General features: G+C 69.1%; 93 protein-coding genes (1 of these 93 running past the window's edge). 54 read left to right on the top strand and 39 right to left on the bottom strand.

Translation table 11 applies throughout. The features are described from left to right. Positions 1-956: Tn3 family transposase (locus tag NS3_RS17455; protein WP_157101390.1), on the top strand; the 956-nt coding region annotated here is incomplete at its 5' end. A 512-nt stretch (positions 957-1,468) separates the two neighbouring features. Here NS3_RS17455 and NS3_RS17450 read toward each other — a convergent pair. Then, the gene (locus NS3_RS17450) at positions 1,469-2,113 is read right to left on the bottom strand and encodes a class I SAM-dependent methyltransferase (RefSeq protein ID WP_067860928.1); all 645 of its coding nucleotides are present in this window, start codon (positions 2,111-2,113) and stop codon (positions 1,469-1,471) included. A 251-nt stretch (positions 2,114-2,364) separates the two neighbouring features. Between NS3_RS17450 and NS3_RS17445 the strand changes: the two genes are divergently transcribed. Continuing rightward, positions 2,365-3,372: a tyrosine-type recombinase/integrase gene (locus NS3_RS17445; RefSeq protein ID WP_067860926.1), complete on the top strand. Its 1,008-nt coding sequence runs from the start codon at positions 2,365-2,367 to the stop codon at positions 3,370-3,372. A 229-nt stretch (positions 3,373-3,601) separates the two neighbouring features. Here the strand turns inward: NS3_RS17445 and NS3_RS17440 are convergent, their stop codons facing one another. From NS3_RS17440 to NS3_RS17425, 3 genes are all read right to left on the bottom strand, one after another. Next, on the bottom strand, positions 3,602-4,204 hold the full coding sequence (locus NS3_RS17440) for a DUF8020 domain-containing protein (protein WP_157101389.1): 603 nt from the start codon (positions 4,202-4,204) through the stop codon (positions 3,602-3,604). Between the two features lie 160 nt (positions 4,205-4,364). Beyond that, complete coding sequence (locus NS3_RS17435) at positions 4,365-4,568, bottom strand: zinc-ribbon domain-containing protein (RefSeq protein WP_067860922.1); 204 nt, start codon at positions 4,566-4,568, stop codon at positions 4,365-4,367. Between the two features lie 671 nt (positions 4,569-5,239). Beyond that, a complete protein-coding gene (locus NS3_RS17425; protein ID WP_067860918.1) occupies positions 5,240-7,078 on the bottom strand; it encodes an AMP-dependent synthetase/ligase in 1,839 nt (612 codons plus the stop codon). Positions 7,079-7,648: 570 nt separating this feature from the next. Here NS3_RS17425 and NS3_RS17420 point away from each other — a divergent pair. Further along, entirely contained in the window at positions 7,649-8,062 is a 414-nt protein-coding gene (locus NS3_RS17420; RefSeq protein ID WP_067860916.1) for a hypothetical protein, read from the top strand. A 176-nt stretch (positions 8,063-8,238) separates the two neighbouring features. On the opposite strand, the gene NS3_RS17415 is transcribed toward NS3_RS17420, so the two are convergent. The 3 genes from NS3_RS17415 to NS3_RS30370 form a co-directional block, all read right to left on the bottom strand. Beyond that, positions 8,239-8,982: a GTP pyrophosphokinase gene (locus NS3_RS17415; protein ID WP_067860914.1), complete on the bottom strand. Its 744-nt coding sequence runs from the start codon at positions 8,980-8,982 to the stop codon at positions 8,239-8,241. Between the two features lie 244 nt (positions 8,983-9,226). After that, complete coding sequence (locus NS3_RS17410) at positions 9,227-9,430, bottom strand: cold-shock protein (RefSeq protein WP_040796375.1); 204 nt, start codon at positions 9,428-9,430, stop codon at positions 9,227-9,229. Between the two features lie 255 nt (positions 9,431-9,685). After that, on the bottom strand, positions 9,686-9,820 hold the full coding sequence (locus tag NS3_RS30370) for a hypothetical protein (RefSeq protein ID WP_281205830.1): 135 nt from the start codon (positions 9,818-9,820) through the stop codon (positions 9,686-9,688). A 242-nt stretch (positions 9,821-10,062) separates the two neighbouring features. Here NS3_RS30370 and NS3_RS17405 point away from each other — a divergent pair, with 242 nt between their 5' ends. Continuing rightward, the gene (locus tag NS3_RS17405) at positions 10,063-10,770 is read left to right on the top strand and encodes a hypothetical protein (protein ID WP_067860912.1); all 708 of its coding nucleotides are present in this window, start codon (positions 10,063-10,065) and stop codon (positions 10,768-10,770) included. 10 nt (positions 10,771-10,780) lie between these two features. Here NS3_RS17405 and NS3_RS17400 read toward each other — a convergent pair whose 3' ends face one another. Beyond that, entirely contained in the window at positions 10,781-11,566 is a 786-nt protein-coding gene (locus NS3_RS17400) for an IclR family transcriptional regulator (RefSeq protein ID WP_218018251.1), read from the bottom strand. A 171-nt stretch (positions 11,567-11,737) separates the two neighbouring features. On the opposite strand from NS3_RS17400, the gene NS3_RS17395 reads away from it, so the two are divergent. The 13 genes from NS3_RS17395 (at position 11,738) to NS3_RS17335 (ending at position 26,272) form a co-directional block, all read left to right on the top strand. Continuing rightward, positions 11,738-13,009 (top strand): acyl-CoA dehydrogenase family protein, encoded by a 1,272-nt coding sequence (locus tag NS3_RS17395; protein WP_245649669.1) that lies wholly within the window; start codon positions 11,738-11,740, stop codon positions 13,007-13,009. Next, positions 13,009-14,412 carry an aldehyde dehydrogenase family protein gene (locus NS3_RS17390; RefSeq protein WP_067860907.1) on the top strand — a complete coding sequence of 468 codons (1,404 nt, stop codon included), beginning with the start codon at positions 13,009-13,011 and terminating at the stop codon, positions 14,410-14,412. Before NS3_RS17395 ends, NS3_RS17390 begins: the two co-directional genes overlap by 1 nt. Next, complete coding sequence (locus NS3_RS17385) at positions 14,409-15,557, top strand: FAD-dependent oxidoreductase (protein ID WP_067860905.1); 1,149 nt, start codon at positions 14,409-14,411, stop codon at positions 15,555-15,557. The genes NS3_RS17390 and NS3_RS17385 overlap by 4 nt, the downstream gene beginning before the upstream one ends. Before the next feature lies 1 nt (position 15,558). Continuing rightward, complete coding sequence (locus NS3_RS17380; protein ID WP_067860902.1) at positions 15,559-16,983, top strand: aldehyde dehydrogenase family protein; 1,425 nt, start codon at positions 15,559-15,561, stop codon at positions 16,981-16,983. A gap of 182 nt (positions 16,984-17,165) precedes the next feature. Further along, complete coding sequence (locus NS3_RS17375; protein ID WP_067860900.1) at positions 17,166-18,776, top strand: nitrilase-related carbon-nitrogen hydrolase; 1,611 nt, start codon at positions 17,166-17,168, stop codon at positions 18,774-18,776. A 4-nt stretch (positions 18,777-18,780) separates the two neighbouring features. Then, entirely contained in the window at positions 18,781-19,593 is an 813-nt protein-coding gene (locus NS3_RS17370) for an oxidoreductase (protein ID WP_067860898.1), read from the top strand. Next, positions 19,590-20,567: an alpha/beta hydrolase gene (locus tag NS3_RS17365; RefSeq protein ID WP_245649668.1), complete on the top strand. Its 978-nt coding sequence runs from the start codon at positions 19,590-19,592 to the stop codon at positions 20,565-20,567. Before NS3_RS17370 ends, NS3_RS17365 begins: the two co-directional genes overlap by 4 nt. 11 nt (positions 20,568-20,578) lie before the next feature. Beyond that, on the top strand, positions 20,579-21,700 hold the full coding sequence (locus NS3_RS17360; protein ID WP_067860894.1) for an aromatic ring-hydroxylating dioxygenase subunit alpha: 1,122 nt from the start codon (positions 20,579-20,581) through the stop codon (positions 21,698-21,700). After that, positions 21,697-22,386 (top strand): hypothetical protein, encoded by a 690-nt coding sequence (locus NS3_RS17355; RefSeq protein WP_067860892.1) that lies wholly within the window; start codon positions 21,697-21,699, stop codon positions 22,384-22,386. The genes NS3_RS17360 and NS3_RS17355 overlap by 4 nt, the downstream gene beginning before the upstream one ends. Next, complete coding sequence (locus NS3_RS17350) at positions 22,383-23,300, top strand: hypothetical protein (protein ID WP_067860890.1); 918 nt, start codon at positions 22,383-22,385, stop codon at positions 23,298-23,300. Before NS3_RS17355 ends, NS3_RS17350 begins: the two co-directional genes overlap by 4 nt. Beyond that, positions 23,297-24,091: an SDR family oxidoreductase gene (locus NS3_RS17345; RefSeq protein ID WP_067860888.1), complete on the top strand. Its 795-nt coding sequence runs from the start codon at positions 23,297-23,299 to the stop codon at positions 24,089-24,091. Before NS3_RS17350 ends, NS3_RS17345 begins: the two co-directional genes overlap by 4 nt. 15 nt (positions 24,092-24,106) lie before the next feature. Beyond that, positions 24,107-24,850 carry a maleate cis-trans isomerase family protein gene (locus NS3_RS17340; protein WP_067860886.1) on the top strand — a complete coding sequence of 248 codons (744 nt, stop codon included), beginning with the start codon at positions 24,107-24,109 and terminating at the stop codon, positions 24,848-24,850. A gap of 30 nt (positions 24,851-24,880) precedes the next feature. Beyond that, a complete protein-coding gene (locus NS3_RS17335) occupies positions 24,881-26,272 on the top strand; it encodes an FAD-dependent oxidoreductase (RefSeq protein WP_218018250.1) in 1,392 nt (463 codons plus the stop codon). Here NS3_RS17335 and NS3_RS17330 read toward each other — a convergent pair. Then, entirely contained in the window at positions 26,262-27,080 is an 819-nt protein-coding gene (locus NS3_RS17330; RefSeq protein WP_067860882.1) for an NAD-binding protein, read from the bottom strand. The genes NS3_RS17335 and NS3_RS17330 overlap by 11 nt on opposite strands. A 146-nt stretch (positions 27,081-27,226) precedes the next feature. On the opposite strand from NS3_RS17330, the gene NS3_RS17325 reads away from it, so the two are divergent. From NS3_RS17325 to NS3_RS17310, 4 genes are all read left to right on the top strand, one after another. Beyond that, positions 27,227-28,189 (top strand): alpha/beta fold hydrolase, encoded by a 963-nt coding sequence (locus NS3_RS17325; RefSeq protein ID WP_067860880.1) that lies wholly within the window; start codon positions 27,227-27,229, stop codon positions 28,187-28,189. A 171-nt stretch (positions 28,190-28,360) separates the two neighbouring features. Beyond that, a complete protein-coding gene (locus NS3_RS29535) occupies positions 28,361-29,527 on the top strand; it encodes a hypothetical protein (RefSeq protein WP_067860877.1) in 1,167 nt (388 codons plus the stop codon). Beyond that, entirely contained in the window at positions 29,524-30,144 is a 621-nt protein-coding gene (locus tag NS3_RS29530; protein ID WP_067860875.1) for a neocarzinostatin apoprotein domain-containing protein, read from the top strand. Before NS3_RS29535 ends, NS3_RS29530 begins: the two co-directional genes overlap by 4 nt. 79 nt (positions 30,145-30,223) lie before the next feature. Continuing rightward, complete coding sequence (locus NS3_RS17310; RefSeq protein ID WP_157101388.1) at positions 30,224-30,796, top strand: neocarzinostatin apoprotein domain-containing protein; 573 nt, start codon at positions 30,224-30,226, stop codon at positions 30,794-30,796. A 72-nt stretch (positions 30,797-30,868) separates the two neighbouring features. On the opposite strand, the gene NS3_RS17305 is transcribed toward NS3_RS17310, so the two are convergent. From NS3_RS17305 to NS3_RS17295, 3 genes are read right to left on the bottom strand one after another with little or no spacing between them, the layout of a single operon-like run. Next, the gene (locus NS3_RS17305) at positions 30,869-31,531 is read right to left on the bottom strand and encodes an isochorismatase family protein (RefSeq protein ID WP_067860871.1); all 663 of its coding nucleotides are present in this window, start codon (positions 31,529-31,531) and stop codon (positions 30,869-30,871) included. A 2-nt stretch (positions 31,532-31,533) separates the two neighbouring features. Next, positions 31,534-32,997, bottom strand: coding sequence for a dihydroorotase (locus NS3_RS17300; protein WP_067860968.1), 1,464 nt, complete (start codon positions 32,995-32,997; stop codon positions 31,534-31,536). 14 nt (positions 32,998-33,011) lie between these two features. Further along, positions 33,012-33,905, bottom strand: coding sequence for a DUF4437 domain-containing protein (locus tag NS3_RS17295; RefSeq protein ID WP_067860869.1), 894 nt, complete (start codon positions 33,903-33,905; stop codon positions 33,012-33,014). An 83-nt stretch (positions 33,906-33,988) separates the two neighbouring features. Here NS3_RS17295 and NS3_RS17290 point away from each other — a divergent pair, with 83 nt between their 5' ends. Together NS3_RS17290 and NS3_RS17285 are read left to right on the top strand one after the other, a co-directional pair. Further along, positions 33,989-34,585 carry a TetR/AcrR family transcriptional regulator C-terminal ligand-binding domain-containing protein gene (locus NS3_RS17290; protein WP_067860867.1) on the top strand — a complete coding sequence of 199 codons (597 nt, stop codon included), beginning with the start codon at positions 33,989-33,991 and terminating at the stop codon, positions 34,583-34,585. Beyond that, positions 34,582-35,328: a maleate cis-trans isomerase family protein gene (locus NS3_RS17285; protein WP_067860865.1), complete on the top strand. Its 747-nt coding sequence runs from the start codon at positions 34,582-34,584 to the stop codon at positions 35,326-35,328. Before NS3_RS17290 ends, NS3_RS17285 begins: the two co-directional genes overlap by 4 nt. 153 nt (positions 35,329-35,481) lie before the next feature. Here the strand turns inward: NS3_RS17285 and NS3_RS17280 are convergent, their stop codons facing one another. The 4 genes from NS3_RS17280 to NS3_RS17265 all read right to left on the bottom strand — a co-directional run bounded on the left by NS3_RS17280 (position 35,482) and on the right by NS3_RS17265 (position 41,031). Further along, positions 35,482-37,143 carry a SulP family inorganic anion transporter gene (locus tag NS3_RS17280; RefSeq protein WP_084495691.1) on the bottom strand — a complete coding sequence of 554 codons (1,662 nt, stop codon included), beginning with the start codon at positions 37,141-37,143 and terminating at the stop codon, positions 35,482-35,484. Positions 37,144-37,145: 2 nt separating this feature from the next. Continuing rightward, complete coding sequence (locus NS3_RS17275) at positions 37,146-38,966, bottom strand: phosphoenolpyruvate carboxykinase (GTP) (RefSeq protein ID WP_067860863.1); 1,821 nt, start codon at positions 38,964-38,966, stop codon at positions 37,146-37,148. 96 nt (positions 38,967-39,062) lie between these two features. After that, on the bottom strand, positions 39,063-39,392 hold the full coding sequence (locus NS3_RS17270; RefSeq protein WP_067860861.1) for an ArsR/SmtB family transcription factor: 330 nt from the start codon (positions 39,390-39,392) through the stop codon (positions 39,063-39,065). 376 nt (positions 39,393-39,768) lie between these two features. Further along, a complete protein-coding gene (locus tag NS3_RS17265) occupies positions 39,769-41,031 on the bottom strand; it encodes an alpha/beta hydrolase family protein (protein WP_067860859.1) in 1,263 nt (420 codons plus the stop codon). A gap of 66 nt (positions 41,032-41,097) precedes the next feature. Between NS3_RS17265 and NS3_RS17260 the strand changes: the two genes are divergently transcribed. Next, the gene (locus NS3_RS17260; protein ID WP_067860857.1) at positions 41,098-41,541 is read left to right on the top strand and encodes a nuclear transport factor 2 family protein; all 444 of its coding nucleotides are present in this window, start codon (positions 41,098-41,100) and stop codon (positions 41,539-41,541) included. A 40-nt stretch (positions 41,542-41,581) separates the two neighbouring features. Here the strand turns inward: NS3_RS17260 and NS3_RS17255 are convergent, their stop codons facing one another. Further along, positions 41,582-42,955 (bottom strand): FAD-dependent oxidoreductase, encoded by a 1,374-nt coding sequence (locus NS3_RS17255; protein ID WP_067860855.1) that lies wholly within the window; start codon positions 42,953-42,955, stop codon positions 41,582-41,584. 139 nt (positions 42,956-43,094) lie between these two features. Here NS3_RS17255 and NS3_RS29160 point away from each other — a divergent pair, with 139 nt between their 5' ends. The 4 genes from NS3_RS29160 to erm all read left to right on the top strand — a co-directional run bounded on the left by NS3_RS29160 (position 43,095) and on the right by erm (position 47,235). Continuing rightward, positions 43,095-43,424 (top strand): hypothetical protein, encoded by a 330-nt coding sequence (locus NS3_RS29160; RefSeq protein WP_067860853.1) that lies wholly within the window; start codon positions 43,095-43,097, stop codon positions 43,422-43,424. 139 nt (positions 43,425-43,563) lie between these two features. Further along, positions 43,564-44,265, top strand: coding sequence for a hypothetical protein (locus NS3_RS17245; protein ID WP_157101387.1), 702 nt, complete (start codon positions 43,564-43,566; stop codon positions 44,263-44,265). Between the two features lie 157 nt (positions 44,266-44,422). After that, positions 44,423-46,063, top strand: a complete 1,641-nt coding sequence (locus NS3_RS17240) for a hypothetical protein (RefSeq protein WP_067860849.1) — start codon at positions 44,423-44,425, stop codon at positions 46,061-46,063. 371 nt (positions 46,064-46,434) lie between these two features. Next, positions 46,435-47,235 (top strand): 23S ribosomal RNA methyltransferase Erm, encoded by an 801-nt coding sequence (gene erm, locus NS3_RS17235; RefSeq protein WP_067860846.1) that lies wholly within the window; start codon positions 46,435-46,437, stop codon positions 47,233-47,235. 105 nt (positions 47,236-47,340) lie between these two features. On the opposite strand, the gene thpD is transcribed toward erm, so the two are convergent. The 7 genes from thpD to NS3_RS17200 all read right to left on the bottom strand — a co-directional run bounded on the left by thpD (position 47,341) and on the right by NS3_RS17200 (position 52,618). After that, positions 47,341-48,207, bottom strand: coding sequence for an ectoine hydroxylase (gene thpD / locus NS3_RS17230; RefSeq protein WP_067860845.1), 867 nt, complete (start codon positions 48,205-48,207; stop codon positions 47,341-47,343). 50 nt (positions 48,208-48,257) lie between these two features. Next, positions 48,258-48,653, bottom strand: a complete 396-nt coding sequence (locus NS3_RS17225; protein WP_067860964.1) for an ectoine synthase — start codon at positions 48,651-48,653, stop codon at positions 48,258-48,260. After that, a complete protein-coding gene (gene ectB, locus NS3_RS17220) occupies positions 48,650-49,951 on the bottom strand; it encodes a diaminobutyrate--2-oxoglutarate transaminase (protein ID WP_067860842.1) in 1,302 nt (433 codons plus the stop codon). Before ectB ends, NS3_RS17225 begins: the two co-directional genes overlap by 4 nt. Further along, positions 49,948-50,454 carry a diaminobutyrate acetyltransferase gene (gene ectA, locus NS3_RS17215; RefSeq protein WP_245649666.1) on the bottom strand — a complete coding sequence of 169 codons (507 nt, stop codon included), beginning with the start codon at positions 50,452-50,454 and terminating at the stop codon, positions 49,948-49,950. Before ectA ends, ectB begins: the two co-directional genes overlap by 4 nt. Before the next feature lie 299 nt (positions 50,455-50,753). Beyond that, the gene (locus NS3_RS17210; RefSeq protein WP_067860840.1) at positions 50,754-51,464 is read right to left on the bottom strand and encodes a response regulator transcription factor; all 711 of its coding nucleotides are present in this window, start codon (positions 51,462-51,464) and stop codon (positions 50,754-50,756) included. 147 nt (positions 51,465-51,611) lie between these two features. Beyond that, the gene (locus NS3_RS17205) at positions 51,612-51,995 is read right to left on the bottom strand and encodes an ATP-binding protein (protein ID WP_245649665.1); all 384 of its coding nucleotides are present in this window, start codon (positions 51,993-51,995) and stop codon (positions 51,612-51,614) included. Positions 51,996-52,216: 221 nt separating this feature from the next. Next, the gene (locus NS3_RS17200) at positions 52,217-52,618 is read right to left on the bottom strand and encodes an STAS domain-containing protein (RefSeq protein ID WP_067860838.1); all 402 of its coding nucleotides are present in this window, start codon (positions 52,616-52,618) and stop codon (positions 52,217-52,219) included. 187 nt (positions 52,619-52,805) lie between these two features. On the opposite strand from NS3_RS17200, the gene NS3_RS17195 reads away from it, so the two are divergent. Continuing rightward, positions 52,806-53,114: a hypothetical protein gene (locus NS3_RS17195; RefSeq protein ID WP_067860836.1), complete on the top strand. Its 309-nt coding sequence runs from the start codon at positions 52,806-52,808 to the stop codon at positions 53,112-53,114. 42 nt (positions 53,115-53,156) lie between these two features. Here the strand turns inward: NS3_RS17195 and NS3_RS17190 are convergent, their stop codons facing one another. From NS3_RS17190 to NS3_RS17180, 3 genes are all read right to left on the bottom strand, one after another. Next, on the bottom strand, positions 53,157-54,248 hold the full coding sequence (locus NS3_RS17190) for a PP2C family protein-serine/threonine phosphatase (protein ID WP_067860834.1): 1,092 nt from the start codon (positions 54,246-54,248) through the stop codon (positions 53,157-53,159). A gap of 207 nt (positions 54,249-54,455) precedes the next feature. Beyond that, a complete protein-coding gene (locus NS3_RS17185; protein WP_067860832.1) occupies positions 54,456-55,331 on the bottom strand; it encodes an SDR family oxidoreductase in 876 nt (291 codons plus the stop codon). Between the two features lie 53 nt (positions 55,332-55,384). After that, positions 55,385-58,573, bottom strand: coding sequence for an acetyl-CoA carboxylase family protein (locus NS3_RS17180; protein WP_067860830.1), 3,189 nt, complete (start codon positions 58,571-58,573; stop codon positions 55,385-55,387). Positions 58,574-58,651: 78 nt separating this feature from the next. On the opposite strand from NS3_RS17180, the gene NS3_RS17175 reads away from it, so the two are divergent. Then, entirely contained in the window at positions 58,652-59,260 is a 609-nt protein-coding gene (locus NS3_RS17175; protein ID WP_084495674.1) for an HAD family hydrolase, read from the top strand. Here the strand turns inward: NS3_RS17175 and NS3_RS17170 are convergent. Both NS3_RS17170 and NS3_RS17165 read right to left on the bottom strand, forming a co-directional pair. Further along, positions 59,217-59,873 carry a hypothetical protein gene (locus NS3_RS17170; RefSeq protein ID WP_067860825.1) on the bottom strand — a complete coding sequence of 219 codons (657 nt, stop codon included), beginning with the start codon at positions 59,871-59,873 and terminating at the stop codon, positions 59,217-59,219. The genes NS3_RS17175 and NS3_RS17170 overlap by 44 nt on opposite strands. Before the next feature lie 115 nt (positions 59,874-59,988). Next, positions 59,989-60,873 carry an LLM class F420-dependent oxidoreductase gene (locus tag NS3_RS17165; protein WP_084495672.1) on the bottom strand — a complete coding sequence of 295 codons (885 nt, stop codon included), beginning with the start codon at positions 60,871-60,873 and terminating at the stop codon, positions 59,989-59,991. 73 nt (positions 60,874-60,946) lie between these two features. On the opposite strand from NS3_RS17165, the gene NS3_RS17160 reads away from it, so the two are divergent. Both NS3_RS17160 and NS3_RS17155 read left to right on the top strand, forming a co-directional pair. Next, complete coding sequence (locus NS3_RS17160) at positions 60,947-62,095, top strand: alkaline phosphatase family protein (RefSeq protein ID WP_174550481.1); 1,149 nt, start codon at positions 60,947-60,949, stop codon at positions 62,093-62,095. Positions 62,096-62,206: 111 nt separating this feature from the next. Next, a complete protein-coding gene (locus NS3_RS17155; RefSeq protein ID WP_067860821.1) occupies positions 62,207-62,521 on the top strand; it encodes a hypothetical protein in 315 nt (104 codons plus the stop codon). A gap of 1 nt (position 62,522) precedes the next feature. Here the strand turns inward: NS3_RS17155 and NS3_RS17150 are convergent, their stop codons facing one another. After that, entirely contained in the window at positions 62,523-64,076 is a 1,554-nt protein-coding gene (locus NS3_RS17150; protein WP_067860819.1) for a succinic semialdehyde dehydrogenase, read from the bottom strand. Positions 64,077-64,312: 236 nt separating this feature from the next. Here NS3_RS17150 and NS3_RS17145 point away from each other — a divergent pair, with 236 nt between their 5' ends. From NS3_RS17145 to NS3_RS17130, 4 genes are read left to right on the top strand one after another with little or no spacing between them, the layout of a single operon-like run. Next, entirely contained in the window at positions 64,313-66,577 is a 2,265-nt protein-coding gene (locus NS3_RS17145; protein ID WP_169811655.1) for a sensor histidine kinase, read from the top strand. Beyond that, complete coding sequence (locus NS3_RS17140; RefSeq protein ID WP_040796325.1) at positions 66,574-66,969, top strand: roadblock/LC7 domain-containing protein; 396 nt, start codon at positions 66,574-66,576, stop codon at positions 66,967-66,969. The genes NS3_RS17145 and NS3_RS17140 overlap by 4 nt, the downstream gene beginning before the upstream one ends. Continuing rightward, complete coding sequence (locus NS3_RS17135; protein WP_067860815.1) at positions 66,966-67,340, top strand: DUF742 domain-containing protein; 375 nt, start codon at positions 66,966-66,968, stop codon at positions 67,338-67,340. Before NS3_RS17140 ends, NS3_RS17135 begins: the two co-directional genes overlap by 4 nt. Next, a complete protein-coding gene (locus NS3_RS17130) occupies positions 67,321-67,929 on the top strand; it encodes a GTP-binding protein (protein ID WP_067860813.1) in 609 nt (202 codons plus the stop codon). Before NS3_RS17135 ends, NS3_RS17130 begins: the two co-directional genes overlap by 20 nt. A 215-nt stretch (positions 67,930-68,144) precedes the next feature. On the opposite strand, the gene NS3_RS17125 is transcribed toward NS3_RS17130, so the two are convergent. From NS3_RS17125 to NS3_RS17115, 3 genes are all read right to left on the bottom strand, one after another. Next, complete coding sequence (locus NS3_RS17125) at positions 68,145-68,564, bottom strand: NUDIX hydrolase (RefSeq protein ID WP_067860811.1); 420 nt, start codon at positions 68,562-68,564, stop codon at positions 68,145-68,147. 9 nt (positions 68,565-68,573) lie between these two features. Continuing rightward, positions 68,574-69,686: a winged helix DNA-binding domain-containing protein gene (locus NS3_RS17120; protein WP_067860809.1), complete on the bottom strand. Its 1,113-nt coding sequence runs from the start codon at positions 69,684-69,686 to the stop codon at positions 68,574-68,576. Between the two features lie 73 nt (positions 69,687-69,759). Then, positions 69,760-70,641 (bottom strand): alpha/beta fold hydrolase, encoded by an 882-nt coding sequence (locus tag NS3_RS17115; protein WP_067860807.1) that lies wholly within the window; start codon positions 70,639-70,641, stop codon positions 69,760-69,762. 93 nt (positions 70,642-70,734) lie between these two features. On the opposite strand from NS3_RS17115, the gene NS3_RS17110 reads away from it, so the two are divergent. The 16 genes from NS3_RS17110 to nuoN all read left to right on the top strand — a co-directional run bounded on the left by NS3_RS17110 (position 70,735) and on the right by nuoN (position 89,542). After that, positions 70,735-71,376 (top strand): TetR/AcrR family transcriptional regulator, encoded by a 642-nt coding sequence (locus NS3_RS17110; protein ID WP_084495670.1) that lies wholly within the window; start codon positions 70,735-70,737, stop codon positions 71,374-71,376. Positions 71,377-71,434: 58 nt separating this feature from the next. Next, positions 71,435-72,691, top strand: a complete 1,257-nt coding sequence (gene dinB / locus NS3_RS17105) for a DNA polymerase IV (protein ID WP_067860803.1) — start codon at positions 71,435-71,437, stop codon at positions 72,689-72,691. Between the two features lie 171 nt (positions 72,692-72,862). Next, the gene (locus NS3_RS17100) at positions 72,863-73,273 is read left to right on the top strand and encodes an Rv3143 family two-component system response regulator (RefSeq protein ID WP_157101385.1); all 411 of its coding nucleotides are present in this window, start codon (positions 72,863-72,865) and stop codon (positions 73,271-73,273) included. 337 nt (positions 73,274-73,610) lie between these two features. Beyond that, positions 73,611-73,991, top strand: coding sequence for an NADH-quinone oxidoreductase subunit A (locus NS3_RS17095; protein WP_067860799.1), 381 nt, complete (start codon positions 73,611-73,613; stop codon positions 73,989-73,991). Positions 73,992-74,039: 48 nt separating this feature from the next. Then, on the top strand, positions 74,040-74,594 hold the full coding sequence (locus tag NS3_RS17090) for a NuoB/complex I 20 kDa subunit family protein (RefSeq protein ID WP_067860797.1): 555 nt from the start codon (positions 74,040-74,042) through the stop codon (positions 74,592-74,594). Next, positions 74,591-75,370: an NADH-quinone oxidoreductase subunit C gene (locus tag NS3_RS17085; protein ID WP_084495668.1), complete on the top strand. Its 780-nt coding sequence runs from the start codon at positions 74,591-74,593 to the stop codon at positions 75,368-75,370. Before NS3_RS17090 ends, NS3_RS17085 begins: the two co-directional genes overlap by 4 nt. Further along, a complete protein-coding gene (gene nuoD, locus NS3_RS17080) occupies positions 75,370-76,734 on the top strand; it encodes an NADH dehydrogenase (quinone) subunit D (protein ID WP_067860795.1) in 1,365 nt (454 codons plus the stop codon). The genes NS3_RS17085 and nuoD overlap by 1 nt, the downstream gene beginning before the upstream one ends. Next, positions 76,731-77,471, top strand: coding sequence for an NADH-quinone oxidoreductase subunit NuoE (gene nuoE / locus NS3_RS17075; RefSeq protein WP_067860793.1), 741 nt, complete (start codon positions 76,731-76,733; stop codon positions 77,469-77,471). Before nuoD ends, nuoE begins: the two co-directional genes overlap by 4 nt. Next, entirely contained in the window at positions 77,468-78,793 is a 1,326-nt protein-coding gene (nuoF, locus tag NS3_RS17070) for an NADH-quinone oxidoreductase subunit NuoF (RefSeq protein WP_067860791.1), read from the top strand. The genes nuoE and nuoF overlap by 4 nt, the downstream gene beginning before the upstream one ends. Then, positions 78,790-81,336, top strand: coding sequence for an NADH-quinone oxidoreductase subunit G (locus NS3_RS17065; RefSeq protein ID WP_084495666.1), 2,547 nt, complete (start codon positions 78,790-78,792; stop codon positions 81,334-81,336). The genes nuoF and NS3_RS17065 overlap by 4 nt, the downstream gene beginning before the upstream one ends. Beyond that, entirely contained in the window at positions 81,329-83,182 is a 1,854-nt protein-coding gene (gene nuoH, locus NS3_RS17060; RefSeq protein WP_067860789.1) for an NADH-quinone oxidoreductase subunit NuoH, read from the top strand. Before NS3_RS17065 ends, nuoH begins: the two co-directional genes overlap by 8 nt. Then, positions 83,179-84,048, top strand: coding sequence for an NADH-quinone oxidoreductase subunit J (locus NS3_RS17055; protein ID WP_067860787.1), 870 nt, complete (start codon positions 83,179-83,181; stop codon positions 84,046-84,048). The genes nuoH and NS3_RS17055 overlap by 4 nt, the downstream gene beginning before the upstream one ends. Next, positions 84,045-84,344 (top strand): NADH-quinone oxidoreductase subunit NuoK, encoded by a 300-nt coding sequence (nuoK, locus tag NS3_RS17050; RefSeq protein WP_067860785.1) that lies wholly within the window; start codon positions 84,045-84,047, stop codon positions 84,342-84,344. Before NS3_RS17055 ends, nuoK begins: the two co-directional genes overlap by 4 nt. A 16-nt stretch (positions 84,345-84,360) precedes the next feature. Then, positions 84,361-86,244, top strand: coding sequence for an NADH-quinone oxidoreductase subunit L (gene nuoL, locus NS3_RS17045; protein WP_067860952.1), 1,884 nt, complete (start codon positions 84,361-84,363; stop codon positions 86,242-86,244). Positions 86,245-86,255: 11 nt separating this feature from the next. Continuing rightward, positions 86,256-87,926: an NADH-quinone oxidoreductase subunit M gene (locus NS3_RS17040; protein ID WP_245649664.1), complete on the top strand. Its 1,671-nt coding sequence runs from the start codon at positions 86,256-86,258 to the stop codon at positions 87,924-87,926. Beyond that, entirely contained in the window at positions 87,923-89,542 is a 1,620-nt protein-coding gene (gene nuoN / locus NS3_RS17035; RefSeq protein WP_067860783.1) for an NADH-quinone oxidoreductase subunit NuoN, read from the top strand. Before NS3_RS17040 ends, nuoN begins: the two co-directional genes overlap by 4 nt. Before the next feature lie 27 nt (positions 89,543-89,569). Here nuoN and NS3_RS17030 read toward each other — a convergent pair whose 3' ends face one another. Next, complete coding sequence (locus NS3_RS17030) at positions 89,570-90,547, bottom strand: LysR family transcriptional regulator (RefSeq protein ID WP_084495664.1); 978 nt, start codon at positions 90,545-90,547, stop codon at positions 89,570-89,572. A gap of 73 nt (positions 90,548-90,620) precedes the next feature. On the opposite strand from NS3_RS17030, the gene dapA reads away from it, so the two are divergent. Beyond that, positions 90,621-91,529 carry a 4-hydroxy-tetrahydrodipicolinate synthase gene (gene dapA / locus NS3_RS17025; RefSeq protein ID WP_067860948.1) on the top strand — a complete coding sequence of 303 codons (909 nt, stop codon included), beginning with the start codon at positions 90,621-90,623 and terminating at the stop codon, positions 91,527-91,529. Positions 91,530-91,612: 83 nt separating this feature from the next. Next, on the top strand, positions 91,613-92,566 hold the full coding sequence (locus NS3_RS17020; RefSeq protein WP_067860781.1) for an endonuclease/exonuclease/phosphatase family protein: 954 nt from the start codon (positions 91,613-91,615) through the stop codon (positions 92,564-92,566). Positions 92,567-92,590: 24 nt separating this feature from the next. On the opposite strand, the gene NS3_RS17015 is transcribed toward NS3_RS17020, so the two are convergent. The 5 genes from NS3_RS17015 to NS3_RS16995 form a co-directional block, all read right to left on the bottom strand. Then, positions 92,591-94,060 carry a three-helix bundle dimerization domain-containing protein gene (locus NS3_RS17015; protein WP_245649663.1) on the bottom strand — a complete coding sequence of 490 codons (1,470 nt, stop codon included), beginning with the start codon at positions 94,058-94,060 and terminating at the stop codon, positions 92,591-92,593. 491 nt (positions 94,061-94,551) lie between these two features. After that, a complete protein-coding gene (locus tag NS3_RS17010; RefSeq protein ID WP_067860779.1) occupies positions 94,552-94,830 on the bottom strand; it encodes a hypothetical protein in 279 nt (92 codons plus the stop codon). Next, positions 94,827-96,392 (bottom strand): radical SAM protein, encoded by a 1,566-nt coding sequence (locus NS3_RS17005; RefSeq protein WP_067860777.1) that lies wholly within the window; start codon positions 96,390-96,392, stop codon positions 94,827-94,829. Before NS3_RS17005 ends, NS3_RS17010 begins: the two co-directional genes overlap by 4 nt. Next, positions 96,389-96,964, bottom strand: a complete 576-nt coding sequence (locus NS3_RS17000) for a hypothetical protein (RefSeq protein ID WP_067860775.1) — start codon at positions 96,962-96,964, stop codon at positions 96,389-96,391. Before NS3_RS17000 ends, NS3_RS17005 begins: the two co-directional genes overlap by 4 nt. After that, on the bottom strand, positions 96,961-97,445 hold the 3' portion of the coding sequence (locus NS3_RS16995; protein WP_067860773.1) for a prolipoprotein diacylglyceryl transferase. 271 nt of this gene lie beyond the right edge of the window; the window shows 485 of its 756 coding nt (coding positions 272-756); the start codon falls outside the window, past its right edge; the stop codon is at positions 96,961-96,963. Before NS3_RS16995 ends, NS3_RS17000 begins: the two co-directional genes overlap by 4 nt.

Genomic DNA, 97,445 nt, shown 5'->3' with positions numbered 1-97,445 from the left:
TACTCATCGACTACCACCAGCGGCTCCCGCTGACTCTGGTGTTCGGCACCGGGACCCTGTCGTCGAGCGACGGGCAGCGGTTCCCCACGCGCGGGAAATCCACCACCGCGCGGCCGATGAGCCGCTACTTCGCCGGTGATGGCCTGTCGACCTACACCCATGTCACCGACACCCACGCCACCTACGGCACCAAGGTGATCGTGGCGACCAAACGCGAAGCCCACTACGTGCTCGACGAGATCCTGGGCAACGCCACCGATCTGCCGATCACCGAACACGCCACCGACACCCACGGGGTCACCCTGGTCAACTTCGGGTTGTTCGACCTGCTCGGGATGCAGCTGTCCCCACGCATCCGGGACCTGGGCCGCATCACCCTCTACCGGCCGGGCCCCCGCGCCGACGCCGAGGCCCGGTTCCCGCACGCGGGCCCGCTGATGACCCGCAAGGCCAACATCGATCTGATCGCCGAGCACTGGGACGACCTGCTCCGGTTGGCCGGCTCGCTGAAGTTCGGGCACGCCACCGCCTCCCTGCTCGTCGGCAAGCTCTCCGCCTCGGGCCGTCAGAACACCCTGGCCGCCGCGCTCAAGGAGTACGGGGCGCTGCGGCGCACCATCTACGCCGCGAAATACCTCTCCGATCCGGACTACCGGCGCAAGATCACCCGCCAGCTCAACAAGGGCGAATCCCTGCACGCACTACGCCGCGACCTGCTCTACGCACACGAGGGCACGATCCGCGCCCGCCAGCTCGCCGACCAGACCGAGCAAGCGTGGTGCCTGACCCTGGCCACCAACGCCGTGATCGCCTGGACCACCGAGTACTACGGCCTCGCGGTCGAGCAGATGCGCCGGGCCGGGCACCGCATCGACGACGAGGTCCTGGCCCACGTCAGCCCCGCGCTCGGCCCGACGGGCTACCGGCCGCTGCGGGTGCGCGACACCCTGTTCTGACCGGTCCCGGCGTTACCCCAGGGCCCGGTTCGTGTGCTCGTGGTCGAGCCATTCGGTGGTCCTCATGTCCGGGATCAGGTCCGCGCAGGATCGTCCGTCCTGGGTCCAGTCGCGGTCCCAGGCCCGTGAGTGGTGCGGTCCGGCGATGTAGCCGAAGGAGTAGGGGCGCCCTCGACTCCGATCCGCAGCTTGTCGGCGGTGATGCCCGCCCACTGGCGTCCGGTGTGCCGGCTGATCACCCGCCGTGCCCGGCCGGTCCAGACCTGCAGGGCGTATTTCGGGCTCGCTGTGGGTGACGCCGGGATTCCATGCCGGCTCCTGGGTCGACTGCGCGGGCGGGGCGTCTGGTCGGCAGGTGACCGCGGCGCCGAAGGGGCGGCGCGTCAGTGGGGGCGATGCGGTTCGGCGTCGCGTTGGTCGGTGACATGCGTACTCCAGGTCCACGCTTCCCGCCGGGCGGTGTACGTCGGGGACCCCGCGGTTCCGAATGGCGAGCCCGACATATGCAGAAGTTAGGACTTACTGCGTGCGAAGAGAATCGCTTGCTGAGCTTTCGCATCCGGGTCGAGCAGCATCTGGGCCTCGACCACGAATCCGGCATCGTGCAGCCACGATGCCACCTGGTTCGGCTGACGGCGGTGGACATGGACCTTCATCGGGTGACCGCCGTAGCCCTCTGTCTTCAACAGCGACTCGCCGCCGACGTGAAACAGGAGTTGCAACGGTCCGCCGGGACGCAATGCTCGGTGGAAGCGCCCGAATACAGTCGGCACCTCGTCGTCTGGGATGTGGATCAAAGACTGCCAGGCGAGCAGGCCGGCCACCGAAGCGACGGGCAGGTTCAGTTCCGTCATCGAGCCCACCTCGAACCGCAGGCCGGGGTGGTCGCGCCGGGCCACGTCGATCATCGCCGGGGAGAGGTCGATACCGAAGGCGTCGACACCGAGCTCATGCAGGTGGGCGGTGACTTCACCGGGGCCGCAGCCGACGTCCGCGACCGGTCCGCCGCCAGCGGTCCGCACGCTGTCGGCGAACAATGCCAGAGCCGCGCGAAGGTACTGGTGTCCGGCGAGGGCGCCGCGCACTTGGTCGGCATAGCTGACCGCAACCGTGTCATAAGAGGTTCGGGTGTCGGCCAACCAATCATCCGTGGTCATGACCGGCACGATATTCCATGATCGCGGCGGACTCGGCGCTACCCGGGAACGGCGAAGGTGCCTCCACCCGGCCGGGTGGAGGCACCGGAACGGCGGTACGCGTCTGGCCGTGACCGCTCAACGATAGCAGTGATACCCCGGATAATGGTCTGTTATCCGGGGTATCGTGAGGTTCGACTGCGGCGGACCTGCTCCGGCGCGTACACGAAGCGGCCCCGTTATCCGGGGCAAGCACTGACGAGGGGAATCCGATGGCCGCGAGAGTGACCCGGCTGCGTACCGCCCCGCCGGCGCGCACCCTGCGCACCGCCGCCGAGGCGTTCCTCGACACGATCGGCCCGGCGAACACCCGCCGCGCCTACGGCATCGCCGTCGTCAAGACCGTCGACCAGCTCGACGCCCGCCACGACGGACTCACCGCCGCCAGCCGCGCCCTGGACTCGGTCACCGACACCGAAGTCGGCGCCGCACTGGAAACCCTCTGGGGCACCGCCGCGGTGAACACCTGGAACGCGCGCCGCGCCGCAGTCGCCAGATGGCTGTCCTGGTGCGCCGAGCAGGGCTGGACCGCGCCGAGCGTCCCGGCCTCGGCCGCGCGGTCCACTCCGCCGGACTCCGACACCCCCGTCCGCTCGCGTACCGCGATCGACCGGCTCATCGCCCGCCGCGAGATCCACCTGCGGGAGAAGACGCTGTGGCGGATGCTGTACGAAACCTGTGCCCGTGCCGAGGAACTGCTCCAGCTCAACATCGAAGACCTCGACCTCGCAGGGCGGTGCGCGGCGGTGAAGTCCAAGGGCGCCAAACCCCGTACCCGCCGCCGCGGCGCCGCCCACCACGAACACGTCCTCGAGAACGTGTACTGGGACGCGGGCACCGCCCGCCTGCTGCCCCGGCTCATCCGCGACCGCACCCGCGGCCCTGTTTTCGTGACCCACCGCCGGCCGGGGCCCGGCAAGTACCTCGCCGACCGCGACGTTTGTCCCAACACCGGCCTGGCCCGGCTGTCCTACGACCAGGCCCGCGACCTGCTCGACGCCGCCACCGCCGTCGATGGACCCCGGACCGGCTGGGACCTGCACGAACTGCGCCACTCCGGCCTGACCCACCTCGGGGAATCCGGGGCCAGCCTGCTGGAACTGATGGCCAAGTCCCGCCACCGCAAAGCCGAGAACCTGCGCCGATACTTCAAACCGTCCCCACAGGCGATGCGCGAGCTGACCTCGATCTTGGGCCCGGGAGCCGAACGCCGACGCTGACCAGCAGCTACGTCATATCCGTTGATTTTTCGGCGGTTACTACCGGAACCCCAGGTCGCCGCGCCCACCGCTGGTATGGACAGGAAGCCGGCGAGGCCGACGGCGTTGAGAGTGACGACGAGGCTGCAACCGGGCGACTCGCCCGCTCATGTAGTTCGCAGGTAACTGGTGCGGTTTGGTGCCGCGGATACCGGCGCCACTGCTCCGCACGGCGTCGGCAGACGGTTGATCAGGGCTGACCGGTCGCGAACGCCTGTACAGCGTCGAAGAACTCCGGACCGCCCATGATCGAACCGCCGACGGTTCCGCCGACCAACACACCCAAGGGGATGCTGATGCCCCAGATCAGGAACAGGCATGCTCCGAGGAGGCCACCCACGATGGCGCCGCCGACGACGCCGGGCATGTTCCTGTTGATCTGCTCCACGAGCCGGTCGTAAGCGCTGATGTCCTGTGCTCGCGCGACATCTTCCACGGGCGGCGTCAGTGTCAGGGTCCGGCCATCGGCGGCTATGTGGTGCGACATGGTGATCGAGCGGCCGTCGGCAGCGTACGACCGCGGCACTTCCCGGACCGCCGCTCCGTCGCTCGTCTCGAGCATCACCGCGCCGTTACCCGCGAGCTCGAAGCCGCCGTTCTCTACGGTGGCAGTGACGACCCCGTCCACCGGCGAAACGGCGATCCGGTAGCCGATCCCGTTATCGACGCCCGAAATTGTTGCCTCCCGGCTTGTTTCGGTCGGCTCGGCGGGTCCTGCGTGGGCGTTTGCCGTCGTGATGGCCATGGCCGAAGCTGTCGCGAGAACAGCAACGGCCGTCTTTCCGAACTTCATTCTTCGAACCCCTCTACTCAGGTAACTCTGATAGGCGGATCGAGTCGGACCGCGAGCGATCGTCGGCGTAGCGCAGGAGTGTACCCAGGAGGTGCCGGGTTCCGGCTCGGTGGCATGGTCGAGTCATGAAGTCAGCCGGTGCCGCCGTCGATCCAGTGCTTCAGACGACGATGGCGTCGCCACAGATCCCGCAGGACTCGAACTGCTTGCGACCCCAGCGCAGCACCGGAACGAAGAAGATCGTGAGCTGCGTGTACTCGAGCAGCCGCGTCCACTGCGTGGTGTTGTTGCAGCGCGGGCAGGTCCGGGTCCCGCCCGGGCCGAGCGGCTTCTGCTTGCGGCCGTATCCGAAGAGGAGGAACACCCCTCTCAGCGTAGTCGGGGCGCGGACAGCGCCTGCTGCTTCGGCACCACGCAACTCCGCGCGATGTCCTTTGGGGTATGACCCCGTGTTTCTTCCAGTCCTCGCCCGGGCCGACAGCACACCGATACCGGACGATCTCATGTACCGGGAAATAGCCGGTAACCTACTGAGGGACATTACGGACGTGCGCGACGAGCCGGGTTGGGTTCTGCTCCGGGAGTCGGCGGCAAGAGGTTCGACGACCTGGAGCGCGTGCGCTGGAAGAAGGAATGCAGGCTATGGAGACCCCCGGAGCGGGAGACGGTATGTCGAAGGTCACCCGGCTACCGCGTCGCCCGCGGCGCGTGACGGAAGAGGCCGGTGGGCGTCCCCGCAGCACGTGGCGTCCGGAAGGTGGCTTGGTCTTCGATCCCGCACCGACCACGCCCGTACTGCGATCGGACCTGCAACGGGAGACAGGGTGGTGGCCGGTGGTCGACCCCCTCGCGGCGCGGCACTCCGCCCCGGAGGATGATCCGCGCAGTGCCGAGCCCGGCGCGAATGTCGTCGATCTCGACGCATTACGGCGGAAACGTGCCGATGACGACGCTCCGTCCGGCGACATTCCGGCGCGTGGTCGAACCGCACCGAATCGGAAATAGCACAGACCGGAGATCCGGCACCGATCGACGTCACTGGTAGAGGGCGTCGATGCTGTCGGCGAACTTGTCGACGACTATCTTGCGGCGCAGTTTCATGCTCGGTGTGAAGTCACCGGCCTCGACGGACAGTTCGCGGTCGATGATGCCGAATTTCTTGATCTGTTCCCAGCGATCGAGTTGGTCATTCAGGGTGTCGACGAAGGCGGCGATCACCTCCTGGGTCTTCTCGTCCCGCGCGATTTCGGCGAACGGTTTGTCTGCCAGACCGTTCTTGCCTGCCCATTCGACGATGCTCTCGGCATCGAGGCCGACCAAGGCGACGCAATAGGGCCGCGCCTCTCCGTAGACGATGAAATCCGCCGCGTACGGGCACATCCCCTTGAAGGTGGCGGCGATCGCGGAGGGCGCGACGTATTTGCCCTGCGAAGTCTTGAACAAGTCCTTCTTGCGGTCGGTGATGTGCAGGAAGCCGTCCGCGTCGATCTCGCCGATGTCGCCGGTACGGAACCAGCCGTCGGCGTCCAACGCCTCCGCGGTGGCCTCGGGGTGGTTGTGATAGCCACTCATCACGCCCGGACTTCTGATCAGGATCTCGCCGTCCTCGGCGATCTTGACCTCGGTGCCGGGGAACGGCTTGCCCACGGTTCCGAACCGGTAGCCGTCCGGGCGGTTGATGAACGACGCGGCGGCAGTCTCGGTCAGGCCGTAACCTTCGAGCACGATGACACCGATCGCGTCGAACCACTGCGCGACATCGCGGTCCAACGGGGCCGCCGCCGAAACGAAGTACCGCAGCCGACCACCGAAGCGTTCACGGATCTTGGAGAGCACCAGCTTGTCGGCGACCTTGTGCTGTAAGACGACCAGCAACGACGGATCCTTGCCGGCCTGTCTGGCGCGCGAAACCTGCAGGCCGACCCCGACCGCCCAGTCGAAGAGCTTCTTCTTGATCCCGCCTTCCTCGGCCACGATGCCCTCGATACGGGCATGCGCCTTCTCGAAGATGCGCGGGGCGGCCGCCACGATGGTGGGACGCAATATCGCGAGGTTGTCGACGATCTTGTCCACCCGACCGTCGATGGCCGTGGGAAAGCCGATCAGCGGTGACAGCGCCAACATCACCTTGCCGAACGAGTGCGACAGCGGAAGCCACAAGAAGTTCAGATCGTCGGGGCCGAGAACATGCAGAACGTCGATGGCTGCCGCGCTGTACGTCCACGCCGAATGCGGCAGCCTGACGCCTTTCGGGGTGCCGGTCGTCCCGGAGGTGTACATGATGGTGCCCAAGTGCTCGGGCCGGATTCCGCGGATGCGATCGGCCACCACGTCGGGCGAACCGGCGAGCAGTCTGCGCCCGCGCTCCTCGAGATCGGCGAGCGCGATCACCCAGTCTCCGTCGCCCTCGCCGTCGAAGATCACCACCTGTTGCACGTCGGGCAACTCGGCGCGATGTTCGATCAGTTTGTCGACCTGGGCCTGATCTTCGGCGACGACGAGACAGCTGCCCGAGTCGGCGACGATGAAGGCGACGCCCGGGGCGTTCATGGTGGGGTACACGGTGGTGGTGGCCGCGCCGGCGCACATCACGGCGAAGTCGGCGAGCACCCATTCGTACCGCGTGGACGACACGAGCGCGACGCGATCCTCGGCCTGGATTCCCAGCGCGATCAACCCGGCGGCCAGGATGTCGACGCGCTCACCGAACTGCTTCCAGGACACGCTGGTCCAGCCGTCGCCGTCAGGGAATCGAAATGCCTCCGCGTCCGGTGTCGCGACGACGCGGTCGACCAGCATCTGTGCTACCGAGGATGCCCGGTGCTCGATCTTGCTGAGATCGGGAAGCTCCTCGGAATTCCGGAGGAACGTCATCACTCGATTCTAAGCGAATCCGCAGCGATCGATGCGGCGCTCGGAGAGAATCGATCGCCGGGTCGCGTACGACGCCACGAAAGCCGAGGTGGCAGGTAGCCGTGTCCTCGGTCTGCCCCCGCCCGGCCGCGGACCGGTAGCGCAGGCAGTAATCGGCCGCGCGCAGACCTCGGGGCTCGCGTGCGTGATCGATCGACGACCGTGATCGATGACCGTGATCGATGACGACGTCGCGTCGGCTCGAATCACCTTCGGCGCCGGGTGGTCGAGCCCGCATTCGGTCACCGATTCTCGCGCGTCCCCGCGAAATCGCAAGGGATGCATTCTTTTCGGCACACATGGTGATCACCCGACCAGGGTGCCGAGATCGAATTATGGAGGTATTCAAGATCGAGAAATCGAAAATTCAAGATCGAATTGTGTTACCTCGACACAATATGCAGTTTGCCAACTATTAACGGTGATTCATCACACAGAAAGCGGGGTGGATTTGCTGATTTCGATTCCTTAACGTTGCTGGTGCGCGCCGTGATGGTGTCGTGATATCCACCAGTGGAAGGAAGCTCCGCCATGATCTCTCGCAAGACTCTCGTCGCCGCCGGCGCCGTCACCGCCGCCGCCCTGTTCTTCGGACCGGCCGCAGTCGCCTCCGCCGAAAGCGCCACCGCCGTCACCGGCTCCGCCGCCCTCGCCACGGGTTCCGCGGGCTTGGCCGCGGGGTCCGCCGAAACCGGCCTGGCCACGGGTTCGGCCGGACTGGCCGCAGGTGTCGCCGAAGGTGGCCTGGCCTCGGGTTCGGCCGGCCTGGCCACAGGTTCGGCCGGACTGGCCGCGGGTTCCGCCGAGGGTGGCGGCCTGGCCTCGGGTTCCGCGCTGCTCGATACCGGTAGCTCCGCCTTCGACGGTGGCACCTCGGCCATCCTCAACATCATCGACTCGATTCTCGGTGTCCAGGAGCTGACCCAGCCCGAGCCCGCCGCCTGATACGCTCCTGCCGGCACAACCGCTTTGCCGCACGCTTCCGAATCGGTGGATGTGCGCCATTGCAGCGAATTTGCCGATCGGCGAATTCGTCAGCGCACGTAATCAAATTCTCGAATCGATTCGAGTGATGGCCCTACCGGTCGTGGCGAACAGCCCCGCGAGCCACGCCGGTAGGGTCAATCCCAGGAGTTCCGGGCGTGCTCCCAGAAATACCGCAGCACGTCGTCGTCGATATCGGTCTGGGCGCCCGGGCTGCGGGCGTCCACCCCGTGCACCTCGGTGTGCAACTGCTCCATCCGGCGGTCGAGTTCTGCCGCTGTCTGGGCGGCAGTGGTCAGATCGTCGATGAGCCGCTGAGGAACATGGCCGTCGAATTTGTAGAAGATCTTGTGCTCGGTCGTCGCCCAGAAGTCCATGGCGACGGTGCGAACCTGGAGTTCGACGGTGACGTCCACGCGCCCGCTCGACAGGAATACCGGGATCTCGAGCAGGGCGTGCAGGCTCTTGTAGCCGTTGGGCTTCGGATGGGCGATGTAGTCCTTGACCGCGATCACGCGCACATCGTCCTGTGAGGTGAGTGCCTCCAGCACCCGATAGGTGTCGGAGATGAAACTGCAGGTGATCCGCACGCCCCCGATGTCGGTGATGTGTTCGCGGATGGCGGCGAGCTCGGGAGGGACGCCCTTCCTGATGGCCTTGCGCACGATGCTCGGAGACGACTTCACCCGCGAGGTGACGTGTTCGATGGGGTTGTAGTGGTGCAGATTCAGGAACTCGTGCCGCAGGATCGTCACCTTCGTGAGCAGCTCCTGCACGGCGAACTCGTACTCCATCACGAAACGGGTCATCTCGTCCCGCATCTGGGTCATATAGCCGATCATCGCCTCGTCGTCCGACCCTCGCCGGTCGTGACCACGCATTCCCGCTGTCACCACCTCGGCCTTTCCCGTCGGCTCATGTGCTGAACATCTCGTCGGCCCGACCCCGCCGCGTGGACCGACGGCGTTCTCCGGACCTCGACAACGGTACGCCGTCGTGCCGCAGGCCGGACATCCGGCGTTCCGGAGGTGATCGCGAGCAAGCTCGGATCTGCTCGGCGCCCGGGGGGAGAGACGAGAAAAGGCTCCGCACCTCAACGGTGCGGAGCCTTACAACTCGCGCTGACTAGATGACGCGGACGTCCTGAGCCTGCGGGCCCTTCTGGCCCTGCCCGATCTCGAACTCCACGCGCTGTCCCTCGTCGAGGGACTTGAAACCCGAGCCGCCGATGGCGGAGTAGTGCACGAAGACGTCAGGGCCGCCTCCGTCTTGGGCGATGAAGCCGAAGCCCTTCTCGCCGTTGAACCATTTCACGCTGCCTTGAGCCATGTTAAAAAAATTTCATTTCTGTAGATGAGCCGCGCTCGATTTAGCTCGGTCTCAGGGACCACTATGCCACACCCGCGAGGATTCCGCACATCGGGACCGCTCGGGCGGCGCGGACGGGTGCGCCGCGGGTGCGTATCCAGCGAGAATCCGCCGATGCCCGTGCCCCGCTCGACCGTCGCCCCGGCACGTCACCGGACGGCGAATCAGCCTGTCGGACAGGAACTCTCAGATCGAAGGCGGGATGCACAACGTCGGTCAGCGACGCTTGAGCTCGAAGGTGGACTCGACCTCGGTTTTTCTGACGGCCTTGGCCTTCTTGTCCGCTCGTTTTTCCTTCAGAGATTTTCCGGACTTCTTCGCAGCAGTACTGCGGGGGGATTTGTCGGACATGGACGTCCTTCGTTTCGAGGACCTGAACGGTCCCGCTGACCAGAGCCTACGCGATGCGGACATGGTTCGTGGGCGACCGCCGCGACCCGCCCCGGCTTCACGCCGGAACACGGCCGACCCGATCTTCCTGTTGTCCATCGTTTCTCATAGGGATACGTTGTATCCATTCACGCCTGCGCGCCGGCGGCCGACCGCGACACCGAGGACGAGCCACGCGCCGCCTTCGCTTGTAGAGGATCGATATGGGACCGCATCCGCACGGCTGGTGGATCATCGTGCACATCGTGTTGTTCGTCTTCTGGCTCGGCGGCGACCTCGGCGTGTTCTACTCCAGCCGGTATGTCATCGCCCCGGAGCTGGGACCGGAGGCCAGGTCGACCGCATTGAAGATCATGAGCGGGCTGGATCTTGCGCCGAAGATCTGCCTGGTGTTGTTCCTGCCCAGTGGCGTCACGCTGATGGCGGCCGATCCACATGGTGCGCGATTGTTCGGGCACGACATGTTTCCGTGGTGGCTGGTAGTTCTCACCTGGCTGTTCGCGGCGGGATGGCTCACGCTCGCAGTGATCCAGCACCGCACCCACGGGCGCTTCCCGTGGGTGACGACAGCCGACCTCACCATCCGCTACGCCGTCGTCGCGGGCATGGCCGCGGCGGGGCTGTACGCCATCGTCGTCGACGCGCCGTTCGGGGTGACCACCGAGCCGCGCTGGTTGGGGGCGAAGATACTGCTGTACGCGGCGGCGATCACCGCCGGGCTCGGCATCCGAATCACCCTGCGGCCCTTCGGTCCCGCCTTCGCCGCATTGACGACCACGGGCTCGACCGACGAGGTCGAGCGCGTGATCAAGCGCAGCGTGAACGGGTGCCTGCCCTACGTGTGGACGATCTGGGGCAGTGTGCTGGCGGCCGCCGCGCTGGGCGTACTCAAACCGGGGGCGAATCTCTGACCCGAGGAACTCAACCGGCGTACCCCAGTTGCGCCGAGATGGCGCGCCCGGCTTTGAGCAGCAAGGGAACGAATTCGTCGATGCGCGGTTCGAAACGCGACAGCGGCGCGCACACGCTGATGGCGGCCATCACACCGCCGTCGTGATCGAGGATCGGCGCGGCGACGGAGGCGGCGCCGAGCTGGCGCTCCCCCGTCGAGATGGCGTAGCCGCGCTTGCGGATGGCCGCCAGCTCGGTGCGCAACGCCGTGCGACTGGTGATGGTGGCGTCGGTGAACGCGACCAGTTCCTGTTTGCGCAGGTAGTCGTCGATGTCCTTCTTGTCGAGGTAGGCCAGGATCACCTTCGAGGAACTGCCCGCGTAGAGCGGATACGGCACGCCGAGGGTCACCTCCACGCGCAATTCGTGCTCGGGCACGACTTGGTCGACATACATCCTGGTGTCGCCGCGCCGGATCGACAGCGTCACCGTCTCGCCGGTCAGCGACCCGAGGCGCCGCAACTCCGGGGCGGCCATGATGCGCAGGTCGGTGCGGGCCATGTAGGCGCGGCCGAGAGCGATCGCGGCGTGACCGAGGGTGTAGCGGCGGGTGGCCGGCTCGAAGGCGATCAGGTCACGATTGCGTAGCGCGGTGAGAATGCGGTGCACCGCGGCTTTGGTGATGCCGAGTTCGGTCGCGATCTCGGTGACGCCGAGGTCGGCGCGTCCGGATCGCCCGAACAACAGCAGCACGTCCATCGCTCGCTCGACAGCGGCGATCGACCGGCTCGGGCTCTCGGATTCAGTGATGGACACGCCAGCCAGTGTAGGCACGAAATTTCCCTAGGGGAAACAAAGGAGAAGCCTGTTCCCCTTGCGAGCCCCCGACCATCGCGTTACCTTGTGCGAGACGGTGTTTCGACTACCGAAACGAAGGGGCGTGGAACCTCTACCACACGCCCGCACCCACTACGAGGGACTAGTCCAATGATCGGTGAACGACTCGTCGAAGACATGACCGAGGCCGAACGCGAACGCGCCGAGCGGGTGGATTCGGTTCTGCCCGCCCTGCGCGCGGCGGCCGATGCGGCGGATGCCACCGGCACCTTCCCCGAGGGCCATGTCGGCTTGCTGCGGGATGCCGGTCTGCTCGGGTTGATCGTCCCCGAGAAATTCGGCGGCCTCGGCGGTGGATTGCGTGACCTCGCGGCCGCGACGTATGCGATGGGCACGGCGTGTCCGTCCACCGCGCTGGCCTACTTCTTCCACAACACCAGCGCCTCGCGCGGCCTGCTCCCGCTGGAGGCCATCGACGCGGGACTGTTCGACGCCGACGAGGTGCCGGTGGTGGCCGCCTTCGCGGAGAAGGTGCTCACCCGCATGGCCGACGGGGTGTGGCTGGCGAACTTCGCCTCCGAATCGGTGAAGACCGAGGCGGCCAACATCACCATCGCCACGACCGCGACCGAGGTCGACGGCGGCTGGATTCTCAACGGCGAGAAGTCCTTCGGCTGCGCGACCGGCGTCGCCGACTACTACCTGACCTCGGCCAAGCTCGACGGCTACGACACCGCCGCGGGCATCGCGACCTTCTTCGTGCCCCGTGACGCCGAAGGCGTCAGCGCCCGCGCGCCGTGGAACGGACTGGGCATGCGCGCCACCGCCAACAACGGCATCCGCCTCGACAACGTCTTCATCGCCGACGACGAGGCCCTCACGGTGCCGGGCGCGTTCCCGAAGATGCTCACCCAGAGCCGCGGCAGTTTCGTGGGCAACCAGGTCGCCATCGCCGCCGCCTACACCGGGTGCGCGCAGAACGTCTACGACGAGGCGGTCGCCGCCGCCACCACCAAGACCTTCGCCGACACCGGGAAACCGGTCGCCTCCTCGCCGGTGCACCAGGTGCTCTTCGGCGAGATGACTCGGCAGTTGCAGACCGCCTACCTGTGGTTGCGCTACCAGCTCATCGTCGAGACCGCCGATCCGCCGTTCAAGTCGAAGCAGGACGTGTTCGCGCAGTGGCGCCTGGGCAAGGGTTCGGTCACCGAGGCCTGCTTCCAGGTCGCGCTCGGCGCGTTGAAAGCCGGTGGCACCTCGGCGGCCTCGATGCAGGGGTCGGCGGGCCGCGCGCTGCGCGATCTCGCGATGGGCCTGGTGATGACCTTCCCCGCCGAGCGCGGCATGCTCGAGGTCGCCCGGATCGTCACCGAGGCCAAGGCCAACGAGCTGTTCACCACCGCGCCCGCCGAGGTGAAGTGATGGACGGACGCATAGGGCAGGTGGCGCTTCCACCGATACTCGACTACATCGACGGCGAATGGGCAACGCCGACCGTCGATCTGGGCTTCGATCTCGAGGATCCGGCCACCGGGGGCCCGACTGTTCGCGCGGTGGGCAGTTCCGACGCGCGGGTCGAGCGCAGTCTCGAGGTCGCCGCGGCCGCCGGCGGTCCCGTGGACCCGGATGTCCTGGACGCGATCGCCGATGTCCTGGAGCCCCGACTCGGCGCCGTCGCCGCACTCGAGGCGGTGACCACCGGTGTCCCGCTGCGGCAGGCCGCGTCGTTGGGTGTGATCGTCGCGGGGGCGTTCCGGCTGGCCGCCCAGCAGGTGCGCGAGGGCATTCTGCGCGAGGACCGCGACGGCGTCGAGGTGTATCGCCTGCCGCTGGGGCCCGCGCTGTGCCTGGTGCCGTGGAACGCGCCCGCGCCGATGGCCGCGCACAAGGTGGCCAATGCGCTGGCGGCGGGGTGCCCGGCCATCCTGAAGAGCAGCGAACTGGCGCCGTTCAGTTCTGTCGTGCTGGCGAAGGTCGTCGCCGCGCATGTGCCGCCCGGTATGTTCCAGCTGGTGCACGGCGGTGCGCGGACCGGCGCGACGCTGGTCGCCGATCCGCGCGTCAAGGCGGTGTCCTTCACCGGCGGCGTGCCGGGCGGGAAGGCGGTCGCCACGGCGAGCGCCGGACTGTTGCGGCCGGTGCAGCTCGAGCTGGGCGGGCACAATCCGCTGGTCGTGCTGCCCGATGCCGATACCGACGCCGCCGCGCGGATGGCGGTGGAACTGCTCACCACGCTGAACGGGCAGTGGTGCCGCGCGCTGGGGCGGTTGATCCTGCCCGAGGCACGCGCGGCCGAGATCGTGGCGGCGACCGCGGAACGCCTGGACGAGTTGACCATCGGCTCGCCGCTGGATCCCGCGACCGATCTGGGTCCGCAGATCCACTCCCGGCACATCGAGACGCTGACCAAGGCCATCGCGGGGATGCCCGCACGGTCGTTCGGCACGCTGCCTGCCGCGGGCAACTACTTCCCGCCGACCCTGGTCGAACAGGATCTGCCCGACGAGGTGTTCGGACCGGTCGCCGCCGTCGTCACCTACGACCGGAACACCGACCCGGCGGATGTGGCCAATGCCGTGCCCTACGGCCTGGAGGGCTATGTCTGTGGCTCCGACCTCGACCAGGCGCTGGCGGTGGCGCGCCGCATTCGCGCGGGTGAGGTGAAGGTCAACGGCTCGACGATCATGAGTCTGCATCTCATGACGCCGCGCCCGGCGTGGGGTCTGTCCGGTCTCGGTGAGGAGGGCACAACCGAGACGCTGCGCTTCTTCACCGGCGCCCGGGTGGTCGGCGTCGAGGGGCGATTCGCCCTGCACACGTCATGAACGAGCCGCACGTGGTGGTCGTCGGGGCGGGCCCGGTGGGGCTGACCGCCGCGCTCACACTGGCCCGTCGCGGCGTCACGGTGACGGTTGTCGAGCAGGGCCCGGACTTGGCCGCGGAGTCGCGCGCTTCGACCTTCCACCCGCCGACGCTGGAGATGCTGCACAGCCTCGGCGTGGGCGACGCCTTGCTCGAGCGTGGAATCGTCGCTCCCACATTCCAATACCGGGATCGGCGGGGCGGGGAGATCGCCACCCTCGATCTCGCGGTGCTCGCCGAGGACACCGCCTTCCCGTATCGCGTGCAGTGCGAGCAGAGCAGGCTCACCCCGATCCTGCTCGACGCGCTCCCCTCCGAGACCGATATCCGCTTCCGGGTGCGCGTTCGCGACGTCGTCCAGGACGGCGACGAGGTGCTGGTGCGCACCGATCAGGGTGTGCTGCGAGCGGATTGGCTCATCGGTGCGGACGGCGCGCACTCGGCGGTCCGCAAGGCGCTGGGTGCGGAATTCGCCGGCACCACCTATCCCGAACGATTCCTGGTGGCCTCGGTGGACGAGGAACTCGACGCCGCGCTGCCGGGAATCGCGCCGATCAACTATGTGTTCGATCCGGACGAATGGCTGGTGCTGTTGCGGACTCCGCAGCATTGGCGAGTCCTGCTGCCGACGCCGGCGGGCACCCCCGACGACGACGAGATCGCGCGACTGCCCGAAAGATTGAACGGCGTCGCCGATCTCGGTCGGCCGTGGCAGATTGTGCACGCCTCGCTGTATCGGGTGCACCAGCGGGTGACCGGGCAGTTCCGGTTCGATCGGGTGCTGCTGATGGGCGATGCCGCGCACGTCAACAATCCGCTCGGCGGGCTCGGCATGAACAGTGGCATCCACGACGCGGTGACGATGGCGGCGGCGCTGGCCGACGTGCTGGCGGGCGGCCCCGACGACGTGCTGACCGAGACGGCGCGGCGGCGGCGCACCGTGGCGGTGGAGCACGTGCAGCGCACCAGCCACGACAACTGGTCGCGGATTCGCGCGGACCGCGCAGACAATGCCGCCGAACACGAACGATTGCGGGCGCTGGCCGCCGATCCGGAAGCCGCGCGCGCCTATCTGCGACGTGCCTGCCTGATCGATTCGCTGAGCTGACATGTCCCGGTCGAGACGGTGGATCGAACGCGAGAATCCGGCCGAACCCACGCAGATCGTCGGCGAGGTGCCGCTCACCGGGCCCGCGGCGGTGGACGCGGTGGCGAGGAAAGCCCACGAACAGTTCCTGGAGTGGTCGCCTCGCCCCATCGCCGAGCGGCTGGCGGTGTTGTCCGAGGCGGCCGACGCGCTGGCCGGTCGGGTACCCGAGCTGGCGGTGTTGCTGGCCAGGGAATCCGGGAAGCCGATCGCCGACTGCCGGGGCGAGATCGCCTTCGCGGTGACGTATCTGCGCTGGGTGTGCGCGAATGCCGCGTCGGTGCTGACAGATTCGGCGCTGGACGACGAGGGCGGCCGGTTGGAGATCGGGGCGGTGCCATTCGGGGTGGTGCTGGCGATCACGCCGTGGAACGCGCCGGTCATCCTGTCCATGCTGAAACTGGCGCCCGCGCTGGCGGCGGGGAACGCGGCTGTGCTCAAGCCGTCTCCGCTGGCGCCGCTGACCGTGCAGGCGGTCGCCGACATGCTGCCGCACACCACTGTGGTGCACGGCGATCCCGAGACGGTGCTGGCGCTGATCGGCCACGACGCGGTGCGCAAGGTCGCCTTCACCGGAGGCGAGACCGCCGGGCGCAGTATCGCGGCCGCGGCGGGTGGGGCGCTCAAGCCGGTTCTGCTCGAGCTCGGCGGCAACGATCCGGCGATCTTCCTCGACGATTTCCGGCTGAGCGACAGCGATTACGAGCGGTTGGTGCTCGCCTCGTTCGCGACCTCCGGCCAGGTGTGCATGGCGGCCAAGCGGCTGTATGTGCCGCGCGGCAGATATGCCGAGTTCGTCGATTCGTATCGCGCCGCGGCGGCGCGCATCCTGACTGTGGGCGACCCGACCGACGAAGCGGTCACGATGGGACCGGTGGTCTCGCGAGCGGCGGCCGATCGGGTCGCGGCACTGCTGACCGATGCCGTCGAGCGCGGCGGGCAGCTCATCACCCTGGCGCACGCGCCGGACAGCGACGGGTACTTCCTCTCCCCCACTCTGGTCCTCGATCTGCCCGACGACGCCGACCTGGTGCGGCTCGAGCAGTTCGGGCCCGCACTGCCGGTGCTCACCTACGACACTGTCGAGGAGGTCGTGGAACGGGCGAACGACAGCGAACTGGGGCTCGGTGCGTCGGTGTGGTCGGCGGACGAGGAACGCGCCTTCGCGATCGCCTCCCGTCTCGAGGCCGGTTTCACCTTCGTGAACACCCACAACCGCACCGGCATGTCGCTGCGCGCGCCGTTCGGCGGCAGGAAGAAAAGCGGCTTCGGCCGGGAGTACGGCGAAGAGGGACTGCGGGAGTACGCGCAGTCCGCCGTGCGGCACCTGCCCGCCGCCTTCCGGGCCGGGGGCGCGGGTTCGGCCGCCAATGCCTATCCGACCTGAGCGGTCCCGCGCAGGCCGGAGGCGGGGCGGCTCGCTCGATCAGCGGTCCGTTACGTCGCCATGAAGAGCCCGTTACCCGTCTGGACGCCCGACCAGCAGTCGGACAGAATCGGAAAATTCGGAAACGTCGTTTCGAAGAGCGAAACCCCTGGCATACTGCGTAGCGAGAAGAGGACGATGCCATGAGTCGAGTCGCAGCCGCGCAATTCGCTGCGGGCACCGATGCGACGGCCAATCTGCTCGCATGCCTGCGCGCCATCGATTCTGCCGCCGAAGCGGGTGCCGAACTGGTCGTTCTGCCGGAATTCTGTAATCACCTATCCTGGTACGCCGATCGCGAGCACGCACGCCGGGAGGCCCGCCGCCTCGGTGACGACTTCCTCACCGCCGTCTCCGAACGTGCCGCGCGGCACGGCATCTACGTCAAGATCGGCATCAGCCTCGCCCGCGACGACGGCCGCACCACCGCCACGAGCCTGCTCTACGGCCCGGACGGCGCCCTGCTCGGCGAGTCCGACAAGCAGGTGCTGATGGGCGCGGAGAACGACTACTTCGATCCTGGCGAGGTCGATTCGCCGGTCGTCGAGACTCCGCTCGGACGCCTCGGGATGTACGCCTGCATGGAAGGGGTCATCAACGAGGTCACCCGCTCGATGGCCGTGCGCGGGGCGCAGATCCTTTTGAACAGCCTCAATTCCTTCGCCGTCGACGAGGCGAGCCTGCACGTGCCGGTGCGCGCGGCGGAGAACAAGGTGTGGGTGGTCGCCGCGAACAAGGTCGGCCCCTTGCTGCCCGAGGACGAGCTGCCCGACATCGCCGCCCGGCTGGGCGTGCCCGCCGATCGGCTGCACGGCGCGGGTGAGAGCCAGATCGTCGCCCCGGACGGCACGGTCGTCGCCATCGCACCGCCCGCCGGGGAGGCGATCGTGGTCGCCGATATCGACCCGGCCCGCGCCGACGACAAGACCCGGCCCGACGGCACCGATCTGCTCGCCGTGCGCCGCCCGGAGATCTACGGACCGCTGAGCGCACCGTCGCCGCGCACCGCGCCCCCGGGAGCGGCCACCGTGTCCGCCGCGGTGGTGGTGGCGGAGGCGGCGCTGATCCGGGCGGCCGCGCAGGCCGGGGCCGCTGTGATCGTGCTGCCCGAACTGGCCGAGATCACCGTCGAGGAGGTGCGCGAGGCGCTCTCGGGCACCAGTGCCCACGTGGTGTTCTCGGCGCGCGCCGGCGCGGCGCATCACGGACTGCTCGTGAATGCCGAGGGCGTCGCGGGTCGTCAGCCGCAACTGCACGCGACCGCCCGCCACCCGTGGCTGACCGCACTCGGCGACGAACTGCTGATCTTCGACTTGCCGTGGGGCCGGCTGGCGATCGTGGTCGGCGACGACGCGATCCTGCCCGAGACCTTCCGGTTGGCGGCGGTCGCCGACGCCGACGTCGTCGCGGTTCCGCACTCACCGTCGGAGCCGTGGGAATACAAGCTCGGGCTGCCCGAGCGCGCCGCCGAGAACCGGCTCAATGTCGTGAGCGCGGGCTACGACGGCAACGCCGAATTCCACGGTGCCTGTTTCGCGCTCAGCCCGGACTTCACGCTGTGGACCGCTTGGCAGGGGCCGTTCACCGGGGTCATCAGCCACCCCGTGGTGAGCGAGACCGTCGCCGGATCGGTGAGTCTGCGCGGCACCCTCCGGCCCGCCCAAGCGGTGAACCGCAACGTCTCCCGAGGCACCGATCTCGTGGACGGGCGCCCGCGCGGGCCGCTCGCCACCACCACCACAGGAACGGAGTGAGAAGGTGAGCGAAACGCTCCAACACGTCGAGCAGATGGTCGACGAGCACCCACGCGCCGATGTGACCGAGACCTTCACCGAATGGCGCGCCCTGCTCACCGAACTGAAGGGTCGTCTGACCGAGCGCTTCGAGCTGGTGCGCGATCCTTCGACCGAGGATCTGGAGAGTTACGGCGACCCGGAGTCCGGCCCCTCGGGGAGTCTGGCCGCCTACAGCGGTCCCGAGGTCGACTGGCTGGTGGATTCCTGGATCGGCGACCCGAGTTCAGGATTCGTGAACCTGCACCTGACTCTGTGGCTGGGTCCGCAGATCAAGGTCCCGCATCTGGGTATCGCCATGCTGTTGTGGCCGGAGGGCTGGTTCTACGTCGACTCGATCCCGCGCGGCGATCTCGTCGCCGACGGCGCCTACTTCGACAAGTACTACGACCCCCACGACGCACCGTGGCTCGATTTCAAAACGGCCCACCCGGATTTCGTGTGGTTCACCAGTCGCACCGGCTTCATCCGGTCGAGCCTGTCGCCCACCGCGTACTGCTACTCGTTCCCGCCGACCCGCCCCAACCTGGACACCGTCGCCGAGATCCTGCGCGGCCGGGTCGACCAATGGCTGACCTGGGTGGACGAGGCCGAGCCGGTGCCCGCCGAGGAGCAGCGGGCGCTGGCGACCCGTGACCTGGCGATCCGGCGCAATATCGCCGAGCGCGATCCGGCGAACGTCATGGGCGAGCGCATGTTCGGCGCCGAGCTCACCAACCGTCTGGTGCGCGCGCTCTGGGGCGGCGACCGGGTGCTGGACCGTCCGGGACAGTCGTGAGCATCGTCCGTTCGCTGTGGTGGTCGGTACGCACCAGCGGGGAGAGTCCCTTCGACACCGCGCATCTGAAGGTGTACTACCCCGCCGAGGTGCGCGGCGACGACGCCGAACGACTCACCGGTGTGTTCAGCGCGGACTCCGCGGGCGCGCCGTATCCGGTGGTGCTGTTCGTCTCCGGAGTGAACGTCGGTCAGGACGCCTACCGGCGCTACGCCACCGCCATCGCCGAGAACGGCTTCGTGGTCGTCACCTTCGACCGGGTCGCCGAGCTGTTCGGCGGCCAGGTCGGCCTGACACCCGGCGTCGAACTGGCGGCCGCGCGGCCGGGCGCCTACGGCAACGGCCCCACCTGCCCGGCCATCGGAGCCGTCCTGTCCGCACTCGCCGATCTGAACACCGAAGGGCCGCTGGCGAGTGCGCTCGACCTGGGCCGGGTGGGCCTCGGCGGGCATTCGGCGGGCGGCACCGTCGCCCTGCAGTCGGCCAGGTTCTTCCCCGGCATCGAGGCGGTCTTCGCCTGGGGCGCGCACACGATGGTCGCCACCATGCTCGGCTGGGATCCGGGCACGGTGCTGCCCGCCCAGGTCGACTGCCCGGTCCTGCTGGGTGTGGGCACCAACGACGGCGTCATCATGGGCAGCGCCGACCGCTACGGCGAGGACGGCACGGATCGGCCCGACCCGGTCACCAGGACGTTCAAGGAAGCCCTGCCCGGTGACGGTCACCTGGGCGGCGGTCATCTGCTCGCGATCATCGAGGGCGCCAACCACTTCGGCATCGCCGACGCGGACCCTACCGCGGCCCGCGCCTTCCTCGACGGCCCCGCCGACACCGACGCGCTCGGCCCGTTCTCGCGGCTGACCACGCTGTTCCTGCGCGCCCACCTCACCGACTCGACGCAGGCACGAGCCGACCTCGCGGCCTTCGGCCACAGCCCGGCCTTCGACGACAGGGTCGTCCTGCACCACCGATAGGAGCTTTCCTCATGATGAAGAACTTCTGGTACGCGCTGGAATTCGCGGACCGCGTCACCCGCAAGCCGGCCCGGGTCACCTGCCTCGGCCAGGAATTCGTGCTCTACCGCGACCGGGCGGGCAAGCCGGTGTGCATGTCGGACCTGTGCGTGCACCGCGGCGGTTCGCTGGCCCAGGGCACGGTCAGCGGCGACCGCATCACCTGCCCGTACCACGGCTGGGAATTCGATCCCGACGGCGCGTGTACGAAGATCCCCGCCAACGCCGAGGGACGCACGATCCCCCGCAAAGCGCGGGTGGACGCCTATCCCACCGAAGAGCGATACGGCATGGTGTGGGCGTTCATCGGCGACCTGCCCGAAGCGGAACGCCCGCCGATCCCGCACATCCCCCAGCACGACGACCCCGCCTTCCGCATGGTCCAGGTCGAGATGGAGATGGACGCCAACTACGAGCGGGTTTTCGAGAACGCCGTCGACGCCTCGCACACCCCGTTCGTGCACGGCACCGCCTTCGGCAACCCCGACAAGCCGCAGATCCCCGATTTCGCGATTCGCTCCGACGACTGGTCCGCCGAGGCCGACATTCCGATGAGCCCGCCGCCGCCGAAGGGCCTGTGGGGCTGGCTGTCCAAGCGCAGGCAGCGCCCGGAGCACGTCGTCGTCACCAACGGCTGGTACCTGCCGAACGTGGTGAAGCTGCACGTTCGCCTGTCGATCGGCGAGCTGATCCTCTACGACTTCAACATCCCGGTCTCCCAGGACAAGACGCTGATCAAGATCCTCGGCTACCGCAACTTCTTCACCGGCGCCTGGGCCGACGACAACGCCCGCAAGCGCATCGAGAAGATCCTGCTGCAGGACCGCCCGGTCGTGGAGGCCCAGCGGCCCGAACTGCTGCCCTTCGACCTCGCCGACGAACTGCACGTGCGCAGCGACGGCCTGCAGGTCGCCTACCGGCGCAGGCGCAATCAGTTGATCAAGGACGGCTGGTGGGTCGGCGGCGACGACATCATCGCCATGCCCGGCCCGCGCCGCAACGCCACCGTCATCGCCTCGCCCACCCGGCGCGAGCACCCCGAATTGGCCAGTGCCTGGGTGCACCGGGCCCGCAACGGAAGTCAGCCCCGATGAGTCTGCCCGCCGCGCTCAGCGAGCGCACCCTCGCCACCCTGTCCGACGCCCTCGGGACCACCTCGACCGAGGAGCTCGCCCTGACCAGCCCGATGTCACCGGAACCGGTCGGCAGCCTGAGAGTGCTGCGCGGCGGCCCGATCGACAAGATCGTCTCGGTGTCGCTGGTGGTGCCCCGGATCGGCCTGGACAGCCACATGATCTTCGCCTTCACCGGAAGCGATTCGCCGTGCCCGCATTTCACCCTGGATTCGGTGTCCTCGCCGGAGTTCCACGCCATGCATCTCGACCTCGTTCCGCGGGTCGATCTGGCGGTGCATCTGGACTATCTCGACGAGGTCTTCGTCCCCCTCACACCGTTGCTGGAATCGGCATGGACCATCGATGGGATTTCACCTGCGGCAATCGGCCCACGTCAGCGGGCTCTCATGTCGCCCTGGATGCTGGTCTGCCGGGCCACGCCGGAAGCGTTCAAGGCGCTCGACGACACTGTCGACGCCTACCTCGAGCACTGGCTGGCGCTGGTCCGCGAGGGCGTCACCGAGGTGGACGCGGACCTGGTGGGCCGTGACCGGGCCAACCGGGCGAATCTGTTCGATCCCCGGGTCGATCCGGTGTGGGAGCAGGTGACCCGGCTCATCGGCGCCGAGCAGTCCGAACGGGTGCGCGGGGAGTTGCTGGCATGAGTACCGCGGTCGAACCGAGCGCGTGGCAGCAGCGCATCGCCGGCGAATGGGTCGGCCGACCGTCGCTGTTCGACGCCCAGGGCATCTGGCACGGTTTCGAGGACATCCGCCGTTCCTCGGTCTTCGACAACGGCGTCACCACCTATTACATGAACGGCGGTATCCAGGGCGGCGGCGAACTGGCGAGCCGGTTCGCGCTGGGCGCGCCGTTCGCGTTCGGGGTGATCGATTCCGATGCCGATCGGCTCTACACCGGACCGGACTTCTTCGGCGCGGGTCAGCCCTACGGCGGATTCGTCGACGCGCACTATTACGGGCCGGGGTGGCAGGTCAGCCTGAACACCTGGAATCAGACCATCGGCGACACCCAGGTGTATTCGTCGGTGCTGCGCCAGGGGCCGACGATGGTCGGTGTGTTCAACGGGCTCTACACCCGCGATCCCGAACTCGTCGAGGATCATCTCGCCCACGAGACGCGCTGCGGTTCGGTGGCATTCATGCTGCCGACCAAGGACGCCGTCCGCTATCGCGGAGAATGCGAATTGTGGGGCGCCGACCAGCGACAGGCCGGCGCGGTGCGGATCGAGCTCGCGATCGAGCCGGTGAATCTGCTGACGGCCGCGCACACCGTCACCTGGTCGGGCGCGATGGACTACACCTACCGGACCACGGCCCGCCGCGACGGCGCTCGACTGTTCTACGAAGGACCCGACGGCTGGGGCAATGCGACCTCCTACGGCCGCGCCAATTACCCGACGGTGCATTTCGCCGACGGAAAACGTATCCAGGGCAGGGAATTCATGATGAACGCCGAGCCGGGCATGGGCGCGGGCACCCGCCTAGCGGTGGTCTACGAGATCTTCGAGCACAACCGGCTGGCCTACGTGGTGCACGGCGTTCTGGAGCGGTCATGACATCTCCGGTCAAGACGGTGGCGATCACCGGCGGCACCCGCGGCATCGGGCTGGGCCTGGCGCGGGCGCTGCTCGCCGCCGGGCATCAGGTCGCGGTCTGCGGCTCCGACCCCGAACGGGTCGAACAGGTGCGGGCCGAACTACCCGAGGCCGCGCTGGTCTTCGTCGCCGACGTCACCGATCGCGACCAACTGCAGAAATTCTGGGACGCCGGGTGCGCGCGGTTCGGGCGCATCGACATCTGGATCAACAATGCCGGGATCTCCCACGACCGAGCCGGGGCCTGGGAACTGCCCGCGTCCACCGCACAGGCCGTGGTGTCGACCAATCTGCTGGGCGCGATGAACGGCTCGGCCGTCGCGATCACCGGAATGGCCGCCGCCGGTGGCGGGCACGTGTGGAACATGGAGGGCCTGGGCAGCGACGGCCGGATGGTGGCCGGGCTCGGCCTGTACGGGGCGACCAAACGCGCCGTCAGCTACCTGAGCCAGGCGTTGGCGAAGGAAGCGCCCGAAGGCGTGACGATCGGCAGGCTCAGCCCCGGCATGGTGGTGACCGATCTGCTCCTGCACGGCTATTCCGCCGACGAGCTGGTCGAGGTCAGGAAGGTGATGAACATCCTCGCCGACAAGGTCGAGACCGTGACGCCGTGGCTGGCCGAGAAGGCGGTGTCGCAGACCCACAACGGCGCCCATGTGCGCTGGCTGACCATGCCGAAGATCGCCGCACGCTTCGCACTGTCTCCGATCCGCAAGCGCGATCTGTTCGGCGACACCGCCACCCCCGCCTGAGAAGAGGAGAGACCCGTGCCCGATGTGCTGGGCTGGCGCCGCAAGTTCGGTGTGCTGGCGCCTTCCACGAACACCGTGGTCGAACCGGATTTCGCCCGCATGGGCGTGCCGGGGGTGACCGCGCATTTCGGCCGCATCCACATTCGCGATCAGAACATGAACGACGACGCGGGCATGGGCCGGTTGCTCGACCAGATCCGCGCCGAGATGGCCGCGACCTGCGAGCGGGTGCTGACCTGCGAACCCGACTACATGGTCATGGGCATGTCCGCGGAGACCTTCTGGGAAGGGGTGGAGGGCAACAAGCGCTTCGTCGAACAGATCCGCGGCCTCACCGGGCTCGAGGTCGCCACCGGCGCCGAGGCCTGCCGTCGCGCCCTGGAGATGTACGGGGCGAGGAAGATCGGCGTGGTGACGCCGTATCAGCCGGTCGGCGATGCCAATGTGGTGCGGTTCTTCGGTGAGCTCGGGTTCGAAGTCGCCGCCATCGAGGGGCTGCGCTGCCCGACCGCGGTGTCGATCGCCCAGGTCACCGAGAAGACCCTGCGCGAGGCGATCCTCGAGGTCGACGGCGCGGAGATCGACGCCATCGTCCAGTGCGGCACCAATCTGTCGATGGTCCGCCTGGCCGACGAGGCCGAGCGCTGGCTGGACAAGCCGGTCATCGCCATCAATGCCGCGACCTGGTGGATGGCGTTGCGTGACAACGGCATCACCGACCGCGTCGAGGGCGCGGGCAGCCTGTTGCGGGACCACTGAGCCCGATCCGCTCGTTCGATTCACGTGGAGGTGGCAGTGGATGTCGTCGTGGTCGGTGCGGGACCCGGCGGAATCGCGTGCGCGATCAGCGCGGCCGAGGGCGGCGCGCGGGTTCTCCTGCTGGACAAGGCCGGTGATATCGGCGGCGCGCTGCCCTATTCCGGCGGTCATCTGTCGGCGGGCGGATTCTCCGCGCAGCGGGCCGCCGGGATCATCGACGACGTCGAGGCGCACTGGGCCGATGTGCGGCGCATCAGCCGCGGGGCCGGACGCGAGGATCTGACCCTGCTGTCGCTGCGGGAACAGCCCGCGGTGCTGGAATGGTTGCTGGCGGCCGGATTCGAGATCGATCCGGCGACGCCCAGGATCGTGCACGGTCATGAGCAGTACCGCATCCCGCGCACCGTGCACGCCGGACAGACCCCCGGCGGGCCCGCCGTTCTCGCGGTGCTGCGCCGGCTGCTCGAGCCGCAGGTGGCCGGCGGTGCGGTCACTGTGGAGTGCGGGGTTCGCCTGCTGTTCACCGGCGAAGCCGTCACCGGTGTCGAGGACACGACCGGCAGGCGGTGGCACGCGCCCGCGGTCGTCCTGGCCACCGGCGGATTCGGTTACGACCCGGAACTTTTCGCCGAGCTGGAGGGCGCGCCGCTGACCACCTCGGCCGCGCCCACCTCCACCGGCGACGGCCTGCGCATGGGCCTGGCCGCGGGCGCGGGGCTGCAAGGGCTGGGCAAGTACATCCCCACCTTCGGCGGGCTGCCGCCCGAGGGGGACGACCTGCGCGTGGACTGGTCGCACCGGCCTCAGCTCGTCGCCCCGGAGCGCCCGCCGTGGGAGATCTATGTCGACCGGTCCGGCGCTCGCTGGGTCGCCGAGGACGAGCCGAGTATCGACCGCAAGGAACGCGCGCTCACCGGCATCGACCGGATGACGTTCTGGATGGTGTTCGACGCCCGCGGCGCCCGCGAATCCCAGCCGATGGTGCACGGATGGAGTCCCGAGGATCTGGACGCGGCGTGCGGCAAGCGCCGTGGTGTGCACCGGGCCGCATCGCTGCGGGAACTGGCGTCGGTCGCCGGGATCGATCCGGCGGGGCTGCCCGCCTCGGTGGCCCGCTACAACGATTTCGTCGCTCGCGGCGTCGATTCCGATTTCGGCCGCGCACATCTGCCCGCGCCCGTCGCGCGGGCACCGTACTACGCGATCGAGAACCATCCGGTCACCCTCATCACCTTCACCGGCCTGGACGTGGACACCGCACTGCGCGTCCGCCGTCGGGACGGCACGGTGATCGAGGGGCTGTACGCGGTGGGCGAGGTCATCGGCGCTGCCGCGGTGAACGGCAATGCGTTCTGTTCCGGCATGTGCCTGACCCCCGCCCTCGCGTTCGGCCGCATCCTCGGCCGGGCGCTCAGTGACTGAACGCGAAGCCCTCGGCGCGCAGCCGAGCCGAACTGACCGGGATCACCGGTGTCTTGATCTCGCCGCGGAAGGTCAGCGGTGGCAGTCCGAGTCGAGCGCAGATCTCCCCGAACGCCGTCTCGTTGGTCGGCGGGACGACGGCGTCGGGGACGGCGTTGTAGAGGCCGGTCAGGCCGTTGTCCACGACGAAGGCCAGCGCGGCGGCGGCGTCGCGGTAGTCGATGCGATAGAGCAGCGAGTCCGCCGAGAACGGAACGGACCCGCCGAGCAGCTGGTGGGCCATCGCGACCCGCGCCGGGTAGTCGATGTCGCGCGGGTGCCCGTACACGTCGGGGATGCGCAGCGCCGCACCGCCGGGCATCGCGAGGACGGCGGCTTCGGCGGCGGCGAACTCGCGCGGCGAGGCGTCCTCGTCCGAGGTGACCGGGGTGACCTCGGTGACCAGATCCCCGCTGCCCGAACCGTAGACCGAGATCGAGCCGGTGAATACGACGCGCGGGTGCAGGGCGGCGGCGGTGCGTGCGGTGGCCGTGAGCGTATCGGCGTACTCGGCGACCCGCTGGGCGGCGTCGTAGGAACGCGAAATGCGCGGCGAGACGGTCAGAATCACCGCGTCGGCGCCGTCCACGGCGCGGGCCACGGCGTCGCGGTCGCTGCCGCGCAGTACCGCGACCTCGGTGCAGACGGCGCTCAGTTCCTCGGTGCGGTCCGGCGAGGTGGTGGTGCCGACGACCTGGTGCCCCACGCCCGTCCACCGTCGGGCCAACTCCATGCCGACATTGCCGCAGCCGATGATCACGTAACGCATGGACAGCCCTCACTCCACTCGGAAAGGAAACAGCGTATCCACTTTGCCGGATCGGGGTCACCCCCGCCAGTCGGCATCGACCACCGGCGACGAGCCAGGCCGTCCTCACCGAAGATCGCACACACAGGAATTCGCAGGAGCGCACGATGAGTTCTCGACTACCTTCCCTGATCGCCGCCGCCTCGGTCGCCGGTACGGCGTTGTTCATCCCGACCGCAGCACACGCGGAACCGGTCACCCAGGCCGGCCACACGATCGAGATCCCCTGTCGCACCGCGATTCTGCGCCAGCCGTCGGAGTGGTTCATCCCCGCGAGCGCGCCCAAGGGCCTGATCTGGCTGCAACACGGCTTCGCGCGCACCGACGACCACGTCTCCGACCTGGCCACCCACTTCGCCGAGGCGGGCTACCTGGTCTTCACCCCCACGCTGCCGTTCATCGACCTCGACGGCTGCACGCTGCAGAACCTCACCGGCAACCGGGAGTTCCTGAACAATGTGGCCACCCTGCTGGCCACCGCGACCGATCCGGCGAGCACGCTGGGGGTGAGCCTGTCCGGCGCGCTCGAGCGCTCGGGGCGCGCACCGATGGCCATGCCGGAACGGATGATCTTCCTCGGCCATTCGGCGGGCGCGGAGGCTGTCGCCTACGTCGCGAACCGGATACACACCGCTCACCCCGCCGCTTGGGCGAATCTGCGCGGCCTGATCCTGCTCGACCCGGTGAAGTCGTTCGTGGACAACAACACCGACGCTTCCCTGATCGCTCTCGACCGCACCGATCTGCCGATCCAGGCGATCTCGGCCGCGCTGTCGTGGTGCAACAACCTCGGCACCGGAACGACGGCCATGCAGACCCATCTGCACCGTCCGTTCCTGGGCGTGCGGATTCCCGGCAGTTCGCACGTCGACGCCGAAGGCTCCAGCTCGGACGCGGTGGGGACCGCGGTGTGCGGCACGCCGCAGACGGCCCACGCGTCCACGCTCGACACCCTCGCGGTCGGCTGGGCCGACGACTATCTCTCGGGAGCGACCACCGCCGCGCTCTATCCCGATGCCTCCGGGCAGGTGGCGGCGGCGCCGGGCGCGGAGGTCCTTCGCCCGTTCTGACCACCGGAGATGCCGGGCCGACCGTTCGCCCGCCCCCCCGGGAGCCGATCGCGGCCCGATGAAACGTTCGTGTTTCCAGCCGTTTTCACACCTTGACACTTCCACTTCGCCACGGATTCAATACCCCATATGAGAAACTACGTTTCTCATAGCGAAACACCCACTGGAGGCATGGTGTCCGAGCGAACCACCGTCGCGCACTCCCCCGCTCCGGCCGCGCCGGACTCGAACACCGCCCCCGCACGTTCCGAGGTCCTGCTCGTGTGGTCGCTTGCCGCGGCGGCCGCGGTCACCGTCCCGGTCGGGGGCGGACAGATGCTCCTGATGGCCAAGCCGATCGCCGGAACCATCGGCGTGCCGGGCGAAGTCATCGGCTACATCGTCCTGACCGCGGCGCTGCTGGGCTGTCTCACCGCACTGGCCGTCCCCCGGCTGCTGCGGCTCACCTCCGCGCGGGCAGGCGCATGGTCGGCGCTCGGCGCGGGCGCCGCGCTCATCCTCACCGGCGTGGCGACAGCGCCGATCCCGTTCTGCGTGGGCACCCTGCTCGCCGGCGCGCTGATCAGCATCACCTACACCACGGGCCGGATCCGCCTCGCCGAACTCGGCGGCGGCGCCCGCACCGCGCGCCATGCCGTCACCTGGCTGGGGCTGCTCGCGGCGACAGCCCTGAGCGGGGCGTTCTATCCGGATCCGATGACGGGACTGCTGATCGCCGGCATGGCGGCGACCGCGTTCGGCATCCTCGCCGTGTCTGCCTCGACCCACTCGTGGCACCTACCGGTGGGCCTGCCCCCACCCGGATCGGTCCGGCGTGCGCTGTTCGGCTACGGCGCGGCCGGATTCGCGGTGGGCGCGGCCGTCACCTCCGCCACGCATGTGCTCGCGCACCGCTGGGAGGTCCTCGGCGCGGACCAGATGCCGCTGATCGGCGCGGCCGCGATGACCGCGCTGGTGACGGTCGTGCTTCCGCTGCGCCCGGTGTCGGTCCCGTTGCTCCTGGTCACCGCCGCGGGCGGGCTGCTGCTCGTCGCGGTCGCACCCGGATCGGGCACCACCGCGGCCGGACTCGCGGTCAGCCTGGCGGCGTCCGCCCGCGCGGTCGTCGATCTGGACCGCATCGCGGCCGTGAGCGGCACGGCTCGTTCGTCCGCCCGCGCGGTGTGCGTGGGCGGGCTCGGGGCCGTGGCCGGGCTCGCGATCGCCGATGCCCTGCGCGAGGTGGTCGGCGCGGGCACCGCGATCACCCTGGCCGTGTTCCCGGTCCTGGCCCTCACCGCCGGGTCGATGATCAGCGCTGCGCGACCGGGCCTCTCATCGGAAGGAGATCACCCGTGACCACCTCGGCACACGGACTGCTACGCCTCGCCCTGCCCGCGGTGATGATCAGCGCGGGCGTTCTCGCCTCGCCGATCACCGCGCACGCCGACGACCCCGCCGCCGTTCTGCACGTCAGCGCTACCAGCGACCTGCGGGAGGGGCAGGAGGTCACCGTCAGCGGAGCCGGGTTCCGGCCCGGCTTGTCGGCCGTCGCGGTCGGCCTGTGCAAGCACGGATTCACCAACGGACTCACCGACTGCGATCTCGAAGGCGGCGCGACTTTCGTCAATATCGGCGAGGACGGCACCTTCGGCGAGCTGACGCTTCTCGCGCGGCCCGAGTTCAGCGATGTCGACTGCGCCGAGCAGCAATGCGTGATCGCGGCAGGCCCGCTACCCGGCACCGAGCCCGACGCGATCCGGTTGCCCAATTCGGTCTCCGTGCTCATCGGGTTCGCCGGAACGCGATTCGCCGGCGGCGTGGAAGAGCCGCCGGTGGCCGCGAACGCGAGCGCCGAGGACTTGTCCGGACCATCCGCACCGCTGTGGTCCGCCACGGCGGTGCTGTTGTTGATCGTCGCGGCGCTGGCAGTCGTCAGGCCCGCGACTGTTGGGAAAACCCAGGAGGAAGAATGAAGTTCGTCAACACCCGGCCAGGGACTCCGGTCGCGGCCACCGGCGCCGCGGTCCTCGGCGCGAGCGCGATAGGCACGTCATGACAGCAACGAGATTCCGCGTCGGCGCGGTCATGGCACTGGCCGTCGGCGGGCTCGCGCTCGCCCCGGCCGCCAACGCCGAACCCACCCTGCAGGTCGACAAGAAGCCCGTGCAGGCGGGTGATTCGGTCAAGGTGTCGCTGGCGGGACTTCCACCGAACCTGCCGATGGTCACCGTCGGACAGTGCAAGGCGCAGGTCGTGGCCCCGACCGATTGCAGCCTGCCGACCGCCCTCATGGGCGCCGCCGATGCCACGGGGGTGTGGCAGGCCAACGAAGGAAAGGACGCGATCACCCTGGCCCCGCAGATCGGCGGCGTCGACTGCGCGAGCGCGGCGGGCGCCTGCACCCTCGCGGTAACGAGCCTGACCAACCCGTCGAGCATCATCACCTCGTTGCCGCTGGACTTCGGGGCTGCCGAGGACGAGCCGGCCGCGACGCCGGAAGCGGCTGCCGCCGATGAGGACGACTCCGGCAACACGCCGTTCATCATCGGCGCGGCGGTCGTCGTTGTGGTGGTGGCCGGAGCCGGCGCGGCGGTGTTCCTGCGCAGGCGTTCCGGCACGAGCTAGGGAGAGATCGAATCCCCGAGGTGTTCCTACCGCCTCGGGGATTCCTCGCGAAGTCTACCGGCGCGCTGTCGTTCAGGACTCGCCGTGCGATCTCGCGGTGGCGGCAAGGTATTCCAGCGCGCGCGCCAGATCCCACACCTCACCTATCTTCTGGCTGATGTCGAACAGGTTCGCGGCGTGCACCGCGGGATCGCGATCGCCGACCGCGTCGGCGACGACGATCGGAACGAATCCGTTCTGCATGGTGTCCAGCGCGGTCGCGCGGATACAACCGCTCGTGGACAAGCCCGCGATCAGCACCGTGTCGATGCGCGCGGCGGACAGATACGAGGCGAGCGTGGTGCCGAAGAACGCGCTCGGGTACTTCTTGATCAGCCGCAGTTCGCCGGGCAGGGGCGCGAGGCCGTCGATGAGTTCGGCGAACGGGCTGCCCTCGCAGAACGCGCGCAGGCTGGGCGCTTTGCGAAAGAACACGCCCGCGTCCGCGCCGTCCGCGCGCAGCCTGACCTCGGTCACGATGACCGGGAAACCGGCGGCGCGCACGGCCGCCAGAAGAATCCGCATCGCCTCGACCGATTGTTCGACGCCCGCGTAGAGCGAGCACCCGGGGTCGATGTAGGCCCGGGCGGGGTCGACGAGCACCAAGGCGGGACGGGCGCCCGGTTCCAGTACGCCGCCGAATCCCGCGTGCGCGTAGTCGGCGCCGAGCGCTTCGGCGATGGCAGGATCCTCCATGATCACGCCCGGTGCCGGTGCAGGTAGGCGCCCCGCGGATCGCCGGTCACCCGGCCGTTCTCGCAGATCCGGTGTCCGCGTAGGAAGACGTCGGTGACCCTGGCGGTCATGTCGAAGCCTTCGAACGGGGTGTATTCCTGGGCGGATTCGGAATCGGCGGCGCGCACGGTCCACTGCGCGTCCGGATCGACGAGCGCGATATCGGCATCGAACCCGACGGCGATATCCCCCTTGCCGGTCAGTCCGTAGCGCCGCGCCGGATTCCACGAGGTCAGTTCCGCGATCCGCGACAGCGCCACTCCGCGCTTGCGTCCCTCGCCCACGAGGCCGGGCAGCAGGTACTCCGCACCGCCGAAACCCGATCTGGCGGCGAACACGTCGTCACGATCGTCGCCGAACTTCTGTTCGTCGCGACAACAGGCGTGATCGCTGACCACCCAGTCGATGTCGCCCGCGAGCAGGTGCCGCCACAGCGCCTCGACATCGTCGCGTTCGCGCAGCGGCGGGTTGACCTTGCCGCCGATCCCGTGCGCGGTGTCCACGTCGGCGAGCAGATGGCCGATGGTCACCTCGCGCCGGAAGTCCACCGTCGGGAAGGTCGCGGCCATCCGCAGCGCCGCGTCGACCGCTTTCGCCGAGGACAGGTGCAGCAGATTGATGCCGGCCAAACCGGTTTCGTGGGCGAGATAGGAGGCCATGGTGATCGCCAGACCCTCCGAGTGCGGCGGACGCGAGGCGCTGTAGGCGCGCAGGCCGGTGAGAGTGCCGTCGCGCTCGACCATCTCGGTGTAGGCGGCCATGATCTCGGCGGTCTCGCAGTGCAGCGACAGCGAGATCGTGTCGCCGTATCGAGCGCGCGCGGCCGTCAACGCGCGCATGACGAACTCGAAATGGGCCAGGTCGTAGCGCTCGTCCGGGCCGATCATCAGGAAGCCCGCCTGGTCGTCGGAACGGCCGTGCAGCCCGTGACCGCCGTAGAACATGAAGATCTTGAACGAGGTGACGCCGAAATCCTCCACCAGGGCGGGGATCTCGGCGATGTGCTCGGCGGTCATCGGGGCCAGGTGCAGCGCGTGGTCGACGAAGGATCGACCGGCCATGGCATCGAGTGCGAGCGGCACGAAGTCCCGGTACGACCCGCCCCGGTTCAGGTAGTAGCGGCCGGTCCGCATGTAGGTCAGCGAGGTGGTCACCCCGCCCTGCGCGCACGCACGGCTCTCACTGTCGGTGTCCTCGGCCAAGTCGCGGTAGATGCCCCAGTGCTGGTGGCCGTCGACCACTCCGGGGAAGGCGAGCAGGCCATCGGCGTCCACGACGCGCCCGGCGCCCGACGCGGGCAGATCCGCGCCGACAGCGCTGATCGTGCCGTCGGTGACCGCGATGTCCAGCGGCGGCGGAGCATCGAGGGTGTCCTGTCCGGGACGCACCACGCGCGCATTCCGGATCAACAGATCGATCGTCGACACCTTGCACTCCGTTTTCACTGGTAGCCGGGGTCGGTCCACGGCCCGATCGAGCGGGACCGGACCGGCTGGACGTAGGCGGGCGCCATGGTGCCGGGGTAGCCCGCACCCCAGTTGGTGGGGTCACCGGTCATGACGACGCGGGAGTTGTCGGTGTACCAGTCCACGAGGTCGGCGTCCGAGCGCAGCAGCCAGGTGCAGCCCTTGTCGGCGTCGGCGGTGAAGTCGCCGTGCCGGATCAGCGCGGGCCGCCAGAAATACGCGCCGGGCCACATCTTTCCGTAGTTGTACTCGAATCCGCCGTCGAGGCAGTACGCCTCCTCGCTGCAGGGGTGATGGGCCAGCGGCACTTCGCGCCAGCCCGGCTTGGCCTTGATCAGCCGGGTGTAGAAGCCGGTGGTCACGTCGCGGTGCAGCAGCTTGATGTAGAGGCCGGGCACCGGCGTGCCGCCCAGATCGAAACGCATCGGGCTGCCGTCCTTCACATCGATCCACGGCATCTCGGCGGTGTTCAGGACGACGAGTTGCTGGTCGGGACGGACGGTGTCCCAGCCGGCGTCGGCCGGGTCGAACTGCCAGGCCGCCCCTTCACGGAACAGCAGGATCTCGGTGCCCTCGGCGACCGCGAGGGCCGGCGTCAGCACGCCGATCGGCGCGTGCCAGTACCCCTGCGCGCCGAGTTCGGTGTCGCCGATCGTCACGCTGCCCGAGAGCACGTACCACTCGGTCTCGGCGTGGTGCACGCCGGCGGGCCGGGACCAGTCACTGGTGAATCGCACCTTCAGCGAGGCGGATCCGTCTTCCTCGTCGTAGCTGAGATTGCGTTGCTCGGCGGTGCCCGTCGCGTGCCGGAATTCGGCAACGTGCCAGATCAGGTCTTTTTCGTCGATGATTTCGACATGGGCGCGCATGGCGGCCTCCTGGGATGACTCCGGCTTTCCGATACAGAACGTAGCAATTAATAATTTCAGACACAAGATGTATCGTTAAATCCGTGACCAGACCAGGACGACCCGCCGGACCTGCCGCCGACACCGAGGCGATCGTGCTCACCGCCGCGCTCGAACTGCTCCTCACCGAGGGCGCGAACGCCCTGACTCCCGCGCGGCTGCATTCCGTCACGGGAGTGGCCCGGTCCACCGTCTACCGGCACTGGCCCACGCCGCGGGACTTCCTCGCCGCGCTCATCGCCGTCGCCCCCGATCCGCCGGCCCGGCCCAGCGGCGACCTCGCCGCCGATCTGCACGCCGCGGTCGATCTGCTGTGTGATCGGTTGCGCGACAAGCCCGTCGGCGCCTTCCTGCGCGCACTGGTCACCGCCTCGGCCACCGATCCCTCCTGCACCGAGTTGCGCCTGCGCTACGTCGAGGATCTGTTGACGCCCTTCCACGCCGCGTTCCACGCGCACGGCACCACCGACGAGGACTACATCGAGGAAGCGGCCATGACGATCGTCTCGCCGCTGCTGGTCGAGGCGCTGTTGCTCGACCACGCGGTCGACCGCGACCGGGCCCACCGCGCGGTCGGTCACGTCCTGGCCCGGACCCAGCGCATCGCCCGGACCCGGGAAATCGAGGAGAACGTCCCGTGACCAATGTCGTCGGCCCCCGCGCCGTCTTCGGAGTCATCGTCCCCAGCACCAATACCGTTGTCGAGCACGACTATTGGCGCGCGGGTCTGCCGGGCATCAGCTACCGGGCCGGCTCCATGTACATACCGAACCCGGTGATGGGCGACGACGAGGACTTCCAGGCCCTGCTCGGCCAGATCCGCGCCTCCATCGACACCGCCGTGCGCGATGTGCTCACCGCCGAACCCGATCGCATGGTCATGGGCATGTCCGCGGAAACCTTCTGGGGCGGAGTGGAAGGCAACACCTCCTTCGAACAGCGCCTGCGCGAGCGCACCGGCCTACCGGTCACCACCGGCGCCTCGGCCTGCCGTGCCGCCCTGCACGAACTCGGGTGCCGCCGCATCGCGGTCTTCTCCCCCTACCAGCCCATCGCCGACAAGGAAGTCGCCCGCTTCTTCACCGAGGCAGGCTTCGAGGTCACCGCGATCACCGGCCTGCGCTGCCCCACCGCCCAGCAGATCGCCCGCGAAACCCCCGAACGCATCCGCGATGCGGTCACCGACATCGACAGCGCCGACGCCGACGCCATCGTCCAGGTCGGCACCAACTTGTCCTTCGTCGCACAAGCCGACGCACTCGAAGCCGAACTCGGCAAGCCGGTGGTCGCCATCAACGCGGCCACCCTGTGGCACGCGCTGCGCGAGCACGGTTTCGACGACCGGGTGCCCATGGGCGCGGGCTCGCTGCTTCGGGAACACTGAGGCCGCGGCAACTCGGCGCCGCGAGGCATTCCGTCCGAACCGGTGGTTCGGGGACCGGGAAGAACTCGCCGAGCCCCGGCGCCCGGCAGGACCGAGACGCCGGCGCATGCCCGGTGCGACGGTGGGGCAGCGTCGCACCGGGCATCCGGGCGCTCAGCCGACGGGCTCCCCGACGGAGGTGGTCGGGGTCAGGTGATCACGGGCGTAGGCGATGGCGTCGGGGGTGTTGTCGAAGATCTGGTCGTCGCCACCCGCGGGGAGGGCGCCGATGGCGGCGAGCCGGCGGCGGTGGTCCTCGCGCAGGCCGGACATCAGCACCGTGATGTGGCGGTGTTCGAGCTTGCCGATGGCGTCGGCGAGCACGAGAGCGCCGGTGGTGTCGAGAGCGGTGATCTGCGACATCCGCAGGATGACGACCTTGACATCGGCCACCTCGGTCAGTTCCAGCAGGAAGCGGTGGGCGGCGGCGAAGAACAGCGGTCCGTCGATGCGGTAGGCCACGATGTGGTCGTGCAGCAGACGGTGCTCTTCGGCGAGGTGCTCGGTGTCGGCGGCGGGCAGGTCGAGCGGAACCTGCTGCAGCCGCGCCTCCTTGGCGACCGATCGCAGCGCGAGTGCGATGGCGATCGCGACGCCGACCGCGACGGCGGTGACCAGATCGGTGGCGACGGTGACGCCGAAGGTGATCACCATGATGACCGCGTCACCTCGGGAAGCGCGGGCGATCGCGGCCAGAGACGCGGTTTCGACCATCCGCACGGTGGTGGCCAGCAGCACGCCCGCCAGGGCGGCCAGTGGGATGTGGGCGACCAGCGGCGCGGCCAGGTAGATGATGGCGGCGAGCACCACGGCGTGGAACAGCGCGGCCATCCGGGTGCGAGCGCCGGCGCGCACGTTGACGGCGGTACGGGCGATCGCGCCGGTGGCCGGGACACCGCCGAACATCGGAGCGGCGATATTGGCCAGGCCCTGTCCGAGCAGTTCCCGGTCGGGGTCGTGGCGGGTGCCGACCGCCATCGAGTCCGCCGCGGTCGCCGACAGCAGCGACTCGAGCGCGGCCAGTGCCGCCACGGCCAGCGCCGGGCCGATCAGCGTGCCCAACTGGTCGAAGGAGACGAATTCGAGGCTGGGAGCGGGCAATCCGGCGGGGATCGCGCCGATCGCGAGGAGGTCCAGGTCGAAGACCTGAGCCGCCACGGTGGCCGCGGCCACCGCGAGCAGCGCCATGGGTAGCCGCCGCAGGTAGCGGCCGCCGACGAGCACCGCCGCCGCGACCACCAGAGCCGTCACCAGGGAGGTGAGGTGGGGGTGGGTGAGGAACTCACGCACAGCGTCGAAGGCGACCTGCCACACCTTCTCGCCCTCGGTGTGCTCGATGCCCAGAGCCGCGGGGAACTGCTGCAGCGCGATGACCACCGCGATACCCGCGGTGAACCCCTCGATCACCGGAGCGGGCATGTAGCGCACCGCCCGGCCGACGCGTGCGAGGGCCAGCACCACCAGGACCACGCCTGCCATCAACCCCACGGTCAGCACGCCACTCGCGCCGTGCTGATGGAAGATCGGCACCAGCACGACCGTCATCGCGCCGGTCGGGCCGGACACCTGGAACCGGGAGCCACCGAAGACCGCGGCGATCGCACCGGCGATGACCGCGGTGGCCAGGCCCGCGGCCGCGCCCAGGCCGGAGCTGATGCCGAAACCGAGCGCCAGCGGCAAGGCGACCAGCGCGACCATGAGCCCGGCCATCAGGTCCGCGCCGGGCGCGCGGACGGCGGGACGCCACTCCGACCACGAGGGCAACAGTGCGCGCATGCTCATCTCCTGGCCGCCAGACGCAATTTCAGCGCCGCGAGCTGCTCGCGCAGTTCCTCGGGCAACCGGTTGCCGCCGATGGTGGCGTACCACTCGTCGATGGATCGGGTCTCGTTCACCCATTCGTCGATGTCGACGGCCAGCGCTTGGGCGGCCAGTTCCCGCTCCTGCTCGTCCAGGCCGGACAGATCCAGCGACCCGACGGTGGGCACATTGCCGATCGGCGTCCACTCGGCCTCGGCCGTGCCGTCCAGACGGTTCAGCGCCCACTCGAGCACGCGCACGTTGTCACCGAAGCCGGGCCACAGGAACGCGCCCTCCGGGCTGCGACGGAACCAGTTGACCTGGAAGATCTTCGGCAGCTGCGCGCCCTCGCGCTGCGCCATCGACAGCCAGTGCGCGAAGTAGTCGCCGACGTGGTACCCCAGGAACGGCAGCATCGCCATCGGGTCACGCCGCACCACACCGACCGCGCCGGCGGCCGCGGCGGTGGTCTCCGAGGAGAGCACCGAGGCGGTGAACACGCCGTGGTTCCAGTCGAAGGATTCGGCGATCAGCGGGATGGTGGTGGCGCGACGGCCGCCGAAGAAGATCGCCGAGATCGGCACGCCGGCCGGATCGTTCCATTCCGGGGCCACCGAGGGGCACTGCTCGATCGGGGTGCAGTAGCGCGAGTTGGGGTGCGCGGCGGGAACACCGGACTGCGGAGTCCAGTCCCGGCCCCGCCAGTCGATCAGGTGCGCGGGCTTGTCGTCGGTCAGGCCCTCCCACCACACGTCGCCGTCGTCGGTGCGGGCGGTATTGGTGAAGATCGAGTTGCCGCGTTCGATGGTGGCGATCGCGTTCGGATTGGTCTTGGCTCCGGTTCCCGGCGCGACGCCGAAGAAGCCGGCCTCCGGGTTCACCGCGTAGAGCCTGCCGTCGGCGCCGAAACGCATCCAGGCGATGTCGTCGCCGACCGTCTCGGCCTTCCAGCCGGGCAGTGCGGGCTCGAGCATGGCCAGGTTGGTCTTGCCGCAGGACGAGGGGAACGCCGCGGCGATGTAGTGCGTCCTGCCCTGCGGGGAGGTCAGTTTCAGGATCAGCATGTGCTCGGCCAGCCAGCCCTCGTCGCGGCCGATGACCGAGGCGATGCGCAGCGCGAAACACTTCTTGCCCAGCAGCGCGTTGCCGCCGTAGCCGGAGCCGTAGCTCCAGATCTCCCTGCGTTCGGGGAAGTGCGAGATGTACTTGGTGGTGTCGCACGGCCACGGCACGTCGGCCTGGCCCTGCGCCAGCGGGACGCCGACCGAATGCAGGCACTTCACGAAGTCCCTGCCGTCGCCGAGCAGATCCCACACCGGCGCGCCGGAGCGGGTCATGATCTGCATGGAGACCGCGACGTATTCCGAGTCGGTGATCTGCACGCCGATCTTCGGGTCGTCGGCGTCGATCGGGCCCATGCAGAACGCGATCACGTACATGGTGCGACCGGACATCGCCCCGCGGTAGTGCTCGGTCATCACCGTGCGCATGTCGACCGGGTCGACCCAGTTGTTGGTCGGGCCGGCGTCGGAGGGGTCTTCCGAGCAGATGAACGTGCGGTCCTCGACCCTGGCCACGTCTTCGGGGTCGGAGATGCACCAGAAGGAGTTCGGCTTGGCCTCGAGCGGCACGAAGGTGCCCTTCTCGACCAGCAGGCCGGTGAGCCGGTCCCATTCCGCGCGCGAGCCGTCGCAGTAGACGATCTCGGCCGGGGCGGTGAGGTCGGCGACCTCGGCCACCCACGCCTGCACCGCCTCATGCGTGGTCGGCGCAAACACGGTGGCGATGGAATCGGTCATGGCGAATCGCTCCTTCACAAAGATGCAATGTAACTAGTTTAGAAAAGCTGCAATCATTGGGCGCGGGCGCCCCCTGACACGGATCCGGCAGGCGCGCTAAGCCAGTTGCTCGAGCGCTTCGGCCTGCCCCGCTACCACCCCGGTGAGGATGGCGCGCGCGGCGGCCAGGAGTTGGGCGACCTCGGAGGTGGCGAGTTCGTAGGTGACCGAGAGCCCTTCGCGGCGAGCGGTCACCAGGCCGGCGCGGCGCAGGATGGACAACTGCTGCGACAGGTTCGCCGCCTCCACGCCGATCTCGGCGAGCATCTCCGACACCGCGTGCTCGCGCTGGCTGAGCAGTTCCAGGACGCGGATGCGGACGGGGTGGCCGAGAGTCTTGAAGAAGTCGGCCTTCATCTGATAGAGCGGCCTGCTCAGTCCAGGCATGATCGGCCACTTCCTTCGATAGGCGGACGGTTCCGCGAGACGGACGGTGCCGCACGGATCGCGGGCGTCGATTGCATAGTTTAGCAAACAGCAAAGCAGGGCGCCAGCGTGCCGCCCATCGGCTCCGGGCACGCCGCCGCGCGCCCTCCCGGCCGACAACCGGCGGCATCCGCGGCGAAGATTTCGATCAGATCAAAACGGCTGCGGCGATGCGACTCCGGGAGTAGCCTGGCAATCAGCCAGCTACTCCCCCCGGCTGGCACGCGATTCGTCCCCCTGCGAGTCGCAACCCGAATCAGGTGCCGCCGGATCTCCCCCATCCGGCGGCACCTTCCGTTTCTCACGACGACGCGGACTTCCACGAGACGCGAAGCTCTCACCCGGCGGTGACGAGCCGATCGAACCAGAGCACAGTCTCCGCGATCGCCGCACGGGCGGTCGCGCCGTGGTCCATCGGGGTGAGATCGATGCGCTCGACGCGTTCCCCGCGCAGCGTCTCGAGGCACTCCTCGGTATTGGTGGCGGGGACGCTGCGGTCGGCGGTGGAGGCGTAGAGGCGGACTGGCGCGTCGGTGGTCCATTCGCAGGTGCCGTCGCTGTCGTTCATCGCCTGCAGGGCGGGGCCGGTCGGCTCTATCGCCCACTCCAGGAATCGGGGGGTGAGCAGTTCCTGGGGCGTCTCCGGCAGCCGGCCCGCGATGTCGAAGACACCGTGGTATCCGTCGAAGAGTTCCTCGACGTGGTCGGCGTAGGGCGGCAGAAACGCCTCGGAGGGATCGTCGTAGACGCGGTAGATCGGGTTCATCGCGGTGATCCAATAGGCGAGGTAGACCACGGCGGCACGCGGGCTGACCCGGCCGTCGAACGCGGCGGGTGTCTGGGCTTCGCGAATGTCGTAGGGGCCGCTGACGGCCGAGAGAGCGCCGACAGCGAAGCCGGTGTCCGGATTGTCGTGCAGTTCCCGGGCGAGTGCGGTGGCGGCCTGGCCACCCTGGGAGAAGCCGACGATGTAGACCTCGGGGGCGACGGTGTGACCGCGTTCCTCGGCCAGCGTGCGAGCGGCACGCAGCAGGTCCAGGGAGGCGCTGGCCGCGGTCGGGGCATGGACGTAGGGGTGACGGCCGGGGCCTTCGCCGAGACCGAGATAGTCGGGGGCGACGCCGATGGTGCCGCCCGCGGCGAACGCGATCGTGCGGGCCCGATCGTTCGCGCCGCCGACCGAGGGCGCCTCGTCCTTGCGCAGGATGGTTCCGTGCGCGTAGCTGATGATGCGCAGTTCGCCGACGTCGGTGTCGGGCAGGACGAGCAGGCCGGTTGCCGTCGTCGGCTGCCCGGTCGCGTCGATGGTTCGATACTCGACACGGGAGGCTTCGACGCCGTTGCGGACCGGGGCCTCGAGGGTGCGGTCGGCGAGGAATTCCGTGGTTTCGGCAGCGGTCATGGTCGATATCGGAGTCACCGAGACCACCTCACCGCGCGGGGACGCCTGCTGCTCGCGGCCCTCGCCGTCGGAGCCGCACGCCGCCGACAGCACCAGCAGCAGAGCCGCGAACACGCTCGTCAGCACACGCCCGATCCGGCCTGCCGGGGTGGCGGGCGGACAACCGTGGCGCGCGATGAGACAACCGTCGGTGCTCATCAGCCCACCATAGTCGCGTCGCCGAATTGCCTGCCGCGCCTTCGCCGATAGTGCAGAATCACGCCGATGCTGTCATTGCAGGAGATCTCCGACCGCCTGGAGATCGAGGATCTGATGGTCCGCTACGCCCATGCCATCGACACCCGACGATGGGATCTGCTCGACGAGTTGTTCACCGCCGACGCCCATATCGACTACACCGCGATGGGCGGCCCCGCCGGCGATCTGGCGGCGACCAAGGCGTTCCTGTCGGCCACGCTGCCGCACTTCCCCGCCTTCCAGCACCTCATCTCGAACTCCTCGCTCACCATCGACGGCGACACCGCCACCGGGCGCACGATGTGCCAGAACCCGATGGTGATCGGCGGACCGGACGGCGCGCAGCAGATGATGCTGTGCGGGCTGTGGTACCTGGACACCTTCGCCAGGGTCGAGGGCAACTGGCGCATCCGTACCCGCACCGAGGAGAAGAGCTACATGTTCCTCGCCGCCGAGGTCCCCCGGCAGTAGTCCGTCGTCCCCGGCTACGAGTTGTCAGCGGGGCACGTTCTCAGCCGCGCTCCCGCACCGCCTTGACCGCCTTGCGAGCGGCCACCAGCACCGGATCCCAGACCGGGGAGAACGGCGGCGCGTAGCCGAGGTCGAGGGCGGTCATCTGCTCCACGGTCATGCCCGCGGTCAGGGCGACCGCGGCGATGTCCACGCGTTTGGCCGCGCCCTCCTTGCCGACGATCTGCACACCGAGCAGACGCCCGGTGTGGCGTTCGGCGAGCATCTTCACCGTCATCAGCGCGGTGCCGGGGTAGTACCCGGCCCGGCTGGTGGACTCGATGGTCGCCGTCACGTACTGCAGACCGGCGTCGCGGGCGTCGCGCTCCCGCAGACCGGTACGTGCGACCTCGAGTGCGCAGATCTTGCTGACCGCGGTACCCACGACCCCGGGGAAGCTCGCGTACCCACCCGCCAGGCAGGCGCCGATCACCTGGCCGTGCTTGTTGGCGTGGGTGCCGAGAGGAATGTGGCGATCGCGCCCGGAGACCAGGTCACGCACTTCGACGCAGTCACCGCCCGCCCAGATGTCGCTGTGGCCGCGCACCCGCATCGACAGATCGGTGAGCAGACCGCCGTACTCCCCCAGCGGCAGCCCCGCCGCGCGGGCCAATTCGGTGTTCGGGCGCACGCCGAGGCCGAGCACGACCACGTCGGCGGGATATTCGGCGTCACCGGTGGCGACCGCGCGGACCCGGCCGTCGGCGTCGGTACGCACGGCGACGGCTTCGGCCTCGCAGATCACCTCGATGCCGATGCCGCGCATGGCCTCGGCCACCTTCGCCCCCATCTCCGGGTCGAGGGTGGACATGGGCGCGGAGCCGCGGTCCAGCACCCGCACCTGATAGCCGCGCTGGATGAGCGCCTCGGCCATCTCCACACCGATGTAGCCGGCGCCGATGACGACCGCGCGCCTGCCCTCGGTGTGCTCGAGGGTGTCGATGAGTGCCTGGCCGTCGTCGAGGGTCTGCACGCCGTGCACGCCCTCGGCATCGATGCCCGGCAGATCGGGGCGGATCGGTCGCGCGCCGGTGGCGATGACGAGCTTGTCGTAGCCGGTCCAGGATTCCTCGCCGGTGTCGCGCGCACGGCTGCGCACCCGCTTGCCCGGCACGTCGAGTTCGATCACTTCGGTGTGCAGGCGCACGTCGATGTCGCGCTCGCGGTGTTCCTCCGGGGTGCGCGCGATCAGGTCGTCGCGGTCCTCGACGAGCCCGCCGACCCAGTAGGGGATGCCGCACGCGGAGTAGGAGGTGAAGCCGCCGGATTCGAAGACTGTGATGCGCATTGCCTGCGAGCCGAGGTGACGGCGGGCCTGTGACGCCGCGGCCATTCCGGTCGCGTCGGCCCCGATGACGACCAGGTGTTCGCTCATGTCCGTCACGCTACGGTGTCGTCGCGTTCAGGGTTTGCGACGACCCGGCCGGTGCGTTAATTTCCGGTTCGCCGGGGATCGGTCCGTCCCTGCGCCCGCGTGCGGCGGGCCGAGGGCCGGTCGGGGCGAGGAGAGCGGGGTGGGCGGCGCGGTGCGTGAAGTGCTGGCCGGAACGGGAGTGTGCCTGATCGTGGCGGCGATACTGGCCTTCGTCTTCGCCGGCGCCTGGCATACGACACGGCCGCCGCAGGCTCGCGGCGGGACCGGCAGACTGATGATCGATACCGGCCTGGGGTTGACGGCGGTGGGGTTGATCGTGGCGGTCGCCGGGCTGGTGCCGGTCCGCTCCGCGGGGTCCCCGGAGACGCTGCCCGCGGCGACCGTCGTGCCCGCGCCTTCGGCCCCGACTCCGCGACCGGGCGGCGCGACAGTCTCGGCCACCGTGGCCCCCGCTCCCCCTCCGCCATGACTCCGTCGGCCGGTTTCGCACCGTTCCGGTCACGATTCGCGGCATGTCGGCGGCACGGCGCGCGAATTCGATACCCCCGAAGTCAGGTTGCCTCGTCCGGACCCTCCCGCGCGGGCCCGGCGGAAGTTACGTTGTGGATGTGAGTTTCGAGTATGTGGTCGTGCCGGTCGGCGCGATCCGCACGCCCGGGGAAATCCCGGACTATCTACGGGCGCAGGCCGGTAGACCCCTCGACGACGATCTCCGTCTGGTCGTCGTCGCCGGATTGCAGGCCTGGAACACGGCGGTGCTGGCTTCGCGCCCGCATGCCGGAGTCCGGATCGAGGCGGCCGGGTACGCGGTGCGGGTGACCTCCGCGGACCGGGGCGACCGGCCACGGGTGCCGGGCGCACTGGACAACGCGGCCGCGCCGGTGCGGCAGCTGCTGCAGGATCTGATCACCGGGTTCGACTACGAGCTCTACGATGCGCGCCCCTACAGCGACGGCCCGGCGCCCGAGCAGACCGTGGAACACCGCGAGGTGGAGGTCGACATCGGTGGCGAGCACACCTACTCGTCGATGACCGAGCGGGAGATCCACACCTGGGTGCCCAACCTGGACACCCTGGCCGCGACACCGTTCCTCATCGTCGGCAAGCCGCACGACGAGCAGACCTTCATCCAGACCTACCGCAACTCCGCGGTCGACTACACCCTCGAGATCCACGACAGCCGACGACGCGACCACTATTTCGCGACCACGGTGTCGGATCCGGCGATCGTCGCGCGGCTGATCTGGGAGTGGGCGGGCGACGACTGGTCGACCCTGCAACGCGTGGATTGGCGGCACACCCCGAAATGAGCAGGACCGTCGTCGTGCGCCCGGCACGCACCGCGCCTGTCCGATTCGCACGCCGTGGGATCGTCGCGCCACCCCGGCACGCGCCGAGTACGCTCATGCCGCCGCGCCCTTGCGGGAGGCGGTGCGCAGATTCGGGCGCGAAGCGGAAGGCCAGCATATGAACGAGCCGTATTCCCCGTGGCACCAGCGGAATCCGGCAGGCGAACAGCCCTTGGCGGCCCGCTACACCGGTTCCGAGCCGATCCTCTGGAACGGCAGCATGGTCTATCCGATGTACACCGATCGCATCGGTACCGAGCCGATCCTGCTGTACATGACACTGCTGTCGCAGGCTCCGCCTGCGGGACTGCGCGGGCACGGTCTCGGACTCTCGGTGCTGCAGGGCTACATCGAGCTGGATGGTCACAAGCTCACCGGGGTCGACATCTGGAGCGACGCGCTCGCCCGCGGCGTGACCGTCGAACTCGTCCCGACCGGAGCGGACGCGGTGTTCTCGCTGACCCCGGTCTGGGTGGACCAGACCGGCGCGCACCGCAGTTGGACGGGCAACTACGGGATGCTCGTGGAGGACATTCCCAACGACATCGTCGCGCTGTGGTGCAGTCTGGGCGAGGGCCCGCCGAATTTCGCCAACCTCGTCGTCGGCGTCGGCATCGCTCCGGTGCGGCCGGGCACACGGGAGCCGTCCGGACAGGCCGCCGCCGACACGGCCGAGCCCCCCGAGAGCCCCGAGACCGCCGAGCCCCTCGAATCCCCGGCCGAGTCCGGGGAGCGGGCCGACCACACGACCGGGGAGAGCCCGGCCGTCTCGGAATGGATCTCGCCCGAGGCCTACGCCGACCCCGCGCCCGCGCCCGCGCCCGCGGAGACGCCGTACGCGGAAACCCCGTACACCGACAGCGCCTACGCCGACGACCGGCTCACCGATACCCGGGTGCCCAAGGAGCGGCAGGTCCGGCGCGGGGAAACCGCGCCGCCGACCGAGCCCACCTCACCGTTCGTCGACGAGAACGCCACCATGACGATGAAGTACACCCCACCGCCGTGGGGTGCGGTGTCCGCCCGGCCCGAGTCTCGTCCCGCGTCCGAGCCGGCCCCGGTCAGGCTCACCGCCTTGCCGGACTCGCAGCCCGGATCGGTTTGGGAGGCCCTGCCCGAGGCTGCCCGGGGAGCCGACGACGTGGTCGCGGTCCCGGAGCCCGGCCGGTCGGCCGAGTCGATCCCCCCGGTGCCGATCCCATCGTTGCCGATCCCCTCGTTCGACGAGCTGTGGGAGTCCGCGGGTTCCTCCGCGACCGAACCCGCGACCGAACCCGCGACGGAATCGGCGTGGGCGAGCACGTCGGCCCCCGCAGCCGATCCTCGCCAGGCGCACGATGTGGCGTGGCCGAGCAGTGCCGAGACCGCACCGGAATCGGAGCAGGCGTGGTCCGCGACGACGGACGTCGCGCCGGCACGACCGACGGCGCAGACCGACGAGCCCGGCGCCGCCTACCGTAACGCGCTCTACGACCTGGGCACGGGCATGTACGACCGTGGTGAGGACGAGCAGGCGTGCGGTCTGTGGGCGCAGGCGGCCGAGGCGGGACACGCCGGAGCCGCTCACGACCTGGCGGTGCTGTTGTTCCGGCGCGGTGAGCACACCGCCGCCGAGGGCTGGTGGCGGGTCGCGGCGCAGCACGGTGAGTCCCGTTCGATGGCGCTGCTGGCCGAGCTTCTCGACCGCCGCGGCGATTCCGCCGAAGCCGCGCGGTGGCGGGTCCGGGCGGCCGAGGCGGACCAGGCGCTGCATTCCTGAAGCGTCGGCACCCTGAGGCGCCGGCAAAGAATCGACGCACCCACCGGTCCGGCCGGGTAGCCGCGTTCTCGATCGGCCGACCGGAAATTCGGTGGATCGAGCGGTGCGCCCGGCGATACGGTGTGGCGCATGGGCACTTTGTCACCCGCGGCGTGTGCAGTGCGCGCCTTCTTCATCCGGTTGCGCGCGACTGCCCGGCCTGCGCCGGCGCACCGCACCGCCACGGGAATCAGCTGCTGACCGGTCACCGACCGGGCGCCCCACGGCGCTGACCGCATCGAGCCGACCGCTTCGCGCGGCGTCTCGTCGTGCCCCGGCATGGGTCCGGGCGAATCACCTTCCTGATTCGGCCACTCCTGACAAGGACACCCATGTCCCGCCATCGTCGTTCGTCGCGTCCTGCCCACTCCCGGGCCGACGCCCGCAAACACTTCTCCCAGAACTTCCTCGCCGACGCGGCCGCCGCGCGCACGATCGTGCGCGCTTCCGGCATCACCGCCGGCGATCTGGTGCTCGAGATCGGGCCGGGCGGCGGCATGCTCACCGGCCAATTGCTCGGTGTGGCGCGCCGCGTGCTCGCCTACGAGATCGATCCCCGCTACGCCGCCGCGTTGCGGGCACGCTATGCCGGTGACGACCGAATCCGTTGTCACCACGTGGATTTCCGCGATGTCCGCGCTCCCGCCGAGCCGTTCGCGGTGGTCGCCAACATCCCGTTCGCGGCGAGCACCGACATCCTGCGCTGGTGTCTGACCGCTCGCGAGCTGACCTCGGCCACGCTGCTCACCCAACAGGAGTTCGCCCGCAAGTACTCCGGCGACTACCAACGGTGGCCGAAACTGACCGTCACACACTGGCCGACGGTGCGGATGAGTCTCGGCCCGCGTATCGGTCGGGACCGGTTCCGGCCGGTCCCGCGCGTCGATGCCGCCGTCCTGCATCTGCGCAGGCGCGAGCGTCCGCTGCTGCCGGACCGGGATCTGGCTCGGTATCGGCAGTTGGTCGACATCGGTTTCCTCGGCGTCGGCGGATCGCTGGCGGCGTCACTGGCCACACAGTTGCCCTCGCGGCGGGTGCGCGCGGCGTTCGCGCGGGCCGCGATCGCGACGAATGCGCCGGTCGGCTCGGTGGCGCCGGACAACTGGATCGCGCTGTACCGAGCACTGTCGTGACCCGAATCCCGCGCCTGCTGCCGGAAGAGCGCGGTCGGGACAACGAAACAGCGGGCCGGGCAGCGCTTTTCGAGCTGCCCGGCCCGCCGGGGTGCCGGTCGCGCCTCACACGGGGGTGAAGTCGCGGCTTGCGATGTAGGTCGGACGCGGCGATGCCGCCGCGTACGGCTGCACCAGGGTGTTCTCGACGCTGTTGAACACCAGGAAGATGTTCGAGCGTGGGAAGGGAGTGATGTTCGACGAGGAGCCGTGCATGATGTTCGAATCGAACAGCAGCGCCGAGCCCGCCGCGCCGGTGAACTGCCGGATACCGCAGCGGTCGGCCAGCACGGTGACGTCCTGAGTGGTCGGCACACCGATCTCCTGCTCGCGCAACGACTGCCGGTAATGCCCCTCGGGAGTGGCTCCGACACACGGCACGAAGGTGCGGTGCGAGCCGGGCATCACCATGAGACTGCCGTTGAACGGGTAGTTGTCGGTCATGGCGATCGACAGGCTCACCGCGCGGGGGGCGGGCATGCCGTCCTCGGCGTGCCAGGTCTCGAAGTCCGAGTGCCAGTAGAACCCGCTGCCGCGGAAGCCCGGCATGTAGTTGACCCGGGTCTGGTGCAGGTAGACATCGGAACCGAGAACCTGCCGCGCCAATCCGGCGATGCGGGTCTCGCGGACGAGATCGGCCACCGCGGCGCTGAGCTTGTGCACCTCGAAGACCGAGCGCACCTGATTCGACGCCTTCTCCCGGATCACCCGGTCGTCGTCGGCCAGCGCCGGATCGACCATGAGCCGCTCGATCTCGGCACGGAACTCGGCCACCTCGTCCGGGTTCAGCAGGGCATCCACGACAGCGAAACCGTCGCGATCGTAGGTCGACAGCTGTTCGCCGCTGCCCTCGCCCCACACGGTCGGTTCGCGTCGCGGGATGTGCGGCGCGGGCTCGGCCCTGCGGGTGGGATACCGATCCATGCGTTCCATCGAATCAGAATCACGATCGATGGTCTGCTGCAACACTCCAGTCGCTCCTCTCAGCCGGCCTGCACCGCGACCAGCGGATAGACACCGTTCTCGTCGTGGACTTCCTGCCCGGTCACCGGCGGATTGAACACGCACATCATTCGCATCCGGGTGCGCGCCACCAGCTGATGCTTCTCGTGACCGTTCAGCAGGTACATGCTGCCGGGGCCGAGCGCGTAGACCTGGTCGTTGTCCAGGTCGGTCAGCGTGCCCTCACCCTCGATCAGCCACACCGCCTCGATGTGGTTCCGGTAATGGAACACATGGGTGGTGCCTTCGGCGATGGTGGTCTCGTGGAAGGAGAACCCGACGCCGTCGCCGCCGAGGACGATGCGCTTGCTTCGCCAGCCCTCGCCGGCGACATCGCGGTCGGTGCCGGTGATCTCGGCGGTGGTGCGAACGATCATCCCCGCACTCCCGTCGTGGTCGTAGCCGGGCGGTCCCAGCCGGTGCACACCGAATCGATGGCGCCGGTGAGGATCTTCAGACCCGCGTCCAGCTCCTCGTCGGTGATGGTCAGCGGCGGAAGCAGTTTCACCACCTCGTCGCTGGACCCGGAGGTCTCCACCAGCAGACCGCGCTCGAACGCGACCTGGCACACCTTGCCCGCCTGCGAGGGGTCGTCGAAGGCGACGCCGTGCACAAGTCCGCGACCGCGACTGGACAGGCCGGGGAATTGCCCGGCGACAGCGGCGAGTTCGCCGGCGATGCGTTCGCCCTTCGCCTTGGTCGAGGCCTCCAGCGCGCCGTCGGACCAGAAGTGCTCGAGCGCGACCTGAGCGGTGACGAACGACGGATTGTTGCCGCGGAAGGTGCCGTTGTGCTCGCCCGGCGACCACTGGTCGAGCTCGGGCTTGAACAGCACCAGCGCCATCGGCAGGCCGTAGCCGCCGATCGACTTCGACAGCGTCACGATGTCGGGGGTGATGCCGGCGAGCTCGAAGGAGAAGAACGGGCCCGTGCGCCCGCACCCCATCTGCACGTCGTCGACGATCAGCAGGATCTCGCGCTCCTGGCACAGCTCGGCCAGGTGACGCAGCCACTCGGCGCGCGCGACGTTGACGCCGCCCTCGCCCTGCACGGTCTCCACGATCACCGCGGCCGGGCGGTCGAAGCCCGACGAGGTGTCGTCGAGGACCCGCTCCATCCACTGGAAGTCGGCGGTGGTGTTGTCGAAGTAGCCGTCGTAGGGCATGTGCGCGGCGTGCACCAGCGGAACGCCCGCGCCCGCGCGCTTGGCGGCGTTGCCGGTGACCGACAGCGCGCCCAGGGTCATGCCGTGGAAGGCATTGGTGAAGCTGAGGATGGTTTCCCGGCCGGTCACCTTGCGAGCCAGCTTGAGCGCGGCCTCGACGGCGTTCGCGCCGGTCGGGCCGGGGAACTGCACCTTGTAGTCCAGTCCGCGCGGCGCGAACAGCGTGTCGCGCAGAGTTTCGAGGAGCTTGCGTTTGGCCGCGGTGGACATATCCAGGCCGTGGGTGATGCCGTCGCCTGCGATGTAGTCCAGCAACGGCTGCTTGAGCACGGGGTTGTTGTGCCCGTAGTTCAGCGCGCCCGCACCGGCGAAGAAGTCCAGGAAGTCCTTGCCCTCCTCGTCGCGCAGCCATGCGCCCTGGGCGGTGGTGAACACCGTCGGCCAGGAGCGGCAGTAGCCGCGCACATTGGACTCCAGCGACTCGAAAATGGTCGTATCCGCGCTGATCATCGAATCTCCTTGGTGATAGGCGAAATTTCGTAGAGCTCTTCCGCGGCGTGCTCGTCGGGGAAGACGTCCGCTTCGAACAAGGGCCGCTTGGTGAATTCCGCGTCTCGACGCCTGGCCACGGCGGCGAACATCGCGATCGAGGCGGGATTATCGGGGGAAATCGTCGTTTCCAGCGCCGTGACGCCGTGCGGAGCGACGCGATCGAGCAAATTCTCGATCATCGCCGTGCCGGTGCCGCGGCCGCGCTGGCCGGCCGAAACCGCGACCTGCCAGACGAATACCGTGCCGGGACGCTCCGGGCGCAGGTAGCCGGTGACGAAACCGACGATCTTGCCGTCGACTTCGGCGACCACGGTGGTGCCGGGAAAATCGCGGCACCACAGCAGGTAGGCGTAACTCGAGTTGGTGTCGAGCACCCGGGATTCCTTGGCGATCCGCCAGATATCCGCCGCGTCACCGACTCGAGGGGTCCGCAGCAGCGCGGTGCCGACACGGTCGGACACCTGCCACGGTGGCGTCACCGGTCGCGGCCGCGCGGTGGTGGCGACACCCCGGGAGGGGGCGGCATGCGTGTGCTCGGTGTTGTCCGGAAGGGCAGTGTTCGAAATCGCGGTGTATGTGGACAAGGTTTGCGGTGACATACAACTCCCAAAGTGGTCTGTCTACGCATCCAGCTTCACCAACCAATTTTGCGGTGAATTGGTCGATCTCTTTGCGGTTGCATTACGAATACGTTTCGTAGCCCGGGCTCGACGCAGCCAAACGTGACATCACGCACAACGCTCGGGTACGAACGTGAGGTTTATCTGGGCAGATCGAGTCGATAGCCGAGGCCGCGCACGGTCACGACGATGCGCGGGTCCGAGGGATCGGTTTCGATCTTGGTGCGCAGCCGGCGCATGTGGACATCGACGATGCGTTCGTCGCCGAAGAAGTTCTCTTCCCAGACCTTTTCCAGCAACTGCGCGCGGCTGAGCACGCGCCCCGGCACGTCGGCGAGCTCACACAGCAGGCGGAACTCGGTCAGCGTCAGCTTGATCTCCTCGTCACCACGGCGGACCAGCCCACCCTCGCGGTCGAGCAGCAGAGGCGCTTCCGCGTCGGCGTCCAGGGCGATCTCGCGGGGCGCGTCGCGTTCGGCCGCGAGCCGAGCCCGCCGGCGCAGGGCCCGCATCCGGGCGGAGATCTCTTTGATCTCGAAGGGTTTGGTGACGAAGTCGTCGGCGCCCGCTTCGAGCGCGGCCACGACGTCGTGGGTGTCGTCGCGGGAACTGATGACGATGATCGGCACGTCGTGGTCGCGGCGGATCTCCCGGATGCATTCGAAGCCGTCCATGTCGCCGAGCATCAATTCGACGATCATCACATCCGGGGCGCCGTTACTGCGCAGGCGGGTCAGAGCGTCTTCGGCTTCGTGGGCCTCCGAGACGTCGTAGCCTTCATCCTCCAGAGCTACCCGCAATTCCCGGCGGATGCGGTCGTCGTCGTCCACGATCATCAAGTTCGCGCTCAAAACCCTCATCCCTCGCAATCAGTCGGAAGCAGAAGTCGGAAACGTCCGCTTCCGGCAAACATGCCGATCTATCGGTTTCCCCAACCGACCGATCGGTAAACTTTGTTTGCTGGGATGTGGTGCGCGTCGCTGTTGCCGGGTCGTCGATCACACCAGGCGGGGCCGCGAGTTCCACCGCGACCAGTCGAAATCGATGGTCGTGCGGTAGCCACGGGCCAGGAAATCATACGGCTCCTGGACGGCCTCGACCGATTCGGTGAGAGTGCGGACGATGTGCCAGCCGAACCCGGTCTGGGCCACGGCCTCCTTCGACGTCGTCACCCCGGTAACCCGGACCTTCATCCGATCCTGGCCGTAATCGAGTTCGCAGTCCAGCTCGGATCCCGGCACAGCGTCCGAAACCAGCGCGGTGGCCACCTCGTCGAGGGCCAATCTGATGTCGGCGACCTCGTCGATCGCGAAGTCCGCGATATGTCCCACCGTCTCCGCCAGCGCCCGCAACATGGTGAGCTGTTCGGGTCGCGCGGGCACTCGGACTCCTATGGTCGTCGCCGCCGTCGTCGGCTGTTGCCACGTCCGATCCCCCATAACCATCGCCACCTCGTTCGCGTCGCTGCCATCCGTCCGTCTACGGCCTGCCGGGGTCGGATGATGACTCGACCACCGGTGACCGGTCCACGCTCGGAGGGCGCGTACCCGGCGCCTCCGAGGGTCAAACAGTTACACGGCGGCGACCTGAGGGGACAACAGGGTCAGAGAGCGAGTGCGTCGTGCATGGACGGGTAGCGGTGGAATCGGCAGCGCACGCCCGTGAGCTCCAACGAACGCTCGATCTCCGGGCGCCCGGTGACGACGCGGACGTCGATACCCCGGAGGGCAGCCGGGGCTTGGACCTCGCCCAGCGCGGCTGCGGCACGCAAACTCAGGAACAACGTGGCACGCAGATCCACCACGACGGCACCGCAGTCGGAGTGGACCGCGTTGTCGAGCGCCTGACAGAACCGATGCTGGGCGAGCGCGTCCAGCTCGCCTTCTATTCGGACCACCACGCAACGGTGGTCACGGTCGAGGAACTGGGCGCAGGAATACCGAACACCGGGCGGGTTCGCCTCGGTGTCGCGGGGGTGGATGGTGAGCGTGACATCGACTGCCATGGAAGAACCTCCCTGGATCTGCTCCAGATCGGTGCGGCTGGGTCTGACTACGGTCGCGCGAGCTGTCTACAGTCTGGCACGCCGTGGCGGCCCTGTCACCGAGAGGGGTTGACCCTGGCGGTCGACCGGCGTAGACCGGGGTAACCCACCCTGCACGAGTTCGCGGGCGCGCCGAGAGGAGCTCGTCATGACAGCGCACGTGCCTTATCCCCAACACGGAAATTTCCCCGACCACACGCGCACCAGCCGGTCTCATGCCGGTGAAATCTTCGAGGACACCCGGAACTGGCCGGGCATGTTCCTCGTCGGCCTCGGGATCGTGACTGTCGGACTCACCATGACCGCGGCCGGCTACGGTTTCGAGGGCTGGGCGCTGATCGGCGGGATCGCCGCCGGTCTGTTCCTGCTCGTCGGCATCGGATTGATCGTCCTCGAGCACCGCCGGATGCGCAGGATCTCCGCCGAGCAGACCGGATACGACGACCGAGGTCACTGATCGACCCGGCAGGCGGCCGGCGTCCGGCCGCCCCGGCCCGCGTCAGGAAATCGGCGCGATGGCGACGGTGATGTTGTCGTTGCCGCCGCTGCGCACGGCGAAATCGGCGAGATCGCGTGCCGCGGCCATCGGATCCTCGACCGCGGCCAGTGCCGCGAGCTGGTCCGCCTCGGGCCGGTAGTTCCACAGGCCGTCGCTGCACAGCAGCAGACGGCCCGAAGTGCGGGCGCGGAAGGTGCGCACCGCACGGTCCGACCAGGGCCGCTCGTCGGTGTCCGCGCCCAGCCAGCGCAACAGGGTGTGCGCGCGAGGATCGTTCATGGCGGCCTGCTCGTCCATCGCGCCCGCGTCGACGAGTGCCTGCGCCCAGGAATCGTCGACGGTCAGCCGCTGTGACGGGATGTAGGCGGTGTCGTCGCCGATCGGCTCGGCGGCCAGCCAGTAGGCGCGACTGTCGCCGACATTGGCCACGGTGATGTCGACCGCCCCGCCGCCCGCGCCGCGCACGATCGCCGAGACGTAGGTGCACGAGGGTGCGTTGCGCTCCTCGTTGGGAATCGCGCGAACCGCGTCGGAGGCCGCGACCAGACCGGCGAGCGCGGCGTCGGTGGCGGGCCGGCCCTGCTCGAGCGCCCGCAGGCAGGCCTGAACGCCCGCCCGCACCGCGGACCCGGAGGCGGCCTGCGGATCCGAGGAGGTGGACACGCCGTCGCAGACCACGATGACCGTGGTGTGCGGGCCGTGTTCGCCTTCCACGACAGCCGCGGCGACGGCGTCTTCGTTACGCGCGTGCGAGATGCCACGGTCGGTGACCAGGCAGACCGCGCCGAGGTCTGCCTCGAACCGGTCGGCGGGGCCGTCGGTCAGCGGCAGCGCGACGCGCTTGTCGGTCAGATCCGCGCCGCAGGACGGGCAGGCCGCGGCGCCGGTGTGGTTGTCCGCGCCGCAGTCCGGACAGCGGGGGCCGGTGCCGCGTACGGTGCGCGGGGTACGGATCTCGACGGTGGGCGCGGCAGCCGCGCGGGTGATCTCCACGGTCGGCGATTCGGAGGTCGCCGACCCGTCCCGCGCTGCCGGGCTCTCGATGGGCATGGTGGGGGCTTCGGCGGGATCTCGGGGCAGATCGCGATTCACAGCGTGGTCCTCGGGCGGGTAGCAGCGGCACGGCCGACCGGCAGGTCGGGCCTACAGCGTTCCAGATCGGGGCGGCGCGCGTCCCGCTTGCCCGCCATACCGAAGTTCGTGTCTCCCGGCGTCTCCCGCACCCTGTCCCCCTTCGTCACCAACCGGCGCAGTCGTTCCCGCGATCGTACGACAACCGAAGGAGTGCACCCGCATCCGTCAGTCGCGCAGCACGCCCGGCTTGTCGACGTAGCGCTGCATGGCCTGGTTCAGTCCGCGCATGGCGAGGTTGTAGGCGGGCGGGAAGTACCGCTGCGCCCAGTGCCCGATGCGGATGTCGTGGGAGGTGTAGACGAGATACCTGTTGCGCTCCACCCCGCGCACCACCGATTTCGCGGCCGCTTCCGGGCTGACGGCATGACGCAGGAACAGTTTCATGCCGCGTCGCACCGCCACGGATTCCCGGTCGACACCGGCGATCTCGAGCCGGTCGACCATCGGCGTGCTCATCGCGCCGGGACACACCAGGCTGACCCCGATGCGATGCCTGCGCAGATCGAAGCGCAGGACCTCCGACACGCCACGCAGTCCGAATTTGCCCGCGCTGTACGGCGCGTGCCACGGCAGGCCGAACAGCCCGGCCGCGGAGGCGACATTGACCAGATGACCACCGCGCCCGGCCGCGATCATGGGCGGCAGGAACGCCTCGATGATGTGGATGGGGCCCATGAGATCGATGTCGATGGTGCGCCGCCACTGCTCGTGGGAGAGACGCTCGACCGTGCCCCAGGTGGCGATGCCCGCCACGTTCATCACGATGTCCACACTGCCGCTGCCGCCACCGCTGCCGAGTCGCGCGTGCACCCGCTCGGCGAACGCGACGACAGCGTCGTGATCGGTGAGATCGAGCGCCTCCGCCGAATGCACCGTGGCTCCGCTCGCGCGCAATTCCTCGGCGGTACGCTCGAGACCGGCGCCGTCGATATCGGTGAGAACCAGTGACGCGCCCTTGGCCGCGGCCGCCTCGGCGGTACTGCGGCCGAGCCCGCCGGCGGCCCCGGTGATCAGGCAGATCTTGCCGTCGAACTTGGTCATGGCACGACCATAGTATTTACGAACATTCTTGTCTATAAACGGGCGTCGCTCGATCAGCGCAGCAGGCGGATCCAGCGACGGGTGTCGGCGGGGTCGATCACGTCGTCGAGTTCGAACACCGTGGCGGCGGTGAGCGCTTTGCCGCCTGCGTACGCGGCGGCGACCAGATTGTCGAAGGCCTTCGCCCGCTCGGCCGGGTCGGCGATCGCCGCCAGTTCCTTGGCGAATCCCAGTCGCACCGCTCCTTCCAAGCCCATGCCGCCGATCTCGCCGGTCGGCCAGGACACGATGAACCGCGGCGAGCGGAACGAGCCCGCGGCCATCGCCTGCGCCCCGAGCCCGTAGCCCTTGCGCAGTACGACCGTCCCCCACGGCACTCGCATATTGGCGGCATCGATGAACAACTTGCTGAACTTGGTCACCGTAGCGTGCTTCTCGGCTTCCGGACCGACCATGAATCCTGGTGTGTCACAGAGAGATATGATCGGAAGGCGGTGTGCGTCGCACAGGGCGAGGAAGGCGCTGAGTTTGTCGGCGGCGGGGGCGTCCACGGCGCCGCCGAGGTGATGGCAATCGTTGGCGATCAGCCCGAACGGCCTGCCCTCCACCCGCACGAGCGCGGTGACGACGCCGACACCCCAGTCGCGGCGTAGTTCCAGCACCGAGCCGACGTCGACGACGGATTCGATGGCGGCGCGAATATCGAAGGCGTGCAACCGGTTCTCCGGCACCACATGCCGGGCCGTCCGCGGGTCGGGGGCCTCCCACCGATCGACATCGCCCTGGAAGTAGGCCAGGTAGCGGCGGGCGATGGCGACCGCGTCGGCTTCGTCCTCGGCGACCACGTGGACCACCCCGTTGCGCCGTTGCACCTCGACCGGGCCGATGTCCTCGGGCCGGAACACCCCGAGCCCGCCGCCTTCGATCATGGCCGGGCCACCCATGCCGATATTGGCCTCCGGCGTCGCGATCACCACATCGCACATGCCCAGCAGGGCGGCATTGCCCGCGAAGCAGCGGCCGGAGACGATGCCGATCAAGGGCACCTGCCCCGACAGCGCGCCCATCGCCCGGAAGGTGGTCAGATCCAGGCCCGAGATGCCCGAGTAGTCGGTGTCGCCCGGACGACCACCGCCGCCTTCGGTGAAGAACACCACCGGCAACCGCTGCTCGTGGGCGATGTCGAGCATGCGGTCGGACTTGGCGTGATTACGCATGCCCTGCGTGCCCGCCAGCACGGTGTAGTCGTAGGACAGCACCACCGCGCGGGCGGCGCGCTCGCCGAACCGGTCGGCGTTGATGGTGGCGATGCCGCTGATCAAACCGTCGGCGGGGGTGTTGGCGATGAGATCCTCGGGGCTGCGGCGCAGGCGCTGCGCGGCCACGGCGAGACCGCCGTATTCGACGAAGCTGTCCGCGTCGACGAGATCGTCGATGTTCTCGCGGGCGGTGCGCCTGCCCAGCCGGTGACGTTTCGCGACGGCCTGGGGTCGGGCCTCGTCGAGTACGCCGCGCTGTCGGTCGAGGACTTCGCGCAGATCGGCACGGATGGAGTCGAGATCCACCGCGACGATGTCGGCCCCGCCGCCGTCGTGGTCGGCGGGCGTCCACACCAGCAGCGCGGCCTGCGGATCCACGACGTCTCCCGGCGCGGCGAGCGTACGCGACACCCGCAACGGCTGCTCGGCGCGCAGGACGTGTTGCATCTTCATGGCCTCGAGCACCGCCACCTGTGCGCCCGCGGCCACGAGTTCGCCCGGTTCGGCCAGTTCCACCACCGTGGCGCCCATCGGCGTGGTGAAGGCCAGCTCGTCCGGGCCGAGCCGGAGATCGGCGGATGCACCGGCCGCCCCGGACGACGCGGCCACCGGTATCGGCCCCGCGGCGAATTCCTCGGCGCCGCGCACGAATTCGCCGACGTGGCGTTCGAACCAGCCGGTGTCGACCGGTTCGGCACCGGCGAGCGCGCCGACCGTGGCCCGCAGGACCGGCGCGTTGGTGCCGACACCGGCGACGACGGTCTCGGCGAGCGCGTCGGCGCAGCGTCGCAACGCGCCGTCCAGGGAATCCGCGCGCACGACGATCTTGGCGAGCAGCGAGTCGAAATGCACGGTGTGGCGCATCCCGGGGAAGGCGGCGGTGTCGACTCGCACGCCCGCACCGGTCGGGGTGTCGAAGCGGGTGAGCACCCCCGAACTCGGCAGCACCTGTCCCCCCGCATCGATGACCTCGGCGTTCACCCGCGCCTGCACCGCGTACCCACGCGGGCTGGTGTCGGGCAGTTCGAGCCGAGCCAGGCTGCGGCCGGCGGCCACGTCGAACTGGACACCCACCAGGTCCAGGCCGGTGGTCTCCTCGGTGACGGTGTGCTCGACCTGCAGGCGCGGGTTCACCTCGAGGAACCACGCCTGCTCACCGCGCACCAGGAATTCCACGGTGACCACGCCCCGGCAGCGCACCGATTCCACGATGTCCACGGCCGCGCGGTGCAGCCGGGCGCGCAGCTCGTCGCCGAGTCCGGGGGCCGGGGCGATCTCCACCAGTTTCTGCCTGCGCCGTTGCACGCTGCAGTCGCGATCGCCCACGGCGCGCGCGTGCCGCCCGTCGCCGATCACCTGGATCTCGATGTGGCGGGCTCCGGTGACCAGCGCCTCGGCGAAGACACGATCGTCACCGAAGGCGGCGTGCGCTTCGTCGCGGCAATGGGCGAAGGCGTCGGCGAGTTCGCCTGCTTCGCGCACCTCGCGCATTCCCCGCCCGCCGCCGCCCGCCGCGGCCTTGACCATCACACCGTGAGGGTTGGCCGCCAGCAGTGCGGCGACGGCATCGAGGTCCGCGCCGACCGGCGTGCCCGGCAGCACCGGCAGGCCCGCGCGTTCGGCGGCGGCGCGGGCAGCCACTTTGTCGCCGAAGGTGGCCAGCACGTCGGGGGCCGGTCCGGTGAAGACGAGCCCGGCCTCGGCACAGGCGCGCGCGAAGTCGGCGTTCTCGCTGAGGAATCCGTAACCGGGGTGCACCAGCGCCCCCTGCCCGGCGCTCGCGGCGGCTGCCACCACGGCGGGGATGTCGAGGTAGGCGGGCACGCCTTCGCCCGGCAACTCCACGGCCTCGTCGGCGAGGCGGACCTGCGGCGCGTCGCGTTCGGCTCCGGTGTGCACGACGTGGGTGCGATACCCCCGTGCCCGTGCGGTCCGCACGATCCGAACCGCGATCTCGCCTCTGTTCACCACGACCACACGCATGCGGTCAGTGTCGCGGATACCTCCGAGCCCGACCCGGTGGGGTCGGCGAAGGCCGCGCCCGCCGGATAGGGTCGTGGCGTGAGCTGGACCGTCGGTTTCGACCTAGATATGACACTCATCGATTCCCGGCCCGGAGTGGCCAGGGCGGTCGATGTGGTTGCCGGAGAATTCGCTCTGCCCGTGCGCGGAGCCGACGTGGTGGACAAGCTCGGCCCACCCATGCCGATGCTGCTCGCCGAGGCGGGCCTGGCCGCCGAACTCGTGCCCGCCTTCATCACCCGCTACCGCGAGTTCTATCCGTCGGTGGTGGCCGAGATGCCCGCACTGCCCGGCGCGGAGGCCGCGCTTACCGCCGTCGCCGAGCGCGGCGGGCGGGTGCTGGTGGTGACGGGCAAGCACACGCCGTTCGCGCAGTTGCATCTGGATCATCTGGGCTGGCGGGTCGACGCGGTCGTCGGCGATCTGTGGGCCGGGGCGAAGTCCGCGGCGTTACGTGAGCACGCGGCGCACATGTTCGTCGGCGATCACGCCGGGGACATGCGTGGCGCCAAAGGCGCCGACGCGCTGGCGGTGGGCGTCACCACCGGCCCGTGCAGCGCCGACGAACTGCGTGCCGCCGGCGCCGACGTGATACTCGCCGATCTCACCGATTTCCCGGCCTGGCTGGACGCGCAGGCCGTCGCCTGATCGCCGCGCGCAGACCGGTGCGGCGTCGGTGCCCTTCCCGCACGGTCGCGGTGATCGCTCGCGCCGAGGTGACGCCCGAGCCCATCGACTGCGAAGTCTCTGCCGCGGCGACGGGACCACGCGACAGCGTGCGCCCCAGCGCATTCGCCTGTCGCTCCACACGTTCGGCGCCGACCAGCACCTCCGGCCGATGGTGGCCGATGGCACCGAACACCGCCTGCACCCGCACCGGCAACGCGCGCACCGGCACCCGCGGACAGGCACGGACGGACCCGCCGCGCAGAACGATCTCGAGCACTCGTTCGCGACCGTCCCTGCTCACCCGGACATGATCGACGCTGTTCCACGCGATCCGGCCGAACGACAGATGCTCGATCGCCTCGTCGCCGATCACCAGTTCCGGTCTGCGCCGCCACACCGCCCACGCCATCTCGCACGCGATCGGCGCGAACAACACCGTGCCCACCGCACCCGCGAGCACCGCGACTCCACTCACCGCCGCGATGAGGCTCACCACCGCGACGACACCACAACACACCAGCGCCTCGGGGGTCGCGCCGGTCGACCGGTACACCGTGTCCGGACGCCGTGAACTCCCCTTCTCCGAATCCATTCGAGCGATCCTAGCCGCGCTTCCCGCCGAGACAAGGTTTTCCGCGCCCGAGTTCAGGTGATGCCCAGATCCCCTGGCACGCAACGATATTGCGAATCGTCGGTGGGGGGACCGGTCAGCGCAGCAGGGCGAGGGTCGGGGCGAACGCCTCCATGCTGTCCTCGAGGACGGTGAAGTAGCTGATACCGAAGCGTTCTCGCAGTTCGCGCAGGCGGTCGGCGGCGGTCTCGGGTGAGCCGATCAGCAGGGTGGGGACGTCGTGGGGATCGGCGGCGGCCTCCTCGGTGAAAGCGGGACGGTAGCTCTCCAGCAGCGTGGCGGATTCCTCCCGGCCGACCACCTTCTGCAGCAGGAGGTTGTACTCGACCTGGTCGGCCCGATCACCCAGTGCGTCACGGACATAGCCGACGCGTTCGGACAACTTCTTCGCTCCGGCGAGCAGCATGGGTCCGCCGTCGGCGGCCGCACCGGCGCCGGTGAAGGCGACGATGTCGGCATGCCGGGCGGCCACGGACAGCAGGCGATCCCCCCAGCCCGCGATCAGCAGCGGCGGACCCGAAGGCTGGGCGGGCTGCGGCCGGTACTCGGGGTCGGCGAACAGCCGTCGCAGGGTGCGGACCGTATGTTCGACATGCTCGACCCGCTTGCCGCCGGACTCGAACGCGATGCCCGCTTCCTCGAATTCCTCCTTCACATAGCCCGCGCCCAGGCCGAGCCCCACTCGTCCGTCGGTGAACCGGTCGACCGCGGCGGCTTCGCGGGCGAGCAGGACCGGATTGTAGAAAGCGGCATTGAGAACGAAGGTGGTCAGCCGGGGCCGTTCGGTGGCCTCGGCGGCGATGGTCATGGCGGGGAACGGCGCGGGCATGCCGAGGTGGTCGGCGACGCCGAGGACGTCGAATCCGAGTTCTTCGGCTCTGCGGCACTTGCCGATCCACTCGGTGCGCGATTGCGCGACGATCATGTTGACACCGAACCGGAATGCGCGTGGCGTGCTCACCGGTCCTGTCTACCGGCACGCCGTCACGGCCGCCACCCTTGCTCCCCGAGGATCACCGGGGCATCCTGGCGGCATGTTCGACGCGCCCCGTTACGGAACGGGTTCTCTGTCCGATGTGCTGCCCTCGGTGCTGGCCTGCCTGGATGTGCCCGGCGAACAGGACCGTCTCGATCTCGACCTGACGGCGACCAGGGTATGCGTGCTGCTCGTCGACGGGCTCGGCGCCGAACTGCTGGCCAGGCACGCCGACATGGCGCCGTTCCTGTCGAGCCTGGCCGGAAGACCGCTGACCACCGGTTTTCCGAGCACCACCGCGACCTCGCTGAGTTCCTTCGGTATCGGCGCGCCACCCGGCGAGCACGGCATCGTCGGCTATCTGATGAACGTGCCCGGCCACGACCGCCTGATGAACGCCTTGCGCTGGCAATGGCAGGACCGGGGCCACGACCCGGTCCGGGACCTGCTGACCGACCTGGTCCCCGAGCAGTTCCAGCCCCGCCCGACCGCGTTCGAGCGCGCGTCCGCCGCGGGGATACGAGTCGGGCAGGTGGCGCCGATGTACCAGGCCACCTCCGGCCTCACCCGGGCCGCGTTGCGCGGCAACGAGTTCCGCCCCAGCTTTTCCTTCGGCGACCTGGTCGACGGCGTGATCACCGCGCTGCGCGCGGGCGAGCGTTCCCTGGTCTATGCCTATCACGGCGAACTCGACACCACCGGGCACGTGCGCGGCACCGCCTCGGACGCGTGGCTGCTCGAGCTCGCCCACGTCGACCGGCTCGCGGCGGCCATCGCCGAGCGCCTGCCAGCGGGCGCGGCCTTGCTGGTCACCGCCGATCACGGCATGGTCGACATCACCTCCCCCGTCGATTTCGACACCCATCCCGAACTACGCGCGGGGGTGCGCAGCCTGGGCGGTGACGCGCGCGCCCGGCACGTCTACACCGAGGAAGGCGCGACCGCTGATGTCGCGGCCGCCTGGCGGACCGTGCTCGGCGACGACTTCGCGGTGCTCGGGCGCGAGGAGGTGATCGCACGCGGCTGGTTCGGACCACTGGTGACCCCGGCCGCCGCGGCCCGCATCGGTGATCTGGTCGTCGCGGCCCGCGGCGAGGGCGGGGTGATCCGCAGCGTGGCCGAACCGCTGGAAGCCGCGATGGTCGGCCACCACGGGTCGCTCACCACGGCGGAATCGGAGATCCCGCTGCGGATCGCCACCGGCTGACGACCATTCCCCGCCTCGGAGGTGAGTTCCGGCGCGCCGGCCTCTAGGCTCACCGCGGGGGCCCACAGGATCGCGCGGCCGTCCCGCTCGACCGGAGAACAGGAGGAGCCGATGATCGGCACCGTTGGCAGGACCGGTCTGGCGGCGGTCGCGGCCGTCGCCTTGATGAGCGGATGCTCCGACGTCGAGCGGGCGCTCAACCGCGGCGGCGACACCCCTTGCGGTGAGTACGTCACCCAGGACGCGGACACCAAGCGCATCACCGTCACCAAGTTCGTCAAGGAACGCGACAACCTCTCCACCGAACCGTCCGGCACGGCGGTCGACCTGACGATCATGGCCGTGGACGTGCTGTGCTCGGGTCAGCGCAATGCCGATACCCCGATCAAGAACGCCGATGTGGCGGGCATGATCGTGAACAAATGAGTCAGCGGCCGGGCAGAAACCGCAGTGAGCGGGCGATCGTCATGAGCGTCCGCTGCCACAGGTCCTGCGACACCAGCGGCGGGGCGTCGAGATTCATCCACCGGGTGACCACGACGTTCTGCGGCTCGGTGTACTTCAGCAGCCCGTCCGGCCCGTGCCTGCGCCCGACGCCGGACTGCCCCATGCCGCCCATCGGCGCGGCGGTACTCGCCCACGCGGGCGCATAGCCTTCGTCGACGCAGACCGTGCCCGTGCGCAGCCTGCGCGCGATCGCCTCGCCCTCGGCCGGGCTCGCGGCCCACACGCTCGCGTTGAGTCCGTACTCGGTGTCGTTCGCGCGCCGGATCGCCTCCTCGACATCGGCGACCGGGTAGATCGCGACCAGCGGCCCGAAGGTCTCCTCCCGCGCGCAGGTCATGTCGTCGGCGACACCGTCGAGCACGGTCGGCTCGAAGAACAACGGTCCCAGATCGGGACGGGCCCGTCCGCCCGTGAGAACCCGTGCGCCCTTCGCGGTGGCGTCGGCCAGGTGCGCGGTGACCGTCTCGAGCTGCGCCGGGGAGATGAGACTGCCGATGTCGGCGGAGAAGTCGTAGGCCGCGCCCAGCCGCGCGGACTCCACCGCGGCGACGAACTTCTCGGTGAACTCCGCCGCCACCGACTGCTCGACGTAGATCCGCTCGACCGAGATGCACAGTTGGCCCGCGTTGGAGAAACAGGCCCGCACCGCCGCCTTGGCCACCCGATCGAGTTTCGCGCCCGCCGTGACGATCATCGGGTTCTTGCCCCCGAGTTCGGCGGAGAAGCCGATGAGCCTGCGTCCGCACTGCTGGGCCAGCGTGCGACCGGTGGCGGTGGAGCCGGTGAACATCAGGTAGTCGCAGGACTCGACGATGGCGGTGCCCACCACGGTGCCCCGGCCCGGCACGACCGCCAGCAGATCGCGCGGCAGGCCGGCACGGTAGAGCAGATCGGCGGCGGCGAGCGCCGAGTACGGGGTGATGCTGTCGGGTTTGACGACGACGGCGTTGCCCGCCAGCAGCGCGGGCAGCGCATCGCCGACGGACAGCAGCATCGGATAGTTCCACGGCGCGATCACTCCGACCACGCCTTTGGGCTGGTGGTACACCGCCGCACGGTTGAGGATCGGGAACGCGCCCGGCACCGAGTGACGCGCCAGCAGTTTCGGCGCGACGCCGGAGAAATAGCGCGCCGCGAAGATCAGGCCCATGATCTCCTCCTGCGCTGCCCATCGGGCTTTGCCGGATTCGGCCTGGATGACATCCATCAGTCGGGAGCGGTGCTCGACGAGCAGCGCGCGGAACCGTTCGACGACGGCGGCGCGCTCACGGACCGGACGGGCGGCCCACCGGGACGCGGCGACGCGGGCCCTCCGAAAGGCCGCCTCCACATCGGCCACGGTCCCGACCGGAACCTCGCCCAGTGCCATACCGGTGAAGGTCTCCGTGATCGTGGCGCGCTCGTGCTGATCGGAGTGGTGTACGGCGGTGAGCGCGCCCAGTCGGGCGAACTCCGCGGCGGTAGGGGCGGACATGGTGCCTCCTCGTAGTGACACAGCGCGGTGGTGACACAGCGCGGTGGTGACACAGCGCGGTGGTGACACAGCGCGGTGGTGACACAGCGCGGTGGTGACACCGCATGGTGATGACGCGGCACAGTGACGACGCGGCACAGCGATGACGCAGCACAGCGACCATGACATGTCAATAGTAGTCTCGCTCACCGGGACCGGAATGACAGCCGTGTAGTGCGCTCCATTAGGTTGTGCGGATGTTCAAGGCGAGACTCGGTGTGCGAGGCCGGATCCTTGCAATCGCGTTGGTCCCGAGTCTGACACTGCTGGTGATCGGCGTCGGAACCGCGGGATATCTGGTCGATCAAGGCAGCGCGGCCCGCGATTGGGCCGAGGAGATTCAGACGGCCACCCCGGCCACCCGCGAGTTCGTCGAGGCGTTGCAGCAGGAACGTCACTACACAGTCGCGAGCCTGACCGGTGACGCGGCGGCCACGCCCGCGCTCACCGCCGCCAGGGTTCGCCTGGACGGCGCGGTGCGCAACGTTCTGGAAACGACCTCCGAGCTGAAAATCGGCAACAGCAACGAGGAAGAGACCAAGGCGTTCCACGCGATCATCGATCACCTCACCCAACTGCGCCAGGGCGTCGATGTGCGGCAGGTTCCCGTCCTCGACGCCTACGGCTTCTTCAGCCAGATCCTCGACAGGGTCGCCGCGGGCACACGGACGGCGCAGGAGCAGGCGCCCGACACCGAGATCGGTGTCGAGCTCAGCCGGGGCGTGCGCCTGCTCTACGCCGCCGAAGGCATGTCCCGCTCGAACGCGCTGGCGCTGGCCCTGGCGGCCACCGACACCGACCTGGCCGAGATCTCGATGGAGGAGCTGGTCTATCAGATCGGCTACTACCACACCGAGATCGGCCTGCTCGCCGCCGACACCTCCAGCGACCAACAGGCCGCCGCGGCCGCCATGCTCGCCTCCCCGGCCTGGCAGCAGGTCACCGCGGTGGAGCGCGCGCTGCTGCGCGGTGACGATCTGCCCGGCGACCTGGTCGACTGGCAGGAAGCCGCCAACGAGCTCAACCGGTCGCTGCTGGATCTGTGGATCAGCCACAGCACGCAGACCGAGGACATGGCCGAGGACACCTACGGTGCGGCTGCGCGCAATTCGCTGCTCACCGCCGGCGGTGTGCTCGCGATCAGTATCTCGGCCTTCCTGGTTGCCCTCGCCTTGGCCAACCGCATCATCCGCAGGCTCAAGAAGCTGCGCGGGGAAACCCTCGCGCTGGCCGACGTCAGCCTGCCCGAGACCATGCGCAAGCTGCGCGAAGGCGAGATCGTCGACGCCTCCGGCGAGACCCCGCACCTGGATTACGGCGACGACGAGATCGGTCAGGTGGCGCAGGCATTCGAGCACGCGCACGCCGCGGCCGTCGCCGCCGCCGTCGACGAGGCCCGCACCCGAGAAGGCGTGAAGGCGGTGTTCCTCAACATCGCCCACCGCAGCCAGATCGTCGTGCACCGCCAGCTCGAGATCCTCGACGAGGCCGAAGCCAAGCAGGAAGACCCGTCGATGCTGGAGACGCTGTTCCGGCTCGATCACCTCGCCACTCGCGAGCGGCGCAACGCCGAGAACTTGATCGTGCTGGGCGGCGGTATGCCGGGCAGGCAGTGGCGCAATCCGATTCCGCTGGTCGACCTGGTGCGGGCCGCGGTCGGCGAGACCCTCGACTACGCCCGCGTCCAGGTACAGCGGATTCCGGATGTGAACGTGCTCGGCTCCGCCGTGGCCGACCTCGGGCACCTGATCGCCGAGCTGGTCGACAACGCGATCGCCTACTCCCCGCCACAGTCGAAGGTGGAGCTGTCGGGCAACCTCGTCGGGCGCGGCGTCGTCGTCGAGATCTCCGACCAGGGCATGGGTATGCCCGAGGGCGAGCTGTCCCGGGTCAACGAGATGCTGCGCAATCCACCGGACTTCGGTGTCGCACGGCTGTCGGCGGACTCGCGCCTCGGGCTGTTCGTGGTGGCGCAGCTGGCGGTGCGCCACGGCGTGTCGGTGCGGCTGTCGGAATCCAACTACGGCGGTGTCCGCGCGGTCGTGCTGATTCCCTCCGCGCTGCTGGCGCCTGAGCCCTCCGCCGAGATCATCGAGGAACGGGCACTGCCGGTATCCCAGCCGCGCTACGAGCCCGCCCTCGACCGTCCCGCAGAGCACCCCGAGATCGAGCGCCCGGAGGCGTCGGTGGCCACTCTGGCTCCGCCGGATGCCATCCCGCCGCGAATCGCACCCGAGCGACCGGTACCGTCGGCTTACACTCCCCTCGGCCGGCCGGAGCTGCCCCGACGCAGGCGGCAGGAGAATCTGGCGCCCGAACTCACCCACACCCCTACCCCGGAGCCGTCCGCCGAACGCGAACGTTCTCCCGAACAAGCCCGTGATCTGATGTCGGCCATAGAGAATGGAACCCGGCAGGGCCGCCGTGAGCGGCTCAACGAAGGACAGGAAGGCCAACAGTGAGCACTGCCAAATCCGGCGACCTCGACTGGCTGCTCGATGACTTGGTCGACCGACTGGCCGGCGTGCGTTACGCGGTGGTGTTGTCCACCGACGGACTGCTGCTGGGCAGGTCGACCAAGATGAGCCGCGAGGACGCCGAGCATTTCGCGGCGATGTCCTCGACGCTGTACGGACTCTCCCGCAGCGCGGGCAGCCGTTTCGGTGGCGGCGGCGTACGCCAGGCCGTGATCGAACTCGACCGTGCGGTCCTGTTCGTCACCGCGGCGGGCGACAACGCCTGCCTGGCGCTACAGGCCGCGGAGAACGCCAACCTCGGCATGGTGGCCTACGAAATGAACGTGACCGTCCAGCGAGTCGGCAACTATCTGTCCACCCCCGCCAGATTGTCATGACACGCGAGGGCGGGGCGTTCTTCGACGCCGCGGCCGGACCGGTGGTCCGGCCCTACGCGTTGATCCGTGGCCGCACCATGGGCGCCGCTCATGATCTGGACATGCTGACGGTGGTCGTCACCACCACCAAGGCGCCGACTCTTCGCAGGCCGGAGCCGGAATACGGCATCATCGTCCGGCTCTGCGCGCAGCCCCAATCTGTGGCCGAGGTAGCTGCACACTTGCAATTGCCTCTTGCGGTGACAAAGATTCTCGTCGGCGACCTGATCGGCGAGGGACAACTGATCTTCCGGGCTCCGATGCAATCGGAAAACGGCCCCGACGATCTCAACGTATTGCGAGCGGTTTTGGATGGCATCAGAAAACTTTGACCCACGGGTCGACTCCGGATCACAGCGCTTGGCCGCCTCGGTCAAGATTCTCATCGCTGGCGGATTCGGAGTCGGCAAGACCACAATGGTTTCGGCGATCAGCGAGATCACCCCGCTACGCACCGAGGAACTCATCACCGAGGTAAGTACCGGTGTCGACGACCTCTCCGGTGTCGAGTCCAAGGAAACCACCACGGTGGCGCTGGATTTCGGTCGTATCACCATCGACCGTGACCTCGTGCTCTACCTTTTCGGCACGCCCGGCCAGGACCGGTTCTGGTTCCTGTGGGACGAATTGTCCCGTGGCGCGCTCGGCGCGGTGGTCCTCGCCGATACCCGCCGGCTCAGCAATTCCTTCGCCGCGGTCGATTTCTTCGAGCGCCGCGGACTGCCGTTCATCATCGGCGTGAACTGCTTCGACGGAGCGCCCCGCTACACCGTGGACGAGGTGCGCGACGCGCTCGACCTCGACCCGCACACCCCGGTGCTGCTGTGCGATGCCCGCAGCCGTGATTCGGCCAAGAGCGTGCTGCTCACCCTCGTCCAGCACCTCATCGAATTGGCGGGACGCGCCCCGGTCACCACCTGATCGCCGACCCGGCATCCGCCTGCTCGTCCGGAGCGGATGCCGGTCGGCGACTATCGTTCCGGCCGTGGACAGCCGGATCATCTGCAGCCCGTCACCCGATCAGCTCCGCCGCATTCTCCTCATTCACCGACGGCCCTACCGAAGCGCTCGGCGGTAGGCGACAGCTGGTTTGTTCCCGGATCCTCGAACGCCGCACTCACCGCCGGTTCCGGAACTCAGCGCAAGTGTCCAGCCTCGTGCAGGTCGTCGAAGAGTAGTTGATCTACCGGCGGCACGAGTTCCCGGTCGGTGTAACCGAACCAGGTCAGTTCTTCGATTTCGCTGCTGGGGGCGAGGATGCCGCGATACTCAGCGGTGTAGCACGCCATTCGTACCAGCGGTCCACCCTGCGAGCCGTGCGCGTACGCTTCGTAGCAGCCGGCCGGTGCGACCGTTTCGGGGAGCAATTCGATCGTCAATTCTTCACGGATCTCGCGCAGCAGCGTCTGCAGATCCGATTCGGCCCCTTCGCGTTTGCCGCCGGGAATGAAGAACACGTCCTTGCCGCGCGGGCGACCGCACAGAATCCTGCCGTGCTCGATATGCACCCACGCGACCGTGTCGATCAGGGTCGCCGCCACCGGACTGTCCGCCATCGCCGCAGCCTATCGCGCCCCGGCACGCAGCTCGGCGCGACCTGTGGCGCTCGCCAGCCGTTCGAGCGCGGCGTCGAACCCCTTGGGCAGCGGCGCGTCGTCGAACATCGACACCACCACGTGGTCGCCGTCGAGCTCCCACGTGCCGGTGATGCGGCCCGCGTCGACCACGAGCGGGGCGATCCAGCCCGCGGTGCGACTGACCTTGCCGCGATGGGCTTTCGGCAGCAGTTCGGTGTCGGCGGTGCCCGGCCCGAGAACGTACTGGTCGAACGGTCCGAGGAGATGGACATCGCTCGACGGCTCGGTGGCGGCGAGATCGTCGGCATGTTCGGTGAGCACATAGGCCGCGCGTCCCTCGACCTCGACCGGGGTGAGCGCGTCGCCGAGCGCGGCGAACCATGAGCGGACCACGGTCTTGCGCAGGCTGTTACGGGTGAGCCAGGCGTCGAAGGTCTCCGGCCCGGCGGGACCGTACGCGCCGAGGTAGCCGCGGATCGCGACGGGTGCGGCGCTCTCGGGATCGACCGGGTCGGACCAGCCGGGGATCAGCGCGTGTGGGCTGGTGAACGTCACCCGGTTGCCGTCGGCGGGTCCGTGGCAGAGCACGCCCTGCCACGCCAGCGGTTTGAGCAGCGCGCCCCAGCCGGACCGTAGCTCCGTTCCGAGTTCGTGGAAGGCCGAGTCGGCCAGCAGCGCGTCGACGAGTTCGGCTCGGGTGAGCGCGGTGTCGGCGAGGATCTGCCCGACCGCTTCACCCAGCGCGGCTACCGTCGCCGGTGTGGCGCCGAACGCCTTCTGCCAGGACGGTTTCTCCCACGTCCGGGCCGAGGCGATCAACGGCAGGACCGCCGCGGCGACGGCGGGCGTCATCGCGTGCAGGGTGCCGCGCATCGCCCAGGTCTTGACCAGAGCGCCGGTGGCGAGCGCGGATTCGACCGCGCCTGCCACCGAGGTCGCGCTGCGGACCGCCACCGCCGTCTCCGCCGCCGACGCCATCTGCGCCTGCACTCCCGCCAACCGATCGGCCACCGCCACAGCGGCTGACCCGTCCTCGACAGGTTCGGCGATGAACTGCCTGCGCAGCCGCCAAGCGAAAACCTGATCCCACGTGACGCGCACCGCTCCTCCTGTCCCCGGCGTTCCGCGCCCACACGCTACCCGCGCCGACCGACAGATTCGTGCGCTCACAGGGTCACACGGTGGCGGGCTCGTTTTTGTGGATGAAGTCGAGAATGAGCGGCATGATCACACCGGGCTTGTGGAACAGCAGGTCGTGGGCGCTGCCCTCGATGATCTCCACCCGCGAGTCCCTGATGTGCGCGAGGATCCGGTCGCGAGCTTCGAGGGGCTTGCCGATCGGGCTCTGCGCGCCGAGGACGGCGAGTACGGGAAGCTCGACGGCCTCGAGTTCCTCGTCGGTGAGGATGCGCGGCCACGGCAGGGTCCGGCGGTAGCCCAGGGCCGCACGCGAGAGGCGGATCTCCAATTCGGTCGGCCGCCGATGCGGCATTGCCAGTTCGTCGAATCGGCGCAGGTTCTTGTCGGTCGGCCGGATACCCGCACGCAGGAATACCAGCATCATGCGCCACGGCAGCTTGGTGAACGGTGTCGAGCCGTCGATCAGCGTCGCACTCGCCAGCCGCCGCGCGCCACCGGTCATCGCCATCGCGGTGTACCAGGCCCCTTCGGAGTAACCCATCAGATGCGCCTTGCCGACCCCGAGTCCGGCCAGCACCTCGTCCAGCCAGCAGGCGAACTCGGGGGCGTTCGTCACCGGGGCGGTCTGCTCGCTGCGCCCCGGCGTGCCGATCGTGTCCGGCGCGATCACCGTGCGATCGGTCGGCAGGTGCCCGATCAACGGATACCAGCACAATCCGTTGCCACCCATCGGTGGCAGCAAGACCAGTGGCGTTGCGTCGCCTCGGCCGTGGAGGTAGACGCGCGTCGATCCGGAACTGGTCGCCACATCCACGATTTCCGGACGCTGCGGCCACAGCCGTTCGAACTCGTCATAGCACGCGAGGAACTCTGCGCGCGCCTGTTCGTTCTTGAACTTCCCGACCTGTTTCGCCATCTGAACTTCCCTCCGTTTGTTGATATGACTGTACCATTTAAATGGTATCGGCGTACCATGATCTGCATTCACGCAGGGACGAGAGGAGCAGCAGTGCCACGCTTGGCCGACCACGACGCACGGCGCCGTCAGATCACCGATGCCGCGCGCCGGGTCATCGTGCGCGGTGGCCTGGAGGCGGCGACCTTCCAGGCCGTCGCCGCCGAGGCCGGGATCTCGGTGCGCCTGGTGCAGTACTACTTCGGGACGAAGAAGGAGTTCCTGCTCGGGACCCTGAAGTCGGTCATCGACGCGATGGCGTTCCGGTTCGTCGAGCAGTTCGAGAGCCTCGGCGCCGAGCCCGACCCCCGGTTCGCGCTGCGGACGATCGGCCGGGCGCTCTTACCCCTCGACGAGGTCCGTCGCGACGAGGCCCAGGTCCTCGCCGCCTACCAGGCCGCCCGGCTGACCGGCTCCCAGCCGCTACCCAGTGAGACACTCGCACCGGCCCGGTTGCTGGTGGAGACCTTGGCCGAACACATCGGCCGCGCACGCGGGTACTCCGCCGGGGACGACGCCCCCGAGAAGCAGGCCGCGATCGCACTCGACGCCGATCTGCTCAGCGTGGTGATCCCGGGACTCTCGCAATCGGTGCTGAGCAATTTTCACACCCCCGAACGAGCCGCCGAGTTGCTCGACCACGCCATCGATCGACTTCTCGGCCCGGCGGAGCGGACCTCGCCACGCGAGGAATGAACCTTGGCCGGCCCGGCAGCGTTGGTCAGAAAACCCTGTCGGACCCACATGCGAACATATGTTCGTGTCCGAACGTGAAGATCGCCTCCAGCCGCCGAGGAAGTCGGCGAGTCCGGAGCGCGAGGTTCGCCGCGACGCCTCGATCCTGCACGCCGACCTGGATTCCTTCTACGCCTCCGTCGAACAGCGCGACGATCCGAGCCTGCGCGGGCGGCCGGTGATCGTCGGCGGCGGGGTCGTGCTCGCCGCCTCCTACGAGGCGAAGGCATTCGGTGTGCGCACCCCGATGAACGGTGCGCGGGCACTGCGGTTGTGTCCGCACGCCGTCGTCGTGCCGCCGCGGATGAGCGCCTACTCGGCGGCGAGCAAAGCGGTGTTCGAGGTGTTCCGCGACACCACCCCGATGGTCGAGGGCATCTCGATCGACGAGGCGTTCCTGGATGTGGCCGGGTTGCGCCGCATCGCGGGTGAACCCATCGACATCGCGCGCCGCTTGCGCGCCCGCATCCGCCACGACGTCGGTCTGCCCATCTCGGTCGGCATCGCGCGCACCAAATTCCTCGCCAAGGTAGCCAGCGCGGTCGCCAAACCGGACGGGTTGCGCCTGGTCGAACCCGGACGCGAGCTCGAGTTCCTGCATCCGTTGCCGGTGGAACGACTCTGGGGCGTGGGCGAGGTGACCGCGCGCACCTTGCGCGAACACGGCGTCACGAGAATCGGTCAGCTCGCCGAGCTCGGTGAGGACGGATTACGCGGCATGCTCGGCCCGGCCGCCGCGCGCCACCTGTCCGCGCTGGCGATGGCCCGCGATCCACGCCGCGTCGAGACGGGAAAGCGCAGGCGCTCGATCGGCGCGCAGCGCGCGCTCGGCGGCCGTCACCGCGAACCCGACGAGATCGACTCCTACCTGCACGGCCTGGTCGACCGGCTGGGCAGGCGATTACGTACCGCCGACCGGGTGTCGAGGACCGTGGTGTTGCGGTTGCGCTTCGATGATTTCTCCCGCGCGACCCGCTCGCACACCATGCCCGCTCCCACCGACGACACCGCCGTCCTGCTGAGTGCGGCGCGGCGGTTGCTCGCCGACGCCTTGCCGCTGATCCGAGAGCGCGGTCTCACCCTCGTCGGCCTGGCGTTGACCAACCTCACCGACACGAACCCCTGTCAGCTGGTCCTGCCGCTGGAGGCCCGCGCCGACAACACCCTCGACCGGACCCTCGACGACCTGCGCCGCCGCTTCGGCTCGTCGGCCGTCACCCGCGCCGCACTCATCGACCGAGGTGAGGGGATCTCGGTCCCGCTGCTCCCGGACTGAACTCACCGGCACCGTTCTTCCGGGAGTGGTCCGGCGACGGCTCGGTGGCCGGCGCGACTCCCTTGCCATCGGCTACCCGATCACCGGGCGCTGGAGTCGCAATTCGCAGCGGCACAACAGATCCCGTGGAAGTTCCGGCGGGTGAACCGTTTCCGGACGTACGATTCCCCCGTGGCCGACGAGACGCGAGGTACCGCACTGCGGGTTCTGGTCTACAGCAACGACGCCGACACCCGGCGTCAGGTGGTGCTCGCCGTGGGCACGCGCCCGCATCCCGACCTACCCGAACTCGAATTCCTCGAGGTCGCCACAGCGCCCGCGGTGATCGAACGGCTCGATGCCGGCGGCATCGATCTGGCCGTTCTCGACGGCGAGGCGGCGCCGGCGGGCGGGCTCGGCATCGCCAAGCAGCTCAAGGACGAGCTGAGCGACTGCCCGCCGATCCTCGTGCTCACCGGTCGCCCGGACGACGCCTGGTTGGCCAAGTGGTCGCGCGCCGAGGCCGCGGTCGCCCACCCGATCGATCCGCTGCGGCTGACCGAGTCGGTGGTGGACCTGCTGCGCAACCGCCTCGCCGCCTGATTCATATCCATCACAAATGACTGGGCCGCCCCGGCGCCGGGCGGTTCTGTCGCGCCTCGCGCCGCTCGCCGCACTCCGGCACCGCACGCATCACCAGGTTTGATTACCACCGTTTCGGTCATGAATCGCAGTCGCGAATTCGATCAAACCGCACGCCGCATTCGGTCGTACCGCCCTCGCGACGGCGGTAACCTGTGCTCTAGCTCACAACTATCGGGTAGCCGAATAATCGCCCCGTCGCGACGAACGCTGCCCCCATCCGCCCGGTCAGCTGTCTGCGGGCGGATTCGTCCGACCGATAACGAGGAGCCTCGGCTCGCAAGGAGGGGAAGCGCTCGTGAACCTGGAAACGCCCACCCTCGTCCTCGGCGCGCTGGCCGCGGCATTCGCTATCTTCTCGATCCTGCTCTCGGCGCTGCTCGGCCCCAAGCGTTACAACCGGGCCAAGCTGGAAGCCTACGAATGCGGCATCGAACCGACTCCGCACGCGGTGGCGGGTGGGCCGGGCAATGCTGCCGGACAACGATTTCCGGTGAAGTACTACCTGACCGCGATGCTGTTCATCATCTTCGACATCGAGATCGTGTTCCTCTACCCGTGGGCCGTGCATTTCGACGCGCTGGGTCTGTTCGGTCTCGCCGCCATGTCGTTGTTCATCGTCAACGTCTCGATCGCCTACGCCTACGAATGGCGTCGCGGCGGGCTCAGCTGGGACTGATCGCCGCCGGAGTTTCGCCCGCACAGTGGAAGTGAGTGTCAGTCGGATATGGGTCTCGAGGACAAACTGCCCAGCGGATTCCTGCTGAGCACGGTAGAGGATTTCGCCGGATACCTACGCAAGGGCTCGCTCTGGCCCGCCACCTTCGGCCTGGCCTGCTGCGCCATCGAGATGATGGCCACCGGCGCCGGCCGTTACGACCTCGCACGGTTCGGCATGGAGGCGTTCCGCGCCTCGCCCCGCCAGGCCGATCTGATGATCGTGGCCGGGCGGGTGAGCCAGAAGATGGCGCCGGTACTGCGCCAGGTCTACGACCAGATGGCCGAGCCGAAATGGGTGCTCGCCATGGGCGTATGCGCCTCCTCCGGCGGCATGTTCAACAACTACGCGGTGGTGCAGGGCGTCGATCATGTGGTCCCGGTCGACATCTATCTGCCGGGCTGCCCGCCGCGCCCGGAGATGCTGCTCAACGCGATCCTGGCACTGCACGAGAAGATCGCGCACACCCCGTTCGGCGTGAACCGGGAGGAGGCGGTGCGCGCCGCCGAGCAGGCCGCCCTCGCCGCCCCGCCGACCATCCGCATGGAGGGGCTGCTGCGATGACCTTCGACGTCCCCGACAACACCAGCTCCGAAAACCCCGGGGCCGACACGAACATCCCCGATCCCGGGGTAGGTCCCGAATCGACCGTTCCGCCAACGGAATCGGAGGCGCGAGGCGCGGACGTGATCGGCGTCCGACGCGGCATGTTCGGCAGCCGCGACACCGGCGACACCTCCGGCTACGGACGCCTGGTCCGGCCGGTCCTGCTGCCCGGCAGCACCCCGCCGCCCTACGGCGGCTACTTCGACGAGGTCGTCGACGCGCTGACCACCGCGCTCGGCGGGAACGGGACCGGCTTCGCCGAGGCGGTGGAGAAGATCGTGGTGTTCCGCGGCGAACTGACCCTGCACGTGCGCCGCGAGCACCTCGAGCCCGTCGCCCGTGCCCTGCGCGACGATCCCGCGTTGCGGTTCGAGCTGTGTCTCGGCGTGAACGGCGTGCACTATCCCGAGGACACCGGCCGCGAACTGCACGCGGTCTATCAGCTGCGCTCGATCACCCACAATCGCACCCTGCGCGTGGAAGCCTGCGCACCGGACGCCGACCCGCACATCCCCTCGCTGTTCCCGGTGTATCCGACGACCGACTGGCACGAGCGCGAGACCTACGACTTCTTCGGCATCGTCTTCGACGGTCATCCGTCGCTGACCCGCATCACCATGCCCGACGACTGGCGTGGTCACCCCCAGCGCAAGGACTACCCGCTCGGCGGGATCCCGGTCGAATACAAGGGCGCGCGCATCCCGCCGCCCGACGAGCGGAGGGCGTACAGCTAGTGAAGGACACCGACACCCGGCCCGGCCGCCACCGCGCACCGGGGCCGACACAACCGACCGATCCCGACACCGAACGCGGCGAAACCGTCGTCACCGTCTCCGGCCGGGACTGGGACACCGTCGCCGAAACCCTCGGCGACGCCCGCGAAGAACGCATCGTCGTCAACATGGGCCCGCAGCATCCCTCCACGCACGGAGTGCTGCGGCTGATCCTCGAGATCGAGGGCGAGACGGTGGTGGAGGCCCGCTGCGGCATCGGCTACCTGCACACCGGCATCGAGAAGAACCTCGAGTTCCGCAACTGGACCCAGGGCGTCACCTTCGTGACCCGCATGGACTACCTCTCGCCGTTCTACAACGAGACCGCCTATTGCCTCGGGGTGGAACGCCTGCTCGGCATCACCGAGCAGATCCCCGAACGCGCCAGCGTCATCCGGGTACTGCTGATGGAGCTCAACCGGATCTCCTCGCACATGGTCGCCCTGGCCACCGGCGGCATGGAGCTGGGCGCACTGACCCCGATGCTGTTCGGTTTCCGTGAGCGCGAACTGATCCTCGACGTCTTCGAGATCATCACCGGCCTGCGGATGAACCACGCCTACATCCGTCCCGGCGGCCTGGCCCAGGATCTGCCCGACGACGGCGTCACCAAGGTGCGCGAACTGCTCGATCTCATGCCCGAGCGGTTGCGCGACATGGAGCATCTGCTCACCGAGAACCCGATCTTCAAGGCCCGCACCCAGGACATCGGCTACCTCGACCTCACCGGCTGCATGGCGCTGGGCATCACCGGACCGGTGCTGCGCTCCACCGGATTGCCGCACGACCTGCGCAAGTCCCAGCCGTATTGCGGTTACGAGAACTACGAGTTCGACATCCCCGTCACCACCGGATGCGACTGCTACGGCCGCTATCTGATCCGCGTCGAGGAGATGAAGGAGTCGCTGAAGATCGTCGAGCAGTGCCTGGACCGGCTGCGTCCCGGCCCGGTGATGGTCGACGACAAGAAGATCGCCTGGCCGGCCGACCTCACCCTCGGCGCCGACGGTCTCGGCAACTCCCCCGCCCACATCGGCCGCATCATGGGCACGTCGATGGAGGGCCTGATCCACCACTTCAAACTGGTCACCGAAGGCATCCGGGTGCCACCCGGCCAGGTGTACGTGGCGGTGGAGTCCCCGCGCGGCGAGCTCGGGGTGCACATGGTCAGCGACGGCGGCACCCGGCCCTATCGGGTGCACTATCGCGACCCTTCGTTCACGAATCTGCAAGCGGTGGCGGCGATGTGCGAGGGCGGCATGGTCGCCGACGTGATCGCCGCGGTCGCGAGCATCGACCCGGTGATGGGTGGTGTCGACCGATGAGCGACCGACAGTCCGAACCGATTCTCCTGCCACTGAGTACGCGGCCCGAACCCTACCCGCCGGCCGTGCGCCAACGCCTCGAGCTCGACGCCAAGGAGATCATCGCCCGGTACCCGCATCCGCGCTCGGCGCTGCTGCCGCTGCTGCACCTGGTGCAGTCGCAGGACGGGTATGTCACCGGCACCGGCATCGAATTCTGCGCCGCGCAACTGGGTCTGACCGGTGCGGAGGTGACCGCGGTGGCCACCTTCTACTCGATGTACCGGCGCACCCCGACCGGCGACTACCACGTCGGCGTGTGCACGAACACGCTGTGCGCGGTGCTGGGCGGCGACGCCATCCTGGCGGACCTGACCGAACATCTCGGAGTCGCGCCCGGTGAGACCACCGCCGACGGCGCGGTCACCCTCGAGCACATCGAATGCAACGCAGCCTGCGATTACGCGCCGGTGGTGATGGTCAACTGGGAGTTCTTCGACAACCAGACCCCGGAGTCGGCGCGCGCGCTGGTCGACGCGCTGCGCTCGGGCGATCAGGTCCGGCCCAGTCGCGGCGCGCCGCTGTGCACCTTCCGGGAAACCGCCCGCATCCTGGCCGGTTTCCGCGACGAGCGTCCCGGCGTCCTCGACGGCGAGGCGGGTGCGGCGACCCTGGCCGGGTTCGAGGTGGCGCGTGAGCGTGGGATGAACGCCCCACGACCGGATGCCCCGCGACCGGACTCGGAGGAATCGCGATGAGCACGCCGCTGGCCCCCGTGCTGAGCGCGCACTGGGACGATCCGAACGCATGGACCCTGGAGAGCTATCTGAGCCGCGACGGCTACGGTGCGCTCCGCAAGGCCTTGCGGATGGATCCCGACGAGGTCATCCAGACCGTCAAGGACGCGGGGCTGCGCGGTCGCGGCGGCGCGGGCTTCCCCACCGGCCTGAAATGGGGATTCATCCCGCAGGGCCCCGGCCCGGACGGCGTCACCGCACCGCACTACCTGGTGGTCAACGCCGACGAGTCCGAACCGGGCACCTGCAAAGACATTCCGCTCATGCTCGCCACCCCGCACACCCTGGTGGAGGGCGTCATCATCGCGGCCTACGCCATCCGCGCGAACACCGCCTTCATCTATCTGCGCGGTGAGGTCGTCCCGGTGTTGCGCCGCCTGCGCGCCGCGGTCGACCAGGCCTATGCCACGGGCCTGCTCGGACGTGACATCCTCGGCTCCGGTTTCGATCTGGAACTCATCGTGCACGTGGGCGCGGGCGCCTACATCTGCGGCGAGGAGACCGCGCTGCTGGATTCGCTCGAAGGCAGGCGCGGCCAGCCTCGGCTGCGCCCGCCGTTCCCCGCTGTGGCCGGTCTCTACGCCTGCCCGACCGTGGTCAACAATGTCGAGTCCATCGCCAGCGTGCCGGCCATCATCGCCAACGGCACCGACTGGTTCCGGTCGATGGGCAGCGAGAAGTCCCCCGGTTTCACCCTCTATTCGCTGTCCGGGCATGTCGCCCGCCCCGGCCAGTACGAGGCGCCGCTGGGGATCACCTTGCGGGAGTTGCTCGACTACGCGGGCGGAGTGCGCGCCGGGCACCGGATCAAGTTCTGGACGCCGGGCGGATCGTCGACCCCACTGTTCACCGACGAACACCTGGACGTGCCGCTGGACTACGAGGGCGTGGCGGCGGCCGGTTCCATGCTGGGCACCAAGGCGCTGCAGATCTTCGACGAGACCACCTGCGTGGTGCGGGCGGTGCTGCGCTGGACGGAGTTCTACGCCCACGAGTCGTGTGGCAAGTGCACGCCCTGCCGGGAGGGCACCTACTGGCTGGTCCAGCTGATGCGGCGCGTCGAGAACGGCGAGGGCGTCGCGGCCGACCTGGAGAAGTTGCTCGACGTCAGCGACAGCGTGCTGGGCAAATCGTTCTGCGCGCTCGGCGACGGCGCGGCCAGCCCGATCATGTCCTCGCTGAAGTACTTCCGCGAGGAGTACGCCGCGCATCTGGACGGTGCGGGATGTCCGTTCGATCCCGCGCGCGCCACGGCGTGGGCCGAGGCAGGAGAGGTGCGATGACCGCCACCGTCAGCAGCAACGCCAGTGGCCTGGTACCGGCCGATCTGGTGACCGTCGTCATCGACGGGGTCGAGGTCGGGGTGCCCGCGGGAACCCTGGTGATCCGCGCGGCCGAGCTGATCGGCATCCAGATCCCCCGATTCTGTGATCACCCCTTGCTCGAACCGGTGGGCGCCTGCCGCCAGTGCCTGGTCGAGGTGGAGGGCCAGCGCAAGCCGGTCGCCTCCTGCACGCAGACCGTCGCCGAGGGCATGATCGTGCACACCCAGCTGAGTTCCCCGGCCGCCGAACGCGCGCAGCAGGGCGTGATGGAGTTGCTGCTGATCAATCACCCGCTCGACTGTCCGGTGTGCGACAAGGGCGGCGAGTGCCCGCTGCAGAACCAGGCGATGTCCACCGGCCGCCCGGAATCGCGTTTCGAGGGCGTCAAACGCACCTATCCCAAACCGATTCCGCTGTCGAGTGCGGTACTGCTGGACCGGGAACGCTGTGTGCTGTGCGCCCGCTGCACCAGGTTCTCCCAGCAGGTGGCCGGTGATCCGTTCATCGAGTTGATGGACCGCGGCGCGCTCGAGCAGGTCGGCACCGCTCAGGCGCAGCCGTTCGAGTCGTATTTCTCCGGCAACACCGTGCAGATCTGCCCGGTCGGCGCGCTCACCGGGACCAGCTACCGGTTCCGGGCCCGCCCGTTCGACCTGGTGTCCTCGCCGAGCGTGTGCGAGCACTGCGCCTCCGGGTGCGCGCAACGCACCGACCACCGGCGCGGAAAAGTACTGCGCCGGTTGGCCGGTGACGATCCCGCCGTCAACGAGGAATGGAACTGCGACAAGGGCCGCTGGGCGTTCACCTACGCCGGTCTGCGCGACCGGATCACCGCCCCGCTGCTGCGCGGCGACGACGGTGAACTGCACCCGGTGTCGTGGTCGGAAGCGCTCGCGGCCGCCGCGCGTGGCCTCAGCGGCGCACGCGGCAATGCGGGTGTGCTGGTCGGCGGGCGGGTCACCGAGGAGGACGCCTACGCCTACGCCAAGTTCGCCCGTACCGTCCTGACCACCAACGACATCGACTTCCGCGCCAGGCCGCATTCGCTCGAAGAGGCCGACTTCTTGGCCGCTCGTGTCGCCGGGCAAGGCATCACGGTCGATTACGACAGGCTCGAACGCGCGCCGATTGTGCTGCTGGCCGGCTTCGAGCCCGAAGAGGAATCCCCCATCGTCTACCTGCGGTTGCGCAAAGCCGCACGCCGCCACGGGCTTCCGGTGTTCTCGCTGGCGCCGTACGCCTCGCGCGGTCTGGAACGGATGTCGGGCACGTTGCTGGCGACCGCGCCCGGTGGGGAACCGCACCTGCTCGACGCACTACTCGACGCCGGCGCCCCGCCGAACATCACCGCCCCGCCGACCGTCGACGCCGCGTCCGGCCTGTCGGTCTCGGGGATCGACGTCGAGACCCTGCGCGGCGCCGGACGGCTGCTGCGCGAGCCCGGTGCGGTGATCATGGCCGGCGAGCGCCTGGCGACCGTGCCCGGAGCGCTGTCGGCGGCGGTGCGGCTGGCCGAGGAGACCGGGGCCACCCTGGTGTGGGTGCCGCGGCGGGCGGGTGAGCGCGGCGCGATCGAAGCCGGCGCTTTGCCGGGGCTGCTGCCGGGCGGTCGCCCGGTCTGTGATGCGCGGGCACGCGAGCAGGTCGACGCGGTGTGGCGGTGCGGCGAACTGCCCACCGCGGCCGGTCGCGACACCACGGGCATTCTCGACGCCGCACCGCGGCTCGGCGCGCTCGTCGTCGGCGGTGTCGAACCGGCCGACCTGCCGGATCCAGCGGCGGCGCTGGCCGCGCTCGAGCGGGCGCCGTTCGTGGTGAGTCTGGAACTGCGCCACAGCGAGGTCACCGATCGCGCCGATGTCGTGTTCCCGGTGGCCTCGGTGACCGGGAAAGCGGGCACGTTCCGCACCTGGGAGGGCCGGGCGCGATCGTTCGACACCGTACTCGGTGATTCGACGGTCCTGCGCACCGCCGCACCGCTGTCGGATCTGCGGGTACTGCACGCTCTGTCCGCCGCCATGGGTTCGTCGCTCGGCCTGCCCGATCCGGCGGCGGCGCGGGCCGAACTCACCGCTCTCGGCGTATGGGACGGGCAACCGCTCGCGCCACCGGCGCACCGCGCGCATCCGCCGACGCGTCCGGGACCGGGCACGGCGTTGTTGGCGAGCTGGCGGATGCTGCTGGACAACGGTCGGATGCAGGACGGCGAGGAGAACCTCGCGGGTCTGGCCCGCGTGCCGGTGCTGCGGCTGTCCGCCGCGACGGCCGACGAGATCGGCGCGGCCACCGGTGATCTCGTGGCGGCGGCGAGCGAGCGCGGGGTGATCATCCTGCCGCTGCGGATCACCGACATGCCCGATCGGGTGGTGTGGGTGCCGATGAACTCTCCCGGTTCGGCGCTGACCGAACAACTCGCCGTCGCGGTGGGCAGCGTGGTGCGGCTGCGGCGGGTGGAGAGCGCACCGGGTGAGACGACCGTGCGGGAGGACGACCATGCCTGAGCTCTCACTGTTCGGCCACGACCCGTTCTGGCTGGTACTGGCCAAATCGGTGTTCGTGTTCGTGTTCGTCATCGCGATCCCGCTGGTCGCGGTGCTCGCCGAACGCAAGGTCGTGGCGCGCATGCAGATGCGGATCGGCCCGAACCGGGTGGGTCCCTTCGGTGCGCTGCAGTCGGTCGCCGACGGCGTGAAGATGGCGTTCAAGGAAGATCTCGTGCCGGCCATCGTGGACAAACCGATCTACATTCTGGCGCCGATCATCTCGGTGATCACCGCCTTCATGGCGTTCGCGGTGATCCCGCTCGGCGGTGAGGTGTCGATCGCCGGCAACACCACCGCGCTGCAGCTGACCGACATGCCCGTCGGCGTCCTCTACGTGCTGGCCATCACCTCCGTCGGCGTCTACGGCATCGTGCTGGCCGGCTGGGCATCGGGCTCGACCTACCCGCTGCTGGGCGGCCTGCGTTCCACCGCGCAGGTGATCTCCTACGAGATCGCCATGGCGCTGTGCTTCGCGGCGGTGTTCCTGCACGCGGGCACCATGGCAACCTCCGGGATCGTCGGCGCCCAGCATCCGACCTGGTTCGTGTTCCTGCTGCTGCCCTCGTTCCTCATCTACTGCGTGTCGATGGTCGGTGAGACCAACCGGGCGCCGTTCGACCTGCCCGAAGCCGAGGGCGAGCTCGTCGGCGGCTTCCACACCGAGTACTCCTCACTGAAGTTCGCGATGTTCATGCTCGCGGAGTACGTGAACATGGGCACGGTGTCGGCGCTGGCGACCACCCTGTTCCTGGGCGGTTGGGGCGCGCCGTGGCCGTTCAACATGATCGACGGCGCGGACGCGGGCTGGTGGGGCCTGCTGTGGTTCACCGTCAAGCTGTGGTCCTTCATGTTCGTGTTCGTCTGGTTGCGCGGCACGCTGCCCCGGCTGCGCTACGACCAGTTCATGCGTCTGGGCTGGCAATTGCTCATCCCGGTCTCGTTGCTGTGGGTGATGGTCGTGGCGGGCGCGCGGCTGCTGCGTTCGGAGGGCTACGAGTGGGCGATCACCGCGCAGGTCGTGCTGGGTGTGGTGATCACGCTGGCGATGATCGGCCGGTTCCTGCGGGCCGGAAAGCGTTCCGGCGCCGCGCCCTTGCCCGAGGACGAACCGGAGTCGGGGGCGGTGTTCCTCGGCTTCCCGACCCCGCCGATGCCCGCCGACGCGCACCGGATCGACCCGAAGGGTGGGCTGCTCGAGCCGCTGGCCGGGTTCGCTGTCACCGCGGCGACCATGTTCAAGAAGCCCAACACCGAGTTCTATCCCGAGGAGAAGGTGCCGACCGCGCCGCGCTATCACGGCAGGCACCAATTGAACCGGCATCCGGACGGTTTGGAGAAGTGCATCGGCTGCGAGCTGTGCGCATGGGCGTGCCCGGCGGACGCGATCTACGTCGAGGGCGCGGACAACACCGAGGACGAGCGCTTCTCACCCGGTGAACGCTACGGACGGGTGTATCAGATCAACTATCTGCGCTGCATCGGCTGCGGTCTGTGCATCGAGGCGTGCCCGACCCGCGCCCTGACGATGACCAACGACTACGAGATGACCGACGACAACCGCGCCGGGCTGATCTACGAGAAGGACCGCCTGCTGGCTCCGCTCGCCCCGCGGATGCAGGCCCCGCCGCACGCCATGGCGCCGGGGACCACCGAGGCGGACTACTACCTCGGCCTGGTACCCGGCGGCTCGGACAACGGTCACGCGGCGAACGGTCAGGCGGCGAACGGTGAGGCGGCGAACGGTGAGGCGAACGGTACCTCCGAGAAACCCGCCGTCGCCGCCGCGGAAGGAGGCGCGCGATGACCACACTCATGGCCGCCGAAACCCTCACCAGGACCTCCACCGGGGAGGCCGTCCAGTTCTGGATACTGGCCCCGCTGACCGTGCTCGGCGCGCTGGGCATGGTGTTCGCCGCCAAGGCCGTGCATTCGGCGATCTGCCTGGCCGCCACCATGATCGCGCTGGCGATCATGTACATCGCCCAGGACGCGCTGTTCCTGGGCGTGGTGCAGATCGTCGTCTACACCGGCGCGGTGATGATGCTGTTCCTGTTCGTCATGATGCTCGTCGGCGTGGATTCCGCGGAGTCGCTGCGCGAGACGATCCGGGGGCAACGCCTGGCGGCAGCTGTGGTCGGGGTCGGGTTCGGGTTGCTGCTGATCGCCGGGATCGGGATCGGCATCCGCGATTCGGGGGTGGTCTTCCCCGGCGGCGGGTTCCCCGGCCGGGATGTGATCGCCGAACTGGCCGAGCTGATCTTCCTGCGCTACGTGTGGGCGTTCGAGTTGACCGGCGCGCTGCTGATCACCGCGACCATCGGCGCGATGCTGCTCGCCCACCGCGAGAACTTCGGTGCCCGCCGCACCCAGCGGGAGATGTCGCGCAACCGGTTCCGCGACGGTGTCTCCCGCGCGACCCCGCTGCCGACGCCGGGTGTCTACGCCCGGCACAACGCCGTCGATGTCCCGGCGCGCCTGCCCGACGGCTCCTTCGAGGAACTCTCGGTCAGCACGATCCTGCGCCATCGCCGCACCAGGGCCCTCACCGAAGCCGCCGTCCTGTCGGTCGGCTCCGGCGGCGAGACCTCGGGCGAGGGCTCCTCGCGCAGTGGATCCGCGAGTGAGGGGACGCGGCATCCCGATTCCGCCGATGAGGAAGGCACCCGGTGAATCCAGAGAACTACCTGTTCCTGTCCGCGCTGTTGTTCACCATCGGCGCTGCGGGAGTCCTGTTGCGGCGCAACGCGATCGTGGTGTTCATGTGTGTGGAGCTGATGCTCAACGCGGTGAACCTGGCGTTCGTCACCTTCGCACGGTTGCACACGAACCTCGACGGTCAGGTGATCGCGTTCTTCACCATGGTGGTCGCCGCCGCCGAGGTGGTCATCGGCCTGGCCATCATCATGACCATCTTCCGTGCCCGCCGCTCGACCTCGGTCGACGACGCCAGTCTGCTGCGGTTCTGACATGGACGGTTCCGACATGGCTACCGCGTCTCTGTATCTCCTGCCCGCGCTGCCGCTGGCCGGCGCGATCGTTCTGCTGTTGCTCGGCCGCCGCGCCGACCGCTGGGGCCATCTGCTCGGCACCGTGGCCGCGCTGGCCTCGTTCGCCGTCGCCGGGTTCGCTTTCGTCGAGATGCTCGGCCGTGCGGAAGGCGCTCGTGCGATCCAGGCCGAACTGTTCACCTGGGTTCCGGTCGCGAGCCTGCAGGTGGACCTCGCGCTGCGCCTGGACCAGCTGTCGATGTGCTTCGCCCTGCTCATCACCGGTGTCGGCACGCTCATCCACGTGTACTCGATCGGCTACATGAGCGCCGATCCCGGCCGCAGGCGCTTCTTCGCCTACCTGAACCTGTTCCTGGCCGCGATGCTGATCCTGGTGCTGGCGAACAACTACCTGGTCCTGTATCTCGGCTGGGAGGGTGTCGGCCTGGCCTCCTATCTGCTGATCGGGTTCTGGTTCCACAAGCCCTCGGCCGCCACGGCGGCGAAGAAGGCGTTCGTGGTCAACCGCGTCGGCGACACGGGCTTGGCGCTGGCGATGATGGTCATGTTCGCCACCTTCGGCTCGATCGACTTCGACGGGGTGTTCGCCGCCGCGCCGGAGGCGAGCGAGGCGACGCTGACCGCGATCGGGTTGCTGTTGCTGCTGGCCGCGTGCGGCAAGTCCGCGCAGGTGCCGTTGCAGTCCTGGCTCGGTGACGCGATGGAGGGTCCGACCCCGGTGTCGGCGCTCATCCACGCCGCCACCATGGTCACCGCGGGCGTCTACCTGATCGCCCGTTCGAACGCCATCTTCGATCTGGCGCCGGGCGCGCAGCTGGCTGTGGTCCTCGTCGGCGCGGTGACCTTGATGTTCGGCGCGATCATCGGTTGCGCCAAGGACGACATCAAGAAGGCGCTGGCCGCCTCGACGATGAGCCAGATCGGCTACATGGTGCTCGCCGCGGGCCTCGGTCCGGCCGGTTACGCCTTCGCGATCATGCACCTGCTCACCCACGGCTTCTTCAAGGCGGGGCTGTTCCTGGGCGCGGGCTCGGTCATGCACGCGATGGACGACGAGACCGACATGCGCCGCTACGGCGGGCTGCGCAAGCTGCTGCCGATCACCTACGTCACCTTCGGTCTCGGCTATCTCGCCATCATCGGTGTGCCGCCGTTCGCCGGGTTCTTCTCCAAGGACAAGATCATCGAGGTGGCTTTCGGTTCCGGCGGCGCGGGTGGGTACGCCCTGGGCGCGGTGGCGCTGCTCGGCGCGGGCCTGACCGCCTTCTACATGACCCGCGTCATGCTGATGACCTTCTTCGGTGAGCGACGCTGGGCGCCGGACACCCACCCGCACGAGTCGCCGGTGTCGATGACCGGACCGATGATCCTGCTCGCGCTGGGCTCGGTGGCCTCGGGCGGGCTGCTGGTGCTGGGCAATTCGCTGCAGAACTGGCTCGAACCGGTGGTCGGGGTCTCGCACGCCGAGCACGCGGTGCCGCCGATCGTGGTGACCGGTCTGGCGCTGGCCGTCGTGGTGATCGGAGCCGGCGTGGCCTATCAGCGTTACGGTCGCGCCGAGATCCCGCGTACCGCACCGGAAGCGAGTTTCGCGACCGTGGCCGCGCGCAAGGATCTCTACGGTGACGCCGCCAACGAGGCGCTGCTGATGCGGCCCGGTCTGCATCTGACCCGCTCGCTGGTGTTCGTCGACAATCGCGGCATCGATGGACTGGTCAACGGCATCGCCGCGTTCATCGGTGGCTTGTCGGCGCGGGCGCGGCGCGTCCAGACCGGTTTCGTGCGGTCCTATGCCCTGTCCATGTTCACCGGCGCGGCCCTGGTGGCCGCCGCCCTGGTGGCGGTGCGCATCCTGTGAGCGAGGCAGTCATGAGCGAGGCGGTCATGAACGAGGCGGTCATGAACGAAGCAGGCGTGAGTGGTGTCCCCTGGTTGACCGTCCTGTGGCTGCTGCCGGTGGCCGGTGCGCTGGTGGTATTGGCGCTTCCGGCGGCGCGGCGGACCCTGGCCCGCGCGTTGGCGCTCGCGGTGTCGGTCGGTGTGCTGGCGATCGCGCTCGGGCTGGCGGTGGCCTTCGAACCCGGTGGAGCGCAGTACCAGTTCGTCGAATCCCAGGAGTGGATTCCGGCTTTCGGCGCCGGCTACACCCTCGGTCTGGACGGCATCGCGCTGGTGCTGGTTCTGCTGACCACCGCGCTGGTGCCGTTGCTGATCCTGGCCGGTTGGAACGACGACCGGGAGGCAGGCGGGGGGCCTCGCGCCGCGCATGTCTACGTGGCCTTGACACTGCTGGTCGAGGCGATGGTGCTGATGTCGTTCCTGGCCTTGGACATCCTGCTGTTCTACGTGTTCTTCGAGGCCATGCTCATCCCGATGTACTTCCTCATCGGCGGTTTCGGCCCGCGCACCGCCGATGCCGCCGTCCGCGCGGCCCGCTCCCGCGCGGCGGTGAAGTTCCTGCTCTACAACCTGCTGGGCGGGCTGGTCATGCTGGCCGCGGTGATCGGTCTGTACGTGCTCACCGTCCGCGACGGGCTCGGCGCCGGCGGCGGCGGTACCTTCGATCTGCGCGTGGTGGTCGAGGCCGCGAATACCGGCGGCCTCGGGGCGGATCCGGCGGTGCTCAACGCGCTGTTCCTCGGTTTCATGTTCGCCTTCGCGGTGAAGGCCCCGCTGTGGCCGTTGCACACCTGGCTGCCGGATGCGGCGGTGGCGGCGACACCGTCGAGCGCGGTGCTGATGATGGCGGTGGTCGACAAGGTCGGCACGTTCGGCATGCTGCGGTTCTGCCTGACGCTGTTCCCGGAGGCTTCGGGAACCTATGCGCCGCTGGTGATCACACTCGCGGTGATCGGCATCCTCTACGGCGCGCTGCTGGCGATCGGCCAGACCGACGTGATGCGCTTGATCGCCTACACCTCGATCTCGCATTTCGGGTTCATCATCCTCGGCATCTTCGCCATGACCAGTCAGTCCCAGTCGGGGGCGACGCTGTACATGGTCAATCACGGCATCTCCACCGCGGCGCTGTTCCTGGTCGCGGGTTTCCTGGTGTCGCGGCGCGGCAGCCGGATGATCGCCGATTACGGCGGGGTGCAGAAGGTGGCGCCGGTGCTGGCGGGCACGTTCTTCATCGCGGGCCTGGCGACCTTGTCGCTGCCCGGCCTGGCGCCGTTCGTCAGCGAGTTCTTGGTTCTGGTGGGCACTTTCAGCCGCTACCAGGTGGCGGCGGTGTTCGCGACCGGCGCGCTGGTGCTGGCGGCGATCTATGTGCTGTGGATGTATCAGCGGATGATGACCGGTCCGGTGAAGGAGGGCAACGAGAAGCTGCCCGATCTGGTGCCGCGCGAGCTGCTGGTCGTCGCCCCGTTGATCGCGGCGCTGCTGTTGCTGGGCCTGTACCCGAGGGCGGTGCTCGATTATGTGGACCCCGCGGTCGATCAGACGTTGACGACCATCGGACGGGATGATCCCGCGCCGACGGTGCCCGCGCCGGTCGCGGGTGCGCCGGAGCTCGAGGAAGAAGGTGGACACCGGTGACCGTTTCCGCGACACACTCGCTGGCCGCGGCGCTGCCCGCCCCGAGCATCGAATACGGTGCGCTGTCGCCGATGCTGATCGTCTTCGGCGTCGGCGTGGCCGGCGTGCTGGTCGAGGCTTTCGCGCCCCGGCCGTGGCGCTACCGCACCCAGCTCGCCCTCGCTGTCGCCGGGCTGCTGGCGGCTTTCGGTGCGGTGGTCGCGTTGGCGGGCGCCGAACAGACGGCGGTGGCCGGTGCCGTCGCCGTCGACGGGGTGAGCTTGTTCCTGCAGGGCACGCTGTTGGTGGTCTCGTTGATCGCGGTGCTGCTGATGGCCGAGCGGCGCACCGAGGGCGTGCAGGCGCGGTCGGGGCCGGGCACGTGGAGTCGCGCGGCGGCGACGATGGAGCGTGGTCTGGACGCGTTCGCTCCGCAGGCGGCGGCGGTGCCGGGCAGTGCGGACGAGAAGGCCGCCGCGCGGGCGGGTGCGCTGGCCACGGAAGTGTTCCCGCTGTCCATGCTGGCGGTCGGCGGGATGCTGTTGTTCCCGGCCGCCAATGATCTGCTGACGATGTTCGTGGCGCTCGAGGTGCTGTCGCTGCCGTTGTACGTGCTGTGCGGGCTGGCCAGGCGCAAGCGGCTGTTGTCCCAGGAGGCGGCGCTCAAGTACTTCCTGCTGGGGGCGTTCTCGTCGGCGTTCTTCCTCTACGGTGTGGCGTTGCTGTACGGGCAGGCGGGCACGGTGCGGTTGAGCGGCATCGCCGAGGCGATCGCCGCCCAGTCGGGTGATCCGCTGCTGGGGCTGCTCGGGTTGGCCATGCTGTCGGTCGGGTTGCTGTTCAAGATCGGGGCGGTGCCGTTCCAGGCGTGGGTGCCGGACGTCTACCAGGGTGCGCCGACGCCGGTGACAGCGTTCATGGCGGCGGCGACCAAGGTCGCGGCGGTGGGTGCGCTGGCGCGCGTGCTCTATGTCGGGGCGCCGGGCATGGTGGACGATTGGCGACCGGTGGTGGCGGCGATCGCGATCGCGACGATGGTGGTCGGCGCGGTGCTGGCGGTGACGCAGACCGATGTGAAGCGGATGCTGGCCTATTCGTCGGTCACGCACGCCGGATTCCTGCTGACCGGTCTGCTGTCGGCCGACGCGGCGGGGATCGCGGCGACGCTGTTCTATCTGGCCGTCTACGGTTTGAGCACGGTGGGCGCGTTCGCCGTGGTCACCTTGGTGCGCGACGACACCGACGAGGAAGCCACCGGACTGGCCCGCTGGGCCGGTCTGGGCCGCCGGTCCCCGTGGACGGCAACGGTTTTCGCGCTGCTGCTGCTCTCCTTCGCCGGTCTGCCGCTCACCAGCGGCTTCATCGCGAAGTTCGCGGTGTTCAACGCGGCCGCGTCGGGCTACGGCGCGTCGGTGGTCGTGGTGGGCGTGCTGACCAGCGCGGTGGCGGCGTTCTTCTATGTCCGGGTGATCGTGATGATGTTCTTCACGGACCCGCCCGCCGATGCTCCTGAGGTCCGCTCCCCCGCGCTGACCTGGGCGCTGATCTTGTTGACCGGGATCGGCACGCTGGTGTTCGGCGTGTTCCCGCAGCCGTTGCTGGATCTGGCCGAGCAGGCGGCGACCTTCGTGAGTTGAACCCCGGTGAGCGGCGGGTGAGCACGGTCATGACCGTGTTCTCGACGCCTCGCCGGCGGCTGGGCCGATACCGCCGCTTCGGGCGGGACTCGGTGACGAAGGCGTGTCGTCTCGCAGTCGGTGCAGCGCGGCGAGGGTCGCGCGGATCGCGGGGCTGGCGTCGGCGCTGCGGCGCCAGGCCGCGTGCACTTCACGGGTGGGGGTGCGCGCCAGCGGCCGGGAGACGAGGTCGTCGCCGAGCGGCGGACGGGCCAGGCGGGGGACGAGCGCGAGGACGCCGTCCGCGGCGACGAGGGCGAGTTGGGTGGCGAAATCGTCGATGAGGTGACGGACGTCGGGGTCGGCGGGGAGGTCGGCGAACAGTCGCCGGAACCATTGGTGGCAGACCGTGCCCGGTGGGCTGGTGACCCAGGCGTGTCCGGCGAGGTCGCCACCGGTGAGGGGCTGGTCGTGGGCGGCGAGCGGGTGGGTGCGGGCCATGACGACGTCGCCGATGTCGGTGTGGACGTGGCGGCTGGTCAGCGTGGGCGGCAGGGGTGCGGGCAGGCCGTCGGCGTCGTGGACGAGGGCGAGGTCGGCGGTGCCCGCGGCGACGCTGTGCAGCGCTTGGGCCGGGTCCTGTTCGGTGATGTGGACGCGCAGGTCGGGGCAACCGGTCGCCAGGCGGGTGAGGGTGGGGGCGAGCAGGCCGCGGGCGGCGGTGGAGAACGCGGCGACGCGCAGGGTGCCGCGTGGTGCGCCGTCGGCGACCGAGCGGGCGGCCTCGGTGCAGCGTTCGAGCGCTTGGAACACCTCCGGTGCGGAGTCGACGAGAGCCGTACCCGCGGCGGTGAGTACGACGCCGCGACCGGCCGGGGCCAGTACCGGCACCCCGATCTGTTGTTCGAGTCGTTTGATCTGCTGAGAGACCGCCGAGGCGGTGAAACCGAGTTCGTCGGCCGCGCGGGCCAGTGTGCCGAGCGCGGCCACCGACTGGAGTGCGCGCAGCGCGCCGACATCGATCATGAAGCCATGCTAATGAATATCGTCCAGAAAGCATCGCTGGACCGCAGATGTCATGCGGGACAGGATCGGGGTCATGACCGAGACACAGCACCGCGCGGCCGACCTCTTCGGCACGAACCTGGTGGCGATGGTGACCCCGATGCGGCCGGACACGACGATCAGCGAGCCCGACCTCGAGAACGTGGTCGAGCACCTGCTCGCCACGGGGTGCGACGGCCTCGTCGTGGCGGGCACCACCGGCGAATCACCCACGGTGAGCGATGCCGAGGCCGTGGGTCTCGTGCGCTCGGTGGTGTCCGCGGCGGCGGGCCGGGCGAAGGTGATCGCCGGGGTCGGCTCCTACGACACCGCGGCCAGTGTGCGGCGGGCGCGGGAGGCCGAGGCGGCCGGCGCGGACGCGCTGCTCGTCGTGTGCCCGTACTACTCCAAGCCGTCGCAGGCCGGGGTCGTGGCGCACTGCCTCGCGGTCGCCGACGCCACCGCGCTGCCGGTCATGCTCTACGACGTGCCCGCTCGCACCGGTATCGCCATGCAGGCCGCGACGTTGATCGAGCTGGCCGCGCATCCCCGGATACGGGCGGTCAAGGACGCCAAAGGCGATCTGTTCGAGGCGATGTCGGTCATGGCCCGCACGTCGCTGGCCTACTACTGCGGCATCGACGAACTCAATCCGGCGTATCTCGCGTGCGGGGCGACCGGAGTGGTCAGCGTGGTCGGCAATGTGGCCGCGGACCGTATCGCGCAGTTGCAGCGGGCGGTCGGCGACGGTGATCTGGTCGCGGCGCGAGCGATTCACACCGCGCTGATCCCGCTGATCGACGCGGTGATGCGCACCTCGCAGGGCGCGGTCATGGCCAAGGCCGCGCTGGCCGAACTCGGTGTCATCGAGCACGCGACGGTGCGTCTTCCGCTGCTCGAGGCGGCCGCGCCGGAGCGTGCGCGGCTGCGGGAGGCGATGACCGTCCTCGCCGCGCCGGTGTGATTCCGGACCCGGACCAGTCGATACAGTGTTGTGACCGTCCGGGGAAGGGGACATGGGATGTGGGCTGTTGTCACGAGCCGGATATGAATTCGAAACTGGTCCGGGTCGGTGTCGGTGTGCTCGCGTGGGCCGCGACGCTCGCGGGGGTGGCCGGGGTCGCGCTGCATGTCGGTCGACTGTCCTGGCAACCGCTGGTGTTGGCCGCGTCGGGTGCGCCGTATCTGATGGGTTCCGCACTCGTCGGGCTGGCGGTGTTCGTCGCCTCGCGGCGCCGGGTGGGTGCGGGGGTCGCGGTCGTCGTCGTTGCCGCCGCGGCGTGGACGCAGGCTCCGCTGTACATCTCTGGTTCCGGGGACGAGAACGGTCCGGTGGTGACGGTGATGCAGGCCAATCTGCTGTTCGACGGGGCCGATCCCCGCGCGCTGGTCGATCAGGTGCGCGAGCGGCGCGTCGATGTGCTGACCGTCAACGAGCTGACGCCCACGGCGGTCGAGACGCTCGGCGCGGCGGGGCTCGACGAGTTGTTGCCGTACCGGTACCTCTCCCCCGGCCGCACCGCAGCCGGGACGGGGATCTGGAGCGTCTACCCGCTGTCGGAGACGGTCGAGTACGACGGGTTCGTGTTGAACCAGTTGTCGGCGACGGCGGCGATTCCCGAGGTCGGCCCGGTCACGGTGTACGCGCTGCATCCGGTGCCGCCGGTATACAGCACTGAGGTCTGGGCCGACGAATTGTCCCGTCTGCGTGAGATTCTCGGCCGGTCGCCGTCGGATCGGCCGGTCATCGCCGGTGGCGACTTCAACGCGACCCACGATCACGCGCAGTACCGCGCGATGGCGTCGGGACGTTTCGGCGACGCGGCCGAGCAGGCGGGTGCGGGGCATCTGGTCACGTATCCGACGGACAAGCGGTGGCCGCCGCTGGTCGGCATCGACCACGTTCTCGTCGCCGGTGGCCGAGCGGTCTCGGTGGAGACGGTGGAGCTGCCGGGAGCGGACCACCGCGCCGTGGTGGCGCGGATCCACCTCGGATCGTAGGCCCGACGCGGCACTCGCCCCAGCTCAGTTGTACGCCGTGATGACTCCCTGGAGCAGCGCTTCGAGAGTTTCGTAGGTGGGGGTGTCGACGACATCGATGACCTCGGCGGGCACGGGAACCCGGTGCTCGGCGGCGACCGCGGCGAAAGCGGCGGTGTCGCGAGTGCGGAAGCCGTGTTCGGCGGCCAGACGCTGGAGTTCGGGGTCCTCGGTGAGCAGGCGGCCGAGCCGGTCGCCCGCGTCGTCGAGGGGGACGACGGTGTGGGTGGACAGGACCGTGGGCGTGGGGTAGGTCAGCACCATGTCGGGGGTGATGCGGCCTTGCGCTTTCGCTTCGACGAATTGGGCTTCGTAGATCAGGACCAGCGGGGCCGGTCCCATGCCCGCGGTCAGGTATTCGCCGAAGGTGCCCGCGCTGGAGTTCTCGGCGTAGCCCTGGCCGGTGAACAGCCGCGACAGCAGCGGCAGTACCCGCTGCTGGGCTTCGGCGCCCTGGACGACGGCGTTGTCGTTGGCGACGAACGCGGCGATGGCGAGGAACATGGCCGCGGAGTTGGAGGTGCGGGGGTCGGTGGTGGAGACGAGGATGTTCTTGCGGACCGGGTAGGCGGTGTTGCCCGCCAGGTGGGTCCATTCGGTATTGCGTTGCGCCAGTTCCAGATAGCGCGCCATGTCGAAGGTGGGGGCGGGGCCGGGGCGGATGACGCCCGCGGTGGTGAGCACCTCGGCGATGGGGGTGAAGGTGGCGATGGCCATCGGGGAGGCGAACGGGGTGTAGCGGGTGCTGATGTCGTGGGCGCGCAGGATGCGTTCGGCGGCGGGGACGCTGGAGGGGAAGGCGAAGCTGTAGCCGGTGAGATCCATGTCGGCGATCTGGCGCGAGCCGGCCGGTTCGATCTCGACGCGCAGGCCGTCGCGGGCCAGTTCTTCGGCGACGCGGGGGTCTTCGAAGAAGGACGCCTTCTCCGAGCCCACCGCGCCGCGCACGGTGGTCAGGTCGGTGGTGCCGCCTGCCGCCGCGGCATCGGAGGGCTCGCGGCCGGCGACGGCGACCACGGCGACGACCACGATGGCGACCAGGGCCAGCGCTGCGGCGATCGGCAACAGGCGACGCGGGCTCGACGTCGCGGCGATCGGCAGCAAGCGCCGCAGGCCCGGCGTTCCGGCGCGGCTGCCTGCATCGGGGAAAACATGCTCCACCGCGGCACTTTCCACCGCGGCACTTTCCACCGCGTTGTGGTGCGGGTTCGGCACCGGCGTCGCGAGGTGTTCGCGTGCCGCCTCGGGCTCGGCGTGGCCGTCGAGTTCTCGACGGGCGATGCGTTCGATGAGGACGGGCACGAACTCGCGCACCGGTGTGCCGTCGAACTTCTCACGCGCGTCGCCGATAGCCGAGCGCACTCGTTCCGGCGGGTGCTGTCCGGCGTAGCTCTCGACGAGACTGTCGGTCAAGCGGCGCAAAGCCTGTTCTTCGCGGGTTGTTTCGACAGGCACCAGCAACTCCTCGGACTTCGTACTCGACCGGCGTTCACGACGCCGCCACCCTCTTCGCGCCGGGCTACTTCCCTCTTCGCGCCGGGCTGTCTTCCTCTTCGCGCCGGGCCACGTTACCCCCGGAAAGAGACATCGGTGTGCGGTCTTCGAAGCGTCGATCGTTGCCGGAGAACAACTTTCACGGGTCACCGAGACGGATGCGCCGACAGCATATGCCCTGCTGGCGGCGCATTCTGTGATCGGATTCGGCTCGGTGAGACCTGAGATGTCCGGCGTGACCGGCCGGGGCAGAGTTCATCGGAGTATTCGCCGCCCGACACCGGCCGTTCGCCGCCGGTACTCCCCGAGTCGGCGCTCGGAGGCACCGCGCCCCGGCCCGGTCGGCTCGACCGGTTCCGGTAGCCGGGGTCCTGATGGTCGCGGTAGCCGGGGCGCCGGGTCCGTCGCTCCCTATCGTCGACGGCCGGTGGACCGGTAGCGACAGCGCGGACCTACAGCAGTGGCGTCGAGGCCAGCACGCCGACGACACTCAGGACGGCCAGATAGGCCAGTACCAGCCGGGTGTCGCGCAACCAGCACTTGCTGCGCAGCAACCCCGCCCGCCTGGCCCGCCAGTAGGCGAGGAATCCGAGCGCGGCGAAACCGGTCAGCGCGATGGGGCCGAGCAGCCAGGTGAGCAGGGCGACAGTGGCGTAGACGCACAGGTTCAGCGGGTCGGGTGGCGATCGGCGTGCGACCGCTTCCTGGTAGTAGACACCGGTTTCGCTCATCGCGGCTGCACCGGCAGCAGCGCGCGTCCGGCGGGCGCGGCGGCGGAGAGACGTTGGCGGGACAGGGCGGGCCAGGCCTGTACGGCGCAGAACGGGGCGCATTGGTCGGCTGTGCCCGCGCGGGTGCCGACGTGGACGCAGCATTGGGTGAGGCGTTCTTCGATCATGGTGGAGATGTCCATGAACGGTTTGACGGTGATGCGCACGACGCGTTCGCCGAGCAGTCGGCGCAGCCGGGCTCTGCGGCCGGGCAGCGCCGAGGAGGCCAGGGTGAGCAGGGTGGACATGCCCAGATCGCAGGTCTGGCAGATGTTCTGCCACAGTTTCCCGATGTCGGGGTGGGACAGGGAGGATTGTTCGGAGAGCAGTCCGTGCAGTGATTCGCGTACGGCCAGGCGCAGTTCGGCGGGGATGTCGCTGTCGGCGATGCGGTTGGCGACCAGTCCGAGTCGTTGCGCGAGGGTGTCGTGGCCGATGAGCCCGACCAGGGAACGCCAGGTTCCGGCGTCGTCGCGCAGCAGGTAGCCGACCGAGCAGCAGTGCGGGTGGGAGCAGGGCAGGGCGGTGAGGTCACGCCAGGTGACCCGGCCGCCGGTTTGGGGCTCGAGGCGGGCCAGCACGCCGGTGTGGGTGAGCCGGTCGGTGGGGTCGATCTCGCCGGATCGGCCGGAGCCGAATTGGGGTTGGATGGACACCCCGCCGACGAACGGGGTGTCCAGCGCGGTCTGGACGACGGCGCCGATCTCGTCGTCGTTGACGCCGAGGGCGGCGGTCATCACCAGGGTGGTGAACACGGCGTGCTCGGAGAGGCGTTGCAGGGTTAACGCTTTGAGTGCGCGCAGGTCGCCGCCACGGTGGTGGCGCGACGCCGCGGCGCTGAGGCCGTCGAACTGCAGGTAGATCTCGACGCGTTCGCGGTGTTCGGCGATCAGGGCGAGCAGATCGTCGTCGCGGGCGATGCGAATGCCGTTGGTGTTGATCAGGATTCGGGTGATGGGGCGGGCGGTGAGCTCGGCGAGCAGTTCGGGCAGTTGCGGGTGCAGGGTGGGTTCGCCGCCGGAGAGCATGAGAACGTCGAGTGTGCCGTGCTCGCGGGCCAGGCGCTGATCGACGTTGGCGAGGACGTCGGCGACGGCGACGACGCCGCCGAGGTCGGGGGCGGAGTCGGCGAAGCAGGTGGGGCAGCGCAGGTTGCAGGTGTCGACGATGTCTTCGAGCAGGATGCAGGTGTGCTGGGTCTGCATTTCCGGCAGCCCGCGCAGGTAGGCCGAGGGCACCGGGTCGAAGTTGCCGGGTGTGTCGGGCAGGTGGGCCTTGGTGGGGGCGGTCCAGCGTTCGAGGTAGGTGAGGATTTCGGGATTCTCGTCGTAGAGGGTGCGGATCATGCCGTGGCGGGGACAGCCGCGTTCGAGGTGCACGCGGCCGTCGCGTTCGGCGAGCCAGCCCGACAGACGAGCGACCTCGGGCAGCGGCCGGTCCGGGTTCTCGTGGTGGCATTCGGGGCAGAACGCGGTGACGTAGCGCAGGATACGGTCCCCGCGTAGCGGCATCCCGGTGCTCATGGGTGTGCTCCGTTCTCGGTGACCATGTTCTCGGTGACCATCGTGTGGTTCTCGGTGGCCGCGCCGTGCGGTGGGGGCGCGCTGTAGAGGTTGGGGTTGATGCCGGTGCAGAAGCCTGCGGTGCAGATGCTGACCAGCGCCCAGCCGATCATCAATCCCAGGCCGAGGCCTTTGGTGACGGGTTTGCGCAGCAGGATGAGGACCGCACCGCCACCGAACGCGGCCAGCGCGCTGAACGCGGCGGCGACGCCGAGGATCACCGGGTAGGAGTCGGCGGTGTCGGCGGCGTTTGCCACGGTGACGAAGACGAAGAGCCCGAACAGAGTGTTGACGACGATGAACAGGGCGGCTCCGGCGACTGCGAAAGCGGCGACGACACCGCCTTGTCTCGGCGCGGGATCCGGCGCTCCCGGATACGGTATCGGTCCCGCGTAGGGCTGATACCGCTGCCAGGGATACCGCTGCCCGGGATGCTGCGGTTCTCGGTGCCGCGTCTCGTGATCGGGCGGGGGGCCCTGCGGCGGTGGCGGTCCCTGGTACGGCGGGTCGGATGGGGGCGGTGGTGTGGTCATGTCGCGACCTTTCGTCCGAGAATCGAGTCGTAGGCGCCGCGCCGGTAGCCGATGCTCCAGCGCACCGCGACGAGCATCAGCCCGGGGATCAGGAACCATTGCGGGCGGGTCAGATCCAGCCACACGGTGTCGTTGGCGCGGGTGAACTCGACGAGGAACCGGAAGACGGCGTAGGCGCCGACGTAGAGGGTGAACAGTTCCCCTGGGGCGGTGATCTTCTCGCGCGCCCACCGCAGCCAGCAGAACGCCGCCAGGTGGAAGGCGACTTCGTAGAGGAAGCTGGGGTGCACAGCCGATCCGCTCGCGCAGCCGGGGCATTCGGGCACCGTGCCCGGTGCGTGCACGCCCCAGGGCAGTCCGGTCGGGCGTCCCGGCGCTTCGGTGAGGTGGCAGCCGATGCGGCCGACGGCCATGCCGAGGGCGACGGCGGGGGCGAACAGGTCGCCGGTGCGTTCGCGGTAGCCGATCAGCCGTTTGGCCA

The organism is Nocardia shimofusensis NBRC 100134, from assembly GCF_001613125.1.
GTDB lineage: Bacteria > Actinomycetota > Actinomycetes > Mycobacteriales > Mycobacteriaceae > Nocardia > Nocardia shimofusensis.
The sequence above is the reverse complement of the archived record's forward strand: the minus strand, read 5'-3'. Positions and strand labels throughout refer to the sequence as shown.

Coding starts and splice junctions, on each gene's coding strand:
- NS3_RS17450 (WP_067860928.1), bottom strand. CDS start 2,113: ATGACCACGGATGATTGGTTGGCCGACACCCGAACCTCTTATGACACG.
- NS3_RS17445 (WP_067860926.1), top strand. CDS start 2,365: ATGGCCGCGAGAGTGACCCGGCTGCGTACCGCCCCGCCGGCGCGCACC.
- NS3_RS17440 (WP_157101389.1), bottom strand. CDS start 4,204: ATGAAGTTCGGAAAGACGGCCGTTGCTGTTCTCGCGACAGCTTCGGCC.
- NS3_RS17425 (WP_067860918.1), bottom strand. CDS start 7,078: ATGACGTTCCTCCGGAATTCCGAGGAGCTTCCCGATCTCAGCAAGATC.
- NS3_RS17420 (WP_067860916.1), top strand. CDS start 7,649: ATGATCTCTCGCAAGACTCTCGTCGCCGCCGGCGCCGTCACCGCCGCC.
- NS3_RS17415 (WP_067860914.1), bottom strand. CDS start 8,982: ATGCGTGGTCACGACCGGCGAGGGTCGGACGACGAGGCGATGATCGGC.
- NS3_RS17410 (WP_040796375.1), bottom strand. CDS start 9,430: ATGGCTCAAGGCAGCGTGAAATGGTTCAACGGCGAGAAGGGCTTCGGC.
- NS3_RS30370 (WP_281205830.1), bottom strand. CDS start 9,820: ATGTCCGACAAATCCCCCCGCAGTACTGCTGCGAAGAAGTCCGGAAAA.
- NS3_RS17405 (WP_067860912.1), top strand. CDS start 10,063: ATGGGACCGCATCCGCACGGCTGGTGGATCATCGTGCACATCGTGTTG.
- NS3_RS17395 (WP_245649669.1), top strand. CDS start 11,738: ATGATCGGTGAACGACTCGTCGAAGACATGACCGAGGCCGAACGCGAA.
- NS3_RS17390 (WP_067860907.1), top strand. CDS start 13,009: ATGGACGGACGCATAGGGCAGGTGGCGCTTCCACCGATACTCGACTAC.
- NS3_RS17385 (WP_067860905.1), top strand. CDS start 14,409: ATGAACGAGCCGCACGTGGTGGTCGTCGGGGCGGGCCCGGTGGGGCTG.
- NS3_RS17380 (WP_067860902.1), top strand. CDS start 15,559: ATGTCCCGGTCGAGACGGTGGATCGAACGCGAGAATCCGGCCGAACCC.
- NS3_RS17375 (WP_067860900.1), top strand. CDS start 17,166: ATGAGTCGAGTCGCAGCCGCGCAATTCGCTGCGGGCACCGATGCGACG.
- NS3_RS17360 (WP_067860894.1), top strand. CDS start 20,579: ATGATGAAGAACTTCTGGTACGCGCTGGAATTCGCGGACCGCGTCACC.
- NS3_RS17355 (WP_067860892.1), top strand. CDS start 21,697: ATGAGTCTGCCCGCCGCGCTCAGCGAGCGCACCCTCGCCACCCTGTCC.
- NS3_RS17350 (WP_067860890.1), top strand. CDS start 22,383: ATGAGTACCGCGGTCGAACCGAGCGCGTGGCAGCAGCGCATCGCCGGC.
- NS3_RS17345 (WP_067860888.1), top strand. CDS start 23,297: ATGACATCTCCGGTCAAGACGGTGGCGATCACCGGCGGCACCCGCGGC.
- NS3_RS17330 (WP_067860882.1), bottom strand. CDS start 27,080: ATGCGTTACGTGATCATCGGCTGCGGCAATGTCGGCATGGAGTTGGCC.
- NS3_RS17325 (WP_067860880.1), top strand. CDS start 27,227: ATGAGTTCTCGACTACCTTCCCTGATCGCCGCCGCCTCGGTCGCCGGT.
- NS3_RS29535 (WP_067860877.1), top strand. CDS start 28,361: ATGGTGTCCGAGCGAACCACCGTCGCGCACTCCCCCGCTCCGGCCGCG.
- NS3_RS17310 (WP_157101388.1), top strand. CDS start 30,224: ATGACAGCAACGAGATTCCGCGTCGGCGCGGTCATGGCACTGGCCGTC.
- NS3_RS17305 (WP_067860871.1), bottom strand. CDS start 31,531: ATGGAGGATCCTGCCATCGCCGAAGCGCTCGGCGCCGACTACGCGCAC.
- NS3_RS17295 (WP_067860869.1), bottom strand. CDS start 33,905: ATGCGCGCCCATGTCGAAATCATCGACGAAAAAGACCTGATCTGGCAC.
- NS3_RS17280 (WP_084495691.1), bottom strand. CDS start 37,143: ATGCGCGCACTGTTGCCCTCGTGGTCGGAGTGGCGTCCCGCCGTCCGC.
- NS3_RS17275 (WP_067860863.1), bottom strand. CDS start 38,966: ATGACCGATTCCATCGCCACCGTGTTTGCGCCGACCACGCATGAGGCG.
- NS3_RS17270 (WP_067860861.1), bottom strand. CDS start 39,392: ATGCCTGGACTGAGCAGGCCGCTCTATCAGATGAAGGCCGACTTCTTC.
- NS3_RS17265 (WP_067860859.1), bottom strand. CDS start 41,031: ATGAGCACCGACGGTTGTCTCATCGCGCGCCACGGTTGTCCGCCCGCC.
- NS3_RS17260 (WP_067860857.1), top strand. CDS start 41,098: ATGCTGTCATTGCAGGAGATCTCCGACCGCCTGGAGATCGAGGATCTG.
- NS3_RS17255 (WP_067860855.1), bottom strand. CDS start 42,955: ATGAGCGAACACCTGGTCGTCATCGGGGCCGACGCGACCGGAATGGCC.
- NS3_RS17240 (WP_067860849.1), top strand. CDS start 44,423: ATGAACGAGCCGTATTCCCCGTGGCACCAGCGGAATCCGGCAGGCGAA.
- erm (WP_067860846.1), top strand. CDS start 46,435: ATGTCCCGCCATCGTCGTTCGTCGCGTCCTGCCCACTCCCGGGCCGAC.
- thpD (WP_067860845.1), bottom strand. CDS start 48,207: ATGGAACGCATGGATCGGTATCCCACCCGCAGGGCCGAGCCCGCGCCG.
- NS3_RS17225 (WP_067860964.1), bottom strand. CDS start 48,653: ATGATCGTTCGCACCACCGCCGAGATCACCGGCACCGACCGCGATGTC.
- ectB (WP_067860842.1), bottom strand. CDS start 49,951: ATGATCAGCGCGGATACGACCATTTTCGAGTCGCTGGAGTCCAATGTG.
- NS3_RS17200 (WP_067860838.1), bottom strand. CDS start 52,618: ATGGCAGTCGATGTCACGCTCACCATCCACCCCCGCGACACCGAGGCG.
- NS3_RS17195 (WP_067860836.1), top strand. CDS start 52,806: ATGACAGCGCACGTGCCTTATCCCCAACACGGAAATTTCCCCGACCAC.
- NS3_RS17185 (WP_067860832.1), bottom strand. CDS start 55,331: ATGACCAAGTTCGACGGCAAGATCTGCCTGATCACCGGGGCCGCCGGC.
- NS3_RS17180 (WP_067860830.1), bottom strand. CDS start 58,573: ATGCGTGTGGTCGTGGTGAACAGAGGCGAGATCGCGGTTCGGATCGTG.
- NS3_RS17170 (WP_067860825.1), bottom strand. CDS start 59,873: ATGGATTCGGAGAAGGGGAGTTCACGGCGTCCGGACACGGTGTACCGG.
- NS3_RS17160 (WP_174550481.1), top strand. CDS start 60,947: ATGTTCGACGCGCCCCGTTACGGAACGGGTTCTCTGTCCGATGTGCTG.
- NS3_RS17155 (WP_067860821.1), top strand. CDS start 62,207: ATGATCGGCACCGTTGGCAGGACCGGTCTGGCGGCGGTCGCGGCCGTC.
- NS3_RS17150 (WP_067860819.1), bottom strand. CDS start 64,076: ATGTCCGCCCCTACCGCCGCGGAGTTCGCCCGACTGGGCGCGCTCACC.
- NS3_RS17145 (WP_169811655.1), top strand. CDS start 64,313: ATGTTCAAGGCGAGACTCGGTGTGCGAGGCCGGATCCTTGCAATCGCG.
- NS3_RS17135 (WP_067860815.1), top strand. CDS start 66,966: ATGACACGCGAGGGCGGGGCGTTCTTCGACGCCGCGGCCGGACCGGTG.
- NS3_RS17130 (WP_067860813.1), top strand. CDS start 67,321: ATGGCATCAGAAAACTTTGACCCACGGGTCGACTCCGGATCACAGCGC.
- NS3_RS17125 (WP_067860811.1), bottom strand. CDS start 68,564: ATGGCGGACAGTCCGGTGGCGGCGACCCTGATCGACACGGTCGCGTGG.
- NS3_RS17115 (WP_067860807.1), bottom strand. CDS start 70,641: ATGGCGAAACAGGTCGGGAAGTTCAAGAACGAACAGGCGCGCGCAGAG.
- dinB (WP_067860803.1), top strand. CDS start 71,435: ATGTTCGTGTCCGAACGTGAAGATCGCCTCCAGCCGCCGAGGAAGTCG.
- NS3_RS17090 (WP_067860797.1), top strand. CDS start 74,040: ATGGGTCTCGAGGACAAACTGCCCAGCGGATTCCTGCTGAGCACGGTA.
- NS3_RS17085 (WP_084495668.1), top strand. CDS start 74,591: ATGACCTTCGACGTCCCCGACAACACCAGCTCCGAAAACCCCGGGGCC.
- nuoE (WP_067860793.1), top strand. CDS start 76,731: ATGAGCGACCGACAGTCCGAACCGATTCTCCTGCCACTGAGTACGCGG.
- nuoF (WP_067860791.1), top strand. CDS start 77,468: ATGAGCACGCCGCTGGCCCCCGTGCTGAGCGCGCACTGGGACGATCCG.
- NS3_RS17065 (WP_084495666.1), top strand. CDS start 78,790: ATGACCGCCACCGTCAGCAGCAACGCCAGTGGCCTGGTACCGGCCGAT.
- nuoH (WP_067860789.1), top strand. CDS start 81,329: ATGCCTGAGCTCTCACTGTTCGGCCACGACCCGTTCTGGCTGGTACTG.
- NS3_RS17055 (WP_067860787.1), top strand. CDS start 83,179: ATGACCACACTCATGGCCGCCGAAACCCTCACCAGGACCTCCACCGGG.
- nuoL (WP_067860952.1), top strand. CDS start 84,361: ATGGCTACCGCGTCTCTGTATCTCCTGCCCGCGCTGCCGCTGGCCGGC.
- NS3_RS17040 (WP_245649664.1), top strand. CDS start 86,256: ATGAGCGAGGCGGTCATGAACGAGGCGGTCATGAACGAAGCAGGCGTG.
- NS3_RS17030 (WP_084495664.1), bottom strand. CDS start 90,547: ATGATCGATGTCGGCGCGCTGCGCGCACTCCAGTCGGTGGCCGCGCTC.
- dapA (WP_067860948.1), top strand. CDS start 90,621: ATGACCGAGACACAGCACCGCGCGGCCGACCTCTTCGGCACGAACCTG.
- NS3_RS17020 (WP_067860781.1), top strand. CDS start 91,613: ATGAATTCGAAACTGGTCCGGGTCGGTGTCGGTGTGCTCGCGTGGGCC.
- NS3_RS17010 (WP_067860779.1), bottom strand. CDS start 94,830: ATGAGCGAAACCGGTGTCTACTACCAGGAAGCGGTCGCACGCCGATCG.
- NS3_RS17005 (WP_067860777.1), bottom strand. CDS start 96,392: ATGAGCACCGGGATGCCGCTACGCGGGGACCGTATCCTGCGCTACGTC.
- NS3_RS17000 (WP_067860775.1), bottom strand. CDS start 96,964: ATGACCACACCACCGCCCCCATCCGACCCGCCGTACCAGGGACCGCCA.